111 protein-coding genes, 1 tRNA gene and 1 pseudogene (1 of these 113 running past the window's edge) are annotated in these 115343 nt (G+C 55.9%); 29 read left to right on the top strand and 84 right to left on the bottom strand.

The window, feature by feature from the left end:
• Positions 1-721, top strand: a pseudogene (locus tag FJV47_RS00200) (HNH endonuclease); the annotation flags it as partial.
• Between the two features lie 79 nt (positions 722-800).
• Here FJV47_RS00200 and glpK read toward each other — a convergent pair.
• Genes glpK through FJV47_RS00215 form a run of 3 tightly spaced genes read right to left on the bottom strand, consistent with a single transcriptional unit; the run spans position 801 to position 4806 of the window.
• Positions 801-2321, bottom strand: a complete 1521-nt coding sequence (glpK, locus tag FJV47_RS00205) for a glycerol kinase GlpK (protein ID WP_159609134.1) — start codon at positions 2319-2321, stop codon at positions 801-803.
• 17 nt (positions 2322-2338) lie between these two features.
• Positions 2339-3067: an MIP/aquaporin family protein gene (locus FJV47_RS00210; RefSeq protein WP_159609135.1), complete on the bottom strand. Its 729-nt coding sequence runs from the start codon at positions 3065-3067 to the stop codon at positions 2339-2341.
• 59 nt (positions 3068-3126) lie between these two features.
• Positions 3127-4806: a glycerol-3-phosphate dehydrogenase/oxidase gene (locus FJV47_RS00215; protein WP_159609136.1), complete on the bottom strand. Its 1680-nt coding sequence runs from the start codon at positions 4804-4806 to the stop codon at positions 3127-3129.
• A 145-nt stretch (positions 4807-4951) separates the two neighbouring features.
• On the opposite strand from FJV47_RS00215, the gene FJV47_RS00220 reads away from it, so the two are divergent.
• Both FJV47_RS00220 and FJV47_RS00225 read left to right on the top strand, forming a co-directional pair.
• Positions 4952-5920 carry a sugar-binding transcriptional regulator gene (locus FJV47_RS00220; protein ID WP_370514854.1) on the top strand — a complete coding sequence of 323 codons (969 nt, stop codon included), beginning with the start codon at positions 4952-4954 and terminating at the stop codon, positions 5918-5920.
• A 10-nt stretch (positions 5921-5930) separates the two neighbouring features.
• Positions 5931-6830, top strand: coding sequence for an alpha/beta fold hydrolase (locus tag FJV47_RS00225; protein WP_159609138.1), 900 nt, complete (start codon positions 5931-5933; stop codon positions 6828-6830).
• Here the strand turns inward: FJV47_RS00225 and FJV47_RS00230 are convergent.
• The 28 genes from FJV47_RS00230 to FJV47_RS00365 all read right to left on the bottom strand — a co-directional run bounded on the left by FJV47_RS00230 (position 6827) and on the right by FJV47_RS00365 (position 35410).
• Complete coding sequence (locus FJV47_RS00230) at positions 6827-8788, bottom strand: primosomal protein PriA (RefSeq protein ID WP_159609139.1); 1962 nt, start codon at positions 8786-8788, stop codon at positions 6827-6829. The genes FJV47_RS00225 and FJV47_RS00230 overlap by 4 nt on opposite strands.
• Before the next feature lie 10 nt (positions 8789-8798).
• Positions 8799-10004 carry a methionine adenosyltransferase gene (gene metK / locus FJV47_RS00235; protein ID WP_159609140.1) on the bottom strand — a complete coding sequence of 402 codons (1206 nt, stop codon included), beginning with the start codon at positions 10002-10004 and terminating at the stop codon, positions 8799-8801.
• A gap of 79 nt (positions 10005-10083) precedes the next feature.
• Positions 10084-11307 carry a bifunctional phosphopantothenoylcysteine decarboxylase/phosphopantothenate--cysteine ligase CoaBC gene (gene coaBC / locus FJV47_RS00240; protein WP_159609141.1) on the bottom strand — a complete coding sequence of 408 codons (1224 nt, stop codon included), beginning with the start codon at positions 11305-11307 and terminating at the stop codon, positions 10084-10086.
• Between the two features lie 84 nt (positions 11308-11391).
• A complete protein-coding gene (gene rpoZ / locus FJV47_RS00245) occupies positions 11392-11652 on the bottom strand; it encodes a DNA-directed RNA polymerase subunit omega (RefSeq protein WP_159609142.1) in 261 nt (86 codons plus the stop codon).
• Between the two features lie 11 nt (positions 11653-11663).
• Positions 11664-12227 carry a guanylate kinase gene (gmk, locus tag FJV47_RS00250; protein ID WP_159609143.1) on the bottom strand — a complete coding sequence of 188 codons (564 nt, stop codon included), beginning with the start codon at positions 12225-12227 and terminating at the stop codon, positions 11664-11666.
• A 3-nt stretch (positions 12228-12230) separates the two neighbouring features.
• Positions 12231-12566, bottom strand: coding sequence for an integration host factor, actinobacterial type (mihF, locus tag FJV47_RS00255; protein WP_159609144.1), 336 nt, complete (start codon positions 12564-12566; stop codon positions 12231-12233).
• 145 nt (positions 12567-12711) lie between these two features.
• The gene (gene pyrF / locus FJV47_RS00260) at positions 12712-13554 is read right to left on the bottom strand and encodes an orotidine-5'-phosphate decarboxylase (protein WP_159609145.1); all 843 of its coding nucleotides are present in this window, start codon (positions 13552-13554) and stop codon (positions 12712-12714) included.
• Positions 13547-16825, bottom strand: coding sequence for a carbamoyl-phosphate synthase large subunit (carB, locus tag FJV47_RS00265; protein WP_159609146.1), 3279 nt, complete (start codon positions 16823-16825; stop codon positions 13547-13549). The genes pyrF and carB overlap by 8 nt, the downstream gene beginning before the upstream one ends.
• The gene (gene carA / locus FJV47_RS00270) at positions 16825-17994 is read right to left on the bottom strand and encodes a glutamine-hydrolyzing carbamoyl-phosphate synthase small subunit (protein WP_159609147.1); all 1170 of its coding nucleotides are present in this window, start codon (positions 17992-17994) and stop codon (positions 16825-16827) included. Before carA ends, carB begins: the two co-directional genes overlap by 1 nt.
• On the bottom strand, positions 17995-18501 hold the full coding sequence (locus FJV47_RS00275; protein WP_159609148.1) for a hypothetical protein: 507 nt from the start codon (positions 18499-18501) through the stop codon (positions 17995-17997).
• Positions 18494-19798 (bottom strand): dihydroorotase, encoded by a 1305-nt coding sequence (locus FJV47_RS00280; RefSeq protein WP_159609149.1) that lies wholly within the window; start codon positions 19796-19798, stop codon positions 18494-18496. The genes FJV47_RS00275 and FJV47_RS00280 overlap by 8 nt, the downstream gene beginning before the upstream one ends.
• A gap of 11 nt (positions 19799-19809) precedes the next feature.
• A complete protein-coding gene (locus FJV47_RS00285; RefSeq protein WP_159609150.1) occupies positions 19810-20772 on the bottom strand; it encodes an aspartate carbamoyltransferase catalytic subunit in 963 nt (320 codons plus the stop codon).
• Positions 20769-21338 carry a bifunctional pyr operon transcriptional regulator/uracil phosphoribosyltransferase PyrR gene (gene pyrR, locus FJV47_RS00290; RefSeq protein WP_159609151.1) on the bottom strand — a complete coding sequence of 190 codons (570 nt, stop codon included), beginning with the start codon at positions 21336-21338 and terminating at the stop codon, positions 20769-20771. Before pyrR ends, FJV47_RS00285 begins: the two co-directional genes overlap by 4 nt.
• A 265-nt stretch (positions 21339-21603) precedes the next feature.
• The gene (locus FJV47_RS00295; protein ID WP_159609152.1) at positions 21604-22164 is read right to left on the bottom strand and encodes a DUF664 domain-containing protein; all 561 of its coding nucleotides are present in this window, start codon (positions 22162-22164) and stop codon (positions 21604-21606) included.
• A gap of 209 nt (positions 22165-22373) precedes the next feature.
• Positions 22374-22784: a transcription antitermination factor NusB gene (gene nusB / locus FJV47_RS00300; RefSeq protein WP_159609153.1), complete on the bottom strand. Its 411-nt coding sequence runs from the start codon at positions 22782-22784 to the stop codon at positions 22374-22376.
• Positions 22784-23344, bottom strand: coding sequence for an elongation factor P (gene efp, locus FJV47_RS00305; RefSeq protein WP_159609154.1), 561 nt, complete (start codon positions 23342-23344; stop codon positions 22784-22786). The genes nusB and efp overlap by 1 nt, the downstream gene beginning before the upstream one ends.
• Before the next feature lie 117 nt (positions 23345-23461).
• Positions 23462-23992, bottom strand: a complete 531-nt coding sequence (locus FJV47_RS00310) for a tetratricopeptide repeat protein (RefSeq protein WP_159609155.1) — start codon at positions 23990-23992, stop codon at positions 23462-23464.
• 2 nt (positions 23993-23994) lie between these two features.
• Positions 23995-25086, bottom strand: a complete 1092-nt coding sequence (aroB, locus tag FJV47_RS00315) for a 3-dehydroquinate synthase (RefSeq protein WP_159609156.1) — start codon at positions 25084-25086, stop codon at positions 23995-23997.
• 78 nt (positions 25087-25164) lie between these two features.
• Positions 25165-25653 (bottom strand): shikimate kinase, encoded by a 489-nt coding sequence (locus FJV47_RS00320; RefSeq protein ID WP_159609157.1) that lies wholly within the window; start codon positions 25651-25653, stop codon positions 25165-25167.
• A 13-nt stretch (positions 25654-25666) separates the two neighbouring features.
• Positions 25667-26866: a chorismate synthase gene (gene aroC / locus FJV47_RS00325; protein WP_159609158.1), complete on the bottom strand. Its 1200-nt coding sequence runs from the start codon at positions 26864-26866 to the stop codon at positions 25667-25669.
• 29 nt (positions 26867-26895) lie between these two features.
• Complete coding sequence (locus tag FJV47_RS00330; protein ID WP_159609159.1) at positions 26896-27735, bottom strand: shikimate dehydrogenase; 840 nt, start codon at positions 27733-27735, stop codon at positions 26896-26898.
• A gap of 30 nt (positions 27736-27765) precedes the next feature.
• Positions 27766-29181: an endolytic transglycosylase MltG gene (gene mltG, locus FJV47_RS00335; RefSeq protein ID WP_159609160.1), complete on the bottom strand. Its 1416-nt coding sequence runs from the start codon at positions 29179-29181 to the stop codon at positions 27766-27768.
• A gap of 49 nt (positions 29182-29230) precedes the next feature.
• A complete protein-coding gene (ruvX, locus tag FJV47_RS00340) occupies positions 29231-29704 on the bottom strand; it encodes a Holliday junction resolvase RuvX (protein ID WP_235026289.1) in 474 nt (157 codons plus the stop codon).
• Positions 29697-32387 carry an alanine--tRNA ligase gene (alaS, locus tag FJV47_RS00345; RefSeq protein ID WP_159609162.1) on the bottom strand — a complete coding sequence of 897 codons (2691 nt, stop codon included), beginning with the start codon at positions 32385-32387 and terminating at the stop codon, positions 29697-29699. Before alaS ends, ruvX begins: the two co-directional genes overlap by 8 nt.
• Before the next feature lie 19 nt (positions 32388-32406).
• A complete protein-coding gene (locus FJV47_RS00350) occupies positions 32407-32616 on the bottom strand; it encodes a hypothetical protein (RefSeq protein ID WP_159609163.1) in 210 nt (69 codons plus the stop codon).
• 78 nt (positions 32617-32694) lie between these two features.
• The gene (locus FJV47_RS00355; protein WP_159609164.1) at positions 32695-33066 is read right to left on the bottom strand and encodes a DUF948 domain-containing protein; all 372 of its coding nucleotides are present in this window, start codon (positions 33064-33066) and stop codon (positions 32695-32697) included.
• 124 nt (positions 33067-33190) lie between these two features.
• Positions 33191-33817, bottom strand: a complete 627-nt coding sequence (gene rpsD / locus FJV47_RS00360) for a 30S ribosomal protein S4 (RefSeq protein WP_159610013.1) — start codon at positions 33815-33817, stop codon at positions 33191-33193.
• A gap of 186 nt (positions 33818-34003) precedes the next feature.
• Positions 34004-35410 (bottom strand): replication-associated recombination protein A, encoded by a 1407-nt coding sequence (locus tag FJV47_RS00365; protein ID WP_159609165.1) that lies wholly within the window; start codon positions 35408-35410, stop codon positions 34004-34006.
• 81 nt (positions 35411-35491) lie between these two features.
• Here FJV47_RS00365 and dtd point away from each other — a divergent pair, with 81 nt between their 5' ends.
• Entirely contained in the window at positions 35492-35929 is a 438-nt protein-coding gene (gene dtd / locus FJV47_RS00370) for a D-aminoacyl-tRNA deacylase (protein ID WP_159609166.1), read from the top strand.
• Here the strand turns inward: dtd and FJV47_RS00375 are convergent.
• The 4 genes from FJV47_RS00375 to hisS all read right to left on the bottom strand — a co-directional run bounded on the left by FJV47_RS00375 (position 35926) and on the right by hisS (position 40731).
• Complete coding sequence (locus FJV47_RS00375; protein ID WP_159609167.1) at positions 35926-36255, bottom strand: PadR family transcriptional regulator; 330 nt, start codon at positions 36253-36255, stop codon at positions 35926-35928. The two genes, dtd and FJV47_RS00375, sit on opposite strands and share 4 nt — an antisense overlap.
• Entirely contained in the window at positions 36248-37366 is a 1119-nt protein-coding gene (locus FJV47_RS00380) for a hypothetical protein (RefSeq protein WP_159609168.1), read from the bottom strand. Before FJV47_RS00380 ends, FJV47_RS00375 begins: the two co-directional genes overlap by 8 nt.
• A gap of 148 nt (positions 37367-37514) precedes the next feature.
• Complete coding sequence (aspS, locus tag FJV47_RS00385) at positions 37515-39317, bottom strand: aspartate--tRNA ligase (protein WP_159609169.1); 1803 nt, start codon at positions 39315-39317, stop codon at positions 37515-37517.
• A gap of 91 nt (positions 39318-39408) precedes the next feature.
• Positions 39409-40731 carry a histidine--tRNA ligase gene (gene hisS / locus FJV47_RS00390; RefSeq protein ID WP_159609170.1) on the bottom strand — a complete coding sequence of 441 codons (1323 nt, stop codon included), beginning with the start codon at positions 40729-40731 and terminating at the stop codon, positions 39409-39411.
• A 142-nt stretch (positions 40732-40873) separates the two neighbouring features.
• Between hisS and FJV47_RS00395 the strand changes: the two genes are divergently transcribed.
• Both FJV47_RS00395 and FJV47_RS00400 read left to right on the top strand, forming a co-directional pair.
• Entirely contained in the window at positions 40874-42232 is a 1359-nt protein-coding gene (locus FJV47_RS00395; RefSeq protein WP_159609171.1) for a DUF349 domain-containing protein, read from the top strand.
• Positions 42233-42292: 60 nt separating this feature from the next.
• Positions 42293-42916: a hypothetical protein gene (locus FJV47_RS00400; RefSeq protein WP_159609172.1), complete on the top strand. Its 624-nt coding sequence runs from the start codon at positions 42293-42295 to the stop codon at positions 42914-42916.
• On the opposite strand, the gene FJV47_RS00405 is transcribed toward FJV47_RS00400, so the two are convergent.
• From FJV47_RS00405 to FJV47_RS00450, 10 genes are all read right to left on the bottom strand, one after another.
• Complete coding sequence (locus tag FJV47_RS00405) at positions 42913-45180, bottom strand: bifunctional (p)ppGpp synthetase/guanosine-3',5'-bis(diphosphate) 3'-pyrophosphohydrolase (protein ID WP_159609173.1); 2268 nt, start codon at positions 45178-45180, stop codon at positions 42913-42915. The two genes, FJV47_RS00400 and FJV47_RS00405, sit on opposite strands and share 4 nt — an antisense overlap.
• A gap of 233 nt (positions 45181-45413) precedes the next feature.
• Positions 45414-46382: a protein translocase subunit SecF gene (gene secF / locus FJV47_RS00410; protein WP_159609174.1), complete on the bottom strand. Its 969-nt coding sequence runs from the start codon at positions 46380-46382 to the stop codon at positions 45414-45416.
• Positions 46375-48108, bottom strand: a complete 1734-nt coding sequence (gene secD, locus FJV47_RS00415; RefSeq protein ID WP_159609175.1) for a protein translocase subunit SecD — start codon at positions 48106-48108, stop codon at positions 46375-46377. The genes secF and secD overlap by 8 nt, the downstream gene beginning before the upstream one ends.
• A gap of 59 nt (positions 48109-48167) precedes the next feature.
• Entirely contained in the window at positions 48168-48584 is a 417-nt protein-coding gene (gene yajC / locus FJV47_RS00420; protein ID WP_159609176.1) for a preprotein translocase subunit YajC, read from the bottom strand.
• Between the two features lie 187 nt (positions 48585-48771).
• A complete protein-coding gene (gene ruvB / locus FJV47_RS00425) occupies positions 48772-49821 on the bottom strand; it encodes a Holliday junction branch migration DNA helicase RuvB (protein WP_159609177.1) in 1050 nt (349 codons plus the stop codon).
• Positions 49822-49845: 24 nt separating this feature from the next.
• Positions 49846-50463 (bottom strand): Holliday junction branch migration protein RuvA, encoded by a 618-nt coding sequence (gene ruvA / locus FJV47_RS00430; protein ID WP_159609178.1) that lies wholly within the window; start codon positions 50461-50463, stop codon positions 49846-49848.
• A 92-nt stretch (positions 50464-50555) separates the two neighbouring features.
• Entirely contained in the window at positions 50556-51155 is a 600-nt protein-coding gene (gene ruvC, locus FJV47_RS00435) for a crossover junction endodeoxyribonuclease RuvC (RefSeq protein ID WP_159609179.1), read from the bottom strand.
• A 3-nt stretch (positions 51156-51158) separates the two neighbouring features.
• The gene (locus FJV47_RS00440; protein ID WP_159609180.1) at positions 51159-51917 is read right to left on the bottom strand and encodes a YebC/PmpR family DNA-binding transcriptional regulator; all 759 of its coding nucleotides are present in this window, start codon (positions 51915-51917) and stop codon (positions 51159-51161) included.
• Positions 51918-51920: 3 nt separating this feature from the next.
• Positions 51921-52532: a pyridoxal 5'-phosphate synthase glutaminase subunit PdxT gene (pdxT, locus tag FJV47_RS00445; protein WP_159609181.1), complete on the bottom strand. Its 612-nt coding sequence runs from the start codon at positions 52530-52532 to the stop codon at positions 51921-51923.
• A 124-nt stretch (positions 52533-52656) separates the two neighbouring features.
• Entirely contained in the window at positions 52657-53868 is a 1212-nt protein-coding gene (locus FJV47_RS00450) for a CapA family protein (protein WP_159609182.1), read from the bottom strand.
• 91 nt (positions 53869-53959) lie between these two features.
• Between FJV47_RS00450 and FJV47_RS00455 the strand changes: the two genes are divergently transcribed.
• Both FJV47_RS00455 and FJV47_RS00460 read left to right on the top strand, forming a co-directional pair.
• On the top strand, positions 53960-55957 hold the full coding sequence (locus FJV47_RS00455) for a M3 family metallopeptidase (protein WP_370514856.1): 1998 nt from the start codon (positions 53960-53962) through the stop codon (positions 55955-55957).
• Complete coding sequence (locus tag FJV47_RS00460; RefSeq protein ID WP_159609184.1) at positions 55957-56721, top strand: GNAT family N-acetyltransferase; 765 nt, start codon at positions 55957-55959, stop codon at positions 56719-56721. Before FJV47_RS00455 ends, FJV47_RS00460 begins: the two co-directional genes overlap by 1 nt.
• A gap of 73 nt (positions 56722-56794) precedes the next feature.
• Here the strand turns inward: FJV47_RS00460 and FJV47_RS00465 are convergent, their stop codons facing one another.
• From FJV47_RS00465 to FJV47_RS00490, 6 genes are all read right to left on the bottom strand, one after another.
• Complete coding sequence (locus FJV47_RS00465; RefSeq protein WP_159609185.1) at positions 56795-57355, bottom strand: dihydrofolate reductase family protein; 561 nt, start codon at positions 57353-57355, stop codon at positions 56795-56797.
• A gap of 125 nt (positions 57356-57480) precedes the next feature.
• Positions 57481-58410: a TauD/TfdA family dioxygenase gene (locus tag FJV47_RS00470; protein WP_159609186.1), complete on the bottom strand. Its 930-nt coding sequence runs from the start codon at positions 58408-58410 to the stop codon at positions 57481-57483.
• Positions 58411-58783: 373 nt separating this feature from the next.
• Positions 58784-59686 (bottom strand): pyridoxal 5'-phosphate synthase lyase subunit PdxS, encoded by a 903-nt coding sequence (gene pdxS, locus FJV47_RS00475; protein WP_159609187.1) that lies wholly within the window; start codon positions 59684-59686, stop codon positions 58784-58786.
• A 377-nt stretch (positions 59687-60063) separates the two neighbouring features.
• The gene (locus tag FJV47_RS00480; RefSeq protein WP_159609188.1) at positions 60064-60633 is read right to left on the bottom strand and encodes an HIT domain-containing protein; all 570 of its coding nucleotides are present in this window, start codon (positions 60631-60633) and stop codon (positions 60064-60066) included.
• Between the two features lie 26 nt (positions 60634-60659).
• Entirely contained in the window at positions 60660-62675 is a 2016-nt protein-coding gene (thrS, locus tag FJV47_RS00485; protein WP_159609189.1) for a threonine--tRNA ligase, read from the bottom strand.
• 108 nt (positions 62676-62783) lie between these two features.
• A complete protein-coding gene (locus FJV47_RS00490) occupies positions 62784-63431 on the bottom strand; it encodes a helix-turn-helix domain-containing protein (protein ID WP_159609190.1) in 648 nt (215 codons plus the stop codon).
• 80 nt (positions 63432-63511) lie between these two features.
• Between FJV47_RS00490 and FJV47_RS00495 the strand changes: the two genes are divergently transcribed.
• Together FJV47_RS00495 and FJV47_RS00500 are read left to right on the top strand one after the other, a co-directional pair.
• Positions 63512-64849, top strand: a complete 1338-nt coding sequence (locus tag FJV47_RS00495; RefSeq protein ID WP_159609191.1) for an MFS transporter — start codon at positions 63512-63514, stop codon at positions 64847-64849.
• A gap of 401 nt (positions 64850-65250) precedes the next feature.
• Positions 65251-65691: a VOC family protein gene (locus FJV47_RS00500; protein WP_159609192.1), complete on the top strand. Its 441-nt coding sequence runs from the start codon at positions 65251-65253 to the stop codon at positions 65689-65691.
• A gap of 10 nt (positions 65692-65701) precedes the next feature.
• Here the strand turns inward: FJV47_RS00500 and FJV47_RS00505 are convergent, their stop codons facing one another.
• The 3 genes from FJV47_RS00505 to FJV47_RS00515 form a co-directional block, all read right to left on the bottom strand.
• The gene (locus FJV47_RS00505; RefSeq protein WP_159609193.1) at positions 65702-66292 is read right to left on the bottom strand and encodes a nucleotidyltransferase family protein; all 591 of its coding nucleotides are present in this window, start codon (positions 66290-66292) and stop codon (positions 65702-65704) included.
• A gap of 83 nt (positions 66293-66375) precedes the next feature.
• Positions 66376-69831, bottom strand: a complete 3456-nt coding sequence (locus tag FJV47_RS00510; protein ID WP_159609194.1) for a DNA polymerase III subunit alpha — start codon at positions 69829-69831, stop codon at positions 66376-66378.
• 37 nt (positions 69832-69868) lie between these two features.
• Positions 69869-70177 carry a DUF6504 family protein gene (locus FJV47_RS00515; RefSeq protein WP_235026318.1) on the bottom strand — a complete coding sequence of 103 codons (309 nt, stop codon included), beginning with the start codon at positions 70175-70177 and terminating at the stop codon, positions 69869-69871.
• A 686-nt stretch (positions 70178-70863) separates the two neighbouring features.
• On the opposite strand from FJV47_RS00515, the gene FJV47_RS00520 reads away from it, so the two are divergent.
• Positions 70864-71949, top strand: a complete 1086-nt coding sequence (locus tag FJV47_RS00520; RefSeq protein WP_159609196.1) for an S-(hydroxymethyl)mycothiol dehydrogenase — start codon at positions 70864-70866, stop codon at positions 71947-71949.
• A complete protein-coding gene (locus tag FJV47_RS00525) occupies positions 71949-72578 on the top strand; it encodes an MBL fold metallo-hydrolase (RefSeq protein ID WP_159609197.1) in 630 nt (209 codons plus the stop codon). The genes FJV47_RS00520 and FJV47_RS00525 overlap by 1 nt, the downstream gene beginning before the upstream one ends.
• A gap of 88 nt (positions 72579-72666) precedes the next feature.
• Here FJV47_RS00525 and FJV47_RS00530 read toward each other — a convergent pair whose 3' ends face one another.
• Positions 72667-73395, bottom strand: a complete 729-nt coding sequence (locus tag FJV47_RS00530; protein ID WP_159610015.1) for an SOS response-associated peptidase — start codon at positions 73393-73395, stop codon at positions 72667-72669.
• Positions 73396-73517: 122 nt separating this feature from the next.
• Here FJV47_RS00530 and FJV47_RS00535 point away from each other — a divergent pair, with 122 nt between their 5' ends.
• Positions 73518-73796: a mycoredoxin gene (locus FJV47_RS00535; protein WP_159609198.1), complete on the top strand. Its 279-nt coding sequence runs from the start codon at positions 73518-73520 to the stop codon at positions 73794-73796.
• 94 nt (positions 73797-73890) lie between these two features.
• Here FJV47_RS00535 and FJV47_RS00540 read toward each other — a convergent pair whose 3' ends face one another.
• Positions 73891-74622 (bottom strand): lipoate--protein ligase family protein, encoded by a 732-nt coding sequence (locus FJV47_RS00540; protein ID WP_159609199.1) that lies wholly within the window; start codon positions 74620-74622, stop codon positions 73891-73893.
• Between the two features lie 95 nt (positions 74623-74717).
• Between FJV47_RS00540 and FJV47_RS00545 the strand changes: the two genes are divergently transcribed.
• Positions 74718-75314, top strand: a complete 597-nt coding sequence (locus FJV47_RS00545) for a uridine kinase (RefSeq protein ID WP_159609200.1) — start codon at positions 74718-74720, stop codon at positions 75312-75314.
• Between the two features lie 16 nt (positions 75315-75330).
• On the opposite strand, the gene FJV47_RS00550 is transcribed toward FJV47_RS00545, so the two are convergent.
• Both FJV47_RS00550 and FJV47_RS00555 read right to left on the bottom strand, forming a co-directional pair.
• Positions 75331-76149, bottom strand: a complete 819-nt coding sequence (locus FJV47_RS00550) for a thioesterase family protein (protein ID WP_159609201.1) — start codon at positions 76147-76149, stop codon at positions 75331-75333.
• Positions 76150-76221: 72 nt separating this feature from the next.
• The gene (locus tag FJV47_RS00555) at positions 76222-76797 is read right to left on the bottom strand and encodes a helix-turn-helix transcriptional regulator (RefSeq protein ID WP_159609202.1); all 576 of its coding nucleotides are present in this window, start codon (positions 76795-76797) and stop codon (positions 76222-76224) included.
• A gap of 76 nt (positions 76798-76873) precedes the next feature.
• Here FJV47_RS00555 and FJV47_RS00560 point away from each other — a divergent pair, with 76 nt between their 5' ends.
• Both FJV47_RS00560 and FJV47_RS00565 read left to right on the top strand, forming a co-directional pair.
• Positions 76874-77797 carry an NAD(P)/FAD-dependent oxidoreductase gene (locus FJV47_RS00560; protein ID WP_159609203.1) on the top strand — a complete coding sequence of 308 codons (924 nt, stop codon included), beginning with the start codon at positions 76874-76876 and terminating at the stop codon, positions 77795-77797.
• Positions 77798-78405: 608 nt separating this feature from the next.
• Complete coding sequence (locus FJV47_RS00565) at positions 78406-78609, top strand: cold-shock protein (protein ID WP_013349123.1); 204 nt, start codon at positions 78406-78408, stop codon at positions 78607-78609.
• A gap of 59 nt (positions 78610-78668) precedes the next feature.
• Here FJV47_RS00565 and FJV47_RS00570 read toward each other — a convergent pair whose 3' ends face one another.
• The 7 genes from FJV47_RS00570 to poxB form a co-directional block, all read right to left on the bottom strand.
• Entirely contained in the window at positions 78669-79907 is a 1239-nt protein-coding gene (locus tag FJV47_RS00570) for an FAD-dependent oxidoreductase (RefSeq protein WP_159609204.1), read from the bottom strand.
• Positions 79908-80129: 222 nt separating this feature from the next.
• Positions 80130-81104, bottom strand: a complete 975-nt coding sequence (nrdF, locus tag FJV47_RS00575; RefSeq protein WP_159609205.1) for a class 1b ribonucleoside-diphosphate reductase subunit beta — start codon at positions 81102-81104, stop codon at positions 80130-80132.
• A gap of 213 nt (positions 81105-81317) precedes the next feature.
• Positions 81318-83456, bottom strand: coding sequence for a class 1b ribonucleoside-diphosphate reductase subunit alpha (gene nrdE / locus FJV47_RS00580; protein ID WP_159609206.1), 2139 nt, complete (start codon positions 83454-83456; stop codon positions 81318-81320).
• On the bottom strand, positions 83453-83938 hold the full coding sequence (gene nrdI / locus FJV47_RS00585; protein ID WP_159609207.1) for a class Ib ribonucleoside-diphosphate reductase assembly flavoprotein NrdI: 486 nt from the start codon (positions 83936-83938) through the stop codon (positions 83453-83455). Before nrdI ends, nrdE begins: the two co-directional genes overlap by 4 nt.
• Positions 83939-83982: 44 nt before the next feature.
• Positions 83983-84213 carry a glutaredoxin-like protein NrdH gene (gene nrdH / locus FJV47_RS00590; RefSeq protein WP_159609208.1) on the bottom strand — a complete coding sequence of 77 codons (231 nt, stop codon included), beginning with the start codon at positions 84211-84213 and terminating at the stop codon, positions 83983-83985.
• Positions 84214-84767: 554 nt separating this feature from the next.
• Entirely contained in the window at positions 84768-85502 is a 735-nt protein-coding gene (locus tag FJV47_RS00595) for a YggS family pyridoxal phosphate-dependent enzyme (RefSeq protein ID WP_159609209.1), read from the bottom strand.
• 76 nt (positions 85503-85578) lie between these two features.
• Positions 85579-87303: a ubiquinone-dependent pyruvate dehydrogenase gene (poxB, locus tag FJV47_RS00600; RefSeq protein WP_159609210.1), complete on the bottom strand. Its 1725-nt coding sequence runs from the start codon at positions 87301-87303 to the stop codon at positions 85579-85581.
• Positions 87304-87462: 159 nt separating this feature from the next.
• Between poxB and FJV47_RS00605 the strand changes: the two genes are divergently transcribed.
• Positions 87463-87822, top strand: a complete 360-nt coding sequence (locus FJV47_RS00605; RefSeq protein ID WP_159609211.1) for a cupin domain-containing protein — start codon at positions 87463-87465, stop codon at positions 87820-87822.
• A 15-nt stretch (positions 87823-87837) separates the two neighbouring features.
• Here FJV47_RS00605 and FJV47_RS00610 read toward each other — a convergent pair whose 3' ends face one another.
• A complete protein-coding gene (locus FJV47_RS00610) occupies positions 87838-88899 on the bottom strand; it encodes a PLP-dependent cysteine synthase family protein (RefSeq protein WP_159609212.1) in 1062 nt (353 codons plus the stop codon).
• Positions 88900-88958: 59 nt separating this feature from the next.
• On the opposite strand from FJV47_RS00610, the gene FJV47_RS00615 reads away from it, so the two are divergent.
• The 4 genes from FJV47_RS00615 to FJV47_RS00630 all read left to right on the top strand — a co-directional run bounded on the left by FJV47_RS00615 (position 88959) and on the right by FJV47_RS00630 (position 92936).
• Positions 88959-89738, top strand: coding sequence for a hypothetical protein (locus FJV47_RS00615; RefSeq protein WP_159609213.1), 780 nt, complete (start codon positions 88959-88961; stop codon positions 89736-89738).
• Between the two features lie 82 nt (positions 89739-89820).
• Positions 89821-90171 carry a hypothetical protein gene (locus FJV47_RS00620; protein ID WP_159609214.1) on the top strand — a complete coding sequence of 117 codons (351 nt, stop codon included), beginning with the start codon at positions 89821-89823 and terminating at the stop codon, positions 90169-90171.
• Positions 90172-90354: 183 nt separating this feature from the next.
• Positions 90355-91203, top strand: coding sequence for a 3-hydroxyacyl-CoA dehydrogenase (locus FJV47_RS00625; protein ID WP_159609215.1), 849 nt, complete (start codon positions 90355-90357; stop codon positions 91201-91203).
• Between the two features lie 50 nt (positions 91204-91253).
• The gene (locus FJV47_RS00630; protein ID WP_159609216.1) at positions 91254-92936 is read left to right on the top strand and encodes an ABC-F family ATP-binding cassette domain-containing protein; all 1683 of its coding nucleotides are present in this window, start codon (positions 91254-91256) and stop codon (positions 92934-92936) included.
• Between the two features lie 80 nt (positions 92937-93016).
• Here FJV47_RS00630 and FJV47_RS00635 read toward each other — a convergent pair whose 3' ends face one another.
• Positions 93017-93367 carry a helix-turn-helix transcriptional regulator gene (locus FJV47_RS00635; protein ID WP_159609217.1) on the bottom strand — a complete coding sequence of 117 codons (351 nt, stop codon included), beginning with the start codon at positions 93365-93367 and terminating at the stop codon, positions 93017-93019.
• A 117-nt stretch (positions 93368-93484) separates the two neighbouring features.
• Between FJV47_RS00635 and FJV47_RS00640 the strand changes: the two genes are divergently transcribed.
• From FJV47_RS00640 to FJV47_RS00655, 4 genes are read left to right on the top strand one after another with little or no spacing between them, the layout of a single operon-like run.
• Complete coding sequence (locus tag FJV47_RS00640; protein ID WP_159609218.1) at positions 93485-95095, top strand: ABC transporter substrate-binding protein; 1611 nt, start codon at positions 93485-93487, stop codon at positions 95093-95095.
• Positions 95092-96078 (top strand): ABC transporter permease, encoded by a 987-nt coding sequence (locus tag FJV47_RS00645; protein WP_235026291.1) that lies wholly within the window; start codon positions 95092-95094, stop codon positions 96076-96078. The genes FJV47_RS00640 and FJV47_RS00645 overlap by 4 nt, the downstream gene beginning before the upstream one ends.
• Complete coding sequence (locus tag FJV47_RS00650; protein ID WP_159609220.1) at positions 96071-97630, top strand: ABC transporter permease subunit; 1560 nt, start codon at positions 96071-96073, stop codon at positions 97628-97630. Before FJV47_RS00645 ends, FJV47_RS00650 begins: the two co-directional genes overlap by 8 nt.
• The gene (locus FJV47_RS00655) at positions 97627-98313 is read left to right on the top strand and encodes an ATP-binding cassette domain-containing protein (protein WP_159609221.1); all 687 of its coding nucleotides are present in this window, start codon (positions 97627-97629) and stop codon (positions 98311-98313) included. The genes FJV47_RS00650 and FJV47_RS00655 overlap by 4 nt, the downstream gene beginning before the upstream one ends.
• A 14-nt stretch (positions 98314-98327) precedes the next feature.
• On the opposite strand, the gene FJV47_RS00660 is transcribed toward FJV47_RS00655, so the two are convergent.
• The 8 genes from FJV47_RS00660 to FJV47_RS00695 all read right to left on the bottom strand — a co-directional run bounded on the left by FJV47_RS00660 (position 98328) and on the right by FJV47_RS00695 (position 105483).
• Complete coding sequence (locus FJV47_RS00660) at positions 98328-99170, bottom strand: urease accessory protein UreD (protein WP_159609222.1); 843 nt, start codon at positions 99168-99170, stop codon at positions 98328-98330.
• The gene (ureG, locus tag FJV47_RS00665; protein WP_159609223.1) at positions 99170-99781 is read right to left on the bottom strand and encodes an urease accessory protein UreG; all 612 of its coding nucleotides are present in this window, start codon (positions 99779-99781) and stop codon (positions 99170-99172) included. The genes FJV47_RS00660 and ureG overlap by 1 nt, the downstream gene beginning before the upstream one ends.
• Positions 99782-99834: 53 nt before the next feature.
• Positions 99835-100530 (bottom strand): urease accessory protein UreF, encoded by a 696-nt coding sequence (locus FJV47_RS00670; RefSeq protein WP_159609224.1) that lies wholly within the window; start codon positions 100528-100530, stop codon positions 99835-99837.
• Positions 100511-100984, bottom strand: a complete 474-nt coding sequence (gene ureE, locus FJV47_RS00675; protein WP_159609225.1) for an urease accessory protein UreE — start codon at positions 100982-100984, stop codon at positions 100511-100513. Before ureE ends, FJV47_RS00670 begins: the two co-directional genes overlap by 20 nt.
• A 36-nt stretch (positions 100985-101020) precedes the next feature.
• A complete protein-coding gene (ureC, locus tag FJV47_RS00680) occupies positions 101021-102733 on the bottom strand; it encodes an urease subunit alpha (protein WP_159609226.1) in 1713 nt (570 codons plus the stop codon).
• 2 nt (positions 102734-102735) lie between these two features.
• Entirely contained in the window at positions 102736-103071 is a 336-nt protein-coding gene (locus FJV47_RS00685; RefSeq protein ID WP_159609227.1) for an urease subunit beta, read from the bottom strand.
• A gap of 27 nt (positions 103072-103098) precedes the next feature.
• The gene (locus FJV47_RS00690) at positions 103099-103401 is read right to left on the bottom strand and encodes an urease subunit gamma (protein ID WP_159609228.1); all 303 of its coding nucleotides are present in this window, start codon (positions 103399-103401) and stop codon (positions 103099-103101) included.
• Positions 103402-103758: 357 nt separating this feature from the next.
• A complete protein-coding gene (locus FJV47_RS00695) occupies positions 103759-105483 on the bottom strand; it encodes an FAD-binding protein (RefSeq protein ID WP_159609229.1) in 1725 nt (574 codons plus the stop codon).
• Between the two features lie 77 nt (positions 105484-105560).
• On the opposite strand from FJV47_RS00695, the gene FJV47_RS00700 reads away from it, so the two are divergent.
• The gene (locus FJV47_RS00700; protein ID WP_159609230.1) at positions 105561-106487 is read left to right on the top strand and encodes a LysR family transcriptional regulator; all 927 of its coding nucleotides are present in this window, start codon (positions 105561-105563) and stop codon (positions 106485-106487) included.
• On the opposite strand, the gene FJV47_RS00705 is transcribed toward FJV47_RS00700, so the two are convergent.
• The 4 genes from FJV47_RS00705 to FJV47_RS00720 form a co-directional block, all read right to left on the bottom strand.
• On the bottom strand, positions 106471-107109 hold the full coding sequence (locus FJV47_RS00705) for a pentapeptide repeat-containing protein (protein WP_159609231.1): 639 nt from the start codon (positions 107107-107109) through the stop codon (positions 106471-106473). The genes FJV47_RS00700 and FJV47_RS00705 overlap by 17 nt on opposite strands.
• A gap of 198 nt (positions 107110-107307) precedes the next feature.
• Positions 107308-108183 (bottom strand): VOC family protein, encoded by an 876-nt coding sequence (locus FJV47_RS00710; RefSeq protein WP_159609232.1) that lies wholly within the window; start codon positions 108181-108183, stop codon positions 107308-107310.
• Positions 108184-108337: 154 nt separating this feature from the next.
• Positions 108338-108691 carry an SDR family NAD(P)-dependent oxidoreductase gene (locus FJV47_RS00715; protein WP_159610017.1) on the bottom strand — a complete coding sequence of 118 codons (354 nt, stop codon included), beginning with the start codon at positions 108689-108691 and terminating at the stop codon, positions 108338-108340.
• A gap of 90 nt (positions 108692-108781) precedes the next feature.
• On the bottom strand, positions 108782-108961 hold the full coding sequence (locus tag FJV47_RS00720; protein WP_159609233.1) for a hypothetical protein: 180 nt from the start codon (positions 108959-108961) through the stop codon (positions 108782-108784).
• Between the two features lie 132 nt (positions 108962-109093).
• On the opposite strand from FJV47_RS00720, the gene FJV47_RS00725 reads away from it, so the two are divergent.
• From FJV47_RS00725 to FJV47_RS00735, 3 genes are all read left to right on the top strand, one after another.
• Positions 109094-109600, top strand: coding sequence for an Lrp/AsnC family transcriptional regulator (locus FJV47_RS00725; protein ID WP_159609234.1), 507 nt, complete (start codon positions 109094-109096; stop codon positions 109598-109600).
• 210 nt (positions 109601-109810) lie between these two features.
• Positions 109811-110884, top strand: coding sequence for a histidinol-phosphate transaminase (hisC, locus tag FJV47_RS00730; RefSeq protein ID WP_159609235.1), 1074 nt, complete (start codon positions 109811-109813; stop codon positions 110882-110884).
• Complete coding sequence (locus FJV47_RS00735) at positions 110881-112266, top strand: amino acid permease (RefSeq protein ID WP_159609236.1); 1386 nt, start codon at positions 110881-110883, stop codon at positions 112264-112266. The genes hisC and FJV47_RS00735 overlap by 4 nt, the downstream gene beginning before the upstream one ends.
• A gap of 51 nt (positions 112267-112317) precedes the next feature.
• Here FJV47_RS00735 and FJV47_RS00740 read toward each other — a convergent pair whose 3' ends face one another.
• The 5 genes from FJV47_RS00740 to rsfS form a co-directional block, all read right to left on the bottom strand.
• On the bottom strand, positions 112318-112998 hold the full coding sequence (locus FJV47_RS00740) for a DNA alkylation repair protein (RefSeq protein WP_235026292.1): 681 nt from the start codon (positions 112996-112998) through the stop codon (positions 112318-112320).
• Positions 112999-113022: 24 nt separating this feature from the next.
• Positions 113023-113640, bottom strand: a complete 618-nt coding sequence (locus FJV47_RS00745) for a GyrI-like domain-containing protein (RefSeq protein WP_159609238.1) — start codon at positions 113638-113640, stop codon at positions 113023-113025.
• Positions 113641-113667: 27 nt separating this feature from the next.
• Complete coding sequence (locus FJV47_RS00750) at positions 113668-114759, bottom strand: magnesium and cobalt transport protein CorA (protein WP_159609239.1); 1092 nt, start codon at positions 114757-114759, stop codon at positions 113668-113670.
• A 242-nt stretch (positions 114760-115001) separates the two neighbouring features.
• Positions 115002-115077: transfer RNA gene (locus tag FJV47_RS00755), tRNA-Ala, on the bottom strand.
• A 71-nt stretch (positions 115078-115148) separates the two neighbouring features.
• Positions 115149-115343 carry the 3' portion of a ribosome silencing factor gene (rsfS, locus tag FJV47_RS00760; RefSeq protein ID WP_159609240.1) on the bottom strand. 186 nt of this gene lie beyond the right edge of the window, so only the last 195 of its 381 coding nucleotides appear in the window; its start codon lies beyond the right edge, outside the window; it ends in the stop codon at positions 115149-115151.

Raw genomic sequence — 115343 nt, forward strand, 5'->3', positions numbered from 1 at the left:
TGCCGATGCCGATGCCGATGCCGATGCCGATGCCGATGCCGATGCCCCCGCACCTGAAACGCCGAGCGTCGCACCCGAAGAGCCCGATGCTGCTCTGCGCCGGCTCAACGCACTGATGGCCCTTGTTGCCGCTCCCTACGTTGGAGGTAAACGCAAGGTCGTTATCCCGAAGTTCATCGTCTACATGTGGCTTTCCGATCTCCAAAATTTGGCGGAAGTCAACGGAATGACCGCAAATGGCGTAAAAATCCCGCCGGGCGAACTTAGAGTGCTACTGGCCAAAGCAGACATCATTCCTTTGGTCCTTGGAGGCAATAGCCAACCACTGGATATGGGACGCAAGATGCGCTATCACAAAGGCCGCATTCGGGAAGCAATTTTGGCGCGCGATCGTGGCTGCATTGTGCCCGATTGCACGGTGCCTCCGGACCAAGTTGAAACCGACCACTACGACGTTCCTTGGTCCGAGGGTGGTGAAACGAGCGTCTGGTCCGGGGCAGGAATGTGCACCGGCGATCATCACAAGCGCCACGCTGGACAAATCAAGGTCGTCGACGTTGATGGGCTACCTCATGTGATTCTGCCTGAACATCTTGATCCCGAACAGAAACCACGTCGTAATACCTTCTGGGGCGCCCTGCAATCAGGCGATTCTCCCCCGCAACAAGAACCCGAACAAGATCCACCGCAAGTACAGAACCCTGAGCCCGACGAGTGCTGAGGTTAAACGACGACGCCCGAACCATCGATATGGTTCGGGCGTCGTCGCGCCTATGCGCTCAAGGATAAGCGCAGGCGATTTAGGCCTTGGTGTCCTCGTCGACCCAGTCGAAGGTGCGAGTCACAGCTTTTTTCCACAGTCGCAGATTGCGTTCGCGGGTTTCCTCATCCATCTGTGGTTCCCAGCGCTTGTCCTCGGACCAGTTCGCTTCAAGCTCACCTAGATCCTTCCAGAACCCAACGGCGAGCCCTGCAGCATAAGCAGCACCCAGCGCAGTGGTCTCGGTAACCTTTGGGCGTACCACCGGCACACCCAAAATGTCTGCCTGGAACTGCATCAACGCTTCGTTGGCAACCATGCCACCGTCGACCTTCAGTTCGGTCAACGGAACCTCAGCGTCGGCGTTTACCGCGTCGAGCACCTCGCGAGTCTGGAACGCGGTGGACTCTAATGCAGCACGAGCAATGTGGTTCCTGTTCGCAAAACGAGTCAGACCCACAATGGCACCACGAGCATCTGAGCGCCAATACGGGGCGAACAGTCCGGAGAATGCTGGGACAACATAAACTCCGCCGTTGTTATCCACCTTGGCGGCGAGCTCTTCGATTTCCGGCGCCGAGGAGATCATGCCAATGTTGTCGCGCAGCCACTGCACCAGTGAGCCAGCCACAGCTATGGAGCCTTCTAGCGCGTATACCGGTGCTTCGTCACCGAGCTTGTAGGCCATCGTGGTGAGCAGACCATTGGTCGAATTTACGATCTCGGTACCGGTGTTGAAGATGAGGAAGCAACCAGTGCCATAAGTGTTCTTAGCGCTACCGGCGGTGAAAGCTGCCTGACCAAAAGTTGCCGCCTGCTGATCGCCCAAAATGCCAGCCACCGGCACCTCGCGCAGCAACTGCTTGGTGTGCACCTTGCCGTACACTTCAGAGGACGAACGGATCTCAGGCATCATGGACAGAGGAACGCCGAAGTCAGCGAGGATCTTTTCATCCCACGACAGCGTCTTGAGGTCCATGAACAAGGTTCGCGAAGCGTTGGTCACGTCGGTGACGTGGACACCGCCGTCGGTTCCGCCAGTCAAGTTCCATAGCACCCAGCTATCGGTGGTTCCAAAGAGTAGATCGCCGGCTTCTGCACGTTCACGCGCACCGTCAACGTTATCCAGAATCCACTTGATCTTGGTGCCTGCGAAGTAGGTTGCTAGCGGCAAACCAACGGTTTCTTTGTAACGGTCTACACCCTTGTCGGCAGCCAGTTCATCGACGATGTCTTGGGTGCGCGTATCCTGCCAAACAATCGCGTTGTAAACAGCTTCACCGGTGGTCTTGTCCCAGACCACGGTAGTTTCACGCTGGTTGGTAATGCCGACAACCTCGATGTCGTGGCGGGTTAGGTTGGCCTTGGACAGCGCCTGGCCAATCACTTCACGCACGTTGTTCCAGATTTCAGCGGGATCGTGCTCGACCCACCCGGCGGCCGGGAAGATCTGTTCGTGCTCGAGCTGTCCTACCGAGTGCACATCGCCTGCGTGGTTGAAGACGATGGCGCGGGAGCTAGTCGTGCCCTGGTCAATGGCGATCACAAATTTTTCACTCATGATTTACTGCTCTCTTTCTAGAAGACTAGGGCGGCCATTAGTCCGCCAAGGATACCGCCGACGGCCGGCCCTGCCAATGGAACCCACGCGTAGGCCCAATCTGAGGAGCCCTTGCCCTTAATAGGTAGAACCGCGTGAGCCAAACGTGGGCCGAGGTCGCGGAACGGGTTGATGGCGTAACCGGTGGCGCCGCCTAGGGACAGGCCGATAGCAACAACCAAGAGAGCTACGGCTAGTGGGCCAAGTTCGTTCGGGGTGTGACCCAAACCGGCGATCACCAAGACCAGCACGAAGGTACCGAAAATCTCGGTAACCAAGTTCCAACCATAGGAGCGAATAGCCGGTCCGGTTGCGAAGACGCCGAGCTGGGTGCCGGCGTTCTGCTTGTCATCAAGGTGCTTCTTGTAGGCCAGCCAAGTGCCAGTGGCACCAAGGAAGGCGCCGATGAATTGCGCCAAGAAGTACAGCAAAGTATTGCCCAAGGTGATGGCAACGCCAGGAGCGTATTCGGTGACGTCAGGATTGACCAACAGGCCTAGGGTCACCGCAGGGTTTAGGTGTGCACCTGAAATACCGGCGATCCAGACACCACTGTAGACGCCAAGTCCCCAGCCGAAGCTGATGGCAAGCCATCCGGCGCCGCTTCCCAGCGTGCCCTTCAGTGCGACGTTGGCGCAGACGCCAGTACCCATCAGCAATAGTACAAATGTGCCGAGTAACTCGGCGAAAAACACGTGAGTGGACATCGTTGACCTCTTAGTGATTTCGACTGCCGGCGGCTACTTACCGCCGGCCACGTGGCAGATTAGCTCAGGATGACTCCGTGGCTTTCTGCAAGAACCGAGAGCGAATGGTCGATTTCGGCTTGTAGTTGAGACTGATCCCAACTCATTGGGTCAGCAAGGCAGTTGGCTACCTCGATGACCAAATCTTTTGTCACCAAGCCACGGAAGGCAAGGTTGGTGCGGCGAATGAATACGTCAATGAGGCGGCCGACCTGCTCATTGTGAGCCATGTAGGCGATCTCCTGGCAGGACAGCTCGTCGGTATGCTCCAGCATCGTCTCGTTCTCACCGAGTTGTGCGAGCACGTAGTCGGCACGGGTGCCATAGCGCTCGAGCAAGACTCGCAGGCGGTCCCGGGATGCCTTCGACTCGCGAGCTGCATACCATGCGGCCAGTGCGCCGTCATTGGTCGGGAAGTTCTTGCCACCACCGATGGCCACACCGGCGGTCGACTTCACTTGGCGCTCACCCAAAAATTCTAGAGCCTTAGCACCCAAGTTCTCGCTCAGCGCGCGGAAGGTTGTCCACTTACCACCGATCAGCGAGAGCATCGTGGTCGAGTCAGTCAGGCGGGTTTCCTTCACCTGGTAGTCGCGGGAGACGAAGCCAGGAGCAGTGTCATCGTGGTTCGGCAGCGGACGAACGCCAGAGAACTTGTAGACAATCTGTTCCTCGGTGGCCTTGATGCCCGGGAAAACATGGTGGATCAAATCGAAGAAGTACGCAACTTCTTCATCGGTGCACACCGCTGGCTCGTTCATGTCGTGCTCAAGATCGGTGGTACCGACCAAAACGCGTCCGAGCATCGGGTAGATCAGCACAATGCGGCCATCTTCGTGTTCGAAGAAGATTTCGCGGCCTCCAGTGGCCTCAAGTAGTTCGGGATGATCCAGCACGATGTGCGATCCCTTGGTGCCACCGGTCCACTTGGTTTCGCGGCCCAGCTCCTTGTTGGTCAAATCCACCCAGGCACCGGTGGCGTTGATGATGACCTCTGCGTCGAAGTCGAATTCTGCGCCGGTGAGCACGTCGCGCAGCTTTGCGGTTCCGCTCTCAACACCGGTGAGCTCGATGTAGTTGCTGGCGCGCGCCTGGTCGTTAGCATCCAGACCTTCACGCAATACATCAAGGGTCAATCGTTCCGGGTTGTGCACCGAAGCGTCGAAGTAGGTGGCGGTGTATTTCACGTCATTGCGCAACTGCGGCAGATCCCTGCGGGCCGCTTTACCGGACTTAAAGGTGTGCCACGGAGTATTACGTCCGCCGATGCCAGCGAACACGTCGTACATGATCAGACCGGCCTTGATGAGCGCGGCACCGCGTTCGGTTGGCTTGCCCGACTTGTGGGTCAAGAAGCGCGTTGGTGCACTGAGGATGCCCGAGAAGGTGGAGAAAATCGGGATCGTGGTCTGCAGTGGCTTCACGTAATGCGGGGCGATTTCCAGCAGTGAGTTTCGCTCCTGCACTGATTCATGGACCAGACGGAATTCACCGTTTTCGAGGTAGCGGATGCCACCGTGAATCATGTGCGAGCTGGCCCCGGAGGCACCTTGGCTGTAGTCACCGCGTTCGATCAGTGCCACATCGATGCCCTGCATCGCGAGGTAGCGGAACGTCGCTACGCCGTTGATGCCACCGCCAACAACCAATACCCGCGCCTGCGGGCGTTCGCGCAGTTTGGATAGCTGTTCACGAATCACGTTTTTGTGCCCCTTAGTAACAATTGAATAAGTCTGAGGCTAGTCTTGTAACAGAACGGCCATTCGGTCAAACAAATTGCACAAACGTGCAGAAACGGTCAGATTGATGATGAAAACACCGTCGGGTGGAACCTATAAACGGGGCGTGCCTGGCACATCTGTGCACACCACTCCCAAGGCCAAGGACGCTCTGCGGGCAGCGCAGCTCTACTACTTGCAAGACATGAAGATGGAAGTGATCGCCAAAGAGCTGGGAACGTCCCGATCGACGGTTTCTCGATTGCTGACCCACGCCAAGCGAACGGGCATGGTTTCGATCAGCATCAGCCCCAGCGCCAACATGTCCGCATTACTGGGAAACCAGTTGCGTGAACACTACGGTGTGAACTTTTACGTGGTGCCCACCGACGGGTCAATGGACGACTCCGAACTGCTCTCGCGGGTCTCAGCCCACGCGGCTTACCTGCTGGCCGACATCATCTCCTCCTCGATGACCGTGGGAGTGGCATGGGGTGCGACCATGCAGGCGGTATCCACCGCGCTAGCCCCGCATCCAACGCACGATACGAAGATCGTCCAGCTCAACGGAGCAGCTAATCCGGTGACCAGTGGGGTGAGCTATGCCAGTGAAATCTTGACCCGCTTTGGTCAGGCCTTCACCGCGCGAACCGAACAGTTTCCGGTCCCAGCGTTTTTTGATCGAGCGGCAACTCGCGAGGCGATGTGGCAGGAAACCTCAATCAAGCGCGTGCTGAAGGTACAGCAAGAGATGAACGTGGCAGTGTTCTCACTGGGATCGGCCGGATCGGCCGTAATTTCTCAGGTGTATCGCGGCGGCTATCTGACTAAGGCCGAAACCCAAGAACTGCGCGATATGGGCGTTGTCGGGGACGTGGCGACAGTATTTTTCGACAAGGACGGCAACAGCTCCAATATCTCGCTTAATGCCCGATCCACCGGCCCCAATCTGGACGCGTTACGAAAAGTTCCAACACGGTTTTGCGTGGTTGCCGGGCGCGGCAAGCTTCAGGCGGTACTCGGTGCGCTCAAGGGCGGGCTAATTACCGACTTGGTGATCGATGAGGGCACCGCATTGGCTCTGTTGGACGGGTAGGATTTTAGCTATGCAGCAACGAGTTCAGGCAGTGTCCACGCACCAAATCAATGGATCGACGGTGCGTGTTTTCACCACCCTCGCGCACAAGCCGGCTCGCGGCGTCATCTTTGCGATTCACGGCTTCCGCGGTGATCACAACGGGCTTGATCGGATCATCGCGCACCTGCCGCAGTACACGGTGATCGTGCCGGATCTGCCCGGTTTTGGTGCGTCGAGTTCCATGCAGAACGTTGAACATGATGTTCATGGTTACGCGAAAACCCTAAACCAGCTCGCCACGCAGTTGCGGCTAGACTCCCGCGTGCATTTACTGGGCCACTCATTTGGTTCCATCGTGGCCGCCAAATTGGCTGGAGAACGCGAATTTGCGTCGCTAATTCTGCTCAACCCGATCTCTGAGCTGGCCCTCGACTCTTCCCAAGCGCTACTGGCAAAAATTACCAGTGGCTACTACGATCTCTGCGCCAAATTGCCCGCCGCGGTGGCCGAACCACTGTTGCGATCTCGGCTCTTCACCGACGCTATGAGTGTGGTGATGACCAAGAGCAAGGAGCCAAACATTCGAGCCTATGTTCGCGAGCAGCATCGGGCGTATTTTGGGGGCTTCCATTCACGAGCAACTCTGGCGCAGGCCTATCGCGCTTCAATCTCAAGCACGGTCGGGGACTACTCCCCCGCCGTTGGGGTCCAAACCTTGATGATCGGCGGCATGCAAGATGAACTGGGCAGCGTTGCTACCCAGGAAGCGCTGCGAGAAAGTTTCCCCGACGCACGGTTAAGCATGTTGGCGAACGTGGGGCACCTGATTCACTACGAGAAGGCAAGCGAAACTGCCGACGAAATCCAGGGGTTCCTCTGCTCTCAGGGCGCCGGAAGCGCACGCAGCGGTGGGCTTAAAGAAAGCTAGAGCACGTCGTAGGGGTCAACAGCGATATTCACGACCGGGTCCTTAGCCGCGGACATGCTCGAACGCAGATGCCGCAGTGCACTGGTGACTTCATGCCCATCGGCGTAGGAGAAGAAAAGAACGTAGCGATGGGTCAGTGGCGGTCCGTCAAATACGGTTGGTCCGTGGATTTGCACACGAGCGCGCGTGGCTTGGTCCAGGGCAGCGATAAAGCGCTGCGCACCGAGTCCGGAGACCACAGCGCTTCTGAGTGCAGGAGGCAACGCGACATCGTGACGTTCAGCCAGCTCGCGTTCGGCAAACCCTGCAGGGTCATAACGAACCAGCGATGCCCCAGCCGGTGACGGGTTGCCGGTAAGCACGACCACACCCTGGCTTCTAGCCAGCGAAGCCGCGGTGAACCAGCGCGAGAGAACTTCTTCAGCGTTGCGCAGGGAGTCATGGGCAAGCATCTTGTCAGCGTCGAGCAACAACACCGCTGCATATCCGGCTTCAACCAACGGTTCTACTCCCGGGGTAGAGACAACCAACGCCGGTTTGTCGGGAATTTTCTCGATGGGCTTAGCTCCGGTGGAGGAAATAACGCTGACCTTTGGAAAGGCCAGTCCTAGTTCTTCGGCCGTGCGCTCAGCGCCGACGCTGGCCGCCCGAATCCGTGGAGAGGAACAATTTTGGCATCGGTAGTCGTGAAATTGTTCTCCACACCAGCGGCAGGCTACGTGCGAATTTTTGCCGGCGATGTGTAGCGGACCCTGACAACGAGTGCAGCGCGCTAACGTTCGACAATCTTGACAAGCTACTGCCGGGACAAAACCAGTGCGTGCTACCTGCACCAATACCGGACCGGTTTCTAGTGCCTTACTGGCTTCTCGCCAGGCCAATGAAGGAATTCGTGCGCGAGCCAGAGTCGGATCACGTTCTAACTCGAAGTCATTAGTGGTAGCGACTACGCGCGCGGTGTGCGTGCGTAACAGATCGCGGGGTAGCTTCAGCTCAGTTGCCCAACCGGTCCCCACTAGGCGTTGGGCCTCAACCGACCGTGACGAGGAAGCGATGAGAAGCGAAATCCCTGCCTGGGTGCTGCGCAGTAGCGCAACTTCGCGACTGTGCTGATACGGGGCGCGCTGTTCGCGATGCGACTGGTCCGCGTCCTGCCAGACGATCATCAGCCCCAAGTCTGGTAGGTGGCACAGCGCCGCGGAGCGTGTACCGATGACGATCTGCACGTGTCCGGCGATGGCGCGCAGAAAATTGCGGTACCGCGGAGTCGGTCCATCGTCGGCCTGCAGTCGCGCATAGGAATCGACGCCATAGTACTGATCCAGGTAGGAGCTGAGGATTTTCAGATCTCGCGCATCGGGCACAATGATTAACACACGCTGCGACCGCTCGAGCACAGGTCGGGCGGCATCCATCAAAAATTCGGGCCAGAAGCCCTGCAGGTTCGGTATCCAGGTGGCCACCGCGCGTAGCACTTCCCCACTGGCCCAGGCGTCCAGGGCTTGTGCACCATTTTCGTAATGGTTCAGTTGGTTTGGCCCGGCAGGCAGACTCGGCGCGGTTGTGGTCAGTTCTTCTTTTTCGACCTTGGCGGCACGAGCAGGGATGGCCGAACGCACCACATCCCATAGTGTCCCGGCGTAGCGTGTGGCCACTTCACTGGCCGTGGCAAGAACTTCGGGAAAGAGCAGGACCTGTTCGCTGACGATTTTGCTCAGCGGGCGCAACTTCATGGTCGTGGCGTGGTCTTCGAGAATTTCTACGATGAACCCGGCGAGCTGCTGATGCCCAAAGGGCACCTTGACCCGAATCCCGGCTACCGCTTGTTCAGCCATGGAGGGTGGAACCTCGTAGTCAAAAAAGCGGTCCAAATGTGGAACCGAAGAATCAATCAGCACCCGAGCAACCCGCGCGCGGCGGGTCAGCTCGGGTGCTGAGATCAGTGCGTCTTGCTGCACGTGAATGGTCCTAGGCGTTGAACCAGTTGCGCAAAGCGTCGACGCGGTCCAGCTTCTCCCAGGTAAAGTCGTTGTCCTCGCGGCCAAAATGGCCGTGGGCGGCGGTCTTGCGGTAAATCGGGCGTTTAAGATCCAGGTCCTCGATGATGCCCAGCGGGCGCAGGTCAAAGACCTCGTTGATGGCCGTGGTGATCTTCGCCGGGTCAACGGTCTCGGTGCCGAAAGTTTCAACGTAGAGTCCGACCGGGCGGGCCACGCCAATAGCGTAGGCCACCTGGACCTCAGCACGACGTGCCAGACCAGCAGCCACAACATTCTTCGCGACCCAACGCATGGCGTAGGCGGCCGAACGATCCACCTTTGATGGGTCCTTGCCGGAGAAAGCGCCACCACCGTGGCGAGCGAAACCACCGTAGGTATCCACGATGATCTTGCGCCCGGTTAATCCAGCGTCGCCTACCGGGCCACCAATGATGAACGGACCCGAGGGGTTCAGGATGATTTTTGCGTTCGAAATATCCAGCCCGGAACGTTCCAGAATTGGGGTAACTACCTCTTCGTTCAGATCCGCCTTGAGGGTCTCCAGCTCATACTCGGAAGCATGCTGACTGGAAACCACCACGGTATCTACCGAAACTGGTTTCTCTCCGTCGTAGCCGATGGTGACCTGAGTCTTGCCGTCCGGCCGCAGCAGGGGCATGCGACCGTTCTTGCGCACCTGGGTCAGACGTTCGGAGAGGCGGTGAGCCAAGAAAATCGGGGTTGGCATCAGCGAGTCGGTCTCATCCGAGGCGTAGCCGAACATCAGGCCCTGATCCCCGGCACCCTGCAAATCGCGAGGATCCTTAGCGGTACCTTCACGCGATTCCAGCGAATTAAAAACACCGTCGTGGATCTCTTGGGACTGCTGGCCGATCGACACGGAAACACCGCAACGAGCGCCATCAAAGCCGTTGGCCGAGGAGTCGTAGCCGATGTCCAAAATGGTCTTGCGGACGATCTCGGGGATCTCCACGTAGCCGTTGGTGGTTACCTCGCCGGCCACGTGCACCAGGCCGGTGGTGGTGAGGGTCTCGACAGCGACCTTGGAGTCGGGGTCCTGGGCCAGCATGGCGTCGAGGATCGCGTCTGAGATCTGGTCGCAAATCTTGTCCGGGTGTCCCTCGGTCACGGATTCCGAGGTGAAAAGACGTAGTTCAGGGGTTGTTGAAGTCACGTTGTTACTCTATCTGGTCTGATGGACCGTTAAGCAGTTGTTGCGCCAATAGTGACCAAGCCGCGTATGGCTCAGCTCACTATTTTTGCGCAGCATGTCCTTTTGTTGCGTGCGAAATCTGTTCGATGACGACCCGCGCCACTTCCAATTTGCTTCCGGCGGCGCTGACCGCATCGGTGCCGTCGGCAAAGAGCACCTGAATGTTGTTGGTCTCTTGCCCGAAAGTCAGTGTGGCACCCACTTCGTTCACAACCAGCATCTCGCACCCTTTGCGTTCTAGCTTGGCGCGACCATAGCCCAGCACCGTACCCATCTCATCGCCGGTCTCCGCGGCAAATCCCACGATGAAGCCTGGCAAATTTTCGGTGGTTGACCGTGCTTGCACCAGTTCAGCCAAAATATCCGGGTTGCGAACTAATTCGATCACCGGTGCAGAAGTTTCGTCGCGCTTTTTGATCTTTGAGTTTTCGATCGTGGCCGGTCGGAAGTCCGCGACCGCCGCGTTCATGATCACCACGTTCTTGCCCGGTGCGTGGGTGAAGACAGCTTCGCGTAGATCAAGAGCGCTCGAGGCTTCAACGAGGCTCACCCCATGCGGTGCTGGCACCTCCAAGTGAGTCGCGATCAACGTGACCTCAGCGCCGGCGGCACGAGCGGCTTCCGCTAGGGCCACACCTTGGCGCCCCGAAGACCGGTTACCCAGGAACCTGACCGGATCCAGCGGCTCGCGGGTACCGCCTGCGGTGATCAGGACCTTTTGCCCGGCGAGAATCGGCTCGGAGAGCAGGTCTTGTACCGAAGCGAAGATCTCTTCTGGGTCCGGAAGGCGTCCGGGGCCCGAATCTTTTCCAGTCAGCCTCCCCGAAGCAGGTTCGATAATCCGCACTGACCTATCACGCAGAGTTTTGACGTTGGCAACGGTGGCCGGGTGCTGCCACATTTCGGTATGCATAGCCGGTGCCATCACGATAGGAGCGCGGGTAGCCAAGAGCGTGCCGGTGAGCAGATCGTCGGCCAAACCGCTGGCTGCTTTGGCCAAAAGGTCTGCGGTAGCTGGGACAACCATGACCAGATCGGCCATCTGCCCCAGACGTACATGGTTCACATTCTCGACCGCATCAAACACGCTGGAGGTCACCGGGTTACCCGAAAGCGCTTCCCACGTCGCATTTCCCACAAAGTTTTCGACGTTGCCAGTGGGGATCACATCAACGTGGTGGCCGGCTTCGCGCAATAAACGCAAGAGTAGGACCGACTTGTAGGCAGCGATTCCTGCCGAGACGCCTAAAACGATTCGCTTCACGAGGTGCTTCCTTGAAGTGTTGGTGCGGTGAAAAGGTGCTTAACCAAAAAGAAGGCGCCCTATGACAGGGCGCCAACTTTAAGATTAGTCCTCGACGACCTCTGCCGGAGTAACCTTCAACAAGGTTTCATCCAGTTCGCGCAGGGCGATGGTCAGCGGCTTCTCATTCAGCTTGGTATCGACCAGTGGGCCAACGTACTCGAACAGGCCTTCGTTCAGCTGTGCGTAGTATGCGTTGATCTGGCGGGCACGCTTGGCCGAGTTGAGCACAATGGCGTACTTCGAGTCGTTGGTCTCAAGCAACGAGTCGATCGATGGGTTAATGATTCCCTCTAGGTTGGACACAGGACTCCCTATTAGTCGTTCTTTAGCCCCATGAGGGCTACAAGCTCTTCGGCGGCACGTGCAACATCGTCGTTAACGATGGTCACGTCGAATTCAGATTCCGCCGCAAGTTCTAGTTTAGCGGTTTCTAGACGGCGGTGCTGTTCTTCGGGCGATTCAGTGCCACGTCCCACAAGGCGACGTACCAATTCATCCCACGATGGCGGTGCCAGGAACACAAACTTTGCTTCCGGCATCGACTCTTTGACCTGGCGGGCACCTTGCAGATCGATCTCGAGCAGGACCTTTTTACCGTCAGCCACTGCATCCTCAACCGTTGAACGGATGGTGCCGTAGCTATTCTGGCCATGGACTACAGCCCACTCCAGCATTTGGCCTTCTTCCACGAGCTCATGGAAACGTTCTGGGCCCACAAAAAAATAGTGGATCCCGTCTTGTTCCCCGGGTCGTGCATTGCGCGTCGTTGCGGACACGGAAAGCCAGACATCTGGGTAGTTATCACGGATGTAGGTGGAGACGGTGCCCTTACCTACGGCCGTGGGGCCGGCTAGAACAGTTACCGACGCAGCGGTCATTGACTACACTTTCGTTTTTGGCGGGGTTTGCTTGAAGTGCTCGGTGATTGCGGTGCGCTGCTTGCGACCCAGTCCGCGCAGTCGGCGGGATGGGGAAATGCCAAGGCGTTCCAGCAAATTTGCCGCGCGTACTTCGCCGACGCCCGGCACCGATTCGAGAAGGTCCATGACACGCATGCGTCCCACGGCTTCATCTTCGTATACCAAGTCTAGTACCTCGGTGATGGAAATTTTGCCGGCGCTGAACTCCGCCTTGATTTCAGCACGACGAGTGCGTGCGGCAAGGGCTTTGGCGCGGGCCCGGATACGATCTTCGTCAGAGAGTTCTCGCAGTACCATCGTTCAGCCATCCTTAATGTGTAGTTGACTAAGGCTATGTTGAGAAACATAGCTTTCTAGCGCTGCTTTTGCAAGACTAAACGCGTCGTGGCTACTAGAAACTCTAATAGCCACGACGCGTTAATGTCACGAACCTGAATTTTGGCTAGCCTGCGGCCAGTAATTCATCGCGTACGCTCAGCGCTTTCTTACGCAGCGCGCCTACACTCGGGCCGGCCTTGAGCACATCGCGGCTGCTGGTCCCCAATACCTGTGAATAGCTCGAGGCGAACGACTTAGCGATATCTTGGGCCGTTGCGCCCTGAGCTCCGAGCCCGGGAGTTAGTAGCGGTGCCTTGCTTGCAGTAAGGTCGATTCCCAGTTTTTCAGGCGCGTTACCAATGGTCGCCCCAACGACCAAACCAACGTGACCTAAATCTACTGCAGCAGCATTTTCCGCGGTGACTTGGTCGATAATTGATTTAGCAACCGAGTTTTCACCACCCACGTGCTGAACCGAAGGGCCCTCAGGATTGGAGGTCAGCCCCAGGACGAACACTCCCCGACCGGTAGCGGCAGCCAGATCGAGCGCCGGACGTAGTGACTCATAGCCCAAGTAAGGGCTCAGGGTCACCGCGTCGGCGGCCAGTGGCGATGCATCATCAAGCCACGCGGTCGCGTAGGCGGCCATGGTTGAACCGATGTCTCCACGCTTAGCGTCAGCCAAAGTCAGCAGCCCGGCAGATTTGGCAGCCGCCAAAGTCTCCTCCAGCACCGCAAATCCGGCTGAACCAAAACGCTCATACAGGGCAACCTGAGGTTTAAGAATGGCGGCTGCACCGACCATGGCCTCAACGACGGTGAGTGAGAAAGATCGCACACTCTCGGCCGTGTCAGACAAGCCCCAGGCCTCCAGTAACGCTGGGTGTGGGTCAATGCCCACACACAGCGGGCCAGCGGCATTCATGGCAGTGCGCAGACGCTGCCCAAATGGGATTGGGCTAGGCATTGCGCGCTGCCTTCAGGCGAGCCTCATGCTCCTGCAGGCTGGTGACGTCCCATGCGTATTCGCGCAGGGCGTCGATGGCCTGGACCGAAGCGCCAAATTCGGCAACGGTGGTGATCACTGGAGTGCCCACCGAGGTAGCTGCCGCACGGATCTCGTAGCCATCGCCACGAGCATCCGAACCCGAAGGGGTGTTGAGGATCAGGCCGATTTCGCCAGCGTTGATCGCCTCAACGATCGAGTCCCCACCTTCGTGCAGTTTGCCTACCACCTTGGTCGGGATGCCGTTGCGACGCAGCACCTCGGCGGTACCACCGGTGGAGATGATCTCGAACCCGTTATCCGAAAGGTGCTTGACCGGAAGTACGATCGAGCGCTTGTCGCGGTTGGTAACCGAAACAAAGACCTTGCCGGAGGTTGGTAGCGGGTTATTCGCAGCAGCCTGCGACTTGGCAAAGGCGGTGTCGAAGTACTTGTCGATGCCCATAACTTCGCCGGTGGAGCGCATTTCTGGGCCGAGTAGCGAGTCGACAACCTTGCCCTCTGGGGTGCGGAATCGCGCGAAAGGCATGACCGCTTCCTTGACTGCGATCGGCGCCGAGTCAGGTAGGTGCGCACCGTCGCCTACCGCTGGCAGGTAGGTGCCACGCAGTTCAGCCAGGGTTTTGCCCACGCCGATCAACGCAGCGATCTTGGACAGCTGCACGCCGGTCGCCTTCGAGGTGAACGGTACCGTGCGTGAGGCACGTGGGTTAGCTTCAATCACGTAGAGAATGTCCGATGCCAAGGCAAACTGGATGTTGATCAGACCGCGCACACCAACACCTTCGGCGATGGCCAAGGTAGCGGCCTTGACCCGATCGCGCACATCTGGGCCCAGGGTGATCGGAGGCAGGGTGCAGGCCGAGTCACCGGAGTGAATGCCGGCTTCTTCAATGTGCTCCATGATGCCGCCGACGTACAGGTCGGTGCCGTCGAACAAAGCATCGACGTCGATCTCGATGGCATCTTCGAGGAAGCGGTCGACCAGGACCGGGTGGTCCACGGTGATTTCGGTGGCGTTGGTGATGTAGCGCTCGAGGTTAGCCTCGTCGTAGACGATCTCCATGCCACGCCCGCCAAGGACGTAGGAAGGTCGAACCAACACCGGGTAGCCGATGGAGTCGGCGATGACCTTTGCATCAGCGAAGGACACGGCGGTGCCGTTCTTTGGTGCGATCAGCCCGGCGTTATCCAGCACGCGCTGGAAGGCGCCACGGTGTTCGGCCAAGTCGATGGCTTCTGGTGAGGTGCCAAGGATCGGCACCCCGGCAGCCTTTAGTTCGGCGGCAAGCTTCAGCGGGGTCTGGCCGCCAAGCTGAACGAACACACCCAGTACGCCCCCGGTCTGCTCCTCCGCGTGGATAACTTCCAGCACGTCTTCAAGGGTCAGTGGCTCGAAGTAGAGGCGATCGGAAATGTCGTAGTCGGTGGACACGGTTTCCGGGTTGCAGTTGACCATGACGGTCTCGTAGCCCTCGGCACGCAGTGCCATCACTGCGTGCACACAGGAGTAATCAAACTCGATGCCCTGCCCGATACGGTTTGGACCGGACCCGAGGATGATGACCGACTTCTTCTCGTGCGCGACAACTTCGGTCTCCTCATCGTAGGAGGAGTACATGTACGGGGTGAAGGCCTCAAATTCGGCTGCGCAGGTATCAACGGTCTTGTATACCGGGCGCACACCCAAGGCGTGGCGAATTCCGCGAATCACTGCCTCGGACTTGCCGGTCAGCTGCGCCAGCTGTGCGTCGGAGAATCCGTGACGCTTGGCTTCGCGCAGCACCTCTTCTGGCAGATCCTTATTGGCTGCCACTAGCTGTGCGGTCTCATTGATCAGGGCCAGCTGATCCAGGTACCAAGGATCGATGGCGGTCACTTCGTAGAGCCGCTCGATGCTCACACCGGAGAAGAGCAGGCGCTGAACCAGCGACAGGCGCTCGGTGGAGCCCTTGACGATGGAGGCCAAAACCTCTTCGTGTTGCTCGGCCGGGATCGGCTCAAAGGACAGCTCCGAGCCCTTCTGCTCTAGCGAGCGCAGGGCCTTTTGCAGGGCCTCGGTGAAGTTACGGCCCAATGCCATCGCTTCTCCGACCGACTTCATGGTGGTGGTCAGGGTCTTATCCGCTGCCGGGAACTTCTCAAAAGCGAAGCGTGGAACCTTCACTACGACGTAGTCCAGGGCCGGCTCGAAGGAGGCCGGGGTCTTCTGGGTGATGTCGTTCGGGATCTCATCCAGGGTGTAGCCAACAGCCAGCTTGGTGGCGATCTTCGCGATCGCGAAGCCGGTGGCCTTAGAAGCCAGCGCCGAGGAACGCGAAACACGTGGGTTCATCTCAATCACGACTACGCGCCCGGTGTCAGGCTCGATGGCGAACTGGATGTTGCAGCCACCGGTGTCCACGCCGACTTCGCGGATGACGGCGATCGAAATGTCGCGCAGCTTCTGGTATTCGCGGTCGGTCAGGGTCATGGCTGGGGCCACGGTGATCGAGTCACCGGTGTGCACGCCTACCGGATCGAAGTTTTCGATGGAGCACACGACCACAACGTTGTCGTTCTTATCGCGCATCATCTCCAACTCGTACTCCTTCCAACCTAAGATGGACTCCTCTAGGAGCACCTCGGTGGTTGGTGAGTACTGCAGGCCGGCGCCACAGATGCGGGTCAGGTCCTCGGCGTTGTAGGCCATGCCCGAGCCCAGACCACCCATGGTGAACGATGGGCGAACCACGACTGGGTAGTTCAGGTCTTCTACCGCGGCGAAGGCCTCATCTAAGGTGTGCACGATGACGGACTTAGCCGACTCGGCGCCACAACGCTCCACCACGCCCTTGAACTTCTCGCGGTCCTCGCCCAGCTCGATGGCTTCGATGTTCGCGCCGATCAGCTCCACGTTGTACTTATCCAACGCGCCGGACTTATCCAGGGCAATGGCGGTGTTCAGCGCGGTCTGACCACCAAGGGTAGGCAGGATGGCGTCCGGGCGTTCCTTAGCGATGATCTTCTCAACCACCTCTGGGGTGATTGGCTCAACGTAGGTAGCGTCGGCGAATTCCGGGTCGGTCATGATGGTGGCCGGGTTGGAGTTCACTAGGACCACGCGCAGGCCCTCTTCCTTGAGCACACGCAGTGCCTGGGTGCCTGAATAGTCAAATTCAGCGGCCTGTCCGATAACGATCGGACCCGAACCGATGACGAGTACTGATTTCAAATCGGTGCGCTTAGGCATTACTTGCTGTCCTTTTCTGCGGCGGAATCCAACGCGGTGATGAAGCGGTCAAAGAGGTAGGCGGCATCGTGGGGGCCCGATGCGGCTTCTGGGTGGTACTGCACGGAGAAGGCTGGAATGTCCAGGCAGTTCAGGCCTTCAACCACTTGATCGTTGAGCGAGTAGTGCGAAACTTCAACCTTGCCGAAGCGCTCTACTGGGGCCTGAACGGATCCTTCGATGGGGGCCTGAACAGCAAAGCCGTGGTTCTGGCTGGTGATTTCAACCCGGCCGGTGGCCTTATCCATTACCGGCTGGTTGATACCGCGGTGGCCGAAGCGCAGCTTGTAGGTGTCGAAGCCTAGTGCGCGACCGAGCATCTGGTTGCCGAAGCAAATTCCGAAGTATGGAAGGCCTTCATCAAGTACCGAGCGGACCAGTTCCACCTGCTTGGTAGCGGTGGCCGGGTCACCGGGACCGTTGGAGAAGAACACACCGTTGGCGCCGGTGGCCAAGATGTCCTCCAAGGTGGCGTCGTGTGGCAAAACGTGTACACGAAGTCCACGTTCGGCCAAACGGTGCGGGGTCATCGACTTCATGCCCAGGTCGATCGCGGCCACAGTGTGCTTGATGGCGCCGGTGTAGCCGTGATCGGCCGGCTCAACAATGTAAGCTTCATCCACCGATACCTCGGCGGAGATGTTCCGGCCTGCCATCGAAGGCTGCGCCTTGACGATCTCAACCAGTTGCGCATCGGACTTGGCAGCGTCATCGCCCGAGAAGACACCAGACTTCAGCGCACCTACTTCGCGCAGGTGTCGGGTCAGCGCACGGGTATCAACCCCGCGGATGCCTACGATGCCGTATTCCTTCAGGTCATCGTCCAAGGTGCGTTCGCTACGCCAGTTGCTTGGTCGGCGGGCGGCGTCGCGCACTACATAACCGGCAGCCCACATGCGGGTGGATTCTGGATCCTGTGAGTTCACACCGGTGTTACCTACGTGCGGGAAGGTCTGCACGATGATTTGGTGTGCGTAGGACGGGTCAGTCAGCGTTTCCTGGTAGCCGGTCATACCGGTGGTGAATACTGCTTCACCCAGGGTGGTGCCTACGGCGCCATAGCTGCGTCCGCGGAAGATGCGGCCATCTTCGAGTACCAACACGGCGGGTAGGTTGCTCAGAGAATTCACTTATTTGTCTCCTGCTCGGCTTACGTCGGTGTGCGACGCCAGCAACTGATAAATCTTTGGGGTGTCTTCGGAGTAGCGAGGGCGGAATCCGGTGTCGAAGGTGAACCCTTCGCGATTCCAGGTGATCACGATCAGCCCGTTCTTCTCGACAAATTTGCCGATCATCCCGTTGGAACGCTTCACCTGCTCGTAGTGCTCCCAGGGAATGTGCACATCTGTGCTGCCCGAACGGATCAGGTGGATCCCGTCGGTGCCCAGTTCCAAGGTGGCGTTGGTTCGTACGCCCAGATCGTGCACTGCAATACGGTCTAGCCAGTCATCAAATTTGGTGGTGGCCACGTACATTCCGGCAAAGCTGTGTTCGATCGAGTCATCAAATTCCGCAAAGGGTTCCGGGATCTGAGACTGGCGGGCCTTGAGGTTTCGCCAGCCGAAAAGAATCATCGTGATAGCGGCGATGATGATCAGCGCCGTGATGACGATCGGGCCTAGCGCTCCCTCAGGCATTGGCCGACCTTGGGGTGGCGAGCTTGCCCTCGAGCACGGTGGGGTGACCGTGGAAGAAGGTGGCGCGCACTTGACCGGGCAGTTCCATGCCGGCGAACGGTGAATTCCGTCCCTTGGTGGCCATGGCGGATGGATCAACTTTCCACCGCGCGGCGGGGTCAACTAGGGTGAGGTTGGCGGGCTGGCCCACGGCGATCTCACGGCCCTGATCGGCAACGCGACCAATTTGTGCGGGCACCGTGGAGGTAATCCGGGCAACGTCGGCCCAAGACAGCAGCCCGGTTTCAACCAGGGTGTGCTGGACGATGGACAGCGCGGTCTCCAGACCAGTCATGCCCATGGCCGCCGCTCCCCACTCGCAGTCCTTGGACTCCGAAGGGTGCGGAGCATGGTCGGTGCCGATCACGTCGATGGTGCCATCGGCTACGCCAGCACGCAGGGCCTGCACATCGGCTTCGCGGCGCAATGGCGGGTTGACCTTGTACACCGGATCATAGGTGCGCACCAGTTCATCGGTGAGCAGCAGGTGATGCGGGGTGACCTCGGCGGTGACGTTGATTCCACGCGCCTTGGCCCAGCGGATGATTTCGACCGAGCCTGACGTGGAGACGTGGCAGACGTGCAGGCGGGCGCCCACATGTTCGGCCAACAGCACGTCGCGGGCGATGATCGATTCTTCGGCCACCGCTGGCCATCCCGGCATGCCCAGGATCGAGGAAACTTCGCCCTCGTTCATCTGTGCGCCCTCGGTCAGTCGTGGCTCCTGAGCGTGCTGGGCGATGACCCCGTCGAACGCTTTGACGTATTCCAAGGCACGACGCATCAGCAGCGGATCCCAGACGCAGATGCCGTCATCGGAGAACATCTTTACCGCGGCGCGGGAGTCGGCCATGGCGCCGATTTCGCTTAGCTGCTTGCCGGCCAGACCTACGGTCACCGCGCCCACCGGGCGAACATCTACCCAGCCAGCTTGACGGCCCAGCTCGTACACCTGCTCAACCACGCCGGCGGTGTCGGCCACCGGGGTGGAGTTAGCCATCGCATGAACGGCAGTGTAACCACCCAAAGCTGCTGCTTGGGAACCGGTTTCCACGGTTTCCGCATCTTCGCGGCCAGGTTCACGCAGGTGGGTGTGGGTGTCGACCAAGCCTGGCAGCAGCACAAGATTTTTCGCGTCGATGACCTGCACGTCGTCGGTGGCCTCAATGGTGCCGATCTGAGCGATCTTGCCGTCGACGATGAGTACGTCCTGGACCTCATCGCCGAGGATCGCGGCCTGTTGGATCAAGTAATTCATAGGGTCTTCTTTCAGATCAGGTCGCCGGAGAGGAGCATGTAGAGGCTAGCCATGCGTACGGCCACACCGTTGGTGACTTGGTCGAGCACCGTGGAGCGTGGCGAATCGGCGGCCGCCGAGGAAATTTCCAGGCCACGGTTCATCGGGCCTGGGTGCATGATCAAGGTTTGTGCGCCCGAGGCGTCGAGGGTAGCCAAGCGCGCATCGTCCAGGCCCCAATAGCGGGAATATTCGCGCGGGTTCGGGAAGTAGGCGGCGTTCATCCGCTCCCCCTGCACTCGTAGCATCATCAGTGCATCGATCCCGGACGCGATGACTGCGTCGAGATCGTAGCTGATGGTGCATGGCCAGGAATGTGCGCCGACCGGAAGCAGGGTGGGTGGGGCCACCATGGTGACTTCGGCGCCGAGGGTTTTGAGCAGCCAGAGGTTGGAGCGGGCCACGCGGGAATGCAAAATGTCCCCGACGATCGCGACCTTCAGTCCATCAAGGCCCTGACCCAGTGGGTTGGTGCCGTTGCGCAAAGCCACCTGGCGGCGCAGGGTGAATGCGTCCAGCAGCGCCTGGGTGGGGTGTTCGTGGGTGCCATCGCCGGCATTGACGATCGGCAGGCCGATCCAATCGGTGGCAGCAAGTCTGGCCGGTGCACCCGAGTCTGGGTGGCGGATAACTACTGCGTCGGCACCGATGGCCAGCAGGGTTTGAGCAGTGTCTTTTAGCGATTCGCCCTTGGAGACGCTCGAACCCTTGGCGGAGAAGTTGATGACGTCAGCGCTCAGTCGCTTGGCCGCCGCTTCAAAGGAGATACGGGTTCGGGTGGAGTCTTCGAAGAAGAGGTTTACCACGGTGCGTCCGCGCAAGGCTGGAAGCTTTTTGATGGCACGAGTTCCGGATTCGCGCATTTCTTCGGCGATATCCAAGATGGCGATGGCTTCTTCGCGGGTCAAATCCGCGGTGGATAGCAGGTGCTTCATGCTGCGCCCTCGATAATCACTTCGTTCTTGCCATCAAGTTCTTCAAGGTGCACGCGCACCTTTTCGCTCTTGGCGGTGGGCAGGTTTTTTCCTACATGGTCAGCGCGGATGGGTAGTTCGCGGTGGCCACGATCGACCAACACGGCCAGGCGCACGATACGCGGGCGTCCCCAGTCGGCCAAGGCGTCCAGCGCGGCACGGATGGTGCGGCCTGAATAGAGCACGTCGTCGACTAAAACTACGACCTTGCCATCGATGCCGCCAGCGGGCAGACGCGTGGGCGAAGGAGTGCGAGTGGTGGAGTGGCGCAGATCATCACGGTACATAGTGATGTCGAGCTGACCTATTAGAGTTGCTGGGTCCACATCCCCGGGTGCTGAAGCTGCAATACGCTGCGCCAAGCGTTGCGCCAATGGAAAACCACGGCTGGGAATGCCCAGGAGCACAAGGTCATTTGTGCCCTTGTTGGCTTCGATAATCTCGAAAGCCACACGAGTGAGTACACGATCAATATCGTCGCCGGTGAGAACCGTGCGCGACACATCTGGCACTGAACTTTCATTCATGCTGTGCACCTTCTCCCTTCCCCGCCTCACAGGACGGCATTTAAAGGAATATTGCTATTTCAAATTATCACGAGCCGGCAGTGATTCCCTAGCGGAAAGCTATGCATGACACTGAATGAGGCGTGAAATCGATCACCATAAGCGCTAGCTCGCATCGGCACACCGGCGCAATGGTGCAGATCGCTAGCCTCGGCGCGGTGCATCGGTTAGGTTTGTTGGCTTCGGCACACCAAATTATTCGTGTCTACTTCGTGCTTTTGGTGGGTTATTGACCCACGCGCCCGTCGATTCTTTCGCGCAACAGGTCCGCATGGCCACAATGCCGTGCATATTCCTCAATGCGATGCACCTGCAGTTCACGGATGACCACGTGCTCGCGGCCAATAGCTAGTCCCAGATCGTCGTACTGCTCAAGCGCTAAGTCCGTAGCTTGTTGTTCGTCATGCAGAACCTGCAAGGCGCGGACTACCTCATCAGGGTTCGGCGCTACAAGATCAAAATCTGTCCCGGATGGCCCGTAGATTCGTTCGGCCGGCTGACTCACGGTAATCCAATTGCGCCAGTCGCGTTCTACTTCACCCAGATGGCGAAGCAGTCCCAGTAAGGACATCGTCGAAGGTGGCACCGAGCGTAAAGCAAGCTGGTTGGCGTTCAGACCCTGACATTTCAGCTCCAGTGTCCATCGGTAATCACGCAGATATCTAGCGTAGGTCGCCTGCTCCCCCACGGGATCGGGCTCATCGGTATCCCTTGGGTCCTCACCCGGATCCAGCCACATATCCGGAAGCTGCACTGATTTGGTCCAACGTTCAGGTAGCTCGTTCATCCACCCATTCTTGCTGTGCCGTACCTGCAGTACAAGGCTTGACTTATTTTGGCAGGGGCCTCCTGTGTACCAACATAAGCAAAGCGCACACTGACTGGCGCTTTGCGCGCTACTTATCGGAAGGCGCAAAAAAGCCTGGGTCGAATCTCCATTACTGGTAATTCGACCCAGGCTTCATGACTGAGTAACACGGTGACTATCCCGAGGGATTAGTCGACCAAGGTGTCCTTGACGCTTTGGATGCGGCCCAAAACGCCGTTGACGAATTCAGGTGATTCGTCGGTAGAGAGTTCTCGAACGTTGACCACGGCCTCGGCCACGGCTACAGCGTCGGGCACATCATCGTTATAGAGCAGCTCCCACACCCCGATGCGCAGCGCGCTTCGGTCAACGGCGGGCATGCGCTCAATGGTCCAGTCCTTGACGTAGCTCTCGAGAACTTCATCAATGCGGTCCAGATGGGCCATGACGCCTTCGAGGATCGTCAGCGAGTACTCATTGAGTACGATGTCCGAGTTTTCCCGGCGTGAGATAGCCACACCCAACGGATCAACGTCACGGGCTTCGGCTTCAAACAGGAACTCTAGGGCTCGGCGACGGGCTTTGGCGCGGGCTCTCACTAGTTGACACGACCCAGGTAGTCGCCGGTGCGGGTGTCAACCTTAACCTTGGTGTTCTGCTCTACGAACAGTGGAACCTGAATTTCCTTACCGGTTTCCAAGGTAGCTGGCTTGGTGCCGGCCGAGGAGCGGTCACCTTGCAGGCCTGGCTCGGTGTAGGTGATTTCCAGAACTACCGAGGCTGGCAATTCGAGGTACAGTGGGCTGCCATCATGCATTGCGATGGTCAGTTCCTGGTTTTCGAGCATGAAACCAGCGGCCTCGCCGACGGTCTCACCTGTTACGGTGATCTGGTCGTAATCTTCAAGGTTCATGAAGACGTAGTCTTCACCATCCTGGTAGAGGTACTGGTAATCGCGGCGGTCAACAGTTGCGGTTTCGATCTTGGTGCCAGCGTTGTAGGTCTTGTCCACTACCTTGCCGGTCATCACGTTACGCATCTTGGTGCGGACGAAAGCGCCACCCTTACCTGGCTTGACGTGCTGGAAGTCGATGATGGTCCAGAGCTGACCCTCAATCTTCAGCACCACACCATTTTTGATGTCAGTTGTATCCGCCACGTTTCCTCAATCCTCTATTTACACCAGCATGCACTGGCATTATCAAAAAACCATCTACAACTTTACCCTACCGACACTCGAAACGTTAGGGCGTGGCGCGGTGGCGCTCGTTACTGCCTACTGCCCCGCGCGTTGTTCGGCAATGTTTAAGCAGATGCTCGATGCGTTAACCAGGTAGGTGTCATCGTCCAGCGCCAAGCGAAGATCCATCGCCTTGCGGAAGCGGGTGGCTGCAGCCTTGTAGTCGCCCTTGGCAAAGAAGGAGAGCCCCAGGTGGTGATGCATCAGTGGCTCATAATCGGTGCCAGCGAATTCCTCGGCAAGTTTGCGCAGGCGATTGATCGCACGATCAAAGTCGCCCTGCATTCGAGTCAGCTCGGTGTCCAAGACACGCAGGTGTGCGTTGGTTGGATCGATCAAACGGGATTCGGCAATCAGTTCCCCGGCTTCGGCCAGATGGCCTCGAGCCAATAGGATCATGACCTGATCGGTGGGTGAGCCAACCTGCATCTGGCGTTCGGCGGCCTGCTCGTCGGCCACATAAGGCTTGAGGGTTTCAGGATCAATCAAGACGCCTTCGACCGAAGTGCCCACGCCTTGGCGGTTTACCGATGCGACGTCAATGGCGTATGCGGTGTAGTCACCCATTTTCATTCCCCGATTTCTTGGTATGCCGCGAAGAGCAGCGAGTTATCCGGTACTTCGTAGATCCGAGGCTTGCCGATGGCTTCGAGAACCACAAAGCGTAGCTGGTCTCCACGAGCCTTCTTATCGCGCTTCATTCCATCCAGCAGTGAAGCCCAACGATCATTGCGGTAGGTAGTTGGCAACCCCAAGGACTTAAGGATGTTGACGTGGCGGTCGGCGATTTCATCGGAGATGTAACCCACCGAACGACCCAGTTCCGCCGCGAAGCACAGACCAATGGATACTGCCGCACCGTGGCGCATTTGGTAGCGCTCGGCCAGCTCAATTGCGTGGGCTAGGGTGTGGCCGTAGTTTAGGAACTCGCGGTCCCCCGATTCCTTCAGGTCGCGCGATACGACGTCGACCTTGACCGAGATCGTGCGTTCGATCAGTTCACGAAGCCGGGCGCTGGACGGCTCGATGGCGTCGGCCGGATCTTCTTCGATGAGTTCAAGAATGCGTTCGTCGGCGATAAAACCGGTTTTAACGATTTCTGCCATGCCGGTGACCAGTTCGTTCTTCGGCAGCGTTGCCAAAGCGTCAAGGTCGGCCAATACGGCTGCCGGAGGGTGGAAAGCGCCAACGAGGTTTTTACCTTCGGCGGTGTTGATTCCGGTTTTGCCGCCTACGGCAGCATCAACCATCCCTAGTAAAGAGGTCGGGATGTGAATAACCTTGACACCACGTAGCCACGTGGCGGCCACAAAGCCAGCAAGGTCGGTCACGGCCCCGCCGCCCACGGAGATCACGGCATCGGTGCGGGTGAAGTCATTCTTTCCCAGAACTTCCCAACAGAAGGAGGCCACCTGGATGTGCTTGCCTTCTTCGGCATCCGGGATTTCAGCGGTCAGTGCTTCGAGGCCGACGTTGGCCAATTCGTCACGGACCACGTCTCCGGTGGTGCGCAGGGCCCGAGGGTGGATAACCAAAACCTTCTTCACCGAAGATCCGAGTAGTTCGGGAAGGTGACCCAAAAGTCCGTTGCCGATCAATACCGGGTACGATTCGGCGGGAGTGTTTCCCGAGACATTAAGAGTGGTCGGTGCCAATGGCATCAGTTTGTTCCTCCTGATGGTGATGATTTTTCTAGCCTACGCGTGCCATTGAGCAGATATGACATCTCGTGGTCCTAATCACAGTTGGTCAAGTTGAGGCAGAATCTCTTCGACAATTTGTAGAACAGACTTGCCATCCACCACAACATGCACGTCAGCTAGCATTTCGTATATTGGACGGCGCTTTTCGTAGACCTGCTCCCACACGGTGAGTGCTTCGTCACCTGCCAATAGCGGTCGGTTCGACTCTTGTCGAATGCGTTCTGCTGCTGCCGCTAACCCGAGCTCGAGATACACCACGGTGCCTCGTGAGAGTAGCTGCTGGTTTTCTTCGCGAAGCACCGCGCCGCCGCCGGTAGCGACCACTCCGGTGAGCAATCTGGCCAGTGCTGCAACTTCGAGGTCGCGGAAGCGTGCCTCGCCGTGTTCGGCAAAAATTTGCGGAATGGTGCCATGATGAGCCACGACCGCAGCGTCGGAATCGGCAAAACTGGTTGATAAGGCCGTGGCCAGCGACCTGCCCACGGTGGACTTGCCACTGGCCATCGGACCAATGAGGTAAATCATTACCGAACGCTTCCTAGACGCCGGTAGATCCCAGATTATCCGGGATGTTAGCTAGGTAGGATTCGATATTTCGCTTGGTTTCAGCCACTGAATCGCCACCGAATTTCTCCAGAAGGGACTGAGCCAGCACCAGTGCAACCATCGCTTCAGCGACTACGCCGGCGGCTGGAACCGCACAGACGTCCGAGCGCTGGTGGTGCGCGGTGGTTTCTTCGCCGGTTGCGGTATCAATAGTACGCAGCGCTCGAGGCACCGTGGCGATCGGCTTCATACCCGCGCGAACACGGAGTACTTCACCGATGCTCATACCGCCTTCAATGCCGCCTGCTCGGTTGGAATTGCGCTTGATGCTTCCATCTTCGGCGTACACAATTTCGTCGTGTGCAGCGCTACCGCGTCGCGCGGCGGTGGCAAAACCGTCGCCCACTTCAACACCCTTGATGGCCTGAATACCCATCAATGCTGCAGCTAAACGGGAGTCAAGACGGCGATCCCAGTGAACGTAGGAGCCGATGCCTGGAGGCAAGTTGTACGCCAAAACCTCTACGACGCCGCCCAGGGTCTCCCCTGCTTTATGTGCGTCATCGACCTCGGCGACCATCGCCTTGCTGGTAGCTTCATCGAAGCAACGCAGTGGATCGGCGTCCAGGGCCGCAACATCACTGGCGGTAGGAAGCGGTGCCTCGGCCGGTGCACTCACGGCGCCTACGGCGGTGGTGTGCGAAACCAACTCGATGCCCAGATCCTGCAGGAAACGGGAGGCGACGGCACCCAGTGCCACACGCGCAGCGGTTTCGCGGGCGCTGGCGCGCTCAAGAATTGGTCGTGCGTCTTCAAAGCCGTACTTCTGCATGCCGGTGAAGTCGGCGTGGCCCGGACGGGGACGGGTCAGCGGCGCGTTACGTGCCATGGAGGCTAGTTCGTCAAGATCGACCGGGTCGGCGTTCATGACGCGTTCCCACTTAGGCCATTCGGTGTTGCCGATCTGAATGGCCACCGGACCACCCTGGCTCTTACCGTGGCGGACGCCGCCAAGGAAGGTCACCTGGTCTTGTTCAAACTTCATGCGCGCACCGCGGCCATAGCCTAAACGGCGGCGCGCCAACGCTTCGCGTACTACTTCACTGTCTACCGATACTCCGGCAGGTAGTCCTTCAAGAATTCCAACGAGTGCAGGGCCATGCGATTCGCCCGCGGTCAACCAACGCAACATGTCCTCTATTTTGCCACGTCCTGACGTATTTACTGGTGTCGAGTTAGCCCCAGAGAGTCAAACATCGCATTTGTGACGTCCGGCCGACGGTGCTCGTCCCAATGATCGGGGGCAAAAAGGCGTACCTGTTCCACCGCTTGATGCACCAACATATGCAACCCGGAAATAACCTGTCCGCCCCAGTGCTGTGCGATCTGCGAAGGCCACGGATCGTAGGCCACATCGAGCAGGATCCCGGTTCCGGGGCCCAAAGTTGGCACCCACGTATCAGCGGCTCGAGGTGGCAGGGTGCTAAATACCAATGGGGTGTCCCGAAGTTCCTGGGCCAGGGTGCTGTCCACGAAAGAAATTTCGTGGACGACAGAATCCAGGCCCAGCTCTGTGGCCAGGGCGACTGCGCGCGTGGCGCTGTGAGCGGAACGAACGATCAGGGTCACATGTTGTACCCCGAGTTCGGCACAGGCCTGAAGTGCGGCCAAGGAAGTATTGCCCGAACCTAAAATCATGGCCTTCCTCAGCTCACCGGGTGAGAAGTCTTGCACCGCGTGAACTAGTCCATCCACGTCGGTATTCTCACCGAACAGCGAACCGTCCTCGCGCACCACAATGGTGTTCAGCGCGCCAAGTTGTTTCACCCGGGTGGACAGCTGATCCATGAGAGGCAAAAAAGTGTCTTTCAGTGGCATCGTGACCGAGCACCCTGCCCACTTCTCAGCACGAAGTCGCTGTGCGTGCTCGGCGCAGTGCGAGGGTTCAAGATCGATTGCATCGTAGCTGATCCGTGCGCCGAGCAATTGGTACGCGGTGCGATGCAACAGCGGCGACTTCGAATGGCTCACCGGGTGGCCTAGAACGGCAGCCTGCTTCATCAATTATTGTGCTTTCTTCTGGGACTAAAATTAGCAGTAACCGGGATTATCGGAGCACCACTGACGGAATTGTGCGTGGTTCTTCTGATGTTCTGCGTAGGTGGAGGCGAACTTAGTTTCCCCGGTCTTGATGTTCACCGTCACCCAGTAGTAGAAACCATTCTCCTCTGGGTGCGCCGCTGCCTTGATGGCTGCGGTGGCAGGAGAGCCGATCGGTGTCGGCGGAAGGCCAGCATGAACATAGGTGTTGTACTTGTTGGCTTTATCCTGCTTCTCGTCCTTGCTGAACTGCAAGCTGTAGCGCCCTAGGCCATAAACCACCGCTGAATCAACCTGCAGCAGACCGTGGGTTTCCTTGTTGGAGGACTTCAGGCGGTTTTCGATCGCCCCGGCGACGGTGGCATAGTCCTTCTCGCGCGATTCGGCTTGCAGGATCGAGGCGACCTTCAGGGTTCGGTAACCCTGGTTGAGGTCGGTAATTCCAGCGTCTTTTAAGGTGGATTTGGTGTCTTTAACCAGTTTGCTAAGAACTTCTTTGGCGCTGGAGTCTAAAGCGAAGCGGTACTCCCCTGGATGCAGCCATCCTTCGAGGTTTTTAACCGAAGCAGGTAGCCCAAATTTCTCCGGTTGGTTGGCCAGTTTTTCTAGATCCGCGATTTTCAGACCAGAACTTTTCGCAATTTCTTCTAGTGCCGCACCCAGACGCATATTGGCCTTGAGCCCGATGTAGAAGACCTTGCCCGGCTTGTTATTAACGAGCTCTTTTGCCGCGTCCGCGGCTGACATCTGCGATTTGAGTAGATAGGTGCCCGGGTGGATGTACTTGTTGGACCCATCTGAGTCTTCAACTGCCTTAGTGAAAAGCTTGTCATTGGAGATGACGTCCTTCTCCTGCAGCTTCTTGGAGATGAGGTTTAGGCCCCAGCCGTCTTCGACGGTGAATTCCACGGCACCTGTGCCTGGCCCTGGATAATCGTCGGGGTTGAACTGCTTGTACAGGGCCTTAACGACAAAAATGGAGCCGGCCAGAATCAACGCAAAAATGACGATGGTGGCAACCATGATGCTATTACGCTTGCGCCGGGTCTTTTGTCGGTCCTCGCGTTTGGCCGAAGAGCGTGTGGCACCAGACAGTGCGCTGGCAGTGAACTCTTGGTTTGCTGCAAAGTTTGAGATTTGCTCGGTGCCGATTGGTGCCACGGCGGGAAGGAACCGGGTGTTGGTATTCTCCCCGCCGTTTTGCTCAGCCACTTCTGTGACCGGCGATGCTTGATCGTCCGGCTCGAGTTGATCTGTTGGTTCAGTGGCTGTTGTGGCGTAGTGCCCAAGGCCGGTCAGCTCTGGATCCGAGGGTTCTGCGATCGGCAGACCTTGGCCTGCCGCGAAGCTTTCGTATAGCGCGCGATGTGTGTCGCGTTGCCGCTCATGACGGGCTTCTTCTCGCATGAATTCTCGTTTCTCGGGGCAGATCGCACATCACCTAGGGTTACTAGGTTTACTTCAGTACGATCCGGCTGGCCTGCACGCGGACGTTGTTCCGGCGCATTTCCAGCACCTGCTGCAGGATTTCGGTGGCTGCGACCTGATCGACAACCTTTCGATGGTCCTCCATCTTACGACCCGAAGCATGTAGTGCGCGGTGCGCATTAACCGTGCTTAAGCGCTCGTCAACAAGAAAAACCGCCAGCTCGATATTAGCCTCTGACGCTTCTTCTGCCAAAGCAATCGCGTAGTCACGTGCCATTTTGGTGGAGTCCGTGCTGTTTCCAGCCAAGGATTTTGGTTCACCAATGAACACTTCGGTGACCTCTCGATCGGCGATGATGCGCAAGAGCATCCGGCGATCTGAGTTTTTCTTCACATCTCGACGAAGGGTCATCACTGGGGTTGCCAAGATGCCCGAAGGGTCAGATGCGGCGACGCCGACGCGGGCTAGGCCCACGTCGACGCCGAGTGCGACATTAGCCATTGGCCAAAGCCGCCCGGATAGCCTCAAGCGCTTCATCGATCTTTGAAGCGTCCTGGCCGCCACCCTGAGCCATGTCGTCCTTGCCACCGCCACCGCCGCCGAGTACGCCGGTTGCTGTACGGACCAAGGCGCCAGCCTTAAAGCCGTTGGCGCGGGCCTCGTCATTGGTCACTGCAAGAACCAGTGGTCGAGAGTTGGACTCGCCGATCAGTACGATCACCGCAGCTTCAGCACCCAACTTGCCGCGCAGATCCAAAGCCATGGTACGCAGGGCATCGGCCGAATCGATCGCACCGGCGTTGTGGGCTAGCAGGCGGGTCGAACCAATGGTGACAACCTTTTCCAGCAAAGCTGCCGACTGGGCCAACATTGCCTGGCTCTTAAGCTCAGCGATCTGCTTCTCAGCGGCCTTCAGCTTGGCTACGGTATCGTTCACACGCTCCGAAACCTGGTTTGAAGGCACACGGAAGAGGCCAGAAAGCTCGGAGACCAAGGCGCGCTCAGCGGCACCGTGGCGGAAGGCTTCCATGCCGACCAGGGCCTCCACACGGCGGTTACCTGAACCCACAGATGCCTCGGAGAGCAGGGTGAGCTGACCGATGCGAGCGGTGTTATCCACGTGGGTACCACCGCACAATTCGCGGGACCAGGCACCATTCATCTCAACCACGCGAACGTCGTTGGAGTACTTCTCACCGAACAGGCTCATCGCACCGAGCTTCTTGGCTTCAGCCAAAGACATCTCGTTGGTCAGAACCTGGTAGTTGGAAGTGATCGCCAGGTTGACCGCTTCTTCAACTTCGCTACGGGCGGCCGCCGAAAGTGCCTCAGCCCAGGAGAAGTCGAAGCGCAGGTAGCCGGCCTTATTGAAGGAACCAGCCTGGGTGGCCGTTGGGCCAAGTAGCTCGCGCAGCGCGGCGTGCACCAGGTGGGTAGCGGAGTGCGCCTGTTCGCCTGAGCGACGACGCACCGCATCAACCTGGGTACGAACCAGTGCCTCGGCGGGAAGTTCACCTTCGCGTACGATCACCTTGTGAACGTTCAGGCCCTTGACCGGAGCCTGCACATCGGTGACCTCCAGAACAAAACCGTCGCCAGTGATCAGGCCACTGTCGCCAGCCTGACCACCGGACTCAGCGTAGAACGGGGTTTCGTTCAACACCAGGTCGATTTCTTGACCCTGCTCTGCGTAGGGAACCACCTGTCCGTCGCGGATAATGCCACGGATTGAGGATTCTCCCTCAAGGGTGTCGTAACCGGTGAAGTGAACATTGCCTGCCTCGGCGAGCTGGCTGTACACCGACAGGTCGGCGTGGCCAGCCTTCTTAGCCTTGGCATCCTTCTGCGCGCGAGTGCGCTGTTCGTTCATCAGTTCGCGGAAGCGCGACTCGTCAACGCTCAGGCCTGCTTCGGCTGCGATCTCCAAGGTGAGGTCGATCGGGAAACCGTAAGTGTCGTGCAGGGTGAATGCATCGTCACCGGAGAGGTTCTTGCCCTCTTCCTTGGCGTGACCCAGGGCTTCGTCAAGGCGGGTAGTGCCCGAAGCGATGGTGCGGCGGAAGGCACGTTCCTCGGCGTAAGCGATGCGAGCGATTCGCTCGAAGTCGTTCTCAACCTCTGGGTACACGCCTTTCATTGCGTCGCGGGAGACCGGAAGTAATTCTGGGAGTACTTCGGTGTCCACGCCCATCAGGCGCATGGCGCGTACCGCACGACGGATGAGGCGACGCAGCACGTAGCCACGGCCTTCGTTGCCCGGGGTGACCTGATCGGAGATTAGCATCAGCGAGGAGCGGATGTGATCGGCGATCATGCGCAGGCGCACATCGGTGGCGTGGTTGGGATCGGTTGGATCTTCGGTGGAGGTGTAGGTAACGCCGGCAAGTTCTGCGGCCTTGTCGAGCACCGGACGGACCTGGTCGGTCTCGTACATGTTCTCCACGCCCTGCAGGATCATTGCTAGACGCTCTAGACCCAAGCCGGTGTCGATATTGCGCTTTGGCAGTTCGCCGGCCACGTCGAAGTCGGTCTTGGAGCGTACTGCCGAGAGGCGGTACTGCATGAACACGAGGTTCCAGATTTCGATGTAGCGGGTCTCGTCGACAGCTGGGCCGCCTTCTTGACCGTACTGGGGGCCGCGATCGTAATAGATTTCGGAGCAAGGACCGCCGGGGCCGGGCTGGCCGGTGTTCCAGTAGTTATCTTCCTTGCCGGTGCCCACTACACGCTCGGCTGGAATGCCGATCTCTTCTTCCCAGATGCGACGTGCTTCAACGTCCTTCTCGTCGCCGTCTTCATAAACGGTGACCCAGAGGCGTTCCTTATCCAGGCCGTAGCCGCCGTCTTCGATGGAGCTGGTGAGCAGTTCCCAAGCGAAGTGAATGGCGTCCTTTTTGAAGTAGTCACCGAAGGAGAAGTTACCGCACATCTGGAAGAAGGTGCCGTGACGTACGGTCTTACCTACTTCTTCGATGTCACCGGTACGGATGCACTTCTGCACCGAAGTCGCACGGTTGTACGGGGCTTCTTCGCGGGCGGTGAGGTACGGAATGAAAGGAACCATGCCGGCCACAGTGAACAAAAGTGAAGGGTCAGCTGATACCAGCGAGGCGCTGGGCACCGCGGTGTGGCCCTTCGAGACGAAAAAGTCGACCCACCGACGGGCAATTTCCTGCGTTTTCATCGTGTTACGGATGATCCCTTCACTTAGCGGCGTCCACGCCCAAGGCGGAACGTAATTCTTCTTCGCGGGAGCTCATTCCTTGATGGAAGGCTTCCAGATAATCCGCGACGCGGTCAGTATATTTGCTGACCTGGCGATTGAGCGCTGCCCCGGATTTTACTTCAGCGTATTTCTTGGTGGCGAGCATACCTACGCCCACACCAATAGAAACCCACAAGAGCTTTTTCATTCTAGTCTCCTTGGCGGCCGAGAGGTGGCCGACTGTCTGTACGCGCGCCGATACGTGTTCGATCGAACAGCATCGTAATTAGCGGCTGCGACGCGCCTTGCCACTTGGCTTAGTGTTCATCGCGGCCTTTACACCTTCGGTGAATGCGGCGACCTTGATCAGTGGCTTACCTACGGTGGCAGCTACGAGCGAGGACAGCGCGGAAACATTGGCACTGGTGTCAGAAACGTTGTTGGTGATGGTGTCGACCTTTTTGAGCTGGTCGTTGGTGGTCGCCACCGTATTGGCGACTTCGCCGAGCAACGGGGTGGTTCCATCGGCCACGTCCTTGATGGTCGTGCGTAGCTCATCAAACACCTTGCCCAACTTGATGATCGGCACTGCCAGCAGCACAACTAGTACTACAAATGCGCCGGCGGCGATAAGCCCTGCAATATCCGAACCCGACATGTGCTTCCTTTTCTGCTTGGGTTTTTGGTGCCAGTCCACCTTATCGAAGTCTGAGCTCCAAAAGGTAGTTAAGCGACAAGCCCGCAACCGAAAACGGTTGCGGGCTTGGAACTAGCGCACGGATTTAGCGTGCGTAGTACTCGACCACGAGGTTCTCTTCGCAGGTCACTGGGATCTCTGCACGCTCAGGAGCGCGCAGGTAGGTAGCCTGAAGGGCTTCCAGCTTTACGTCCAGGTAGCCAGGAACAGCTGGGAGCACCTTTGCGTGCTCGCCTGCTGCGGCCATCTGGAATGGAACCATCTTCTCGCTCTTCTCGTGTACGTGGATCAGCTGACCCGGCTGTACCTTGAAGGACGGACGGTCTACACGCTGGCCGTTGACCAGGATGTGGCGGTGCACAACCAGCTGGCGAGCCTGCTGGATGGTGCGGGCGAAGCCTGCACGCAGAACCAAGGCATCCAAGCGGGACTCGAGCAGTGCCAACAGGTTGTCACCGGTCTGGCCGCCGAGGCGCTTTGCTTCCTTGAATGCGTTCAGCATCTGAACTTCGCGGATGCCGTACTGGGCACGCAGACGCTGCTTTTCGCGCAGACGTACTGCGTAGTCGCTGTCCTGCTTCTTACGGGCGCGGCCATGCTGGCCTGGACCGTATGGACGGCGCTCCATGTACTTTTCAGCTTTAGGGGTCAATGCAAGGCCGAGCGCACGCGAAAGGCGTACGGTGCGGCGGGCACGGGCGTTAGCCATAATGTGTCCCTCTTTCGTTCAGCGACGGTATCTACTGGCCTCCAGGATGGAGAGTGTGTGGGCGTCGCGTCCCTGCTACACTGCAACCTTGTCCCAGTCGCTGATTTCTCAGATTCCGGGTAGGGCTTGCCAGCCAAAGATCAAGTCTACACGAACCTGCAGCACGAAATGCTGAGGTGTAGCGCACATTTAACGCTTTCGTTGAGCTCGAATCGGATCTTTGCCTCGGATGATTTCGCGCAGCCTTGCCAGCCGTGCACCAATGGTTTTTTCCGCACCGTTTTCGGTGGGCGTGTAGTAGTTGGTGCCGACCAAATCATCGGGCAAATACTGCTGAGTGGCAATTGAGTGCGGCGCGTCGTGGGAGTAAATATAGCCGACCCCGTGGCCAAGCTGTTTGGCTCCGGGATAGTGGGAGTCGCGCAAATGATCCGGCACCAGTGAACCCTTGCCCTCGGACACATCGGCCAAGGCAGCGTTGGTGGCGTTGTACGCAGCATTTGATTTGGGCGCGGTCGCCAAATGCACGGTGGCGTGGCCTAGCATGATGCGAGCTTCTGGCATTCCGGTCAGCTGCACCGACTGGGCCGCGGCGACCGCTAAAGGCAGAGCGGTGGGGTCGGCCATACCAATATCTTCAGAGGCCGAGATCATCAGGCGTCGGGCGATAAATCGCGGGTCCTCCCCTGCCGATAGCATGCGTGCGAGGTAGTGCAGCGCAGCGTCTACGTCCGAACCGCGGATGGACTTGATGAACGCGGAGATGATGTCGTAGTGCTGATCGCCATCTTTGTCGTAACGCTGGACGGCTTGATCCATAGCCAATTGGACGTGCTCTTGGGTGATCGCTACCGGCGGTTGCACATCCTTGCCGGCGGCATTCCACGCGACGGCTCCTGCAGCTTCAAGCACAGTCAAGGAACGACGGGCATCGCCCTGGGCCAGGCGAATGATGGCGTCGCGCTGCTCGTCATCAAGTTGGACCTGCCCGTCAAAACCGCGTTCGTCTTGAATCGCACGCTGCAACAGATCCGCGAGGTCAGCATCGGTGAGTGGGCGCAGGGTGAGCAGCAGTGAGCGCGAAAGTAGCGGAGAGATTACCGAAAAGGAAGGGTTTTCCGTGGTAGCTGCAACCAGGACTACTACACGGTTTTCCACGCCGGGCAGCAAGGCATCCTGCTGGGCCTTGTTGAAGCGGTGGATCTCGTCGAGGAACAAGACGGTGGTAACCCCGCGCAGATCGCGGTCGTCCTTAGCCTGTTCAATGACGCGGCGGACATCCTTGACACCTGCGGTAATCGCGGAAAGTTCAACGAACTTGCGATTGGTCGCCCGGGCAATCACGTGAGCGATGGTAGTCTTGCCGATCCCCGGAGGGCCGTACAAGATCACACTGGCCGGGCCGGCAAGGCCAGTTTCGGGATTCTCTGCCAGCTGGCGCAACGGAGAGCCGGGGCCCAATAGGTGCTGCTGGCCAACGAGTTCCTCGAGCGAGCGTGGGCGCATGCGCACCGCAAGAGGCGGGCGCGGCCGTTTGACTTGGGAGGCACGCTCATCTTGCGGATCTTCAGACAGGGAATCGAACAAATCGCTCACCGCTCCAGCCTACCGATATTCTGGAAGGTATGCGGAACCGAGTCTCGGTGACTGCACCAATCTACCGAGAGGATTTTGCGCATGCGCGCCGTTGTTCAGGTTGCTAGCACCGCCCATGTTGAAGTTGAAGGGGAGGTTGTCGGGCAGTTGGACTCCCCAGGCTTGGTGATCTTGCTCGGCGTGACTCACGATGACGATCAAAGAACCGCTCGCAAAGTTGCTGAGAAGATCTGGCACCTGCGCATTATGGACGAAGAGACCTCCGCGGCGGGTAATAACGCACCGCTGCTGGTGATCAGCCAGTTCACTTTGTACGGTTCGGTGCGCAAAGGGCGCCGGCCTTCGTGGTCTGATGCTGCGCCCGGTCCGGTGAGCGAGCCATTGTATGAATACTTCGTGGCGTACTTGCGCGAGCTCGGTGCCCATGTCGAGACCGGACGCTTTGGCGCGATGATGGACGTGTCGCTGGTGAATAACGGCCCGTTCACGGTGATCGTTGATTCTGCGGATCTGGCCTAGTTCCCGGTGGATTGTACGAGTGCGGCTAGCTTGGCGAAGCTATCACGCTGGCCGGCCAATTCGGCTCGACCAGCGGCGGCTAGTTCATAGACCTTCCGACCAGGCCCGCCCTGGCCGTCTTGCCACCGGGTTTTCACGAGGCCGGCGGCTTCGAGCTTAGCCAACGCGGGGTAAAGCGTGGCTCCCTTGATCGGCCCGAACCCGCGTTCTTGTAGTGATTTGGACAGCGCGTAGCCGTGGGCCTGGCCGTCGGAGAGTTCTGCGAGCAGGAGCAAAGGTAGCATCGCGCGCTGCCAGCTTCCCGGGATTGGCGCTTGCTTACTCATCCCTGCCATCTTCTAGCCCGCGAGCCTGGGCGCGCCTTTCGGCAAGCTTGGATTCCACATATTCTGCGCGGTTTACGGGGCGCAACTCGTAGAGGGTCACCGCTGCAAAAATCAGAAGACATACTGCGAAGAAGATATCCCATCCGCTCCGGTCCGGGGCGATTACCTCCGGCACGGTGCTGAAGCTGAAGAGACATACGGAGACTAGCGGCAGCATGCGACGCAGCAACCAGCGCCGTTTCAGCGCTGTGCCGGTGTTCACTGACAGGCCGATGGCGAATTCACCTGGCGTGCCGAACTCTTGCGTAATGCTGGCCCCTCCGTCGTCCTTGCTCATATTTGACCAGTGCTCGCGGGCGGGTTCCAGAGCGGACGCCGCTTCCCTGCTGCGCATTCCGTAGCGCCCGCGCAGCAATCGGGTGGTTTCGGCAAACCATGCTTCCGGATCCGTGAAAGCATAGGCATCACCGCGTACTGTCGCAGGCTCTTCATTCCATGGCAGCCAAAATACGCCGATACCAAGCGCCACGCCCAGGACTGGTGCCAGCCAGTTAGGCAGCGGCATGGCCTCCTCGCCGCCGAGTACCGCGATCAGTACGGCCGCGGCGATGGAAACAGCGATTCCGGAGAATCCCAGCACCCATGATCGCGCAAATTTACCTTTCAACCGGTAGAACCACCACAGGTGCCCGGATAAGGCGATTCCCGTGCCTGCACTCAGGGCTGCCAGCTGCCAGAAATGCCACGAGTTCGAGGTCCATCCGTCGCGAAATCCGATCAACGTGCCAAAACCAGCGCAGAGCAGGCCAACAACGAGCCCGAAGCCGCTCAGGAGCAGTACGCTGCTGTTGATCGGCATCTCCGAATCGGCGAGCTGCTGCGGGGTCAGACGCGCATAAGCCCGACCTTCGCCGAATTCAGTGGCATCGCCAAAGAGTTCTTCTGCGCTTTGACCGCTGTCGTGGATGGTCTCCAGTGCTGTGCTCAGTTCTGCAGCGCACTGGGAATCGTTCAGGTCCTTCCACCACATGGCGATATTGAAGTCCTGCGCCCATTTGCGGTCGCCATCAGGGTAGAGCTCGATGATGTCATTGGGTTCTGCCGAGGCCACAGGGCTCTCCTAGGATCAAGATAACTAGGTTGAAAACTAACCTAGTATTAAAACCAGCTTTAATCTACTTTTTGGCTCATCTGATGCAAAAAGAAGCCGGAGGCAACGCATAACTGCGTTGCCTCCGGCTTCTTAGACTTTCCGAAGCTTACTTGGCTTCTGCTTCAGCCTTCTCGGTCTCTTCGACCTTCTTCTTTTCAGGCTTGAAGTCGATGCCAGCTTCCTTACGCTGCTGCGGGGTAATTGGTGCAGGAGCCGCGGTCAGTGGATCGAATCCGCCACCGGTCTTCGGGAAGGCGATAACGTCGCGGATGGACTCTGAGTTGGTCAGCAACTGCAGAACGCGGTCCCAGCCCAGTGCGATGCCGCCATGTGGTGGGGCACCGTACTTGAAGCCTTCAAGCAGGAAGCCGAACTGAGTATCTGCCTGCTCTTGGGTGACACCCATGAGCTTGAAGACACGTTCCTGAACTTCGCGCTGGTGGATACGGATCGAACCGCCACCAATTTCATTACCGTTGCAGACGATGTCGTAGGCGTAGGACAGGGCCGATGCTGGATCGGTGTCAAAGGTGTCCATGAACTCTGGCTTAGGGCTGGTGAACGCGTGGTGCACAGCGGTCCAAGCTCCAGCGCCCACGGCCACGTCGCCCGAGGCGACAGCGTCCGAAGCGGCTTCGAACATCGGTGCATCGACGATCCAGACGAAAGCCCAGTCGCCTTCCTTGATCAAACCGGTGCGGTGACCGATTTCAACACGGACCGAACCGAGCAGTGCGCGGGACTCGTTCTTCTTGCCAGCGGAGAAGAAGATGCAGTCGCCGGCAGCTGCGCCGGTAGCAGCAGCCAGACCGGCCTTTTCTTCGTCTGAAAGGTTCTTAGCCACTGGACCAGCCAGCTCGCCATCTTCCTTAATCAGTACGTAAGCCAAGCCCTTGGCACCGCGCTGCTTAGCAAATTCCTGCCAAGCATCCAGGGTACGACGTGGCTGGGACGCACCGCCAGGCATGACCACAGCGCCAACGTACTCGGACTGGAAGACCTTGAAGGAGGTGTTCGCGAAGTACTCGGTCATTTCGGTCAGTTCCAGGCCGAAGCGCAGATCTGGCTTGTCCGAACCGTACTTGGCCATGGCCTCCGAGTACGCCATGCGGCGGATTGGGGTCGGGACCTGTACGTCGATCAGGCTCCACAGCTCAGAAACCAGCTTCTCGCCAAGCTCGATGATGTCATCTTCTTCAACGAATGAAGCTTCGATATCCAGCTGGGTGAACTCTGGCTGGCGGTCCGCGCGGAAGTCCTCATCGCGGTAGCAGCGAGCGATCTGGTAGTACTTCTCAAAGCCGCCAACCTGCAGCAGCTGCTTGAACAGCTGTGGGGACTGTGGAAGTGCGTACCACGAACCTGGGGTCAGGCGCGCCGGCACGACGAAGTCGCGGGCACCTTCGGGGGTGGAACGGGTCAGCGTTGGGGTCTCGATCTCGATGTAGCCCTGATCGTGCAAAAGGTTGCGGGCGATGCGGTTGGCCTCGGAGCGCAGACGGATATTGCGGGCCGGTGTGGGACGACGCAGGTCCAGGTAGCGGTGGCGCAGACGCGCCTCTTCGCCAACCTCAACGTGCTCGTCAACTTGGAAAGGCAAAGGGGCCGCGGTGTTCAGCACGGTGACGGTGTCAGCGATAACTTCGATCTGCCCGGTAGGCAGGTTCGGGTTCTCGTTGCCTTCTGGACGACGCTCGACGGTGCCGACGATCTGCAGCACGAACTCATTGCGCAGCGGGTGGAAGTCCTCTTCATCACGTACCACAACCTGGGCTACGCCCGAGGCATCACGCAGATCCAAGAAGGCGACACCACCGTGGTCACGGCGACGTGCGACCCAGCCGGTGAGGGTAACCTGCTGTCCAATGTGCTCAGCGTTCAAGACGCCCAGCTGATGAGTGCGTAGCACTACGATCCTTTCGGTCGGGTGGGAAAGTTTCTCCCCATGAACTTTAGTGCACCTTGAGAAGGTGCCGGTGCGGGCGAAAAAGCCCTAGGTATTAACTGATGGCGATTTTCAGGTCTTCGGCTGCGGGGGCCCAAGTACTTGGGTCAGCGGTGACCTGCTCGCCGGAACGAATGTCCTTGACCTCGTTGGTGCCATCATTCTGGGTGAACCAGACGAAAGGAATCCCGCGACGATCGGCAAATTTGATCTGCTTGCCAAACTTCTCTGCACTGGCTGCCACCTCGCAGGCAATGCCGCGCTCGCGCAGCTGGGAGGCGACATCCTGAGCTTCGTGCCATGAATCCTCGTTGGCCAAGGTGACATATACCACCGAGGGAACCGAGCGGCTGGCGGTGACAACCTCTTCAGCCAAGATGCGCGAGATCAGACGGGTAACACCGATGGAAAGGCCAACGCCTGGGTAATTCTTTTTACCCTTTGAGGCCAGTGATTCGTAGCGACCACCGGAACAGATCGAACCCAATGATTCGTGACCAACCAACACGGTTTCATAGACCGTGCCGGTGTAGTAATCCAGTCCACGGGCGATGGACAGATCGGCCATGACCTTGCCCGGGGCACGCTTGGAAGCAGCGTCGATCACCTGAGATAGCTCGTCGAGACCAGTATCGAGCAGTTCGTGGGAGACACCCAGTGCGCGGACCTCGTCAACAAATGAGGTATCTAGGGTGCGGATCTTTGCCAGTGCCAGAGCGGCGTCGGCTTGTTCGCGCGTTGCGCCAACTTCCTCCACCAGGATCTTGGCGACTGCTTCATCGCCGATCTTTTCCAGCTTGTCGATGGCGCGCAAAACAGCATCTGGATCTTCCAGACCGAGCCCGCGGTAGAAGCCTTCTGCTAGTTTGCGGTTGTTCACGCGCAAGCGGAAGTCGCCGATAGGCAAGGCAGAGAGTGCATCGGCAATGGTTAGCGCGAGTTCCACATCGTAGCTAAATGGCAAGCTACCATCGCCAACAACGTCAATATCGGCCTGGGTGAATTCGCGGAAGCGACCATCCTGCGGGCGTTCGCCACGCCAAACCTTCTGCATCTGGTATCGACGGAATGGGAAGGCCAGGTGTCCAGCGTTTTCCACTACGTAGCGCGCAAAAGGCACGGTGAGGTCAAAGTGCAGGGCTAGGGCATTGGGATCGTTCTTGTCATCTTCGGCAGCCAGACGGGACAGACCGTAGACTTCCTTATCAATTTCGCCCTTGCGAAGAAGCTGTGCACGTGTTTCCACGGCGCGGGTTTCGATATTGGCGAAACCATGCAATTCAAAGACATGACGCAAGGTGTCCAGCACGTGCTGTTCAACAGCCCGTTCAGCTGGAAGCCATTCCGGGAAACCTGATAGTGAGGCCTTGCGTGCCATGAAACTCCTTAGTGCAAATTGGGCTACCAATACATCTTAAGCCTGTTTTGCAAGAAACCTGTGCACGTCGGCTTACTAAGAAACGGAGGTCACAGGTAGAGTTGGCTAAAGCAAGTGCTCGTACAGTGAAAGAGTTTCAGCGGTGACCACCAGTCAGCAATCCGACGACAGCCAGAAGACCCCATTGCCACAGGCTCAGAAGCCTGCCGCAAAGCCGGTCGTAGCGCCTAGCGTCGCACACACCACTCCCCTTGATGAAGCGGCTAAATTTGCCCGCGTCACCGAGGACGGCCACGTCTTTGTCATCATCGACGGTGAAGAATTCCCAGTGGGTCAGTATCCCGACGCTACGCAGGAAGAAGCCTTGGGCTACTTTGTGCGCAAATATGACGATGCGATCTCTCAGCTCATGCTCTTGGAGCAGCGTGTCGTGGCCAAGGCCCCGGCCGGAGAGTTGAGCAAGGCTGTCTCCACCCTCTCGGCGACCGTCGCAGAGCGCCACATGGTTGGCGACATTCCTGCACTGGAAACCCGTCTTGAAAACGTTCGTGTTGCCGTTGAGAGCTTGAACAATGAACAGCGCAAGGCGCATGATGCAGCGCGCGCAGAACAGCAGGCGATTCGCGAAGCGATCGTGGAGCAGGCCGAGGCCATGGCCGAAAAGCGTCCGGAGCAGATTCAGTGGAAGACCGCTTCGGCGTCCATGAACGAATTGTTCGAGCAGTGGAAAGCTTCCCAGCGTTCCTCGGTTCGTTTGCCACGGGCTACCGAAGATGCGTTGTGGAAGCGATTCCGCGCTGCACGCACCGTCTTTGATCGTCACCGTCGCGCGTACTTCTCGCAGCTTGACTCCACCAACGCGTCCGCAAAGGCCGTCAAGGAAGAGCTGATCGCTCGCGCAGAGGCTCTGCAGAGCTCCACGGACTGGGCCGCCACCGCTGCCGAGTACCGCAAGCTCATGGATGAGTGGAAGAAGTCACGTCGTGCTTCGCGTAAGGACGATGACCAGCTTTGGGGTCGCTTCCGCGCGGCTCAGGATGTTTTCTTCCAGGCTCGTTCAGAGGCCAACGCTAAGATTGACGCTGAATACTCTGCGAACCTGGTGGTCAAGGAAGCCCTGCTTGAAGAAGCACGCGCCTTGTTGCCTATCAAGGATCTGGCCACCGCCAAGACCAAGCTAGAGAAGATCCGCGATCGTTGGGAAGCTGCCGGCAAAGTTCCGCGCAACGACCTGCAGCGTGTTGAATCGGCTCTGCGTCAGGTTGAAGATGCGGTCAAGGGTGCTGAAGATGAGCAGTGGCGCCGTTCCAACCCGGAGACCAAGGCGCGCTCCAATTCGATGCTCTCCCAGCTCCAGGACACCATCTCTGCATTGGAAGATGACCTGGCTGCAGCTCAGGCTAAGGGAAATGCGAAGCAGATCGAGAAGGCTCAAGAGGCTCTTGATGCTCGCCGCATGTGGTTGAACACTCTAGAGAAGTCGGCTGCCGATTTTCAGTAAGTAATCCACAGATCGTCAGTACACCGTCAACGCGACGGCGCTTACTGGTTCAGTAGCTACATGGAATCTAGAAATTACCAGGCTACCGAGTCAGGCGCCGTCGCGTTGCGCATTCCCGAAGATCTTTGGATCGCCGGCCAAATGTTTAGCCGTAACGAGCTTTACGCTATGGCCTCCAACGGCTTACTACGTGAAGTTCTGGGCGATTGCTTTTTGCCCCACAAATTTCAGATCACGCCTTCGCTCAGGGCACGTATCGCAGCTTTTGCTTGTGGCCGGGAACTGAATTCCGGTGCAGTACTAGCGCGACAAACCGCGGCCTGGATCCACGGTTTGCTGCCAGAGGTCTACACGCTATGCATCTACACCCGCAGCTACCATCGACCATTCCAGCCAGCTTTCGGGTTGACTGCCGAATTCATGCAAACCAGAGTGCCCGACACGCAGATGGTTTTTCGCAGCAGGGTGAAGGTGACATCTGCGCTACGCAGCGTCTGCGATTGTGCGCAATATGACCCGCTTCCGGTCGCTACCCGGGTTTTGACTAACGCTATCAGCCTGCACGACCCGTATCTGAACTATGAGTCGATTACGCAGGCCCTTGTAAGGTGCGAACCATCCGCAGAACGCTCGCGCGCCCTACGTCTGGTCGAATCCTTTACCGATATCGCCCAAGCAGCCTAACGTCGTGAGCCCGCCGTCGTACGGTAGACGTCGTACACTCCGTCAATGCGACGGACTTGGTTCAATACGTGGTTCAGGAACTTAGGGTCACCCATTTCAAAGGAGAAACGGGACAGCGCCACACGATCCTTACTAGTCTGTACCGACGCCGACAAGATGTTCAGATGGCTCTCGGAAAGAATGCGCGTGACATCAGAGAGCAACGACTTTCGGTCCAAGGCCTCTACCTGGATCTCCACGAGGAAAACTCCGTGATGTTTCGCGGCCCATGAAACGTTAACTAGACGGTCTGGCTGGGTCGAAAGCTGTACGAGATTAAGACAGTCAGTGCGGTGAACAGAGACACCCGTACCACGGGTGACGAAACCTTGAATTTCATCCGGTGGGACAGGAGTACAGCAACGAGCCAGCTTAACAAGTACGTCGCCAACGCCTTCGACAATCACGCCGGCGTCATTGCCCGTTGTCGCACTTGGAGCGTTCGGTCGAACAACTACTTCCTCATCGACTTGTTCGGCCTCTGGAGGGCCAATGAGGGCCGTCAGATGTTCAATGACGTTCTGAGCGCTCGTATGCCCATCACCTACGGACTGATACAGAGCAGAAATGTCCGTGTGGTGAAGTTCGTTGGCAACGGTCGTGAGCAAATCATGGGTCATCAACTTCTGCAGCGGCAGATGGTTTCGACGAAGCTCCTTGGTCAGCAGCTCCTTGCCCTTTTCGATGGCTTCTTCTCTGCGTTCCTTGGAGAAGTAACCACGAATTTTCGCTTTGGCGCGAGGAGACTTAACAAAGTTCTGCCAGTCCTGGGACGGCCCAGCGCTCTCGGCCTTCGAAGTGAAGACCTCGACTACGTCGCCTTGTTTCAACTCGGTGTGTAACGGCACGAGCTTGCCGTTGACGCGGCTACCTATGGTTCGGTGGCCAACGTCGGTGTGTATGGAGTACGCGAAGTCTACCGGGGTCGCTCCCACAGGAAGAGACATGATGTCTCCCTTAGGGGTGTAGACGTAAACTTCGGCGGAGCTAATGGTGTAGCGCAGGCCATCGAGGAACTCTTCGGAGTCAGTCGTGTCCGCCTGCCACTCCATCAAGGAGCGCAACCAGTCCATGTTTTGCTCTGGAGAAAGCATCGAGTTGGCAGTTTGACCATGCTTGTACTGGAAATGCGCAGCCACACCATATTCTGCACGCACGTGCATATCGTGGGTACGGATCTGTATTTCAACCGGCTTACCTTCGGGACCCATCACTGTAGTGTGTAGCGACTGGTAGAGGTTCAGCTTCGGAATCGCGATGTAGTCTTTGAAGCGGTTTGGCAGAGGATTCCATTGTGCGTGGACCACACCCAGCGCGCCATAACAATCTTTAACGGTGTCAACAAGAATGCGGACACCCATCAAGTCATGGATGTCGTCAAAGTCTTTACCGCGAACGATCATCTTCTGATAGATCGAGTAGTAGTGCTTAGGACGGCCGGAAACAGACGCGTGAATTGCTACATTGCCCAAGTCGCCGTTGAGTGTCTGGCGGATGGAAGCCAAATATTTTTCGCGTTCCGGGGTGCGATCCCCCACCATACGCACGATCTCTTGATACACCTTGGGATGTAGCGCAGCGAAAGAGAGATCTTCCAATTCCCACTTCACGGTGTTCATACCAAGGCGGTGCGCCAGCGGAGCGAAGATCTCTAAGGTCTCTTTGGCTTTTCGCGACGAGGATTCTTGGGAGACGTAACGCCAGGTTCGAGCGTTGTGCAGACGGTCGGCGAGTTTGATCAGCAGCACTCGGATGTCGCGTGACATCGCAACGACCATTTTGCGAACGGTTTCGGCCGGAGCTGCATCACCGTAGGTGACTTTGTCCAGCTTGGTCACGCCATCAACGAGCATGGCGATTTCTTCGGAGAATTCTTTTTTGACTGATTCGAGTGAATACTCGGTGTCTTCTACGGTGTCGTGCAATAGGGCCGCAGCAAGTATTGCGCCGGTCATTCCCATCTCCGCGAGAATGGTCGCTACGGCCACCGGGTGGGTGATATAAGGGTCGCCGCTCTTACGCTTTTGACCTTCGTGGTATTTTTCGGCCACTTCATAGGCGTGTACCAAGAGATCCAGGTCTGCCCGGGGATGCTTGGATTTCACCGTGCGCAATAACGGTTCAAGCGTTGGCGAGGTACCCGGTGTATTTCCGCGCCCGGCGAAGCGCACTAGACGGGAAATTGAGCGTCGTTTCGAATTGTTCAGGTTAGGCGTATTAGCCATGCCCCGCTCCTTCCCCATTGCCACCATGTCCGCTGACTACTGTGAGACAGCCAGAAGTTACGTGGTGGTAGTTTCCGGTCATAGACACCTCTACAACCTTGCACTTAAAAACACCTTGTTTGGTTCATTTGTTATAGCACGTTCGGCCGGTGACAACTAATTACACCGCTTCACGTAATGGCAAAGAGGCACTCCCAGCATGCGCTGGAAGTGCCTCTTTGCATAGTTCTAGACTAGTCCTGAGCGAACTTCTTTGTATGTTCAACAACATCGTCATCGTTGCGACGCAGCCATTGATACAGCGGTGCCTGCACGAACAATGTGGAGAGCGCCGAAATGATAATACCGACGAACAAGGCCAGTGAAAGGTCCTTGAGCGTACCGGCACCCAACAGGTAGGAGCCGATGAACAAAATTGCAGCGACTGGCAGAACAGCAACAACCGAGGTGTTGATCGAGCGAACCAGGGTCTGGTTCACAGCCAGGTTCACCAGCTGCTCGAAGCTTCTACGCGTTTGCTTGGTGAAATTCTTCGTATTCTCTCGAACCTTGTCGAAGACCACCACCGTGTCATAGAGCGAGTAGCTCAGAATCGTCAAGAATCCAATGATCGCACTTGGCGTGATCTCAAAACCGGTGAGCGAGTAGATTCCAGCGGTTACGATGATCACCACGAACAGTCCGACGATTGCGGCCAATGACATCTTCCAGGTGCGGAAGTAGACAGCCATCAGCAACCCGACCAGCACCACGAAGGCTACAAGACCGACCAGGGCTTGGCGGGATACGTCCTGACCCCAGGTAGGACCGATGAAGTTACTGGTCACTTCCTTTGGCTGAACGTCGTAGCCTTCAGCGAGCTTGGTGGCGATTTCTAGAGTCTGATCATCGCTCAAGCGTTCGGTCTGAACGCGCATGGTGTTCTGCGCAATGTTGGTGACCGTAGCTTCAGAACCTGAGGCCACCGAGGTAACTGCGTTTTCACCGATCTTGATGTCAGTACTCTGCACATTCGAGACAGTGAACTCGGAACCACCACGGAAATCGATACCTAGATTGAATCCACCCTTAACCACGGGTACCAGGATCGAAAGAATCACCAATGCGCCGGCGATGGCGAACCACAGACGGTGCTTGGAGGTGAACGGGTAGGAACGTTTGCCGGTGTAGAGCTCGTTACCCCACGTCACTAGCTTATTCATTGTTCTCCTCCTGCGCCTTGGACTGCGCCTTGCCAGGCTCCGAAGACTTCAGTGCTTCTGCGCGACGACGCTCAGCAATGGTCATGCGCTTGGCTGCTTCACCAGAGGCCTTGGCGTTCTTCTTGCCACGGTTGGCTTCAGCGTTGGCGCCGAACTGACGGATCTGACCGGCACCCTTGTACAACGGTTCAACACCGAGCAACGAAGGATCCAAGCCTGAGAGTCGGTGACCGTCGGCAAAGAAGCGGGTGCGTGCAAGCAGTACCAACGTTGGGTGGGTCAGACCGTAGACCACGACAAGGTCAATGATCGCGGTTAGGCCCAGCGTAAAGGCGAAGCCTCGCACGTTACCCACGGCCACGATATACAGCACAACTGCAGCAAGAAGGTTCACGGCCTTCGAAGCCAAAATGGTGCGCTTTGCGCGGCCCCAGCCGATCTCCACGGCGCTAGCCAGCGGACGGCCCTCACGCAGCTCATCTCGAACGCGTTCGAAGTAGACGATGAACGAGTCAGCGATCAAACCGATAGCCACAATCAGACCAGCAACACCGGCCAAGGACAGTCGGTAGTTCATTCCCCAACCAAGTAGCACCAGGGCCAAGTAGGTCAGGACGCCCGAGACCAACAGGGATGCGATGGTTACCAGACCCAGCGCACGGTACTGGAACAGCGAGTAGATGAACACCAGAACCAGACCGATAACGCCAGCGATCAAACCTGCTTGAAGCTGGTCTGCACCGAGGGTAGCCGAGACCTGACGTTCGGACTGGATGTCGAAGCTGATCGGCAGCGCGCCGTACTTCAGCTGTTCGGCTAGCGCTTGTGAAGACTCCTGGGTGAAGCCACCGGAGATCTGAGGTCGCCCATCGGAAATTACCGCATTGGTGGTTGGAGCCGAAATAGTTTCGCCGTCAAGCACGATCGCAAACTGGTTCTGAGCGCCCTGAAGCGCGACCAGTCGCTGAGTGGTGTCGGCGAAAGTCTTGGTGCCCTGCTGGTTGAACTCAATGACAACAACCCATTCGCCGGTCACCGAACCATTGGTACCGCGAGCCATTTGAGCATAAGCGTCAGAAATCTGGTCGCCGGGGATTTCCTGCGGGCCCAAGATGTACTTCGACTGCGTACCGGCATCGCAAGAAATCATCGGCTTCTTAGGGTCAGCTTCTTCTCCGCTGTCCTTCGCCAACTCAGTTTTGCAGTCGTACGCTTCGAACTGCTTATACAGATCCGCGGTCACCCAACTGGTGTCCGAACCATTCTTTGGCTCGTCCTTTGGATTAGGCAGATCAGCTTTGGCAGTGCGCTGGTCCTTCGGAGTCGCTTCGTAACTGCCAGATACGAGTACCGGACGGAACTCCATTGCTGCTGAAGCCTGAATCAGGTCACGTGTGGCCTGATCAGGGATGCCTGGCATGGAAACAACCACGTTGCGACCGGACTGGGTGGTGACTTCAGCTTCGGTAACACCGTTGCCGTTGACACGTTGTCGAATAATCGACACCGCCTGATCCAGCTGTTCCTGGTTGATCGTCTGATTGCCCTGAACCCTAGGGGCCAGGATCATCTCGGTGCCGCCTTCAAGGTCAAGGGCTAACTTTGGCCCCCACGCGGTTTTACCTGTCGTCGCACCAGCCACCAGCACGCCGGTTGCGATGATGAAGACGATCAGTAACCACAGCAACGCCTTGCGCGCCTGCTTCACTGGTCTGATTGATGACATCTACTGTGCTTTCTAGTTTTGGTGGCCGTACGTTCGCGCCACCGCTGACAACCCTGGACTTAGGAGTTGCGTTCGTCCTTGCCCTCGTCGTTAAGGCGACGCAGGGACTCTTCAGGGGTTTCAGCGACATCGTTGGTTGCTTCAGTGCGCTCTGCAACAGGCGCAGCAGCCGCAGCTGGTTCGTTATCCAAGAAAGTGGAAATTGCCTGGCGGTGCAAGGTCAGCACTACGCCGTTGGCGACCTCGACCTGAACGCGATCCTCTGCGTCAACGCCCACGATGGTGCCGAAGATGCCCGAATTGGTCATGACCTTAGCGCCAGGAACGGTGTTGGTCTTCAGCTTCTCCTGCTGCGCAGCCTGCTTCTTGCGGCCACGGAACATCATGAAGATCAGCACTGCGAACAGTGCGACCATCAGGATGAGTGATGGGCTGAAGCCGCCACCAGCGGCCTGGGCGATCACGGGGGAATTCACGTATTTACCTGCTAACGATTCGTTGCGTTTTAATCAAAAGATCTGGGATGCTGCGGCGCTCGGGTGCGAGCGATAACAGCAAAGACGCCCCACCGTACCCGCAAACGGGTATAGGTCAGGCGTCTTTAGTCTAATCGGTCACGGTCTAGGGTCGAACCATTTACGCGAGCAGTGAAGCGTTACTTGCCTAATCCTCATCGGATTCATAGCTTTGTGCGCTGGCAAAGATCGCGTCCTTAGGCATTTTCAGTCCCAGATGCTCCCATGCTCCGGGCATCGCGATCCTTCCACGCGGGGTACGACCCATTAATCCTTCGCGCACCAAATATGGTTCGGCGACGGTCTCGACTGTTTCGGTTTCTTCGCCTACGGCAATGGCTAGGGTGGAAAGCCCCACCGGTCCCCCACCAAATTTAGTGCACAGTGCTTCAAGCACGCCTCGGTCCAGACGATCCAACCCGCGCGCATCTACCTCGTACATGTCCAGCGCAGCGGCCGCAGCTTTGTGGTCGATCTCTTCGAGCTTGTGAACCAGCGCCCAGTCACGGACTCGACGCAACAGACGGTTGGCAATACGAGGGGTGCCTCGTGAACGGCCTGCGATTTCGGTGAATGCTAGTGAGGTGACGCTGAGATCCAGCATCATTGCAGAACGGCGCAGCACTAGTTCAAGTTCTTTGACTGCGTAAAACTCTAGATGACCGGTAAATCCGAAACGATCGCGAAGCGGCCCTGGAAGCAACCCTGCGCGAGTAGTTGCCCCCACCAAAGTGAATGGTGGTAGTTCCAGTGGGATCGCGGTGGCTCCAGCACCCTTGCCAACGACGATGTCCACCCGGAAATCCTCCATGGCCATGTAGAGCATTTCCTCTGCAGGACGAGACATGCGGTGGATTTCGTCCAAGAACAGAACTTCACCTTCAGTCAATGAGGAAAGAATCGCAGCGAGGTCTCCAGCATGCTGAATAGCTGGGCCCGATGAGATGCGCAGTGGAGCATTCATCTCGGCGGCAATGATCATCGACAGTGTGGTCTTTCCCAGTCCTGGAGGTCCCGAGAGCAAAACGTGATCTGCGGTGCGTTCGCGAATCTTTGCCGCTTCGAGTACTAGTGAAAGTTGTTGGCGCACTCGGGCCTGGCCCACAAAATCGTCAAGATTGCGTGGACGTAACGCGGCCTCTAGGACGCGCTCTTCGGGCTCACTGCCCGCATTGGTCAGTCCAGTGGAGTCACTCATGATGCTGGTCCTCTCGAACGCGGGTTAGGGTCGGGTTCCGCTGGACATACTACGCAAGGCAGCCCGCAGAATATCGGCAACGTTACCGCCCGAAACGATCTCTGGCTCCGCCTTAGACAGCGACTTAAGGGTGCTCGTGGCATCCTTCTCACTCCAACCCAAACCGGTGAGCGCTTCAATGACCTGGGGCTCCCAAACACTTGCAGTTCCCGCGCCAGCAGGGGTGGATACGGGAGCGCCAGTTGGGACTAGCTTGCCGTTTAGCTCCAGCACGATGCGGCTGGCGCCCTTGGGGCCAATGCCTGAAACCTTGGTAAACGCGGCGGTGTCCTTGGTGTTGGCGGCAATACGCACTTCTTCAGCGCTATGCACCGCAAGAATGGCTAAACCGGTTCGCGGGCCGATGCCGGAGACAGAGATCAGAACCTCAAAAACATCGCGTTCCTCGGCGCCGGCAAACCCAAAGAGGGTCATAGAATCTTCGCGAACCACCATCGAAGTGAACACGGTCGCATCACGGCCGACATGCAAGGTTGCCAATGTTCCCGGGGTGGCGTTGATCAGCATGCCGAAGCCGTTAACATCAATTACCGCGGTATTCAGTGCCACCGCTTGAACGGTGCCGGTCAATGAGCTGATCATGCCACTCCTTGGGATATATATTCGATCGAACTAAGCTTATCGAAGATACCTACGAATAGCGATGTGCGCAGCACACCGGTGGGTCGCCGTTGCTACCGGCGAACGGTTCTTCGCTTGGCTGAGGCCTCAGCAGCAATCCAAGCTTGTTGAGCTCCGGTGAGTTGAGAGGAACCGGTGGCTCCGGCGGCGGAGGCCGATGCATTAGATCCGGAAGCAGCACCTCGCCAACCATGCGCGATAGCCAAGGCCACAGCGTCAGCCGCGTCGGCAGGTTTTGGAGCTTCCTCCAGTCGACAAATTTTAGCTACCATCTTGCCGATGGCGGCCTTGGTGGCCTGACCGGAACCAGTCACCGCGGCTTTGACTTCCGTCGGTGTATGCAGAGCGACCGGTATTCCCCTGCGGGCAGCGGCGGTAATGACTACGCCGGTCACCTGGGCGGTGCCGATCACCGTAGACACGTTGGCCGAGGCAAAAACGCGTTCCAATGCCAGAACATCGGGCTTGTGAAGATCAAGCCAGGCATCAATAGCGTTGGCGATCTTCAGCAAACGCGCGTCCAACGGAGTTCCCGGCGGCGTGCCGGCGACTGTCACATCGATCAGTGACACTTGCCTATTTGCAGCAACGTCGACCACGGCCAGACCACAGCGGGTCAGTCCGGGGTCGACGCCGACAACGCGAAGGGACAAGTCTTACTGCTCTTCGTCCAGCGCGGCGCGAACCTCGTCGGACAGATCAGCGTTGGTGTATACATTCTGCACATCGTCAAGTTCTTCGAGAGCATCGTAGAGCTTGAGGAACTTACGCGCACCATCAACGTCCAGGTCCACCTTCATTGAAGGAAGGAATTCCATTTCGTCGGACTCGTAGGCAATTTCTGCCTCGTCGAGCGCTGCGGCAACTGCACGCAGGTCCGAAGGGTCACAAACGATGGCGAAGTTCTCGTCTTCGTCCAAGATCTCGTCAGCACCAGCGTCCAGGACGGTCATGAGCAGATCGTCCTCGGTCAGCTCACCCTTTGGAAGGCGAACGACACCTTGGCGGTTGAACAGGTAAGCCACCGAGCCTGGGTCAGCAACGGTGCCACCGTTGCGGGTGATGCCAACGCGAACCTCGGAAGCTGCACGGTTCTTATTGTCGGTCAGACATTCGACCAACAACGCCGAACCCTGTGGGCCACGTGCTTCGTAAATGATTTCGGTGTAGTCAACGACTTCACCAGTCAGGCCCGCACCGCGCTTGATAGCGCGGTCGATGTTGTTGACTGGCACGGAGTTCTTTTTGGCCTTGCTAACAGCAAGTTCCAGCGCTGGGTTACCGGAGAGGTCTGCACCGCCGGCACGGGCTGCGACTTCAATGCCCTTAATGAATTTTGCGAAGGCTTTGGCGCGTTTGGCGTCGATCGCAGCCTTCTTGTGCTTAGTGGTTGCCCATTTGGAGTGGCCTGACATGCTTTAAGCGTCTCCTCGCGTGAGTTGGATGAAAAATTCGTGGATCGCCGTGCTGCCGGTGACTTCCGGGTGAAAGCTGGTTGCCAACAAATTTCCCTGACGTACTGCAACAATTCTACCCTGTTCGCGCTCATCTTCCGCCGGAACGGTGCTGATCACCTGTACTTCGGGCCCAACCTGTACCGCAACCGGTGCTCGAATAAAGACTGCTTCGAGATTTTTGCCGTTGAAGTCGAGCCGGTGCTCGAACGAATCAACCTGACGACCGAAAGCGTTACGTCGCACGGTCATGTCAATTCCGCCGAAACTTTGCTGAACCGCTCCCGTGCTAGAAACAGCCGGGTTTTCGATGCGGTCCGCCAGCATGATCATTCCTGCGCAGGAGCCGTAAGTGGGCATGCCTGCTGCAATGCGAGCCTTAATGGGTTCTGCCAGCGAATAATTGCGCGATAGACGATCAATGACGGACGACTCACCGCCGGGTATGACTAATGCGTCAACCCGTTCAAGGTCTTGTGGGGTGCGAACAATCTGGGTTGCTTCACCGAGCCGATCCAACGAAGCAAGATGTTCACGGAAGTCCCCTTGGAGGGCGAGGACGCCGAATTTCAGCATGGGTATGACCTTCAAAGTATGAATTGTTTGGCGCACTTTGCGCCGAAACTACGTTAGCCCTCTGTCGGGTAGCAGTTGATTTTGTTGCACGGTGTGTCGCAGTATCTGACGATCCACTAGTTCGTCAGTCCACCTTCCACGGCTTTAAACCGTCATCGATCGCACCGTAGGCATCGACGGTTTCTGTGGTGCGCGCTAGCGAGGCCTTCGCTTCCTTGGCCGGTAGACATTGGGACGGCTCGAATACTTGGCACCATTTCACCGGCGCTGTTGAAAGCTGATGCGGGACCCACTGAAGATTGCTAACTTCCCATGCTCCAGTTTTCGCATCTGCACCGAACGTAGCTTTCACGCTGATTCCTTCGCGGTTCAAGATCGTGGGGGTAGCGTGCTTGGCGACCGAATTACCCAGGCCGTAGACGATCCAGGTACCGTCATGCTTTTCTATGGGAAGCACCGAATGTGTGTGATGCATGTAGATCAAGTTAAAGGCTCCGGACTCAGCCAGGGTTTGACCTAGTTCTCGCTGCTTAATGCTGGGACGGTCCGTATATTCGGTTCCGTCATGTATCGCTGCCACAACAATCTGTGCGCCAGCCTTTTTGGCCGCTTTGGCGCGGCTAATCAATCTTGTGGTGTCAACTCCGGTATCTACCTGCCAGTCTGAGGCTGCCGCCAGTCCGTTGAGTGAATAAGTGCTGGCAACTACGCCCAGCTTCACTCCTTCAACATCCATAATTGACGGTTTCTGAGAATCCTTTTGCGTTCGATAAGAGCCGGTAGCAAACAGGCCTTGGTCCTGCAGTGCGTCTAAAGTGCGATTAACTCCACCAGTTCCGGCGTCCACCGTGTGGTTGGTAGCTGTGGTGCAACCGTCGTATCCAACATCTTTCAAATCTGAAAGGATCTGCGCCGGGACGGTAAAACGCGGGTAGCCCGAGTAGGGCTCAGTGCCAATGGGAGTTTCCAGATTGCATAGGGCCACATCTGCATCTTGCGCATATGGTGTGAGCCCCTCCAGAAGTGGCGCGAAATCAAAGTCTTTGCCATTGCCGCCAGCCGATTGAGCTGCGGTCTTTGCCTCGTCGAGTAGCTGGGGATGTAACAACACATCACCGGTCACCATAAGCGATATTTCCGCTCGCTCTGCCGAAGCAGAAGCCGGTGGTTTAGTCCCGCGGGTAGCTGAGCTTGTAGTCGTATCGGAGGGAGAATGCGTCGTTGGCAACGAGTCATTCTTCGATGTGTTCTCACTCGCAGAACACCCCGAAAGAAGGGCAAGGCCGAGCGCGCTGACTGTTACGTATCGAATAACGGGGGACCCACGAAGTCGCATGTTTTGAGCGTAGTCGAGTTTTTCACTAAGAGTGTTAATGCAAGCTAAATCACGTCGGTTGTGAAAGCCTATGCTTATGCAAAATCCGCTCTTGACTCCCAGCACGCGCCCCTACCAATGGCCGGCTTTTGATGTATTGACCGCCGAGCACTACTTGGAAGCCGCCGAGCTCGGTGCTGCGGAACAACGTGAAGAACTGCAGCTCATCGTTTCTGATTCTGCCACGCCGTCATTCGCCAATACCTTCCAGGCTCTTGAACGCAGCGGTCAGACGCTACGCCGGGCGATGATGACCTACTTCAGCGTCCTTTCTGCCCACGGAACAGAGCCCATCAGGGCTATTCAGTCGCAAATGTCTGCGATCAATAGCGCGCAAGATGATGAGATTTACCTAAATGAAACCTTGTATTCTCGTTTACAAGGTGTGGATTGCTCGGAGTTGGACAGTGAAGATGCTCGCCTGGCAGAGCAGACGTTGAAAAATTTTGAGCTCTCCGGCGCCGGCCTGGATGAGGCAGATAAACAGAAGCTCAAAGAACTCAACGCGCAACTATCTGAGCTATCGAGCCAATTCGGCAACCGCGTTCTAGAGAATCAGAACGCACACGCGGTGCACTTTGACGCCGTTGAAGAGCTTGCGGGACTGAACGATCAAGCTATCGATTCAGCTGCCCAGGCTGCCAAACAAGCAGGTCATGCCAGCGGATATTTACTGCCCCTAGTCTCGCCAAGCCAGCAGCCACTGCTTGAATCGCTGAGCTCCAGCGAATCTCGCCGAAAGGTTTTTACCGCTTCGATCACCCGCGGTTCAGAAGAGAATCCCACGATTAATCTTGCGGCCCAGATGGCATCTGCGCGCGCTGAACGGGCGCGCCTGCTCGGGTTTACCAATCACGCTGAAACTGTTTTGGCTCAAGCCACGGCGCCGTCCACCGCCGCAGTTGAACAGCGACTTGCTGAGCTGACTGCGGCGGCCACCCTTAACGCGCGCAAGGAAGCGGCGGTACTGGCTAAGGTTGCCGGGCATGAACTGAAATCCTGGGATTGGAAGTACTACTCTAATCAGGTTTTGCGCGACCAGTACGCAGTGGACTCCGAGCAATTGCGAGATTACTTCGAGCTTGATCGCGTTTTGATTGATGGTGTTTTTGCCACCGCTACCAAGCTCTTTGGCATCACTTTCACCGAGCGCTTCGACCTTCCGACGTATCACGAGCAGGTCCGTGTTTTTGAAGTATTCGACGCCGACGGTACTCCATTGGCCCTGTACACCGGTGACTACTTGGCTCGCGATACCAAGAAGGGCGGCGCATGGATGACCAGCTTGCGAGATGCTGCCTCATTCTTAGACGAGTTACCCATCGTGACCAATACGTTGAACATCTCGGCTCCTGCCGAGGGGGAACCAGTCTTGCTGTCGTTGGACGAAACCAACACGTTGTTCCACGAATTCGGTCACGCCTTGCACGGCATGTTCTCCAACGGTAAGTATGCTTCACTGGCCGGAACCGCTGTCCCCCGCGACTTCGTCGAGTTCCCCTCTCAAGTCAACGAAATGTGGGTGCTCGATGAGCAGGTCATCGCTGGTTACGCGCTGCACCACACAACCGGCGAAAAATTAGATTCAGCTACCATTACCAAGATTCGCGACGCCGCGTTGTGGGGTCAGGGTTTTGCCACCACCGAGTACCTTGCTGCCAGTGTCTTGGACTGGGCATGGCACACCATTAGCGCAGGCACCGTCATTGATGATCCGCTGAAGTTTGAACAGCAGGTTCTGGTTGATGCAGGTTTTGATACAGAACTTATTCCCCCGCGTTATCGAACCGGTTACTTCCAGCACATTTTCGCCAATGGATATTCAGCTGGCTACTACTCCTACATCTGGAGTGAAGTACTCGATGCCGACACTGTGCAGTGGTTCGAGGAAAATGGGGGCCTGATGCGCGAAAATGGTAATCGGTTCCGTGAGGAACTACTTTCACGCGGTAATACGCGTGATCCCCTAGAGTCCTATGAATTGTTCCGTGGCCGCACCGCTCGGGTAGAACCGTTGCTGCGCCGTCGAGGATTGGTGAACGCAGAATAATGACGACGATTGCCTCCGCACAGGAAGCACTGAGCCACTGGCATCAGGCACTAGCAGTTGCCACAGGCGGCAAGATTTTTACCACCCACGGGTGCTCGTGGGCATGGCAGCCGGTGCGCAAGCGCTTGATTCTGCTGTTCCCGGAAAGCCCCGAACAATCAGGATTACGCCCTGCCTTGGCTGAGGGTCAGCGTTTGGGTGCCCGCCGGGTCGAAGCATGGGTTAATGCCGGTTCTGACTCGGCTGAACTGAAGGCTGCCGGTTTCTCGGATAACGCTCAAGTATCCTGGCATGCTGGCCCCCTAGCCATTCCGATGGATCGTTGGGCCGGGAAGATCCGCCTAGGCAATAACGTCCCAGAAGCTACCGGCGCTGATGCATCGGAACTGAATGTGACCAACCTGTGGCGTGACTTGAGTAGCCAACTTTCCAGCGGTCATCCCGCGTTGCGCCGTGTTGAGCACGCTTTGGCACGAACCGACGAGGGTGAAATTGTTGGCCGTGGCTTTGCACAGCAGGGCTTGGGCGGACAGTTGATGGTTCATTCCCTTGCGGTTGGCAAGGAACACCGTCGCCAAGGCATCGGCACTGCCTTGCTCCATGGCCTGTCACGTTCCATGATCAACCCGTTGTCGCCACCGGATGAGGAAGTGGCCGTGGAGCTGTTGGCTGCTGCAACTCCGTCCAGTGCGGACTTCTTCAGTGCTAACGGACTGAAGTTGCTTGGCCGCGGCCGGCACATGGTGCTCCGGTCCTGGTCATAACGCTCAAAATTTTTTGCCAAGAAGCCGCCGGGTCACAGGTTTCCCCTGTGACCCGGCGGCCTCTTTGTAGTATTTAGTTAGTGTGTCTCACTCGATAGGTCAGTCGCGCAAAAGGACCGGCCACTCGGGCTTCGGTCAGCGCCAAACGGTCACTACCAATATTTCTTGGCAAGAGCGTAGCCCCGGCCGACACTGCTGCAGGGGCAACGGTCAACGCCAAAATATCGATAGCGTCAATGTCGAAAAATTGGCCGAGGAGCTCGCCACCACCAAGCACCCAAATGTTTTGCTCGCCGGCCAGCCCTCGAATTTCTGGCAGTAGCTCAGCGACAGACCCTTGGACCAGGCGTACATCGGCGCCGTCCGGGATCGGAAGATCCCTAGAAGTAAATACGTAGGTGGTGATTCCCGGATAGTATTCTTGCCACTTGTGCGGATTTTCCAAGAGCTGTTCGTTTTCAAGCATCCACAAGTATGTATTGGCACCCTCTATGTGGACGCGTACGTTCTGTGGCAACAGGTCCGGGTCCGGCTCCTGGGCCCCGGGGACATCAAAGAGCCACTGTAGGCTGTGGTTCTCATCTGCTAGGTAGCCATTAAGCGTCACGGCAGCATCAAAAATGATCTCGCTCATGGACTTCAACTTACTACAGCTTGCGCCCTGTCATCCCAATTCCTCCTACGTCGAGACCGGGTCTGGTGCAGTCGGTCGCGACGTAGGAATACGGGGAACAAACTGAATTCGGGGAACGTAGCTAATTAGTCAAGATCGACGATTGGCGAGTAGTGCGAGGCATCACCTTCGACCGAGTAACTTAGCTTTCCCTCCACGCTGCGCGGAATATCCCCGGCAACCGTGATGCGATTGAGCTTGCGCGGTGCGCGGCCATAATTGTCGATGGCATAGTGCTGGGTGATGCGGTTATCGAAGAGCACCACCTGTCCTGGTTCCCATGCGACGCGTACGACGTGTTCGGGGCGAGTGACATGACTCTGGAGCAGTCGTAGCAGGTCGTGTGACTCGTAGGGCGAAACACCAACGATCTTTAGGTGGCGTGCGAAGGTTCCGATGAATAATCCTTTTTCACCGGTCAGTGGATGCACGCGAACTACAGGATGAATTGTTCGGTACTTTTCGGAGACGAAAGCCTCTTGGTAGGCCTTCTCTTTATCTGTATTTACGGTTCGGGGCCGAACGTAGTCGGAATCATTAGAGTGCTCGGCCCACAATCCGTCGGCGAGTTTCTGAATTTCAGTAGGCAAGCTTCGGTACGCGGCGGCGGCATTGGCAATTAGCGTTTCGCCTCCATATTCAGGCAGTGTGACAGCGCGAAGGGTGGACGCCTGCGGTGGATTCACAATGAACGTGACGTCGGTGTGCCACTGGTTGGCGATCGACTGTTCGCTGTCTACCGGCAGTACCGTCTTCTTTACTTGTTCACTGAACGTCACCGTGGGATGGGCTGTGGTCAGTGGGCCGAAATGAGATGCAAAGAGTTCCTGCTGCTCGTCGGTTTCAATTCCCGACCGGCTGAAAATCAGCGCCTTGTGCTCGTTGAGAGCAGCGCGGATCGCATCGACAGTTTCTGTATCAAGTGCCCCGCTGAGGTCCAAGCCCTCAACACGCGCCCCGATGTGTTCGCCGAGCTTGGTGAGCTTCAGTTCGGTGGCGGTGGTCGTAATAGTCATGATGGCCTCCTTAGCAGCAGTGTTTACGCGGCTGCGTTGATCTGTTTGCTGATCTCCGGGATGGAGAACTTGGATCAAGACTAAGCACGACAAATCGAATCCTCACCTGCTCCGTCACACGGCGAGAAGTGTTGCTCAGGGTTTCATTCGACCATCGGTGAAGGCACTAGAAGTGTTGCTCTGCTGGAACCAGGATGACCTTGTGTGACGCAGATGAAGACTCGTGAACCTGCCTTTCGCCGGCCGTCGGGTGGTTGCTTGCTCGGTAGAATCTGTCATGGCTAGCGGATTCTGTGTCCGCCCCGGATTAATGACCAAAAGCCCACGCCACCGAATACTCGGTGGCGTGGGCTTTTAATTGTGGCGCTGGGGTTTACCAGCCGCGCTCCGCTAGGCGGTGAGGCTCTGGCAGTTCGTCAACGTTGATGCCAACCATAGCTTCACCCAGACCACGGGAGATCTTGGCCAGCTCGTCTGGATTGTCGAAGAAGGTAGTGGCCTTCACGATGGCTTCGGCGCGCTGTACTGGGTTGCCCGACTTGAAGATACCTGAGCCAACGAAGACGCCATCGGCGCCTAGCTGCATCATCATTGCTGCGTCGGCCGGAGTTGCGATGCCACCAGCGGTGAAGAGCACTACTGGCAGCTTGCCGGTGTGGGCGATTTCCTTGACCAGTTCGTAAGGAGCTTGAAGTTCTTTTGCAGCAACATACAGCTCGTCTTCTGGAAGGGCTGCGAGCTTGGCAATCTCGGAACGGATCTTGCGCATGTGTCCGGTGGCGTTAGAAACATCGCCGGTTCCGGCTTCGCCCTTGGAACGAATCATGGCTGCGCCCTCGTTGATGCGACGCAGGGCTTCACCCAGGTTGGTGGCACCACAAACGAACGGAACGGTGAATGGCCACTTGTCGATGTGGTTTTCGTAGTCTGCTGGCGAAAGAACTTCCGACTCGTCGATGTAGTCCACGCCCAGGGACTGCAAGATCTGTGCTTCTACGAAGTGACCGATACGTGCCTTAGCCATCACTGGGATGGAGACCTCGGCGATGATGCCGTCGATCATGTCTGGGTCGCTCATACGCGAAACGCCGCCCTGTGCGCGGATGTCGGCTGGAACTCGTTCCAGAGCCATAACAGCCACGGCGCCAGCATCTTCAGCGATGCGCGCCTGCTCTGGGGTTACTACGTCCATGATGACGCCGCCCTTGAGCATTTCGGCCATGCCGCGCTTGACGCGGTCCGAACCGACGACGGAGTTCTGGTTGTTCGTAGACATAGTGAGGAGGGGTTCCTTTCGACACTGCATGGATTCGCTATGGGCCGGAAATTTCGGCGCTTGTGCGAGGTGGTACGTCAGTAATCGTAGGAGCCGATCGCTTTATGACCTTGGGTGTTTCGTCATATTGTTACGATAGGAGATTTATCGCCTAGTTTCGAGTTGGTGCGTAACATAGCATTTCAGCCTTAAACGCCTAGTCAATTACCTTTATTCAGTGATTTCTCATCAAACACCGCGTTCTGGTTAGATTGAGGGATATCCGTAGTTCTCCCGCAGATTGACAAGTGCAGAAGTGGGCTATGCGGAACAGGTTAAAAGAAACATGGCGATCGGAATAGATAATATTCCGACCGCCATGAAACTTTGATGATTACTTAGCTGGGGTTTTCGCTGTCCCAGGCTTCGGCGATTGCCTGACGAACCTCAGAGAGTGTCTGCGGGATTGCCTTGGTCTTAGCGATAATCGGGAAGAAGTTTCCGTCGCCGTTCCAACGAGGCACGATGTGCTGATGTAGGTGAGCAGCAATGCCAGCTCCCCCAGCCTCACCCTGATTCATGCCCAGATTAAACCCTGAGGGGTTGGAAACCTTACGCAGCACACGCATGGCTTGCTGCGTCAGCGCCGCCATTTCTGCCGTTTCTTGAACCGTAATATCGGTGTAGTTAGGCACATGACGATAAGGGCAGACCAACAGGTGCCCAGGGTTGTACGGGAAGAGATTCAGGATTACGTAGCAGGTTTCCCCGCGGTGCACGATCAAGGCTTCTTCGTCGGTTCGATCAGGACCTGCGCAGAATGGGCAGCTAGCCTCATCCTTAACTTGATCCTGCCCACCCTTGATGTAGGCCATGCGATAGGGAGTCCACAAGCGCTGGAACGAATCCGGTACTCCGGCGAGTTCAAAATCGTCGGTGACGGACTGATCTGATTCCTGCATACTCATGGACTCCCTATCGGTACTAGTGGTGACTAGTTGTTGTTGTCGCGGCTCTTGATGGCTTCGACAATGCGGGCTACAGCATCATCGATTGGCACCTGATTTTCCTGGCTGCCATCACGGAAGCGGAAGGACACAGCATTGGCATCTGCATCTTCGCCACCGGCGATGAGTACAAATGGAATCTTGTCCTTGGACGCATTACGGATCTTCTTCGGGAAGCGATCGGTGGAGTCATCCAGCTCAACACGAACACCCTGAGCTTTGAGCTTCGCGACTACCTCTGAAAGGTAATCGTTGAAAGCTTCTGCCACTGGGATAGCGCGAACCTGTACTGGCGAAAGCCATGCCGGGAAAGCACCCGCATAGTGCTCGGTCAGTACGCCGAGGAAGCGTTCGATGGAACCAAACTTTGCAGCGTGGATCATGACCGGTTCCTGACGGCTTCCGTCGGCTGCTTGGTATTCCAAACCGAAGCGTGCAGGCTGGTTGAAGTCATACTGCACAGTACCCATCTGCCAGGTACGACCGATAGCGTCCTTGGCCTGAACCGAGATCTTCGGGCCGTAGAACGCAGCTCCACCTGGATCGGCAACCAGCTCAACACCTGACTCGGTAGCGACGCGTTCCAGTACGGCAGTTGCTTCTTCCCACTGCTCGTCGGAGCCGATGAACTTATCCGACTCCGGGTCGCGGGTGGACAGCTCTAGGTAGAAGTCATCCAGTCCGAAGTCCTTGAGCAAGGAAAGCATGAAGTTCAGCAGGTGATCAACTTCGGCAGGTGCCTGTTCCTTGGTGACGTAGGAGTGCGAGTCGTCTTGAGCGAAACCACGTACGCGGGTCAGTCCGTGAACCACACCGGACTTCTCATAGCGGTACACGTGACCGAATTCGAATAGTCGCAGTGGCAATTCGCGGTAGCTACGTCCACGGCCACGGAAGATCAGGTTGTGCATTGGGCAGTTCATTGCCTTCAGCCGGTATTCCTGACCCTGCTTGGTGATGTTGCCATCTTCATCGCGCTCTTCATCGATGTGCAGCGCTGGGAACATGGTGTCCGCGTAGTACGGCAGGTGGCCAGAGGTGTGGAACAGCCCATCCTTGGAGATGTGTGGGGTTCCCACATACTGGAAGCCTTCTTCTACGTGGCGATCACGTACGTAGTCTTCCATCTCGCGCTTGATGATGCCGCCCTTAGGGTGGAACACCGGCAGGCCCGAGCCCAGCTCATCCGGGAAGGAGAACAGGTCTAGTTCGGCGCCGAGCTTGCGGTGATCGCGACGCTCAGCTTCAGCCAGACGCTCCTGGTAGGCCTTGAGGTCTTCCTTGGTTGGCCATGCGGTGCCATAGATACGCTGCAGCTGCTTATTCTTTTCACTACCCAACCAGTAGGCGGCGGCCGAACGAGTCAGCGCAAAAGCGTTCTTGATCAGCTTGGTGTTGGGCAGGTGCGGGCCGCGGCAAAGATCCTTCCACACGATGTCGCCGGACTTGCGGTCAACATTGTCGTAGATGGTGGTTTCGCCGGCAGCAACCTCAACGGTGACGCCTTCTCCGGAAGTGTCAGCGGAGTCAGCCTTGGCCAGAAGTTCGCACTTGTATGGCTCGTTGGCCATTTCTGCCTTGGCTTCTTCTGGCGAAACTTCGCGGCGCGCAAAGAGCTGGTTCTGGTTGACGATCTTGAGCATCATCTTTTCCAGCTGCTTGAGATCTTCTGGGGTAAATGGTTCAGCCACATCGAAGTCGAAGTAGAAACCGTCGGTGATGTATGGACCGATTCCCAGCTTGGCATCCGGGCGAAGCTGCTGCACAGCCTGGGCCATCACGTGGGCGGTCGAGTGACGCAGCACCTCCAATCCTTCTGGATCGGTGATGGTTACGCGGGTGACAGAGGTGCCGGCTTCTAGTTCGCGGGAGAGGTCACGCAATACGCCGTCGACGTGCATAACAACCACGTCTTTGTCCTTGGCAAAATACTGCAGACCGGTTGTTCCCGCGTCCACCTGTACCTGCTCGCCGTCAATGGTGAGGGTCAGCTGCTCGCTCATGAGATCGGGTTCTACCTTTCAATCTGGGATGGCTTCATAGCTTGTGGCATACCTTGGCCACAGCCAGCCAGAATCCAGTTTAGTTCAGGACCTCACCGACGTGCGCGCTCACTTCGAGTTTTGCGATGATTGTTCACCCATATGTGATTCGTTCAACAGAGAATCAGCGTTATACAGGGTCATGACGTGCCAGATCTCGCGTTCCTGCGCGGACTGAGAGCTTTTAACCTTGCCGTTTTTTAGATCCTCGCGGAATGCTGGAATCACTTTTTCCATACGCCTGATGAGCTCTTGGCATTCGTCATGAGTGAGCATCAGATTGCTCGTTTGCATCTGTGCTTTCACAACCCCCGATTCTTCTCCGCGATAGTGCTTTTCGGCATGCTGCAACGCGGCCTGCAGGCGACGTTGCTCATCGTGAACAACCTGGCCTAGGTAGGCGTTCATGGCCGTTCCAGTCAGATCTTCCGGGCGCTCCCCTACCTCTCCGGTGGTGTAGCCTCGGGCCGCAGGCTTCCAGACCCGATCGCGTTTGTCACGAGCCAACTCCGGAACTTCAACAATCATGTTGGCCTTAGCCAGCTCGCGCAAATGGAAGCTGACTTTATTTGCGGGCACTCCAAGAGTCTGCGCAAGATCGGCGGCACGGGCATTTTCCATCGCTGAGAGCGTGTCAAGAATTTGCCTTCGAAGCGGGTTCGCAATGGCCTTGAGCATGGGAGTGGTGAATGTGACCGGTGGCTCAGGAGTGCTCATGTCCACAGCATAGCAATCCACCAAATAAAGTTGCGCAAATTTGATTGCGCAACTTTATTTGCGCATCTATAGTTGTTGACATGGACTCGCCCCAAAGCACCAAGAACGTCGCCGCAGATGTTACTTCGCAGGCTTTGCTGCCTCCGTTGCATAAGCAGCGGAACTACCGCATGTGGCTTGCCGCAGATACCTCAGCCTTACTATCGGGGAGTATCTACGGATTCGTTTTCCCGTTGATTCTGCTGGCTACGACCAGCTCCCCTGCTTTAGCGGGGATACTCGCTGCAATAGGGATGATTGCTCGGGCCAGTTTGATTCTTGCTGGCGGGTCCAAAGCAGACCGCTCCAACAAGGCGAGGATGATGCTCATGGGCGGTATCTGCGGGGCAATCATCACCGCGGCCATGGCGCTAGGTAGCCTTACGGGCTCCATACCAATCGCACTTCTGTGCATTGCGCACGTCTTGATGGAATTACGTGGTGGATACTTCGGCTCGATCACCAATGCTGCTTTGAAGGATCTTGTTCATCCCAAACAATTGGGTCGAGCCATGGCCGCTAACCAAGGGAGAGACTCAGTGCTCATGTTGGGCTCCGCTCCCCTAGGCGGTTTACTTCTGGGTTTAGGCGGTGGCCTCGCACTAGCCACTGTAAGTGTCTTCAATGCGATCGCAGCATTCACTGGGTACGCCTTACGTCGGCCACTAAAAGTAGCAGCCGACCTCTCGCAAGATGATCACAACGATACTGAAGCTTCCAGGGAGAAAGTGGGCCATGGAGTTCTCGCCGGGATGAGATGGTGCTTTTCGAGACCACAATTACGTGCCTTACTGATTCTCATCACCATCGTCAACATCGGCGTCAACGGTCTCATGACCACGATGATCTACGGACTTCAACAGCGTTCTGAAACACCATGGGTCATCGGGCTAACTTCTACCTTTATGGGCGTTGGAATGCTGATCGGTTCGTTGATCGCTACGAAGCTTATCGATAAATTCCGCAGTGGATTGCTCACCTGTATCTGTCTGAGTATTTTGGGGATGGCGATGTTGCTCATCGGGTTTAACACGAACTTGCTTTGGATGGGCGCCATGCTGATGGTCAGCTTCCTCAGTGTCCCAGCCCTCAACGCCGCCGTGGGCGGATACTTCATGGCTTGTGTGCCGAAGGAAATGTCCGGGCGCGCTAATTCTCTAATCACGTTCATGGCGCTGGCCGCCTTGCCCCTAGCTCCGTTGGTGACCGGCTTTGGTCTGGAATGGGTTGGCATGGGACCAACCCTGATTTTCTTTGGAGCATTCGTGATGATCAGTGCGTTGTTAGCTTGGTCCACGCCACTGGTTAGAAACATCCCGCACCCAGATATGTGGGACAAGGCAGAAGCGACCCAGAGCCAGGCCGCACTCGATAAGTAAGACTAGAAATGACGCAGGGAGCCATTCGCTGGATCTTTCGAAGTTGCGAAAGTAATCAAGAGCTCGTCAAATTTCTAGCGCCGAGGCATGCTTTACTCACCAAAGCTCTGCAGCAAAGAGCGAAACGCAGTAAGCCCTCGTTGCACCCCTCAGGTAAACCTGAGTCAGGCCAACGAGAGCCCTGCACCCAACTCGTTCTTCTTCACGATAGAGATACTTCGCATAGCGGGCTACGCCGCGTGCTGTGCGTGAATTTTGTTGGCGACTGTCGGAGGCCTTGATGGCCTTCGCCTAGTAGCCTGATGGACTCATGCTTCAGTGCAGGGTGTTGATCCTTTGCCAGTACCTTAAAGGTTGCCCTGGCCATGGCCTTCGGTTCCCATCACTTCTACTCTGGAACTATGAATAAGTCCACGCCGCCAGTCATCAGCGCAATCACCCTTGGTGTGCGTAACGTCAGCGCCTCAACCAAGTTCTACACCGAAGGGTTGGGGTTCGAACTGGTTCAGCCAGCTCATCCAGAAATTGCTTTTGTCCGGGCAGGGTACGGATTAATGCTCGCCTTATGGGACGTGGAACAGATGCCGAGCGAGTACGGAAATGTTGGACACGGCCAACTAGCTCCCCCAGTGTCGCTGGGACATAATGTGCACTCCGACGCAGAAGTCGATCACCACTACCGGCGAGCGCTGGATGCGGGAGCAACTTCGATTACTGAGCCAACGGTTCAGCCGTGGGGTGGCAAAAGTGCATGCGTAGCTGACCCTGATGGTTTCCGTTGGGACTTTGTCCATAACCCTTCCTTTGTCATTGACGCAGATGGGCACGTTTCTTCGGTCTAGCCACCTGCTATTACTGAGTTTCGACTGCTGGCCAGGGTTCGGCGCTAAGCGTTGTCCATTCAGATAACCAGCGAGCGGTCTTGGCTTCGTAGACTTCGAGGGTGGCCAATATCGGATTCGGAATAATTTTTCGGGCGAAAAGATCCTCATATCCGTACGGAGCGTAGGTGGTGAGTTGTCCTTTGGCCCCAGCTGTAACGGCAAAGCAGCATGTTTTCGCGGCGAAGTGGTCTATCGCGTCTTTACTGCTCGTGAATGGCTTGGTTGGAACACCAAAATGTTCTTCATACCAAAGATGGACGCGGGCCTCGTTACGGACTTCGATTTCTGCTTCTACGTTCTTAAAAAGGATTTTTGCACGTTGGATAATCTCATCTTCGGCCTCATACGACGTATCTTCGTCGAAATAGAAGAAGTCGTAATCACGAATCGCGTTTTGTGGTTCTTTGCCCTCTAGCACGTTCCATACGCTTTGGAATAGTGCTCCTGCGGTTAGCCACCAGTCCGAAACACCTAGCTGCGGTGCCAGTTGAAGTATCTGCGCGTTGATTGGGTTTGCTTGAATGTACTTCAGAAAAAGTTGTTCATTCTGCGCGCTCACGTTCCGTTGCCTCTCAAATCAGATATTTACGATATTGGACTCAATCTATCTGTTGAATCCGGCCCTGTCTGCGACTTAAATAGTCATGCGCCGCGTTGGTCTAAACCTTCAGCTTCCATGCGCTTTGCGAGCTCTGAGACGCTCTCTTTCTTGCGAGCTTCATCGCCAAGCTTGGGCCGGTAGCTAATTTGCGGTCGGCTTTGCTCTTCAAGGTATCCGGCAACAGGTAGCGTCTCGGGCTGATGCAGGTCCCATGCGTTCAGTGCCTGTAGCGAGATGCCGCGCGGTCCGGTACGGCGAGTGACCCCATGGATCAGTAGCATGCGGGTGGAGAAGAGTAAGGGTCCGGTGCGTTGTTGGGTGTCATCAAAGAAGGTGGCGTCGATACAGCCCGTGCCGTCATCCACGGAGATGAAGACTACGCGTTTGCCTCCTCGCATAGGTGGGGTCTGGGTGGCGATGCGTACCCCGGCAACCAGCACCTCGGTGCCGTTGCGTAGGTGTAAAAGTTCCGCGGCTTGGGTCATCGGTAGGTGAGACAGTCTCTGCCGATATGAACTCATCAGGTGTTCGCTGGCATCTAGGTGCATGAGGTCTAGTTCGGTACGGACCACTTCGGCAGGTTCCAGCTGCGTTCCCGTAGCTTTGATGTGCTCGATCTGCCCAAGGTCGAGGGCCAGCTGCCCAGGGCCGGGGCGGTATTTGGCTGGCAGGGAGCTATGCGCCATGGATTGAGTGTGGGCGATGGTGTCCGCGCGGGAAGTTCCGCTTAGCAGAGAATCGAAGACACCGAGGGCTGCGAGGTTCTGATAGGTGCGTCGGGAGAGCCCTGCGCGGGCGCGAACATCCGCAAGGTGTTCATAGGGTTGTCCAGCAACGAGGCGTTGCACTTCACGCTCGCTCATCTGGTGGATGTCGCGGAAGGCGAGGCGGATTCCGTAGCGTCCGGGACGTAGTGAGCTGGGCGCGCGGGGCACCATAGGGAGTTTTGCTGGAGCGGATTCGAATACTCGTTCGACTCGGTAGTGTCCGGTGGAGCGGTTGATATCTAGCGGGAGGATGGGTACGCCCATTCTTCGTGCTTCGGAGACCAGCAACCGTTTGGGATACATGCCGGGGTCGTGTTCCCAGATGCCGGCAAGGAATGCTTCGGGGTGATGCGCTTTGAGCCAGGCCGAGTGGTAGGTGGGTACGGCAAAGGCAGCGCCATGGGCTTTACAGAATCCAAAGGAGCCGAAGCCCGATAATACTTCCCAGACTTTATCGATCACCTCGGGGGTGAAGCCGTTCTTCACCGCCTCGGTACGTACGTAGCGTTCTACGGCTGGTTCCTTCTCTGGGTTACCCAGTAGGCGCCGGTAGACATCGGCCATGCCTAGCCCGCAGCCGGTGAGCACGTCGAGGATGCGTAGTACCTGTTCGTGGAAGACGGTGACCCCGTGGGTTTCGGCGAGCGCGGGAATCAGATCTGGGTGTAGGTATTGGGCGGGTGCGAATCCGTGGCGGTGCTCCAGGTAGGGTTTGACCATATTTGATTGCATGGGGCCTGGGCGGAAGAGCGAGATGTCGATGATCAGGTCGTTGAATTCTCTGGGTGCTAGCTTGCCCACCAGTTCACGTTGCCCTGGGGATTCAATCTGGAAGCAGCCCAGGGTGTGGGTAGAGCGGATCAATTCGAAGGTAGGTTCATCATCCAGTGGCACCTTGGCTAGGTCGATCTTTCCTGAAGCATCGATGTAGCTGTCATTGGTGTGCCCGCCAGCGCGAGATGCTTGTTCTTTGCTCGGGTGCATGCGGGCGATCTCTTCGAGCGTGTAGGCGATGGCTGATTGCATACGCACGCCGAGCACATCAAGCTTGATCAGCCCCATTAGGTCCATATCGTGCTTGTCGAACTGGCTCATTTGTAGCCCGATGCCTGAGGGCTGCACCGGGGTGCGGTCTAATAGGCTCGCGTCAGAGAGGATCACCCCGCAGGGGTGCATGGAGATATGCCTAGGTAGTCGGTCCAATCGTTCTGTAGCGTCGATGAGGATATCGAGCTGAGTGTCGTCGGTAATACGTTCGGCCAATTCGGCCAATTCAGGTTTCTCGGTGAGTGCTTCACGGAAGGATGAGGCAGAGAACCGCCAGAGTTGTTTAGCGATCTCGTCAATCTGTTCTTGTTCTACGCCGAGTGCTACGCCGGCATCGCGGACTGCACCACGGGCGCGGTAGGCGTTCTGCATGCTCATCAGGCTCACGCGCTCTTCACCGAAGCTGGAGAAAATCTTGTGGTAGATCTCGTGGCGGCGTGCAGACTCTACGTCGATGTCGATGTCGGGCAAGGTGGTGCGGGTATCCGAGAGGAAGCGTTCGAACACGAGGTCATGGGCCAGCGGGTTCACCTGACTAATACCCAGTAAATAGTTCACCAATGACGATGCTCCCGAGCCACGAGCCGCAACACGAATACCCATATCGGTAATCAGGTTGACGGTTTCTGCCACGGTGAGAAAGTAGCCGGCGAAGTCCAGCCGTTCGATCACACCAAGTTCTAGTGCCAGTTGCTTTTCGACCAGGCTCGGTTTTTCGTTCCTTAGCAGTGTTGGCACGGCCGCATAAACACGATCGGTGAGTTCTTGCATGGCCGGACGGTGCAAACCAATGATCTTCGCTTCAGGGATCACCGGGGTCTTCCAACCGAGGTCTGTTACTGGGTTCATTACACCCCATTGGGCCACCGCTTCGGTTTCACGCAGCATTTGGTTCGCCCAGCTTCTTTCGGTAGCTTGCCCGATAACGCTGGCTAATTGGCGCATCTGATGTGGAGTCTTCAACCACCCCTGCCCATTGGGTTGGCAAGAGTCTAGGTTCAGCAGGCTATGCAGGGCGCGGGCTGAATCGAGAATGTCTGCGGTCATCGCGCCGTCGGGATCCACGTAGCGCACGGCGTTGGATAGCACCGCTTTGATATTCAGTTCGTAGGCGTAGCGCAGCATACGTGAAGCTTCGCCAAGACTGTAGCGTGAACCAGGGCTGGAGAGATGCGTAGTGATTTCTACCCGCAGCATTTTTCCGGCTAGCTTTTTCCACCCCGCCAGCAGTCGGCGAGCTTGTGCATAGTTTCCCTTGAGGATTGCTCGAGCTACATCCGATTCTCCGCCAAGCAGGAGCATCAGGTTTCCGCTTTGACCCAGCTGACCCAGTTGTTCAGCGCTCAGCCCGGGTACGCCGTGGGCAGTGCTGTGCGCGAGACTGATAGCTCGACAGAGCGCCGCATAGCCGAGCCCGCCACAGTTACCCCGCGCCAAGAGAACAATTCGGCCTAGAATCACGCCGTTACTGTTGAGCACAGCTAGGTTCACACCAAGAATCGGAGCAAGCCCTTCTGCCATGCAAGCAGCTACATGTTTGACAGTTCCGTAGAGTCCGTCCCTATCGGTCAGCGCCAGCATTTCTGCCCCCTGCGCCTTAGCAGCTTGGGCTAAAGCACGCGGAGGCGTTACCCCGTAATGGGCGCTGTATGAAGAACTGACGTTCAGATGGGTAAAACTCATAACGGTCCTTCGAAAATATGTTCCCCTGCCTAGCGCCTTAGGCGCTTTGGGCTAGCGCTTGATGCACACGCACCAGTCGCCACCGCCCAGTTTGGACATCAAAGCTCACGTCAACCGTGCGCTCTTGCCTGGATCCGCTCACCGCGACCAATTGCAGGCGCCACATTTCATAGTCGGCAATTCCGGCACCAATTCCCTGAGGAATTCGCAGATTTTCCTCCCACCACTTGCGGCGCTCGAACCAGCATTGAGGCTCAGCAACCAACCGATAATCCTGCCCCTGCCAGTTCACGCGCAGTGGCATTCCGTTCGCCGCGCGGGCAACCTCAATTGACTCAGTGAACATCCCCACGTGTGCACTCCTTACCTAGTAGAACTATTCTATTCGAATACGTGTTCGAACGATAGTTACACTAGTCAGAGTCACCGACAGTTTAGATTGACCTCTCTGGTCGTGGGTGTGGGGTGATTTTTGGTCACGGAACACTTTCCCCGATGGCGTTTAGACCTATATGCACATGGTGTTTGCGGAGGATGCAGCTAACCCACGCATCAAACAAAGAACCACAGACCCCTCCGGAAGTATCCCAAGGAATATCACCGCCATTGCGACCCAATCCGAAAGACAGTGGGCTATCGATGCTCCAGAGCTTGGGTTCACGACAAGCCAAACGTCTCACCGAGATTGATTCGGTGATTCGCTCGCTAGCTCGAGCTTGCCGTTGCTTCACAAGCTTGCCGAATAGCAGTCGCCAAACTCATGAAGCTGAGCCCCGAGGCCGTCACCCAGCTGTAATAGCACCGCCTCAGACGATGAAGTACTTCTCACCTCCTTCGTCGTTCCAAGCCCTGGCGAAGAGAAAGCGTCTGCCTAGAGGCCAGGTTCAAAAGTCAATAAAAGATGTGAAGGTCACTGCCGAATTGGCTCTGCGCGAAACCACCCACGTCATTGTGCCCCGAAAGCTCGCGAAGCACCGGCCACACCGATAGCATCGACGTAGCAACACTCAATCGTTTCAGGAGCTAAATCCCATGCCCCATAAGGTCAAAGCCGTCATTTCCCGCGTCAAGGATGCCCCTGTTGAGGTCGTCGACATCATCGTTCCGGATCCAGGTCCCGGGGAAGTTGTCGTTGACGTACTAACCACCGGCGTCTGCCACACCGACCTGCATTACAAGCTCGGCGGCATCGGCGACGAATACCCGTACCTGCTGGGCCACGAGTCCACCGCAGTAGTCAGCCAGATTGGTGAGAACGTCACCAACGTTAAGGTCGGCGACCGAGTCATCCTGAACTGGCGTGCAGTGTGTGGTCAGTGCCGCGCCTGCGCCAAGGGCGAACCAAAGTACTGCTTCAATACCTTCAACGCCACCCAAAAGATGACCCTCGAAGATGGCACCGAACTATCCCCTGCGCTGGGCATCGGATCCTTCGCAGAGAAGACCTTGGTTCACTCCGGACAGTGCACCATCGTTGACGAAGATGCAGATCCAGCAGCCGTAGGCCTACTCGGCTGTGGCGTCATGGCAGGTATCGGTGCAGCAATCAACACCGGCGAAGTCAAGCGTGGCGAATCCGTCGCCGTCATCGGTTGCGGTGGCGTGGGTGCTGCCGCCATCGCTGGCGCACAGCTAGCAGGCGCAACCACCATCATCGCCGTAGACGTCAACGCCGACAAGCTGGAAGGCGCCAAGAAGTTCGGCGCCACCCACACAGTTGACTCATCCAAGGTTGACGCAGTTGAAGCCATCCAGGAACTCACCGGTGGATTCGGTGCCGACGTAGTGATCGATGCAGTGGGTCGCCCAGAAACCTACAAGCAGGCCTTCTACGCTCGCGACCTTGCCGGCCGTGTGGTGCTGGTTGGTGTTCCGACCCCAGAGATGAAGCTCGAGCTGCCACTGCTCGACGTCTTCGGTCGCGGTGGTTCGCTGAAGAGCTCGTGGTACGGCGACTGCCTGCCAAGCCACGACTTCCCAATGCTCGTTGAGCAGTACAAGCTTGGACGCCTAGACCTTGGCGCGTTTGTCACCGAACGCATCAAGATCGACGAAATCGAAGAAGCCTTCAACAAGATGCACGATGGCACGGTGCTGCGTTCGGTGGTGGAAATCTAATGACCGCTCGTATCGAAAATGTCGTTACCTCCGGGACTTTCTCCCTGGATGGTGGCACTTGGGATGTAGATAACAACGTCTGGATTGTTGGTGACGATTCAGAAGTTATCGTCATTGACCCAGCACACGATATCGAGAAGATTCGTGAAGTCGTTGGCGAACGTGAAGTGATGGCTGTAGTGCTCACCCACGGACACGACGACCACATCCGCGCTGCCGGAGAATTTTCTGATGTTGTGGATGCACCACTCTTCTTGAACATGGAAGACCGAATGCTCTGGGATGCTGTCTACCCAGATCGTGATGTGGATGCAGAAATCAACGAGGGCGACACGTTCACCATCGCTGGCACAACACTGATCGCCCTACATACGCCAGGCCACTCACCAGGATCCACCTGCTTCTATGCAGAAGATTTGGGCGTGTTGTTCAGCGGTGACACCCTGTTCCACGGCGGTCCAGGCGCTACCGGTCGCAGCTACTCGAGCTTTGAGACGATTATCGAATCAATCAAGACTAAGTTGTTGACTCTGCCGGAAGAGACAGTGGTGAACACCGGTCACGGTGATGCCACCACCATCGGCGCAGAAGCTCCGAACTTAGACGAGTGGATCAAGCGCGGACACTAGTCACGCGCACACATCAGGGGCAGCCAGAAGTTTTTCTGGCTGCCCCTGATGCTTTCCGGGTTCTGGGCGTTGGGTGCCCGGTAGTACCTTAGAACAGTGCGTTGGTGTGTTCTTCGATAAGCTCTGGTGAATTATTCCGGACATTACCCACCGCAGAATCAACTTCGTGCATAGTCCATTGAGAAGCGACATCGAAGGCTTGCGCGGTGATCTGCTCGATTAGACCTTCACCATCTTCCTCGGCAGGGTTCATCCACTGCGCCATCATTTCTCGGTCTAACGGGATGGGCAGACGATCATGCAGGTCAGCTAGCTCGCCTAACACTCCAGGTTCTTCTGCCGAAGGAGAATCCATGGTCATAATCGAGGTGGAGAGGATCCAGGTTCCGTCCTCGTCTTTCCACCATTCATAGAGCCCGGCGAAGAAGATCAGCTTCCCATCCTCACGATGAACGTAGAAGGGACGCTTCTTGCTCCCTTCTTTCTTCCACTCGTAGTACCCTTCCACGGGTACTACCGCGCGGCGTTTTTTCACTGCGGAACGGAAGGTCGGCTTGCTACTGGCGGTCTCACTGCGCGCGTTAAAAGCACGCACTCCCACGGAGACTTCCTTAGCCCAACCGGGCACTAGACCCCAGCGAGCCACATGCACCTGGCGGTGCAGTTGATCATCGATCAACCGCTCGAGCACAATTGGCACATCAGTGGTGGGCGCGACGTTCCAGGACTGACGCAGTTCAAGATTGGCGTCCGCCTCAGCCTCTGCTTCTGCCACAAGATCTCCGATGGCCTTGGCCATCACATATCTTCCACACATCATCTGCTCCTTGAAACCACTGGGGAAATCTGATCCCAGTCTAACCACCGTGCACAAGGAAAACTGGTAAAAATTTGGCGTAATCCGGGAACAAACCGGGCCAGCGCATAGTTGTACGCAGTATGAGCAACGAATCTAACCTTGACCAGTACGTTCCTGCCGCAGGTGGCGTCACGATGTTCACTACCAGCTGGTGCGGATACTGCCGTAATCTCAAGCGTCTAATGGACCAGAAGGGTGTGGCCTACACCGAGGTAAATATCGAAGAAGTTGAAGGTACGGCAGAAATCGTAGAGTCCTTCAACAACGGCAACCAAACCGTTCCAACCTTGATCTTCCCGGACGGCACCGCAGCCACCAATCCACGGATCGAAGAAGTAGTAGAGCGCGTCGGCGCCTAATAGCTCGAGATTTATTCAAAGTTTCAACGCATAAAAATCGGTGTCTGAACTTCAGGCACCGATTTTTTGATATATAGAACTACTGCGCTGAGGACTACTTCAACGTCACGTGTTCCCGATATTCCTCGAGTAGCGCGGTGATGAATCCTTCGGTGGTTACGCCGGCAACGAGGTCGTTGGCAGCACCTACAGTGCTCGGCTCCATCGGAATTTCCATTGCCTGATAAACGTCGTCAAGAACTTGGCGTAGGGGCAAGGAATCCTCGATGACAAACACCGAAGAAAAAAGCCAAGCCCCAGCCACTACTCGTTGGGCGGTCCCAACAAGTTTGACCGGGAAATTTCGAGGCGAATCACTTGTTGGCAGGCCATGTACCGAATAGTCGCCAGGGCAGTACTCCCCCGGAATCGGGCCAATTTGAGCGTTAACGCCGATGCGTGCCAGTGCATTGGCATAAATGTCGGCAAACACTTCAAAGCGTTTTTGCTGACTCAATACGGCATCTTGTTGGGGTTCTAGATGATCAACAATTAATGAGCCTCGATGATATGCGGCGGCCCGGCCTCCAGCTTTGCGCACCAAAGGCATGAATCCACGTTGCTCTGCCGCATCCCTGGCCGCTTCAAATCCGGGTAAACGAACATCTCGCTGTCCAAAAGCCAAGGTGCGAGCTGGTCGGTAGAGGCGCAAGGTTGGGCCACGATCTCCTGCTTGGATTTCTCGAAGTAGCTGAACCCCGCGTTCCAAATCGGCTGCAGCGTCACCGCTAGGATCTTCAATTTCTAGTGACAACGAAGCATCCGAGACAGGATTGAACAAACTCATACTTACGAGTCTAATTCAGGCATTGGCCACTACTGGAGTTGATGTCACAAGGACGGAGAATCATCTGCTGACAAATCTGCGTCATAATTAAAGGCGTGCCAAATTCTTCGACTCCTGTCATCCTCATCGGCGGACCTTCCGGATCCGGAAAATCTTACCTCGCGTCCAAGTACGGAAACCCGCATCTGCCGCTTGATGAGTACTACCGACAGCTCAGCGAAGACGGTGATCCCGTGCCGTTCCCCCGAACGGCTTATGGAGAAGTTGATTGGGATCATTCGGGCACCTGGAACAAGGAAGCAGCGTTACGAGCCATCGATGAGTTGCTAGAAAAGGGCAGCACGATGGTTCCGAATTATTCAATCTCCACCTCGAGCTACAACGGGCACAGGGAAATCACCTCAGCCAACGGCCCGATAGTCGCAGAAGGAATTTTCCTTTACGAACTGCTCGAGCCACTGCGCGCAAAAGGAATCAACGTGCAGGCATACTACGTTGATGAGCCAGCATTAGTAACTGGCATTCGTCGCTTTGTTCGCGATGTCGCCCAGCGACGTAAGCCAATCTTGTTCTTGCTCAAACGTGGATACGCGCTATTCAAGGTTCACGGTGCGGATCGAGAAAAGTATCGTGAACGCCAGTTTGTTCTCAAGTCCAAGCCAGAACTCAAGAAGCTACTTTCTCAGCTTTGAGCAGCTTAGCTAGTCGTTATCGAGAGCGTACCGTCAGGATCTGTTCGGCGCGACCAAAGGGTCCTGTTTCGTCATGCAGGACTGTGGAGGTCAACCCGATTCCGTCGGTTCCGAAGCTCTGCTGAACTTGTAACCCAAGCCAGGCACCTTCGGGTTCTCGGTACATATGGATCTGCAGATCCAAGTTGGGATAGATCCACGTTCCTTCGCTGGGTTCAACGCGTGGAGCAACACCATTGGCGGTGTCGATCAGACCGACAAGCTTTGCCATATCCGATGCATCCGCGGCGTCAACAAGCGCGTACTTGGCGCGTAGCCACGCGATGCCTTTACCTAGACGCCAATCTTTATCGGCGCGCATATCGATGGATCTAATATATCCACCCGGCCAGCGTTGGCTAACTTGTTGAACTTCGCACTGATCTGGGCCGGGAATCTTTGCATCCTCGATGCCAGCTACCTGACTAGAATCGCCTTTGATGACGCGCCAAGCGCGGGCGACAATGCTGGTTCGACCCTTGGCCGTCATTTCAGCTTCGATCAATTCGATCGTTCGCCCTGGTCGCACCATCCGGGTGGTGATTTCGAATTCTCCGGCGTGAATTAGCCCGTGGATTTCGAAGCTCAGCCGGGCGATGCGCATATCGTCACGAGGCTGAAAGTTTTCCAGTTCATAAGCCAAGATGCCTGAAGCCGGTGCCATATGCTGCTCGTGTTCATTCCAGGCCCCTTGGGCGTGCACGGACGAGCGGTAGCGCCCCTGTCCCAAAGACTCGAAATAGTAGTCACCTTTGGCGAGAATCTTCTCGAGTTCTTCAGTGAGCTGATGCGTCATCGCTATCCTCCTGGAATGTAAAAAATCGTTGCACTGCACTCAGGTTATCCAAGCTCAGCTCAAACCGACAGATTAGGCCGTAGTGTCGTGTTGGTGAGCTTTTTGTCCTGCACTGTCCAAGATCCCTAGAATCTCGGCTACACCATCTTTGGCCCACATAGCATGTGGCGTCATGGTGTCGAACTGCGCGGACTGCCCGGCCTTGACATGATAGGTCCGGTCCCCCAGCCTCAGCTGAACTTCGCCGAGCAGAACAGTGAACCATTCTTTACCTGGATGAATACGCAAATCACTGGGCGCCGGAGCTTGTGTTGGGTCTATGCGCATCTTGGACACGTTCACCCCATTGACTGCGTCGTCGGTGGAGAGCTTCCATAACGTAACCCCGGGCATAGAGATTGGCTCGGGCCGAATAATGATTTCAGCTTCTGAGGTCGCAACAAGTTCGTCGAGGCTTGTCCCCAAAGCTTTGGCTAGAGGAACCAGCTGGTCCAGAGCTATTCGTCGGCTTCCGGTTTCTATACGGCTCAGCGTTGAAACACTCAGTGATGCTTTGTTGGCCAAGGATTCCAAGGACCACCCATGGTTTTGGCGTAACGTGCGAATGCGTTGGCGAATGATTCGGTCTACTTCCAATTCTTGCGTCATGCGCAAAACGATACTCCTTCTGACGCAAACAGTCGATATGGTAAAAATCCCAGCACACGCAAGAAGGAAAAGCCTCATGGAACACTTTGAAGCAATCATTATTGGCGCCGGCAGCGCCGGCCTCGCCGCCTCCGTCGCTTTGGCTCGTTCACTGCGCTCAGTTCTGATCATCGACGAAGGCCAGCCTCGAAACTCGCCAGCACTTCACGCCCATAATCTGTTGGGCCAAGAGGGTAGCAACCCGCTTGAAGTCCTAAAACGAGGTCGAGAAGAAGCCCAAGGCTACGGCGTAAAAATCATCAACGGTGCTGCGACTGCACTCACCGGATCGCTTAGTGATGGCTTCCGCGTCACGGTTGATGAACGTAGCTATACCTGCGAACGGGTCGTCTTAGCCACGGGGTTAACCGATCGCTTACCTCAAATCTCAGGCTTGCAACACGCATGGGGATCCAGTGCCATCCATTGTGCCTACTGCCACGGATGGGAAGTGCGCGATAAGGAACTGCTCATCATAGGATGTGGTCCCATGAGCGCTCACCAAGCAATGATGTTCCAGCAGCTCAGCTCAAAGGTCACATTCATTAATCACGACCCGTCCGAACTGAGCCACGAAGGCGCAGCAATCTTGGAAGCTCTCGATATACCTCGGGTGGACCAAAAGGTAAGCGCGTTGGAGTTCAACGATTCTGGCGAACTGACCGCCGCCAAACTCGAAAACGGCGAGGCAATTCCTGCCCATACAGTAGTTGTCGCTAGCCGTATGGAAGCAAATGCCGATCTCTTCCAGTCGATGGGCGGCGTGGTCACCGACCATCCGCTCGGGACTTTCATTGGCGTCAACGACACAGGGGCCACCTCAATCCCTGGGGTCTACGCCGTGGGGAACGCGAGCAACCTGGGGGCGATGGTCATGTCCGCTGCAGCCTCAGGAACCCTGGCCGGAGCAGCAATAAACGCCGACCTACTCAATTCGAAGCTTGAACGCAGCAAGATGTAACAACAAAATCCTCATGCACCTCCCATCATCAGCGAAGCCGGTGATGGGAGGCAGGAGCGCAAAACCCCGGAAATCCATGGGAAAACCCATCGACGCGCCAACGTAGCGTCTATCACCTCGCGGGCAGGGATAATCAATGGTAGGCTTTAAACGTTACCTCGACGTCCGCAGGTGTGACTCACCCGCCGGCAGACGTTAGCAGTAGGATTTGTAGCACAGCCAACAAATCGTCTGTGCATTACAAATCGGTTCACCGATCTTCGGATCGATTGAGCTCCTACCGAAACGAATTCTTCATCTTCTCTTCTTCACTGCAGATAAAACATCTCGACGACTTTCAACGTCACATCTCTGTGGATTCCTTGTTCTACTCCGCTAGCGTGGGGTCATTACCCGTTAGCAGCCTGGAAACCGATGATGTTTAAGCAAGTGCAGCGACTCCCGTTTTGGCCGATACCGGCAAAATCAGTATTCGATGGTCCGTATCGACGGCAGGTGAAACGTTCTCGGCAGCTCTGCTCGAGGTAACCCCCAAATTTTCCGGTTCGGAACTTCGAATCGGCAACCAGGCCACAACGTGGCCAATCAATAAATAAGGAAATAACATTATGGCCACTGGCACCGTAAAATGGTTCAACGCTGAAAAGGGCTTCGGCTTCATCGCTCCTTCTGATGGATCTGCTGACGTTTTCGCACACTACAGCGCTATCCAGAGCTTCGGTTTCCGTAGCTTGGAAGAGGGCCAGACCGTTGAGTACACCCTGGAAGCTGGTCCAAAGGGCCCACAGGCAACCAACATCCAGGCTCGCTAAGAGACTTCCTTCGAAGGTGTAGTTCCCCCGCAAGGGTTGGAACTGCACCTTCGATGTGTTTAACCGGGCAAATCGTTTCCAGCAGTTCTGCGTGCCTCTAATGGAGAATGCTCCTGGATAACACCGACTGCAAGCAATCGAGCCGGTATCACCCCAATCTTAGGAAAACGGCGCAGCAGAGATGCCACCGAAGCAGGCAAAGCGACTTCTTCGCTACCTCGCATAACCCGACGTAATCCTAGATGCATCAGCCGCTGAATCGACTGTACAACGATGGTAGGAGCTAAACGTCGATTCTGAACATTGGCAACGTCCCTATCGGAGATCTTCAATGTCCTAAGTGGCTCTGCCAAAATTCTGGCGGCCGCCACAGCATCCTGGACTGCAAGGTTGATACCGACCCCACCAACCGGGCTCATAGCATGCGCCGCGTCACCGATACATAGAAGCCCGGATCTCCACCAACGCCGTGCACGATTAAGTTTGACGTCCAGTAATTTCGCATCGTCCAAGCTCAGCTTACTAACTCCTTCAGTCAGTTCCGGAGCAGCTTCCACGATTGACCTTCGCCAAGCATCAACACCTTGAGCCCTGATCTCTGCATCCATTCCCTTGGGCAAAAGCATCGCCGTCTGCACATAATCGCTTCGCGGAATCAAGACGAATGTCTTGTCTTGGGCAAAAGCTGGTGATAGCGCATTAGGACGCTTCAGTACACCTGGTACTTTGAACCACCAGACATCCAACGGTACTGAGTAATCTTTCATGGCGATTCCGGCAACGTCGCGAACCCTTGACCATCGTCCGTCAGCGGCGATCGTTAGCAGGGCTTTTAGATCTTGTATACCGTCTGGGCTGGAATACCGGACACCAACGATTCGGTCTCCTTCACTGAGCACATCGAGGACTTGGCAATTCATGCGTAACTCAAAGTTGTCTTCGGCCTCTCCCGCACGAGCCAACAGATTTAAGAAATCCCATTGAGGCGCCATGGCAATGAACGGATAGGGATGCTTTAGTTTGGCTAGGTTCACGACGGTAGTAGCGCTTCCGTCACCAGAAGGAAACTGTGCTTGACTCACCGTACTGAAATTGATCTTCTCAAATTCGGACATCAAGCCAAGCTCGTCAAGCAACTGCAGGGTCGAAGGGTGGATCGTATCACCACGGAAATCTCGGAGGAAGTCTGCATGCTTCTCAAGTACCACTACCGGAACCCCACAACGGGCCAGCAATAGTCCTGCCACCATTCCGGCAGGTCCTCCCCCAGCAATGACGCACTTCGTATCGAACTCCATTGTTGATTCCTTTCGGAGACTCCTTGCTGGTTCCACCTTGTCACTAATGCTTACGCGTGGGTAGTACTCACAGTCGACTTTGACGCCACGAATACGGTTTCTGCATTGTTCGCGCACTGAGTCAGTTGACGATAAAAAGGAATTTTGACCGGTAACGCAAAGCGGCCAGGCTCTGCGAATTACTGCAGAGCCTGGCCGCTTTCGAGCCGTTGGAAGAGTCGGTTAGAAGTCCCAGTCCTCGTCTTCGGTGTTAACGGCCTTACCGATAACGTAGGAGGATCCTGAACCGGAGAAGAAGTCGTGATTCTCATCAGCATTCGGGCTTAACGCGGCCAGAATGGCTGGGGAAACATCGGTAACGGTCGATGGGAACATCGCCTCGTAGCCCAAGTTCATCAGCGCCTTGTTGGCGTTGTAGTGCAAGAACTTCTTCACGTCCTCTGAAAGACCCACTGGATCATAAAGATCGTGGGTGTACTGAACTTCGTTTTCGTACAGTTCGTACATGAGCTCGAAGGTGTAGTCTTTCAACTCCTGCTTGCGTTCTTCGCTCGCGCCTTCCAAACCCTTTTGGAACTTGTAGCCGATGTAGTAACCGTGAACGGCTTCATCGCGAATGATCAGACGGATCAAGTCAGCGGTGTTAGTCAGCTTGGCGTGGGAAGACCAGTGCATTGGAAGGTAGAAGCCTGAGTAGAACAGGAATGACTCAAGCAAGGTCGAAGCGATCTTGCGCTTGAGCGGATCCTCACCATGGTAGTAACCCTCAATGATCTGGGCCTTACGCTGAAGGTTCACGTTCTCAGTGGACCAGCGGAAAGCTTCGTCAATTTCCTTGGTGGAGGCTAGGGTCGAGAAGATCGATGAGTAGCTCTTTGCGTGCACCGACTCCATGAACGCAATGTTGGTGTACACAGCCTCTTCGTGAGGCGTGATGGCGTCGGGAATCAACGACACTGCGCCCACGGTGCCCTGAATGGTGTCAAGCAGGGTCAGACCGGTGAACACACGCATGGTCAGCAACTTTTCGTCTTCAGTTAAGGTACCCCACGACTGAATGTCGTTGGACAGCGGCACCTTTTCTGGAAGCCAGAAGTTATTGACTAGGCGGTTCCACACCTCAACGTCTTTGTCATCCTGGATACGGTTCCAGTTGATCGCTTCAACCTTATTGGTGAGCTGAATCTTCTCGGTCATTGCCCCTCATCGAAAAGCTAAATGGTGTAACGAACTTTGCTACCAACTCTACCGTTTCTCCTAACAGCGCAGAGTCAGCAAAACACAAATCTAGGCTCAGATCTCGTGTGATCTGACATGTGTTTTTATACAAAGTGGCTGCCGCTGGACGGGACCAAACGGCAGCCACTTCGTGATATTAGCGCCCTATGATACGGGTACTAATTACAGGCTTTACAGTGCGCAGGAAACGCAACCCTCAACCTCGGTGCCTTCCAATGCCATCTGGCGCAGACGGATGTAGTAAAGGCTCTTAATGCCCTTACGCCATGCGTAGATCTGTGCCTTGTTGATGTCACGAGTAGTTACGGTGTCCTTGAAGAACAGCGTCAACGACAGGCCCTGGTCCACGTGCTGAGTAGCCGCGGCGTAGGTGTCAATGATCTTCTCGTAACCGATTTCGTAAGCATCCTCGTAGAAATCGATGTTCTCGTTGTTCATGTAAGGGGCCGGGTAGTAAACGCGGCCGATCTTACCTTCCTTGCGGATCTCGATCTTTGCTGCGACCGGGTGGATCGAAGAAGTCGAGTTGTTGATGTACGAGATCGAACCGGTTGGTGGCACGGCCTGCAGGTTCTGGTTGTAGATACCGTGCTCCATGACCGAAGCCTTCAGCGCGTTCCAGTCTTCCTGGGTAGGAATGTGCATGTCTGCAAAGAGCTCGCGCACGCGCTCAGTTGCTGGTACCCACTGCTGCTCGGTGTACTTGTCGAAGAATTCGCCCGATGCGTACTTCGAGTTCTCGAAGTTATCGAAGGTTTCACCACGTTCAATCGCGATCTTGTTCGAAGCGGTCAGCGCATGGAACAGAATCGTGTAGAAATAGATGTTGGTAAAGTCGATGCCTTCTTCAGAACCGTAGTAGATGTGCTCACGAGCAAGGAAGCCGTGCAGGTTCATCTGGCCAAGGCCGATGGCGTGCGACTTACGGTTGCCGTCTGCAATCGAAGGTACCGAGCCGATGTAGGACATATCCGAAACTGCGCTCAGTGCACGGATCGCAATATCTACCGAGGTAGCAAGATCCTTGCCGTCCATTGCCTTGGCAATGTTCATCGAGCCAAGGTTGCAAGAGATATCCTTGCCCACCTTGGAGTAGCTCAAGTCATCACCGAACTCGGAAGCCGAGGAAACCTGCAGAATTTCCGAGCACAGGTTCGACATGGTGATGCGACCCTCGATTGGGTTCGCCTTATTCACGGTGTCTTCGAACATGATGTACGGGTAACCGGACTCGAACTGAATCTCAGCCAGCGTCTGGAAGAATTCGCGCGCGCTGATCTTAGACTTCTTGATGCGCGAGTCATCAACCATCTCGTAGTACTTTTCAGTCACCGAGACTTCGCTGAATGGAACGCCGTATACGCGTTCTACATCGTACGGGCTGAAGAGGTACATGTCTTCGTTCTTGCGAGCAAGTTCGAAGGTGACATCTGGGATAACAACGCCCAAGGAGAGGGTCTTGATACGGATCTTCTCGTCGGCGTTCTCACGCTTAGTGTCCAAGAAACGGTAGATGTCTGGGTGGTGTGCGTTCAGGTAGACCGCACCGGCACCCTGACGTGCACCGAGCTGGTTAGCGTAGGAGAAGGAATCCTCAAGAAGCTTCATCACTGGGATGACACCTGAGGACTGGTTCTCGATCTGCTTGATCGGCGCGCCGTGTTCGCGCAGGTTGGTCAGCGACAGAGCGACACCGCCACCACGCTTCGAGAGCTGCAAGGACGAGTTGACCGCGCGGGCGATGGACTCCATGTTGTCTTCAATACGAAGCAAGAAGCAGGAAACCAGTTCGCCACGCTGAGCCTTACCAGCGTTGAGGAAAGTTGGGGTAGCAGGCTGGAAGCGACCATCGATGATTTCATCGACAAGGCGAGTTGCCAGCTGCTCATCACCGCGAGCCAGGTGCAGGGCAACCATGCACACGCGGTCTTCGTAACGCTCCAAGTAACGCTTGCCGTCAAAAGTTTTCAGCGTGTACGAGGTGTAGAACTTGAAAGCGCCCAAGAAAGTTTCAAAACGGAACTTCTTATTAAACGCGTGCTTGAACAGGTCACGAATGAAGTTCATCGAGTACTGGTCAAGGGTTTCGCGCTCGTAGTACTCATGCTTGACGAGGTATTCGAGCTTCTCGTCAAGATCGTGGAAGAACACGGTGTTGTTGTTCACGTGATCCAAGAAGTACTGACGGGCCGCGTAACGGTCTACTTCAAACTGAATCTTTCCATCTGGACCGTAGAGGTTCAGCATGGCGTTCAGGTCGTTGTAGCTCAAGCCCTGGAACTGGGCTGGGAGCTCCTTTGAGCTCGTCATCGTTCCTGCCAATTCTGCGACACTGGTGTCCAAAAGGTTTCAAGCCCTTCTTTGACTTTGAGTACGTCTTCCGACGTTCCCATAAGTTCGAATGTGTAAAGTACGGGTACGTTGCATTTCTGAGCGATTCGTTTAGCCGCGATGCAGTAGTACTCGCCGAAGTTTGTGTTCCCCGCACCGATCACTCCACGAAGGTTTGCTCGGTTTTCGTCGTAGCGCAGGAACTTCATGATCTGCGGAACGATGGAGTGCTTGCCGCGCTCTCCCCCATAGGTGGGGATAAGCAAAACATATGGTGCGGTGGAAATGAGCGGCGGCTCGGTTGCGTAGACCGGGATCCGAGCCGCGTCGATCTCAAGTTTGTCCACGAATCGTTTGGTGTTCTCAGAAACTGAAGAGAAATAAATCAACTTCGATTTGGTGAGTTCCACTGATTCGTGGGCCTCAGCGTTTTGCTTATCAGCAAGTGCTGTGGGTGACATCTTTATTGCCTCCACTACAAAAAGTGAGCGGAAAGTGCTAGAGCTTAGTTAGCTGGAGCCAGCTCAGCGATCTTGTCTGGGCGGAAACCCGACCAGTGATCATCGTCGGTAATAACGACAGGTGCCTGCATGTACCCCAGGCCGCGAACGTGCTCCAAAGCAGCGGCATCCTGTGAGATGTCGACCTTGTTGTACTCGACGCCCTTCTTATCCAACGCACGGTAAGTAGCGTTGCACTGAACGCAGGAAGGCTTCGTGTAAACGGTGATGGCCATGTCCCTGATCCCCTTTAGAAAATTCTTGATGTTGGCCGGTTTCCATCTGTTGATGGAATTTCCCAGCTGTCCTCTCGGATGCCTCAAAAACAGGGTTTTCGAGGTGCTACTGGTGCGAGCCGCACCAACGGGTTCAATACTACATGTTGTGTTTAGCCGGTCAAGCAGCCACAAGATGATGTATTACAAGTATGTCATTCTTCCCCCGCTACGTCCACAGGAACTGTGGATATTTGACCCCGTTTAAACCGCGATTTTTCGGGGTCCGCGCAACTTTTTCCACAGCTTCAACGCTGGAGCATGTGGGTTAAAAATTATTCTGTGACAAGATTCTCGGCGTGTTCTCATTACTACATCTAGTCCACCCCTTCCCGAACGAACCACTACATCTAGTGTGGTTCTAGGGGCCGACAATTTGGCGTCCATGGCGCGCGCTGTGCACAACACATTCCCATTCGCATTTCTACGGCCTGCACACAACTATGGGCAGCCAGCGAAGAAAAGCTAACTGCCCATCTGCAAACTTGATACAGTCCAAAAATTGCTAACCGAGGCTAGGCGTAGTTGCGAGCCCCGAAAATCCCCTGGCCTACACGCACCACAGTGGCGCCCTCGGCGATGGCCAGCTCATAGTCGCCGCTCATTCCCATCGACAGGTGCTTGAAGCCCTGCGGGGCGTTTGGCTGTAATGACTCTAGAGTTTCGCGTAAGGACGAGAAGCTTGCACGGATCTGATGCTCATCTGTTGTGTTGGCGGCCATGGTCATCAGTCCCACCGGCGTAAGACGATCCAGCGAGGAAAGGCCGTCAAGGAGTGCCGGCGCAGCCGATGCAGCAATCCCGGACTTGCTCTCTTCCCCGGAGGTATTGACCTGAATGAAGACCTCTAGTGAACGGTCCTCCAACTCCAGACGACGCTGCAGGGTCTGAGCAAGCTTCAACGAATCCAACGCATGAAACTCGTGAGCGAACTGCGCGACGAACTTTGCCTTATTGGTTTGTAGCGGCCCAATGACGGCATAGCGCAGGTGCTCAAAGCGTTCTCGGAACGCTTCATGCTTACTCTGGGCTTCCTGAACCTTGTTTTCGCCCAAGGTATCTACCCCTGCAGCGATAGCTAGGGACAGGCGTTCGATGTCGATGGTCTTGGTTACTGGCAAGAGTCGAACTGAGCGCGCTTCACGGCCTGCAGTGCTCGCGGCTGCAGCGATACGTTGGTTCACCGCCGCTAGGTTATTAACGAAGTCCTCGGTGGTGGCCGCATGTGCGGCAGCAGGTTGCGAAGTCAAGACGCCTACTTTCTAGCTCTCACAAAAATGTTGCTGGCGCCAAAAAGGCGCCAGCAACAAGCATAAACAAAAATGATTAGAACACTTGACGCCAGTTGGTCTTGGCCAGGTCCAATAGCTCGTCGCCGCGGCCAGAAAGGACCGTGCGGATGGCATACAGGGCAAAGCCCTTGGCCTGTTCCAGCTTTATATTAGGTGGCATCGACATCTCTTGACGATCGGTGATCACATCAAGAACGGCCGGTCCATCATGAGCCAAGAATTCCTTGACGGTCGCCTCGAGCTGCGTCGAGTCCTCCACCCGGTAGCCCTTCAGGCCCGCTGCGGTAGCCACTGCACCAAAATCGGGATTCTGCAGGTCGGTTGCATAGGTAACAAAGCCGGCGGCCTTCATCTCCAACTCAACAAAATTCAACGACGAGTTGTTAAAGACCACTACCTTGACCGGCAGCTTATTCTGTGTGGCCGTCAATAACTCGCCGAGCATCATTGCCAACCCTCCGTCTCCGGCGAAAGCAATGACCTGACGGCCACGATCCACCGCCTGGGCGCCCAGAGCCTGCATCAAGGCGTTAGCCATCGATCCATGGTTGAAGGAACCCAGGACACGTCGCTTGCCGGTCATGCTCAAATAGCGTGCTGCCCAAATCACTGGCGAACCCACGTCGGCGGTGAAGACCGCGTCATCATCGGCCGCCTGATCAATCAGGCGCGCCAAATACTGTGGGTGAATTGCCGTCCCTGGTTTTGAAGGTTCAGCCAGTTCATCTAGTTTGGTGCGCGTCTTGCGATAGTGCTCAAGTGCATGCTCCAGGTGCTTACGGTGTGTTTGAACCGGAAGCAGCGCATTGAGCGCAGCAGCGGTATCTTTGACGGTTCCGACCAAAGGTACGTCTACCTTGGTACGCCGTCCGATCTGCTCACCGCGAATATCTACCTGGATGATCGTGGCATTCTGTGGATAGAACTGCTGATACGGGAAGTCGGTACCGAGCATCAGCAGTACGTCGCACTCGGCGATCGCCTTGGCGCCGGAGGCAAAGCCCAGCAGGCCGGTCATCCCCACGTCAAATGGGTTGTCATACTCGATATGTTCTTTACCGCGCATCGCGTGCACGATCGGGGCCGCCAATTTATCGGCTAGTGCCACAACCTCATCATGGGCTCCTGCTACGCCGGCACCGGCGAGGATGGTGACCTTGCGAGAGCCTTCAAGGATCTCGGCTGCCTGCTCGAGCTCCTGTTCGTTGGGCAAGACCCGCGGATTGGTCTTGGCGATTAGCTGAGTTCCGGTGCGTTCCATCTCCGAGAGCGCAACATCACCGGAAATGACCAGCACGGCCACCCCACGTTTCTCGATGGCTTCACGCATCGCAATGCGCAACATGCGGGGCATTTGCTTTGGGTCAGAAACTTGCTCGGCATACACCGAGCAACCACGGAAAACTTCCACCGGGTTGGTTTCCTGGAAATAGTTGGAACCAATCTCATCGGTGGGGATCTGAGCAGCAATGGCCAAGACTGGGACGCGGGAACGATTGGCGTCATACAGACCATTAATGAGATGGAGGTTTCCCGGTCCACAAGAGCCTACACACACCGCTAGTTCCCCGGTGATTTCAGCTTCGGCTGCGGCGGCAAAAGCGGCAGCTTCCTCATGACGATGATGAATCCACTCCATGCGACCGTTTTCACGCAAGGCATCGGTCAGACCGTTAAGGGAGTCCCCCGGGATGCCATATATTCGGCGCACCCCTTGGGTATCAAGCTGTTCGATCAGGTGGTCGGCTACATTTGGCAAAACATTCCTCCTGCACACAATCTTTAGTTGGTCTACTGCTCACAGTACTGCGCTGATCACTCCAGTGCCATGGGTAACCGCTAGTTGGCGTCGTTCCGCTGAGCACAGCGGGCAGTGTCTGCGCCCACACCTGCACCACGTCTTAGTTAGGCTGAGACCATGACCCAACCGAGCCGCATGGCCAACACCAACCAGCTTCCACTCGGAACTAGCAACGGCGCCATCTGGAAACTTCAGCCTGAGCAAAGAGACCTGGATGCCAACGTAATCTCGCTGGCTCCGGGAGCTAAGATCCAGAGACATCAGGGGCCAGAGATCGACGTCGTCCTTCACATCCTGACAGGCTCAGGCGAGCTAATCAGCGACACCGAGCGGATCACATTGGAACCGGGAGATATCATCTACCTTCCGGCACGCTCGCAACGCGAATTCATCGCACACGAAACAGGACTCGCCTATTTTTCGGTGCACCAAAGAAAACGCACCACCGGCCTGATGCCCAAGCTCCGATCACACTAGGTTGCCTCGCGGCTACTACTTGAACACTCCGGTGGACAGGAACTGCTCCATCGCCTGAATGTAGGGTTGCAACTCCAATCCCTGCTCATCAAGCCAGTCTTGGTTGTAACAGGTATTCTCGTAGCGCTCGCCGGAATCACAGATCAGCGTAACCACGCTTCCCTGCTCGCCATTTTCCAGCATCCGCGCGATGACTTGCAGGGCTGCGTAGAGATTCGTGCCGGTGGAGCCGCCGGCAAAATAGCGGGTCTTAGATCGTAGTAAGTGCATAGCTGCCAGGGAGGCGGCATCGGGAACCTGAATCATGTGGTCGATGACCCCGGGCATGAAGGATGGCTCGACCTTGGGCCGGCCAATTCCTTCGATTCGAGAGCCGGTGCCTGAGGCATATTCACGATTCCCGGTACGCCAGCTTTCATAGAAGGATGAGCCTTCTGGGTCACCAACGCAGATGCGGGTTTCATGTTGCTTGTAGCGTGCATAGCGGCCAAAGGTGGCGCTGGTTCCTCCGGTTCCGGCACCCACCACTATCCAGCTGGGGATGGGGTGTGGTTCGGCAGACATCTGCGCGTAGACCGATTCGGCAATGTTGTTGTTCCCTCGCCAATCGGTGGCCCGTTCCGCATAGGTGAATTGGTCCAGATAATAACCACCCGTCTCTGCCGCGAGTTGGCGAGCAGCGACATCCATCTGCCCAGCAGAATCTACGAGATGGCAACGGCCACCATAAAATTCAATGAGCTTAATCTTCTCAGTACTCGTAGAAGCCGGTACTACTGCAATAAATTCGAGTCCTAGCATGCGTGAAAAGTAAGCCTCAGATACAGCGGTAGAACCACTGGAGGCTTCTACCAGCGTGGTTCCCTCGGTGATTTTTCCGTTCACCAAACCGTACAAAATGAGTGAGCGGGCAAGCCTGTGTTTCAGCGATCCCGTCGGGTGCACCGACTCATCCTTCAGATACAGCTCGATCCCCCAGTGCGCAGGAAGCTCGAACCTCAAAAGGTGTGTGTCTGCGCTACGATTTGCATCGGCGTTGAGTTGAGAAATTGCTTGTCGCACCCAAAGATCAGTCATGACTCAACTCTAACCGTGGCTCACAGTATGTACACGTCCAGCGTGCTAAATTCAAAGCTGTGGAATTAAGGATTGTATCTGCGGGATATTCCGCGCTGATGCTTTTAGCGACGAGCTGGGCATTGTGGGCAGTACTTGCGGCCTCGACCCTAGTCGATGTCGCCGGCAGTTGGTTAGAACGTGATGCCTTCGTCAGCTCGGTGCCACTGTTTGGTTTACTGCCATGGATTGGGCTCACCGCTGGTGTTGGCCTTTACGCCATCTGGCAAGGCGTGGCTCGCTGGCGGCTTGAACTCCACCAAAAATTGCGTCCCTGGGTTCTTGCTCTGGCGCTCTCTAACGCACTTTGGGTTTTGTGCCTCAAGCGGGAAATGATCGGCTTAAGCCTCATCTGCGGATATCTATTATTAGTGATACTGGTGCGTATTGCCGTCATCCTTGGCCGCAACTTCTTGATACAGCACATCGACCGATGGCTCACCCGAGCCTGTTTTGGTTTATTCGCAGGCTGGTTAAGCGTCATCATCATGTCGCAAACACTTGCATTCTTCGCCATCAGCCACGCCAACCAAAATTCACTCATGTTTAAGGGAGCCAGCGCCTTAGTACTGACCCTTTTGGCTTTGTTCCTCTGCGCCGTAACCTTCAAAAACCCCATGGGGATTTACCTCAATTCAGGAGCCCTATGGGTTCTTACTTGGATTATTATTGATCGCTATAACGGGCAGGGATCTTCTCCGCTCTTTGCAACGGTGAGCTTGATCGCTGCGGTTCTGATGCTGATCTGTTTGCTGAGCGCACTGCGCACACGCATTCAACGAATCATCAGTTCGCAGTGAGCGCAACGCCGGTCGCTTGAGAGCGAACCGCTAGCTGGCTAGGCTAGTGAGTGAGGCCTAAAGGTTCACCAGAGAGGAAAACATGTCGAAGACTGCTAAGAGCTTTAAAGAAGTTGAGAAGTCATTGGCGAAGCTCGCCAAGGCTGCCAAAGAAGAACTGCCAAAAGAAATCCGTGGCGGCTGGAATGAGGCTGTTTCCGGTGTCAACGTTGAAGCAATCAGCAAGGCTGGCTCCAACCTGATCGAAAACGTCGGTGGCAACTCTAAGGCCGCCCAGCGTGCCCGCGCTTCGGTGCAGAACGCTGTTGACTCCGCACAGAAGAGCCTTGCGCCAAAGCAGAAGTCCTGCAAGGGCGGCAAGGTCCTGATCATCTCACTGGTACTCGCGGCCGTCGCAGCTGTTGTAGCATCCCAGGTGCAGAAGAAGAACTAGTTTTCATGACTCAGGGCGTGACCTCCACTGGAGGTCACGCCCTGAGTCATATCTACTGCACTTCGGATACCGCTCAGATGAGGCATAGTAAATACCCCATCGTTCCACTGCTCACATTTAGTTGCATGACTTCAACCAAAGGAGCAGACTTTCCTTGAAAGTTCAATTTTCAAGGAGACGATCATGCAACTAGTCAACACCACCGTGCTAGGAACCGGAGTCTTGGGTTCCCAGATTCTCTTCCAAACTGCCTACTACGGATTACCCGCCACTGGATACGACATCACCGAGGAAGCAATCAGCGCAACCGAATCTCGCTTAGATACCCTCGTTGAGAACTATGCCGAATTCTTCGGCGATCGGGCCAAGGCCCAGGCGGCTCGTGAGTCAATCACCTTGACCACTGATTTGGCCGAAGCTGTGAAAGAAGCTGACCTGGTCATCGAATCAGTGCCCGAGAGCCTGGCAATCAAGGAACAGACCTACCAGAAGCTTGCCGCCGTCGCTCGCCCAGAAACTATTTTTGCCACGAACTCTTCCACGCTTCTGCCGTCCGACATCGCACCATTCACCGGACGCCCTGAGCAGTTCTTGGCCCTGCACTATGCCAACAACATCTGGAAAAACAATACCGGCGAGGTGATGGGCACCGAGCAAACCAGCAAGGAAGCCTTCGAAGCAGTTGTTGACTTTGCCGAACGCACCGGTCTGGTGGCCATTCGAGTACTCAAAGAACAACCAGGCTACGTCTTGAACTCAATGCTTGTCCCGTTCTTGGAGTCCGCAAGCCATCTATTGGTCAACGGCATCGCCGACGCGGCCACGATCGATACCACCTGGAAAATCGGCACCGGAGCACCCTTTGGACCGTTTGAAATCTATGACGTAGTGGGACTGAATACCGCTTATCACATCGCAAGCAACGGTGATGAGACCAGCAAGAAATTTGCCGCGCTACTCAAGAGTGAGTACATCGAGAACGGCAAGCTAGGCCGAGCAACCGGCGAGGGCTTCTACAAATACAACGACTAGCTAGTTCCGCCCAGCAGATCGGGGCACTTGCGCTCGGATAGGATGGTTACGTGGCTCATATCGACGTGACTGACATCCAATATTTCCTTTCCGACGGCACCCAACTGCTGGGCGGTGTCACATTTAAGGTCTCTGCTGGCACCAAAACTGCGCTGATTGGCCCCAACGGCACCGGCAAGACAACACTGTTCAAAATCATCTCCGGTGACCTGAAGGCCGACGACGGTTCTATCAACCGCACCGGCAGCCTCGGAATCATGCGCCAGTTTGTCGGCCAGGTTCGTGATGAGACAACGGTGAAAGAACTTCTGCTCTCCACCGCTGCCCCAGCACTGGCTGAAGCTGCTGAAAAAGTCGCCAAGTACGAAGCTCTCATGCTCACCAGCGAGGACGAAAAAGTCCACATGCGCTACGCCGAAGCCATCATTGAATGGGGCGATGCTGGTGGATACGAATTGGAAACCACTTGGGATAAGGTCTGCATGGCAGCCCTCGGCGTAGAATTTGACGCAGCTTCAGACCGCTTGGCGCGAACCCTCTCGGGTGGCGAGCAGAAACGCTTGGTTCTCGAAGCGCTCTTTGAAGGCAACGACGAACTGTTGTTATTGGACGAACCGGATAACTATCTTGATGTTCCAGGCAAGCGTTGGCTGGAAGAAAAGATGCGCAACTCCCCTAAAACCGTACTGTTTATTAGCCACGACCGTGAATTGCTCAATAATGCAGCAACCCGAATCGTCACCTTGGAGCCAGGGCATGGCGGAGCCACGGCTTGGATTCATGGTGGCGCCTTTGGAAGTTACGTTCAGGCTCGCCAAGAACGCAATGAACGTTTTGAAGAACTGCGCAAGCGCTGGGATGAAGAGCACGCCAAGCTCAAAGAGTTGGTCAACATGTATAAGACCAAGGCGGCCTTCCGCTCGGATATGGCCAATCGCTATCACGCAGCGACCACGCGACTCGAAAAGTTCTTGGAAGCAGGACCTCCCCAAGCAATTCCTCTGGAACAAAATGTTCAGATGCGCCTGAAAGGTGGACGTACTGCCAAGCGAGCGGTCGTTGCCGAAAATCTCGAACTGACCGGTCTAATGAAACCCTTCTCTACCGAAATCTGGTTTGGGGATCGTGTGGGGGTTCTGGGTTCGAATGGTTCAGGAAAATCGCACTTCCTCCGATTATTGGCCTCCGGGGGCACCGACCCAGAACGTGAGCACTTGCCTGTCTCAGATGTGGTGATCTCCGAGGTGCCACACGAAGGCTCGGTCAAGCTTGGGGCAAGAATCCGTCCTGGTTATTTCGCCCAGACTCATACCCGCCCGGATCTTTTTGGCAAGACCTTGCTAGAAATCCTGCACCGAGGAGACGAACACCGTTCAGGCTTACCCCGCGAAGCTGCCTCGGGTGCGTTGGATGGCTACGGATTGGCCGGTCAAGCAGAACAGAAGTTCGAGTCACTTTCTGGTGGACAGCAAGCGCGCTTCCAGATTTTGTTGTTGCAGCTTTCGGGCGCCACTTTGCTTCTGCTCGATGAGCCGACAGATAACTTGGACCTGCATTCAGGTGAAGCCCTGGAACGTGCCATCGATGCTTTTGAAGGTACTGTTTTGGCAGTCACCCACGACCGTTGGTTCGCTCGCGGTTTTGATCGTTTCCTCGTATTTGGGTCCGACGGAAAGGTCTATGAATCCCCGGAACCCGTGTGGGACGAGCAGCGCGTAGTGCGTCAACGATAGAGAATTCAAATACACAACAGCCGGTGGCCGGTGCGTTCCAAATCTGAAACGCACCGGCCACCGGCTGAATTTATGTCATCTTAAACGTGGTGCTCTGGATGTAACTCAGAGTGCGGCGCCTGAAGTTGGTGAAGTAATTGATGAATCCCCAGATGGACCAGCTGCCAACGCCGATATTTGCCATCACGTTCGACATTCACAACCTGGGCACGATGCAAGGTGGATAACGCTTGGGTCACCGTATTCGGTGTCAGCCCGGTCGCTTGGGCTAATTGGCTCACCGAAGATCCCGGGGCAGCATGCATGGCTACAAGTATCTTGATTCGTGTTTCGTCGGCGCACAGAGAAAAAACTTCGATCCACTCGGGAATGGTCTCTTGAACCTTAGCCAGTGCGTCGAACCCGATCTTTTCCAATTCAATCTCAGCCACGGTTTACCGGTCCCTCGTTAATCGTACAAAGCCCAAGTAACACAGACATATGTCCGGTTGAACACATGTATTCTGAGATCATCTAGCTCCCCTTTTGCTGTGAAAGGTACTATTCCATTGCGCAAGACAACCGCCAGCGCCATAGCTGTTCTGCTACCAATCCTAATTGCCTGCACCGGTTGTCAAGCAACTACGACGGCTGCCTCGGCAAAGTCCGAAGTCAACCTCCTGACTAACGCTTTACCTGAATCGCTGAATCCATTGGCCGGATTCGACAATAACGGCATTGGAAAAATCAACGAATCCCTCTTCACCCTCGATGGGGACTCCCAAGCGCTTCCTGATATCGTTCCCATGCTTGCTGACAAAGACCCCAAGATTTCTCAGCACGGACTAGTCTGGGACGTGACATTGCGCCAAGGGATCAAGTTTAGCGACGGTACTGCGCTGGATCCGGCAGATGTTGTCGCCAGCTACAAGGCCATAAAGGACCCACGCACCGCTTCCCCACTGGCCAGCACCTTAGAAAATCTCAAGTCCGTCCAGACCCATGGTGAAAATGGCGTTCGATTTACCCTGTACGAACCCCAGATTTCTTTCAAAACCTCCCTGCTGATTGGCATTGCACCCTCCGAATTAATTGATCAGGGCGAGCCGATGAGCGAATCATCTCTGAATCGCTCTCCGGTAGGCACTGGTCCCTACGTGCTGGATCGATTCGACAGTTCATCTCTGGTCCTGAGCGCCAATAAGAACTACCGCGACGGGATTCCCGCGGTACAGAAGGTTTCCTATACCCAGTCAGAAGACGACAATGCTCGCACCCAGAGCATGGCAGGTTCGGATTACACAGGCACTGTGTTGCCGCCGCGCCTGGCCGCCGGACTTGCCCAACGCGAAGGGTTCGAAGTTGTCACCGCGACCAGCGCGGACTGGCGGGGCATTTCTCTTCCTGCAGATCACCCGTTTACCAAAGACCCCAAGGTGCGGCTAGCCCTGAACCTTGCGGTTGATCGACAACAGATTATTGACGGTGTATTGGCTGGTGCTGGACGCCCCGCCTACAGCTTCGTCCCGCCAGCATACGGTGAGTATTACAATTCTGAAGCCGTCTTTGAACACAACCCGCAACGCGCGAAAGAAATGCTCGACGACGATGGTTGGGTGATTGGTAACGACGGTATTCGCGTCAAGAACGGGCAACGCGCAGAGTTCACTGTGCTCTACAACCCCGGAGACACGCTACGTCGAGATCTATCTTTGGCATTGGCCGACCAGTTGGAAAACTACGGCATCAAGGTTAGCGTCGACTCGGCAACATTCGACCAAGCCGAGCCACGCGTTGGCAAGGACTCCATCATGCTCGGCGGCGGAGACACACCGTACGACGTTGATACGCAGCTGTACAAGATGCTGCATTCCAGCTATCCGAAAGCTGGAGCGTACTACGATAATCCGAGCCACTTCGCCAGTAAAGACATGGACCAGGCCCTACATCAGGGACGGACCAGCACTAAGACTGCCGACAGGGTCGCGGCCTATCAGCACGTACAAGACCTCTACGTCAGTGACCCCTCGATGCTGTTACTAGCCTTTATCGACCACACCTACGTACAGCGTAGCGACGTACACAAAACCTGGAACACGACCGGAACACTTCTGGAACCGCACGAACACGGCACAGCGTGGGGACCATGGGCCAAAATAGGTCAGTGGAGCAACAGGTGAGTGATACAGCCTTCCCTGGTCGCTGGGTCCAGGTGGCCAGGCTATTATCTCGACGGCTCGCGGTAGCCGTGCCCGTCACCCTGGTACTCACTGCTCTCGTCTTCGCACTGGCCAGCGTTGCACCGTTTAACCCGCTCGCCACGTATCTCGGATCAAGTTACACTCACACCAATCCAGAATTGCGTGAACAACTGAGCAGCCAGCTTGGCTTTGATAAACCATGGGCGCAGGTTTGGACACAATGGATTAGCCACGCGTTGCGCGGGGACCTTGGAGTTTCCATCTCCACCTCACAACCGGTGACGAGCGTACTACTCGAAAGAATCCCTTATACGCTGCTCATGACCAGCGTAGGTCTACTACTGGCGATTGTCATCGCGCTCATTTTGGCCTTGCTCGCCGCAACCTATCGGTACGGATTCATCGACCGTGTGGTCCAAGCTATCAGCCATCTAGCCCAGTCAATTCCGGTGTTTGTCATCGCTTTGGTGGCCATTACCCTTATTGCGTTGCCACTTGGTTGGCCCACCTCAGGCGTGGCAGCTACAGGTATGGATCCCACAATGACCTCCGTGGCCACCCATTTGTTGTTGCCCGCCACCGTGTTGGCCATTAGCCTGCTCCCCTGGTTACTTTTGAACCTCCGTACCTCGCTATTCGAAGCGTTAGACACGGACGCAGTCTTGGCGGCACGAGGGCGAGGTTCTCGCGATATTTTGCTCACCGAAGCCCTGCCCCAAGCCCTGTTGCCTTTTATTACCGTTGTGGGTTCTCGACTCGGTGAACTGATCTCCGGTGCGTTACTGATTGAAACTATTTTTTCTTGGCCAGGAATTGCTTCCGCCGTCGTTGGTTCTGCAGTGGCTGGTGACTTCGCGTTACTCGCCGCGGTGACCGTGTGCTCAGCCCTGGCTGTTTTTGCAGGAAATGCCCTAGCTGACGCAGCCTATCTCCTTATAGATCCTCGGGTCACTCATGTATAAGCCCCAGAGAAATTGGACTGCGCTCACCATCGCTGTGCTATTGCTGAGCTACGCGATTATCGTTCCTGTCATCAATCATGAAGCAATCTCTGCAGTGGACCTCTCGGGCGTCTATCACGCTCCAAGTGTCAGCCACCTTTTTGGCACAGATCAGCTGGGTAGAGATATCTGGACTCGCACTGCGGCAGGACTGCGGATTTCTATGGTGATGGCTGTGGTGGCGGCGATCTTTTCAACGATTCTTGGTGCACTCGCAGCAGTGGCAGCAGTGACTTTCGGCCGGTGGGTTGATCAGGTCATCACTCGGCTTATTGATTCCCTCAACGCAGTTCCACATTTGTTACTCTCAGTGGTTATCCTGGCGCTGTGGCCGGGAGAAATCTGGGCGATCATCCTCTCCATAGCATTGACCCATTGGACGCAGACAGCGAGGATTCTTCGCTCTAAACTGCTAGCCGAACGTGAAAGTGGATACGTCAAACTCAGTGTTGCAGCGGGAGCCAAGCCCGTGGCCCTGTGGCGCACGCACCTTCTCCCAGCGGTACTTGGGCAAGCATCGATTGCTTTTGCTCTGCAGATCCCTCACGCCATGTGGCACGAATCAGCGTTGTCTTTCCTTGGCGTCGGGTTACCAGCACAATCAGCATCACTCGGATTGATATTGGAAGATGCCCGCGGCGGAATCTTAACTGGGGCTTGGTGGCTACTGGTTTTCCCGGCGACCGTCTTGGTTTTGGCCTGCTGGGCAGTGGCCTCACTGCCGGTCACCCAGCCTCGTGCCCGAAAAGAATCTCGCGTTACGGCACCAAAAGTCCGGCGGGAACCGTCATTCCAGACTTCTGATGACAAGCATGTACTGAACGACCTTCAGCTCAAGGTCACAGTAGCTGCCGGTGACACAATACTGGTGCAGTCGGCGAAACTCAGGCTCACCAAAGGAACAATTAACGCCGTAACAGGTGTTTCAGGCGCGGGAAAGACGTTGTTCCTTCGAGCGATCGCTGGCCTATTGCCAAAGACTTTGTCCGTAGATTCTTCAGTCATACTTCATGGCAAGCAATACCCCAATGCGGCTGCTGGCAAGCTACTTGGGAAGCAAATGGTCTTCATTCCTGGATCCGCGGCCACCGCGCTAAACCCAGTACAAACACTTCGCACCGCTTTGAAGCGAACGTTCCGCGAACATTCACTGCCCTCAAACGATGAGCAACTGGCAACATACTGGAGCGAATTCGGGCTCGTCCCGGAATTATTAAGCCACTATCCGCATCAGCTCTCCGGCGGGCAAGCCCAGCGAGCGGTACTTGCCCTCGGGCTCGCTGCTGATCCCGAACATATCTTGCTCGATGAACCAACCAGTGCCTTAGACGAGGAAACCAGAACAATTGTCGCCAACGTGCTGCGATCTGCAGCCGAACGTGGAGCCACAGTCCTCATGGTGACCCACGATCTAGAACTTGCTGAGAACCTTGCGGAGCACATATATGTCATGGACAACGGCCACCTAATGCTCAAGGAGTACTCGGCACGTGACGACAAGGTGGCGCCATGAGCCTCGTTCTAGACCGAGTCACTGTCCAGCTCAGCGCACGCACTATCTTGGCTCCTACATCATTGGAAGTCGTCAGTGGCGAAATGGTGGGAATTACTGCTCCTTCAGGAGCTGGCAAGTCGACCCTTTTATCTGTTGCTTCGCTACTTCAGCCTCCCAGCTCTGGTCGCGTAGTCATCAACAAGAGCATGATTCCACATAAAATTACTGGTGCTTCAATTCCCGCTGATATCCGTCAAAGCATTGGTCTGCTCCCCCAGAATCCACGAAGCTACGCAGACCCGCGGCTAACTTTAGAGGAAACAATTTGCACCCCGATCTCGTTCCGCGACGGCAAGACTCGGCCGAAGCCAAAAAACTATCGTGAGCTGATCTCTGAATGGTGCGATGCGGCGCAACTACCCCAAGATTTACTTCGCCGATTACCTTCTGAAGTATCCGATGGTCAGTTACAACGGGCCCTATTGGCGCGTTCGATCAGTCTCGATCCGGCGATCCTGTTGTGTGACGAACCAACCTCGGCGCTAGACCCCAAGACCACATCAGTAGTTTTCGCGCTCTTGAGTGCCCGTGCGGCGGCCGGGGCTTGTGTCGTCATCGCTTCGCATGATCAGGCTTCGCTGATCTCCTCCTGCGATCGCGTCGTGATGCTCGGAGAACTACAGCAGGAAACTAGAAACTAGTAACTAGTACAGATCTAATACTTGCGCAGTTGGACAGGTTCCTGTCCGTGCAGGCGTTCGCGTAGTTCGTTAACCACGCTCATCAAGACTGCAGTGGCACTTTCTGTCGAGGTCCCTAAAGTTCGCACGGAAAGTCCGGCTGCGGCGGTCGCTGAAATTCCCACGTGGACAGCTTCAGCCTGTTGCGCAGCAACGTCATAGGCTATGTCTCTCAAAGACTCGACCATTGAAGTGTCGATGCGCGAATCGACAGCTAGTAGCATTCCGACATGTGTGAACTCTTGAAAGTACAGTTGTGAACTAATGTCTTGGCGTCCCGGCTCTACCGACAAGTTATCGAGTACCGCGAGCTTCCCGTCGACATGGACTTCGGTTCTGAGCCGGATGTTTTCATATCGAAATAGATCTCCTTCAGGGCTCCATCCCGGGGTGATCACTTCGAACATCACCAACGAACTGGATCGGTGCATGTGCACGATCGTTTCTTGACGATAACTCGCATTCTGATAGGCGATGAGCTGATCGGGTATATATTCCAAGACGGCACCTTCAGCGAGGCTGACGTGCATCTGCGACTGTGCTCGCCCCTGTGGGGTTCGATAGATCTTGGTTGCCGATTGTGTCGTGAGCAGCAGACTGGCGGACGCCCCGACGCTGATGTCAACCCTGTATCTATCAGCGCCGAGGTAGCCACCACCCGGGTTCACGATGGTGTAGCAAACCTGCGCAGTGTTATCGAGATAGTGCGGACGCAGTACACGCAAGGCGCCCTGATGGAACTGCTTCGTGGCCAAGTCTTTGCCTGCTCTGCGCTCGACATGCAGCAATAGTTCGCCAGTGGGTTGGCCTTGATTCACTACGCGAGATCCGTCATTAACACGTCATGCTTCAACCAGTTAATGACGTCTTCCAGGCCGTCGTCGGTTTTCAAATTGGTGAAGCAGAACGGCTTCTGTCCACGGAATTGCTTGGAATCAGATTCCATAATCGACAAATCCGCGCCCACGTGAGGAGCCAAGTCAGTCTTGTTGATGATGAACAAATCGGACTTGATCATGCCCTGTCCTGCCTTGCGCGGAATCTTCTCGCCTTGGGCAACATCGATGATGTAAATAGAAAAATCAACTAATTCAGGCGAGAAGGTTGCTGAGAGATTATCGCCACCGGATTCGACAAAGATCACCTGCAGGTCATCATGCTTAGCTTTCAGATCCTCAATCGCCGCTTCATTCATCGAGGTATCTTCACGAATGGCGGTGTGCGGACACCCACCGGTTTCGATCCCGACAATTCGGTCAAGCGGAAGCACTCCATTAGCAGCCAAGATCTTGGCATCTTCAATGGTGTAGATATCGTTGGTGATCGCGGCCATGGAGATCTCGCCGTCGAGGGCGCGAGTAATGCGTTCGATGAGCTGAGTTTTTCCAGCACCGACGGGGCCACCGATACCAATACGAATAGGTTCCATAAATATCTTCCTCAAATTAGTTAGGACCACGAACGCGGTCACTAATGGTCAAATTAAGACATGAACATGCGCGCTCGTTGGTGCTCATGCCGCATCTGTGCAATTTCCAAACCAGGCACTGCTAAGCCCAGATCTTGATCATCCAACGTGAAAATCTTGCTGACAGTCTCGGCCACGGTCTCATGCATTGCACGAATAACCCGCTGTCCTGCATCTTGGCCTAGCGGGATGGCGCGAATAGCATTCTGTGTCAGGCTTGTAGCAGTTGAGAACAGGTAGCTCGTCAGTGCATCAGCTATTGGTGCTTGAGCACCGCGCGCGGCCAGAGCAAAAGCAATCGCAGGATGCCCTATGCACTGTCCGGCCCGTATGGCCTCGTTGTATTTCTGCAGGTCCGGGGTCGTGAACCCGGCTAAGGACACTGCCAGCATTCGTGCGCCCATTTTCTGTGCAGCTAAGCGAAGTTGTCTTGGCAAGGCGGAGGCATGGATGAGTGTATCGAGCTCGATAACGCGCTGTTCGTCCAGCGCCTCAAACGTTAGGCGCAACAACAACCCGTCGGTGTATGCCAACGACTGCACCAAGAATTGGTGAAGCCATAGGGCAAAACTGTGTTCGTCATGCACGAGACCTGACTCAAGGTACGACTCCATCCCAAAGGAATGGCTAAATGCTCCGGTCGGCAAGGCTGAGTCGGAGAGCTGCAATAGGGTCAGCAGGTGTATTGAACTAGTGGGTGTGTTCTGCATGTCTAAACGGCACAGGCATAACACGTTCTTGACGTTCATACGGAGCGTGGTGGTGCTTCAAGAAGTCTTCGACGGTGTGGTCATACTGGACCACCATAACTTCTGCCTTGTACTCAGACTCAATATCGAAGAACTGCGCCTGTAGGTGACGGTTACCCAGCGAGTGCGCGATGAATGCCATTTCATAGATTGATTGCGGAGCGATCACCAGAACGTCGGTTGGCAACACCGAAATGCTGATGAGTTCAGATTCCGAGATCATCAAGATGTCTCCATCCCTAAGATCGGGTCCGGGTGCAAGGCGAAGGCCGATTTCTCGACCATGATCTGTGCTGACCCGTTGGATTCGCTTGACCAGATCCATGCTGGGAAGAACCACCTTCTCGTGGTGCCGCCCACTAGTCAGGTCTTGTGTACCCTCGTGAAGATTGCCCACGAGCTTGTCAATAATCATTGTTCTCCTTCTCAAATCTTTCCTGTACTACACCAGCTAGAACAGGAAGTACCGCTGAGTCATCGGCAATTCTCTAGATGGCTCACAAGTTGCTAATTCTCCATCAACAAAAACTTCATAGGTTTGAGCGTCGACCCTGATATCTGGGGTTTGACCGTTGTGCTTTAGGTCGGCTTTGGTCAAGTTCCGGATATCGTGACAAGGGCGGATGTTTTTACGTAGTCCCAGTTTCTGCGCAACACCGTCCTCAATTGCCACCTGAGACATGAAGGTAATAGAACTTTCATGTACGGCGCTACCCATGGACCCGAAGCTAGGTCGCAAAGTTCGAGGTTGCGGCGTCGGAATGGAAGCATTCGAATCCCCCATAATCGACTGCACGATCAATCCGCCCTTGATAATCAGTTCCGGCTTAACGCCGAAGAAGGCGGGATCCCAGAGCACCAGATCAGCGAATTTTCCTTCCTCAACGCTACCGATAGAATCCGCAATGCCATGAGCGATGGCTGGATTGATGGTGTATTTGGCCACGTACCGCTTCAGGCGCTCGTTATCACCGATCTCTGGATCACCAGGCAGCTTACCGCGTTGGCGTTTCATTGAATCAGCAACCTGCCAGGTGCGCAGCACTACCTCTCCTACGCGGCCCATCGCTTGGGAATCTGAGGAGGTAATCGAAAATACTCCGAGATCGTGCAGTACATCTTCAGCGGCAATCGTTTCGGGACGAATACGTGAGTCTGCAAAAGCAACGTCTTCGGGAATGTCTGGGTTCAGATGATGACAGACCATGAGCATATCGAGGTGTTCATCCACCGTATTGCTGGTGTAGGGCAATGTTGGATTGGTGGACGCGGGAATCACGTTGGAAAGGGCTGCCATGCGAATGATATCCGGTGCGTGACCACCGCCGGCACCTTCGGTATGGAAAGTGTGAATAACGCGTCCAGCGATGGCTTCAATGGTGTCCTCAACGAAACCACATTCGTTCAAAGTATCGGTATGAATCGCCACCTGGACGTCGTACTTATCGGCAACCTTCAGCGAAGTGTCGATGGAGGAAGTGGTCGCACCCCAGTCTTCGTGAATTTTCAGTCCGATAGCCCCGGCCCGGATCTGTTCAACTAGTGGCGCCTCATCACTTGCATGGCCTTTGCCCAAGAATCCGATGTTCATTGGCAAGTTTTCGACTGCCTGCAACATGCGAGAGATGTTCCACGCACCCGGGGTCAAGCTGGTTGCTTTGGTGCCTTCGGCAGGCCCAGTACCGCCACCAATCATGGTGGTGGTGCCGTTAGCCAACGCTGCTTCGACTTGGCCCGGAGAGACAAAGTGAATATGGGTATCGATAGCCCCGGCAGTCAGAATTTTGTGCTCACCGGCAATGACTTCCGTGGCCGAACCGATGGTGATATCAACGCCATCTGAGATATCAGGGTTACCGGCCTTACCAATTCTAAAAATATGACCATCACGCAAGGCCACGTCTGCTTTATAGATGCCGGTGTAGTCGAGCACCACAACGTTGGTAATGACGGTATCGGGAATCTGCTGGTCTCGAGTGAGACGACCATTTTGTCCCATTCCATCTCGAATGACTTTACCGCCGCCAAAGACAACTTCTTCACCGTACTTGGTGTAGTCGCGTTCAATTTCCAGAAGTAATTCGGTGTCAGCCAGTCGGATGGCATCACCCGTGGTTGGTCCGTACATTTCCGAATACTGTTTGCGGGACATCTCGAAGCTCATTTTTAGTGCCCCTGAATTTTTCTAGGTTCGGAATCCAACGGTCCAGCGACCTGGTTTCTGAAGCCATGAACCTCACGGGCTCCAGAGAATTCTACTAAGTTCACGGTTCGAGCATCACCGGGTTCAAACCGAACCGCGGTACCAGCGGGGATGTCCAAGCGGAATCCTCTGGCCGCATCACGATCCAACTCCAACTGCGGATTAACCTCCGCAAAATGGAAATGTGAACCAACCTGTACTGGACGGTCACCGCGATTCACTAACTTTAGGACGCGAGTGGCCTGCTTTTCGTTGCAGACGATGGGGGTCTCTCGAAGGATGTACTCTCCCGGAATCATCAATAATGCCTTTCGTTTCCGTGTGAGTTAGCGAATGGGATTGTGGACCGTGACCAGTTTGGTCCCGTCGGGGAATGTCGCTTCGACTTGGACGTCGTGAATCATTTCAGCGATTCCCTCCATGACATCTTCGCGTCTCAAGATGGTGGTTCCATAGCTCATCAAATCGGCCACTGTGCGTCCGTCACGGGCGCCTTCGATCAGCTCATAGCTAATGATGGCGATGGATTCGGGATAGTTCAGTTTCAAGCCGCGGCCCTGGCGTCGTCGCGCCAGATCCGCTGCAACGACGATCATGAGCTTCTCTTGCTCCCTCGGCGTCAAATGCATTGACACATTCCCCATTCACACAGTTGATTAGTACTCTCGCACCGGAATTCACCGGTCATCAGATTCGAAACGTCCTTGAACACTGCCCAGATGAACACGTGCAGACTTGCTGGAGTGCACTTTTCAGCTAGCTCTTCGGAGTCTGCTGTTGAGAATACTATTCCCAAGACAGAGTGAGTTTATCGTTGGCGTATTTCGCAGTTTCTGCGCGTTCATTTCCACCAGGTTAAGAATGCATTACAGGCACTGGAAATACACCGAACCAGATTAAACAACTGCGGTTCGAGGACAGCAACCAGCTGTGACCTCGAACCGCAAATATTTACTTACAGACTGGTTAGTGAACTTCGCCAGCTATCACTCGACGAGTTTTCCTTCCTGCGAAACCTCGGTAATGAGGGCCGCGATCTCAGAAGGTATTTTTGGAATAGGTTCGCGGACGATTCCAGTTGGTGACCATACGAGGTTCACCTGTAACTCAGGATCCGTCAGTGGATAATCACTGCGGTTATGGCATCCGCGAGTTTCTTTTCGTTCCAGTGCCGATTCCAACGTGGCTCTAGCTGCCAGCACCGAAGACTTCAAGTCAAAGGCATGGCACAAGTCCTGGTAACCGGCAATATCTGGATGAATTCCGACATTCTGCATGCGTTGTTCAATCTCTGCAAGTTTCTCAAGACCGCGTTGTAACCCTGCTTCGTTTCTCACCACGCCTGCGTAGGCGGTCATCACGTCTCGGATTGCTCGCTGCAAACTTCGTACGTTCTCGTCACCGTCCGCCGAGATCAGGCCATGTACCGTCTGGCGTGCGTGCTCAATGGCCTCTTGCGAACGTACGTGTCGCTTCATGGAACGCGAATAATTAGCTGCCCCTTGTCCCACAATCCGTCCAAAGACCAACAGCTCAATTAGTGAGTTGCCACCCAGACGATTTGCTCCGTGAAGTCCAGAGGACGCCTCGCCAATCGCGTACAGCCCTGGCACCTCTGTTGCATGCGTCGTTGGATCCACCCAGACCCCGCCCATGGAGTAATGGGCTGTGGGTGCAATTTCGATCTTTTCTTGAGTGATATCAAGCATCTGCTCCTCGAGCATGGTCTGATATACCCTCGGTAGCCTGGACATGATGGTTTCTCGTGGAAGGTGTGAGACATCCAGCCATACGCCACCTTTCTCGGTACCTCGGCCTTCACTGATTTCGGTGTAAGCGGCCAAAGCAACACGGTCACGGGTGGATAGTTCCATACGCTGAGGATCGTACCGTTGCATGAAACGCTCCCCCAGTGCATTGGTCAGGATTCCGCCTTCACCGCGCGCTGCCTCCGAAATCAAGGTTCCGGCAACAGACTCAGGCTCAATGATGCCCGAGGGGTGGAATTGCACGAGCTCAGCATCACGCAGGCGAGCACCGGCTTCGACGGCGAGGCGGAACGAATCTCCAGTGTTTTCATCCCGACGGGAGCTACTGCGCCTCCAGATGCGGTTATGTCCGCCGGCCGCCAAAATGACAGCATCAGCATGGATCAGGTACCCCGTACCGTCGTTGACGTCGAAGCCGTAAGCGCCAAAGATCTGTCCCTCCGCGACAAGCAACTCGGTGATGTAAACAGAATCGAGCACTGGAATCTGTAATTGCTCTGCACGCCGGATCAAGGTGCGTTGGATTTCTAAACCGGTGTAGTCGCCTGCGAAAGCGGTTCGACGGAACTTGTGAGCTCCGAAGAATCGTTGCGAAATGCGACCGTCCTCTTCGCGTGCGAAATTCATGCCGTAGCGTTCCAGATCTTCGATGCCTCGCTGTGCCCCTTGGGCGACGACCTCGACGGTTCGTGGATCCGCCAGATAGTAGCTTTCCTTAATCGTGTCGGCGGCATGCTGTTGCCAGCTATCTTCTTCGTCCATCGTGCCTAAGGCAGCGTTGATACCTCCGGCGGCTAACGAAGTGTGAGCGTCATGTTTTGGACGTTTGCCAACCGCCAAGACAGCTGTTCCCAATTCGGCGAGTTCGATGGCTGCTCTCAGACCTGAACCGCCGGTTCCGATGACGAGCACTGAGGTGGAAATCTGCTGTTCTGTTCTCATGTCTTCCAGCATCATCCGACATCCAGAATGCGTCCAATGAATTATTGACATGCTCTCGATAGCGATAGGCTATGCACATGAATTTAGAGCAGTTGCGTGGCTTCATGACCATCGCCGAAGTGGGCCACTTCACTCACGCGGCCGAGCTACTGCACCTCACCCAACCATCGTTAAGCCGGCAAATTTCCACCCTCGAACAGGAATTGGGCTCCGAGCTCTTCCACCGAGCCCGAGGAAATATATCCTTGACCGCCGCCGGACTGGCGCTACTACCAAGGGCCCGACGAATGCTGTCCGATGAGGAAAACATACGAAGTGAAATGGCGGATCTTGCAGGACTGCGCCGTGGACGCGTTCGACTCGGTGCCCCACCAACATTGTGTGTATCTTTAGTCGCTGAAGCCTTAGAGCAATTCCGCCAAAGCTACCCGGGAGTGCAATTACATATCGTTGAAGCTGGCTCACACAGATTGCTGGAAGAATTGAACGACGGTGCGTTAGATCTTGCGCTCATCGTGACTTCCGAGCATGCAGTGAACGAAAAACATCTTCACAACTTGCCGCTACTCGAAGAGGAACTGGTGGTGATAGATTCGCTCGACCGGCCCCATCTGCCCAAAATCACTGAATTAGATTTGTCTTCACTTGCACCCATCGCCCAGCTGGCTTTTGCACATAGTTATGATCTGCGCGCGAGCACACAACAAGCATATAAATCCGCAGGACTAGTTCCCAACGTTGTGGTGGAAGGCGGTGAGATGGATGCCGTTTTACGATTTGTCCATCGTGGCCTAGGCGTAGCTGTTGTACCGGCTACGGTCGCACTCGAAACCCCAGGAGTACGCGCGGTGGCTTTGGGAGACCCGCAGCTGTCACGCACTATCGGATTGGCGCATCGCAAAGACGTGAGTTTGACCCGTGCAGCCAGCGCCATGCATCAGCTGATCGAGTCCACTGCTAAGACCTTAGCCTCGCGGCACGAGCAGATTACCTCGCTAGTTTGATCCCCAAATGACCGGCGAGGTCTTCGGCCAGCATGCTTAGTTGCAGCGAACTGATTTTTGCTCCACGTAATGAATCGAGTCCTTCAACTTGAGCGAAGTCTAGGCCTTGAAGGTCAACATCTCGTAGCTGCGCACCAGTGCAGTTAACCACACCGGTACGTGAATCCACGAAGCTTAGACGCTGAACTTGGCCACCCAAATCAATCTCTTCAAATTGGCAATTGCGGAATACAACGTCACGGACACGTGCTTGGCGGAGATTCAACCAACCAAATTTGCAGTTTTCAAAAACAACGCCGTCTAGTTCCGCTGCGGCGAAGTCAGCGGATCCGAAGCGGCTGTGGGTGAAGCGGACGTCGTTGAAGAACGCTCCTGCAGCGTTGAACGATGGAACACCGATCTGTTCCATTTCGCATTGCAAAAGCCGTGCATTACGCAATGATTCCAAAGAAGAACCGGTAAATTTGCACTCCTCGAGGCGTGCTTCATCGGCCTGAATCGGCTCATCAATATTCGCAAAATGAAGCAGCTCGATGTATTCACCGCTACCTAGATCCCCTGCATATCCGTCCGCCAATGGAGGTAATTTGAAGGAACGGATTTTCGGGTTCACAGTACTCATCCTTGCATTTCCCAGAAGTTATTTGCCAAGGTTTTGACTATATCAGTCAGCTCCGGTTCTAGCGGAGGCTGCGCAAGAGGGTCGCCTCCACCTTTATATCCTCCGAGAGCAACCCTCTGGGACTTCGATAACGTACATGCATGCAACATGCATCCGGATGAAGCGTTTTACCCCTGACGGTATCCTGCCGTCAGTTCGCTAAAAGTCGCTGATGATTAACTTCTTCATGTTCAGCATGTGCTCATAGGCTCCGGGGCGCTGCATGAGCTCAGCCATGTTTGATGGAACGATTTGCCAGCTGACCCCAAACTTGTCCGTCAGCCATCCACAAGCTTCAGCCTCAGGCACCGCCGACAGTGCATCCCAGACTCGATCGATTTCACCCTGGTCTTCACAAGGCCACTCCAACGAAACGCCTGGCGTGAATGAAAAGTCCTGAGCAACTCCCGAATCCATAGCGGCTACCCGATCTTCCGCCAGAGCGAATTGGGCGAACATCAACGATTCAGCTGTCGCAACTTCAGTGGCCTCACCATATGGGAATGCGCTCTCGAGTTCAGCACCGAGCACTTCCCCGTAGAACTTGATTGCCTGAGCAGCTTGATTCTGGGCGGTTCCACCAAACATAAGGCATGGCATCACACGGGTCGTTTCAGACACCGCTTCGCTGGATTCCATCAATTGCCATGAAACTCCGTACTTGTCACTCACCCAGCCGTACCGCGAGCTAAACGGATACTCGTTCAATGGCATAAGAACCGATCCACCATCGCTCAGCGCTTCCCACGTGGCATTCAGGGAATCACGTTCATCCGCGTTGAAGCTCAAGATCATCGAGATTGACGCGTTTGGAGAGAACTCGTTACCCGCATTGATCAACGTTATCTTGGTCCCGTGCACCCATACGGAAACTGTGAGCGCCTGACCCGCGAAGGGTTGCTGAAAGTCCAACAGTCCTTCCGTCGGATAGCGTGATTCAACTTCGGTTCGTGCTTGAGGCTGGGCTTGGGCGTAAAACGCTCCTGCCTCCTCAGCGGTGCCTTGCATCCACAGGTTAACGGTGAGCTTTTGCATGAGAATCCTCCCACGAAGTTGAGTGACGGTTTCACGCTACGCCTCAACGCGCCCGTTGGGTAGATCAATTAGCGACTTTTTACTTCAGCGTCACCGTTGCGTTGTTCGCCATTCGCCCTCCCGGTAGTGTCATCCATCGACTTGTAGACACCGATCACCTTGTCAGCGATAAAGTCCCAGGCTGGGCGAGGTAGTACTCCTCGTAATAGCTGACCGTGGTGACTGCCACCGTCGCATTGCCTTCTCGCTCCAGCCGTAGAGAACCACTCCACGACATTGCAGCAGCCTTGAAGACTGCATAGACGCGCATATTTGGATTGGAGACAAGTGCCGCAGCCGAGGCCATTGTTAACACTCGTCCTTTACCCGCGCGTCCCAATTGGGGCAACAACGCGTGTGTCAGATACATCGGAGCTAAAGCATTAATCTGCATCGTTGAGGTGATTTGCGAAACCTCGTGCTCGCTAAACTGCTTGCCGGTGACGACCCCAGCATTATTAATCTCGATATCTACCCCGCCGCCAGCAAACGCTTCTTAGGCCGACCGACGAATTTGTTCTTGATCTGCCAGAACAACTACGTGGGCTTGGATTTTGCCTTAGATCAGTTTGAGTTGTTCTACGGCTTCTAAAAGCTTCTCTTCATCAATGACCCACAGGATGATCCGGGTAGCCCCTTCGAGGCAGGGAGGTCGCGCGAACAAGAAACCCAAACCCTGCGCAACACCGGTGACTAAAACGTGCAAACCAACCATTGAATCTAGTGGGGCATGGGCCATGACGTTTCCTTTCTGCTCGGTGGCGAATCTGCCCTACTTTATGATCTGACTAACAGCATCTGAACCCGAGTCGGCGAGTCCGCTACCGCCCGATACTCTTGAATGACGAACCCCTAAACCGAAAGGAAGCTCGTGCGCATTGACCGCCTCGACGCAGACCTCATTGAACTGCTCACCGATTCACCAATGCTTCCGGTTATGGAATGCGCACGTAGGCTGGGCGTTGCGCGTGGCACCGTCAGCAGCCGTTTAACTAGGCTCCACGAGGCCGGGGTCATCCGGGGCATCATTCCGCGCATTGAACCTGCTGGATTCGGCTATTCACTGGTCGCTTTCTGCCAAGTCGAAATTATTCAACGCTACGGCCATGGCCCGGTCGCTTCCGCGCTGGCCGAGACCATACCTGAGATCGTAGACATGTATACGGTGACCGGGAATTCCGATCTCCAACTACGCGTGGTGGCGCGTACGGCAGATGACCTGCAGGAAATTTTCGACCGGATCAACCGTGTGCCCGGTGTCGCACGCACTTCGTCCTCTTTTGCGTTGCACGAGCACTTTCAGGGACGCACACTTCCACTAGTCTCCGCCTGCGCTAGTGATCAGAGCGAAACGGAAAAGACTAGGCAATTCGACTAGTAAAATGGCTTTGTGGGCAATGAACGCTATGCAGCCTGCATAGATCGCCAGATGTCGATTGCACGGTTGAACCCTTCAACCTACAGTCATTGCTTGTGAATCGCGACACGCGAGAATATGAGCGAGACCACTGCGCGGGAGTCATTGCAGGGGTCTTGCTGTTTGAACGATTGCCACCCCATGCAGTTGTGGCAGTCAGAGAGGAAACTCATGACCCTTCACCAGCGTCCCTCCTTGCGGGAAGTCCCGGCGTATAAACAAGGCAAGCCCGCTCCAGCTGGAGCCTCAAAACTCTCCTCTAATGAATCTCCACATGAGCCCCTGCCCTCGGTTCTGGCAAGTATTCAAGAGGGCCTGTCAACCATTCATCGTTACCCAAGCATTGCTGCACCTGCACTGACTTCGGCGCTCAGCGAGCAGTTTGATATCCCCTCTGAGCAGATCACTCTTGGCGCTGGTTCCGTTGAAGTAGCCTCACAGATCATCCATGCGGTTGCTGCTGAAGGCGACGAAGTCATGTACGCATGGCGCTCGTTTGAGGCTTACCCGTCACTGGTACGCATCGCCGGCGCTACCCCGGTGGAAGTCCCGCTCGATGCTCAGTCCAGGCATGACCTGCCAGCAATGCTCGACGCGATTACCGATAAGACTCGATTGATCTTCATCTGCAACCCGAACAACCCAACGGGTACCGTCGTTCAGGCCGAAGAGTTAGATTCCTTTATCAACTCGGTGCCACGCAACATATTGGTAGTTGTTGACGAGGCTTACGTACATTTTGACCGTTCGGCTGTTCGAGCTGACGGGTTGGCGCTGTTCCGCAAGTACCCTCATGTGGCCGTCCTGCACACCTTTTCCAAGGCTTATGGGCTAGCTGGCCTGCGCATCGGTTATGCGATCAGCCCAACTGAAGTGGCCGCGAATCTTCGCAAGGTAGCAGTGCCTTTCGGCGTTTCTGATCTCGCTCAGCGTGCCGCCGTAGCCTCGTTAGCTGCGATCGATGAGCTATCGGTGCGCATTGAGGAAGTTGTTACCCAACGCGAGCGCATGTATGAGGGTTTGGCGCAGGCTGGATATCCGGTGGTCAGGTCTCAAGCGAACTTTGTCTGGATTGACGCTGGCGAGAAAACGCTGGAGTTAGAAGCACAGCTCGCCGACGGCGGGGTGATAGTTCGCGCCTTCGCAGGAGAGGGACTTCGCATTTCTTCGGGTACCAAAGAAGAAGTCAACCGTGTACTGGCTGCTCTGCCAGCGCTGAACACCGCAGAGGTGGCGACCGCATGACAAGCACCAAAGAATCGTCTCCTGAGCTTCACACCTCACTGACTCAACGCCAGATTTCAATGATGGGTCTGGGCGGTGCTATCGGTGCTGGGCTTTTTGTCGGTTCCGGGCAGGCCATCTCCATTGCTGGCCCTGCCGTCCTTGTTTCTTATCTGATCGCCGGCGCGGTCATCATCGTCATCATGGCCATGCTGGCCGAAATGGTTGCGGCTAATCCGTCGTCTGGAGCTTTTAGTACCTTCGCACACAAGGCGATGGGACGAAGCGCGGGCAGCACCTTGGGCTGGTTGTACTGGATTCAGTTAGTGGTAGTTATCGCCGCAGAGGCCACTGGCGCAGCCGCCATTACTGCCGGCTGGTTCCCTGGGTTCCCACAATGGGCTTGGGTACTAAGTTTTGTCGTCATACTCACCGCCGGCAACCTCTTAGGTGTTCGTAATTATGGACGCTTCGAATACTGGTTTGCCGTGATTAAGGTAGCCGCGATTATTACGTTCTTGGTCTTCGGCGTCTTGGTCCTGGCACGGGTAATCCCGACTGATTCACCTGTTGGTTTTGGCAATCTAGCCGCTCACGGCGGATTTGCTCCCGGCGGCATGTCAGGTATCGCAGCAGCCCTTCTGATTGTGATTTTCTCCTTCGGCGGCACCGAAGTTGTCTCCATTGCCGCTGCCGAGTCGGCTGACCCTGCAGGTAATATCAAACGCACCGTGAAGTCCGTGATGCTACGAATCCTGTTCTTCTATCTGGGTTCCATTCTGGTCATCGTTGCGGTCCTGCCATGGAATGATCCGGCGATTGCCGAGGGCCCATTCGCCGCTGCACTTGGTGTCATGAACATACCTGGTGTTGGACTGCTAATGAATGCCGTGGTCGTTGTTGCTTTGCTTTCAGCCATGAACGCCAACATCTATGGGGCTTCTCGCATGCTTTACTCGTTGGGCAAACGCCATCTGGCCCCACGCCCGGTGACTCACGTGACCGGTAAGGGTGTTCCGTCACGGGCTGTCCTGAGTTCGGTGGCGTTCTCCTTCCTGGCCGTAGGTTTGAACTGGATCTGGCCAGAGACGGTCATGCCTGTTCTGCTCAACGTCGTAGGCTCAACGATCATCGTCATTTGGACGTTCATCGCTGTGACCCAATTGATTTTGCGTCGGCGTGCCGATAAGGAGGGACAGTACCTGCCACTACGTTTGTGGGGCTTCCCAATTTTGAGTATCGGCACTCTGGTTGTGCTCGCAGTCATTGTCATCATCGCGATGACCGATACCGCGGCCCGGACGCAACTGCTCTTGACCGCAGGCCTGACGGCAGCGATCTGGGTTGTGTCTAAGCTAGTTTTGAAAGACACTCCTGATCAGAGCATTGTCAGCAATAGATAACAGACTGCGCTGTTCTCCTCACCCTAGGCTCGATTCAGCAATGGATCGGGCCTAGGCTTTTCTTTTCACCATTTCGTTAATCCAGATCGGTGCAAACGGCGAGGTGCAGCCCGGCGAGGTTGGGTAGTCAGCCAGTACTTGAAGGCGTTCGCCAATGGATATGGCACGCTCACGCAAGCTGGCATGTTCGATGCCAATGGTGGCGAGCGTGTTGTTCATTGCCCATTGCAGTCGCTCAGGTGCCGTGGCCATGCGCAGCTCGATAGTATCTAGCAACTGTGTGAGGTTGAGCTTCTGGGGATCTTTAGTCACCTGATGTGCGGTCAACTCCCAGCCAGCTGCGGCAAGAATGGGGTCTGGATCCGTGATGAGCAATACGCGCAGTTCCTCTAGGAGTTTAGTCTTTTTGACAATGTAGCTCAGGAACCAAGCCTGCACCTTTGGAGTGCTCGCCTCGCGGCTCCATTCAACCAGCTGATCTAAAGTGAAACTACGTGGCTTGGCAATCAGAATGGCTACAAGTGCGCTAGCCGTGTCGCCACTCTTCCAGAGTTGCTCAGCCAGTTCCTGATTGGTCTTGAGCGTTTTCGCCAAACCCCTGAGCTTGCTGAGGTTCACCCCGAAGTCATCACCATGTCGTTCGTTGATGGCTCGCGCTTTAGGGTCCTCAAGCTCGGCCAGAGCTTGGCTGACCTCCTTTACAGAACTGTCTGGACCGATTTGAGTAGTCAAATTCTTCTCCATATCGATTGTTTACTACAGCGATTGAACTGGTTGTCGAAGGATTGTGCGTAGTTTCTCTGGGGCGACTCTACGTGGATCCCCCAAATAGATTTCATGATGCTTACCCGTCAGTCGCAGCCCATGTTTCGGAATGAACTGTTCATGCATGAGCTGAAGAACCGGTCCTTCATCATCGTAGGATCCAACGTGCAATGTTTGCACGCATTGGTGCTCCACTAGTGTTTCTATGCGCAGTTGCTCAAGACTCGGCAACGTCTTGCCCGCTTGTGTAGCTTCTACGGCGCGCTGGACGTCGCCGTCATCCAGCCATGGCGGAAGCATCAACATCATCGTCCAGCACCACAGGATCTTTTCGCGTTGGGTTGTGAAGCTGGCGAAGTCATCGGCCCACCATAGCCCCTCCAGCGGGGGCACAACGTAGTCTCGGCCATCTTTCTTGCTGGCAAACTTCAACTTGTAGGCGACTGGATAGAGCGTCTCTAACGCGTGTTGATAGGCAGGTGAAGTATTCGGATCACCGGTGCCGTCGATCATAAGGTATCGCATCGATTCAAGCGTCAGTAGCTCAAATTGCGACACTTTAGCCTGATAGCTTGCATAGGTTTTCTTAAAATCGATCTTTTCTGTCACTGGCACACTCCCCCAACCTAGATATTGCTAGAACCACTTTCGCCATTTAAAAACACCGTAGAGCGCGGCCGCAAAAAGGACCATGAACAGCACTGCCGCCGGATATCCAAACGCCCAATGAAGCTCGGGCATATTATCGAAGTTCATCCCATAAATCGCGGCGATCAATGTGGGAGCGAAGAGAATCGCAGCCCACCCCGAGATCTTCTTCATGTCCTCGTTCTGCCGCTGCGCCACCAAAGTGGCATTAACATTGAGAATCTGCGAAAGGGCATCACGGTACTCGAGCGCTTGCGTGTTAGCGCGCGTCAGGTGGTCGGTCACATCCTGTAAGTAGGTTTCCAACTCATCTGGCACCGGATATTTCTTAACGCCCGCGCCGAGTGAGCGAACAACTTCAAGAAGTGACGCTGTCGCGTGCTGAACATCGATCACTTCTTGACTGAGTCGGTAGATGCGCTCTGTTACTGCAGCGTCTCCGCTGAATACTTGACGTTCAATTTGTTCCTTGTCGATGCCTAATCCGTGAAGTACCGGGACATAACCGTCAACAATCTCATCGAGGATTCGGTAGAGCACCGCTTCGACGCCAAGCCGAAGAAGCTGTGGGTCTTTGAGCAACATTTGGTGTTGTTTCAGGCTACCGTCGCTAATCGATTCAGCAAATCGTTGACCGTCAGTCCCATCAATCCACCGATGATCCTGGCAAAGTACTGCGATGGAACCGGGCCGGACCAGGATATGGAATTCAGAGAGCTCAACTTCTTCAACAGCATCTAAGTACAGTGCTGATCGGACTACGACCAACAGCACATCACGATACCGTTCAAGCTTTGGGCGTTGCCGAGCGTGCAGGAGATCTTCGACTAGTACGGGGTGTAAATCCCAGGCTTCGGTCAGCTCGTTGATGTCGGCTTCATTTGGCGTTGGATAAAGCGAAAGCGCGATTCGGTTCTCTCCCGTATTGCCAAATTCGAGCGCTTGAATCGCGGTGGTGCTCGACGGCGCCCACTCAACTTCACCATCATCAATAAACCGTACACGCTTAGAACTATGTACCGGATGCTGGTTTTGGGTTGTGTAACGCAGTCTGCTACCCCGACGCTGAATTCGTGACATGCCGCTCCTGATTGAATAACTTTGTTCTAGTATCGCAAGGCGAGCCCGAAATTCCGCGTACCAATGAGCATTAGGCCGTGAAGATTCTCAACAGTACATCGCGTCCTTCGGTCCTGAGCATCAGCGAGGCCCCAAGTTCAAAAGGCGATTTAGACTCAAAGACGAAATCTATAACAAAAATGGGAACAAATGTGAACGAAAAAATCCTGGAATTCTTTCTACAAAGAATTCCAGGATTTAATTGGTGGAGGTAAGGGGATTCGAACCCCTGACCTTCTGCATGCCATGCAGACGCGCTACCAACTGCGCCATACCCCCAAAGGATTGCTACCCTGATTAGGCAACTCCATAATCATAGATGAATACCTAATCAGGATGCAAACTCCAGATTACTGATCGTTCTGAGAGGATTCCTCCGGCAGCTCAATCACAGGGCAGTCCGCCCAGAGGCGCTCCAGCGCGTAGAAAATGCGATCTTCTTGGTGCTGAACGTGAACTACGACATCTCCGTAATCCAAGAGCACCCAGCGTCCTGCTCCAAAGCCTTCACGGCGCACTGGGCGCATGCTGTACTCGGCGAGTAT

Origin of the sequence: Glutamicibacter sp. JC586 (genome assembly GCF_009805585.1) — a bacterium.
Lineage (GTDB): Bacteria > Actinomycetota > Actinomycetes > Actinomycetales > Micrococcaceae > Glutamicibacter.

What these genes read in the sequence shown, in the direction of transcription:
- glpK (WP_159609134.1), bottom strand. Translation starts at nt 2,321, where the DNA reads ATGAGTGAAAAATTTGTGATCGCCATTGACCAGGGCACGACTAGCTCC.
- FJV47_RS00210 (WP_159609135.1), bottom strand. Translation starts at nt 3,067, where the DNA reads ATGTCCACTCACGTGTTTTTCGCCGAGTTACTCGGCACATTTGTACTA.
- FJV47_RS00225 (WP_159609138.1), top strand. Translation starts at nt 5,931, where the DNA reads ATGCAGCAACGAGTTCAGGCAGTGTCCACGCACCAAATCAATGGATCG.
- gmk (WP_159609143.1), bottom strand. Translation starts at nt 12,227, where the DNA reads ATGACCGCTGCGTCGGTAACTGTTCTAGCCGGCCCCACGGCCGTAGGT.
- mihF (WP_159609144.1), bottom strand. Translation starts at nt 12,566, where the DNA reads ATGGTACTGCGAGAACTCTCTGACGAAGATCGTATCCGGGCCCGCGCC.
- pyrF (WP_159609145.1), bottom strand. Translation starts at nt 13,554, where the DNA reads ATGCCTAGCCCAATCCCATTTGGGCAGCGTCTGCGCACTGCCATGAAT.
- carB (WP_159609146.1), bottom strand. Translation starts at nt 16,825, where the DNA reads ATGCCTAAGCGCACCGATTTGAAATCAGTACTCGTCATCGGTTCGGGT.
- FJV47_RS00275 (WP_159609148.1), bottom strand. Translation starts at nt 18,501, where the DNA reads ATGCCTGAGGGAGCGCTAGGCCCGATCGTCATCACGGCGCTGATCATC.
- FJV47_RS00280 (WP_159609149.1), bottom strand. Translation starts at nt 19,798, where the DNA reads ATGAATTACTTGATCCAACAGGCCGCGATCCTCGGCGATGAGGTCCAG.
- FJV47_RS00285 (WP_159609150.1), bottom strand. Translation starts at nt 20,772, where the DNA reads ATGAAGCACCTGCTATCCACCGCGGATTTGACCCGCGAAGAAGCCATC.
- pyrR (WP_159609151.1), bottom strand. Translation starts at nt 21,338, where the DNA reads ATGAATGAAAGTTCAGTGCCAGATGTGTCGCGCACGGTTCTCACCGGC.
- FJV47_RS00295 (WP_159609152.1), bottom strand. Translation starts at nt 22,164, where the DNA reads ATGAACGAGCTACCTGAACGTTGGACCAAATCAGTGCAGCTTCCGGAT.
- FJV47_RS00310 (WP_159609155.1), bottom strand. Translation starts at nt 23,992, where the DNA reads ATGGGTGACTACACCGCATACGCCATTGACGTCGCATCGGTAAACCGC.
- aroB (WP_159609156.1), bottom strand. Translation starts at nt 25,086, where the DNA reads ATGCCATTGGCACCGACCACTCTTAATGTCTCGGGAAACACTCCCGCC.
- FJV47_RS00320 (WP_159609157.1), bottom strand. Translation starts at nt 25,653, where the DNA reads ATGATTTACCTCATTGGTCCGATGGCCAGTGGCAAGTCCACCGTGGGC.
- aroC (WP_159609158.1), bottom strand. Translation starts at nt 26,866, where the DNA reads ATGTTGCGTTGGTTGACCGCGGGCGAATCGCATGGCCCTGCACTCGTT.
- FJV47_RS00330 (WP_159609159.1), bottom strand. Translation starts at nt 27,735, where the DNA reads ATGAAGCAGGCTGCCGTTCTAGGCCACCCGGTGAGCCATTCGAAGTCG.
- mltG (WP_159609160.1), bottom strand. Translation starts at nt 29,181, where the DNA reads ATGCGAGAAGAAGCCCGTCATGAGCGGCAACGCGACACACATCGCGCG.
- ruvX (WP_235026289.1), bottom strand. Translation starts at nt 29,704, where the DNA reads ATGGCTAATGTCGCACTCGGCGTCGACGTGGGCCTAGCCCGCGTCGGC.
- alaS (WP_159609162.1), bottom strand. Translation starts at nt 32,387, where the DNA reads ATGAAAACGCAGGAAATTGCCCGTCGGTGGGTCGACTTTTTCGTCTCG.
- FJV47_RS00350 (WP_159609163.1), bottom strand. Translation starts at nt 32,616, where the DNA reads ATGAAAAAGCTCTTGTGGGTTTCTATTGGTGTGGGCGTAGGTATGCTC.
- FJV47_RS00355 (WP_159609164.1), bottom strand. Translation starts at nt 33,066, where the DNA reads ATGTCGGGTTCGGATATTGCAGGGCTTATCGCCGCCGGCGCATTTGTA.
- dtd (WP_159609166.1), top strand. Translation starts at nt 35,492, where the DNA reads ATGCGCGCCGTTGTTCAGGTTGCTAGCACCGCCCATGTTGAAGTTGAA.
- FJV47_RS00375 (WP_159609167.1), bottom strand. Translation starts at nt 36,255, where the DNA reads ATGAGTAAGCAAGCGCCAATCCCGGGAAGCTGGCAGCGCGCGATGCTA.
- hisS (WP_159609170.1), bottom strand. Translation starts at nt 40,731, where the DNA reads ATGGCACGCAAGGCCTCACTATCAGGTTTCCCGGAATGGCTTCCAGCT.
- FJV47_RS00400 (WP_159609172.1), top strand. Translation starts at nt 42,293, where the DNA reads ATGGAATCTAGAAATTACCAGGCTACCGAGTCAGGCGCCGTCGCGTTG.
- FJV47_RS00405 (WP_159609173.1), bottom strand. Translation starts at nt 45,180, where the DNA reads ATGGCTAATACGCCTAACCTGAACAATTCGAAACGACGCTCAATTTCC.
- secF (WP_159609174.1), bottom strand. Translation starts at nt 46,382, where the DNA reads ATGAATAAGCTAGTGACGTGGGGTAACGAGCTCTACACCGGCAAACGT.
- secD (WP_159609175.1), bottom strand. Translation starts at nt 48,108, where the DNA reads ATGTCATCAATCAGACCAGTGAAGCAGGCGCGCAAGGCGTTGCTGTGG.
- ruvB (WP_159609177.1), bottom strand. Translation starts at nt 49,821, where the DNA reads ATGAGTGACTCCACTGGACTGACCAATGCGGGCAGTGAGCCCGAAGAG.
- ruvA (WP_159609178.1), bottom strand. Translation starts at nt 50,463, where the DNA reads ATGATCAGCTCATTGACCGGCACCGTTCAAGCGGTGGCACTGAATACC.
- FJV47_RS00440 (WP_159609180.1), bottom strand. Translation starts at nt 51,917, where the DNA reads ATGTCAGGCCACTCCAAATGGGCAACCACTAAGCACAAGAAGGCTGCG.
- pdxT (WP_159609181.1), bottom strand. Translation starts at nt 52,532, where the DNA reads ATGCTGAAATTCGGCGTCCTCGCCCTCCAAGGGGACTTCCGTGAACAT.
- FJV47_RS00450 (WP_159609182.1), bottom strand. Translation starts at nt 53,868, where the DNA reads ATGCGACTTCGTGGGTCCCCCGTTATTCGATACGTAACAGTCAGCGCG.
- FJV47_RS00460 (WP_159609184.1), top strand. Translation starts at nt 55,957, where the DNA reads ATGACGACGATTGCCTCCGCACAGGAAGCACTGAGCCACTGGCATCAG.
- FJV47_RS00465 (WP_159609185.1), bottom strand. Translation starts at nt 57,355, where the DNA reads ATGAGCGAGATCATTTTTGATGCTGCCGTGACGCTTAATGGCTACCTA.
- FJV47_RS00470 (WP_159609186.1), bottom strand. Translation starts at nt 58,410, where the DNA reads ATGACTATTACGACCACCGCCACCGAACTGAAGCTCACCAAGCTCGGC.
- pdxS (WP_159609187.1), bottom strand. Translation starts at nt 59,686, where the DNA reads ATGTCTACGAACAACCAGAACTCCGTCGTCGGTTCGGACCGCGTCAAG.
- FJV47_RS00480 (WP_159609188.1), bottom strand. Translation starts at nt 60,633, where the DNA reads ATGAGTATGCAGGAATCAGATCAGTCCGTCACCGACGATTTTGAACTC.
- thrS (WP_159609189.1), bottom strand. Translation starts at nt 62,675, where the DNA reads ATGAGCGAGCAGCTGACCCTCACCATTGACGGCGAGCAGGTACAGGTG.
- FJV47_RS00490 (WP_159609190.1), bottom strand. Translation starts at nt 63,431, where the DNA reads ATGAGCACTCCTGAGCCACCGGTCACATTCACCACTCCCATGCTCAAG.
- FJV47_RS00495 (WP_159609191.1), top strand. Translation starts at nt 63,512, where the DNA reads ATGGACTCGCCCCAAAGCACCAAGAACGTCGCCGCAGATGTTACTTCG.
- FJV47_RS00500 (WP_159609192.1), top strand. Translation starts at nt 65,251, where the DNA reads ATGAATAAGTCCACGCCGCCAGTCATCAGCGCAATCACCCTTGGTGTG.
- FJV47_RS00510 (WP_159609194.1), bottom strand. Translation starts at nt 69,831, where the DNA reads ATGAGTTTTACCCATCTGAACGTCAGTTCTTCATACAGCGCCCATTAC.
- FJV47_RS00515 (WP_235026318.1), bottom strand. Translation starts at nt 70,177, where the DNA reads ATGTTCACTGAGTCAATTGAGGTTGCCCGCGCGGCGAACGGAATGCCA.
- FJV47_RS00520 (WP_159609196.1), top strand. Translation starts at nt 70,864, where the DNA reads ATGCCCCATAAGGTCAAAGCCGTCATTTCCCGCGTCAAGGATGCCCCT.
- FJV47_RS00525 (WP_159609197.1), top strand. Translation starts at nt 71,949, where the DNA reads ATGACCGCTCGTATCGAAAATGTCGTTACCTCCGGGACTTTCTCCCTG.
- FJV47_RS00530 (WP_159610015.1), bottom strand. Translation starts at nt 73,395, where the DNA reads ATGTGTGGAAGATATGTGATGGCCAAGGCCATCGGAGATCTTGTGGCA.
- FJV47_RS00535 (WP_159609198.1), top strand. Translation starts at nt 73,518, where the DNA reads ATGAGCAACGAATCTAACCTTGACCAGTACGTTCCTGCCGCAGGTGGC.
- FJV47_RS00540 (WP_159609199.1), bottom strand. Translation starts at nt 74,622, where the DNA reads ATGAGTTTGTTCAATCCTGTCTCGGATGCTTCGTTGTCACTAGAAATT.
- FJV47_RS00550 (WP_159609201.1), bottom strand. Translation starts at nt 76,149, where the DNA reads ATGACGCATCAGCTCACTGAAGAACTCGAGAAGATTCTCGCCAAAGGT.
- FJV47_RS00555 (WP_159609202.1), bottom strand. Translation starts at nt 76,797, where the DNA reads ATGACGCAAGAATTGGAAGTAGACCGAATCATTCGCCAACGCATTCGC.
- FJV47_RS00560 (WP_159609203.1), top strand. Translation starts at nt 76,874, where the DNA reads ATGGAACACTTTGAAGCAATCATTATTGGCGCCGGCAGCGCCGGCCTC.
- FJV47_RS00565 (WP_013349123.1), top strand. Translation starts at nt 78,406, where the DNA reads ATGGCCACTGGCACCGTAAAATGGTTCAACGCTGAAAAGGGCTTCGGC.
- FJV47_RS00570 (WP_159609204.1), bottom strand. Translation starts at nt 79,907, where the DNA reads ATGGAGTTCGATACGAAGTGCGTCATTGCTGGGGGAGGACCTGCCGGA.
- nrdF (WP_159609205.1), bottom strand. Translation starts at nt 81,104, where the DNA reads ATGACCGAGAAGATTCAGCTCACCAATAAGGTTGAAGCGATCAACTGG.
- nrdE (WP_159609206.1), bottom strand. Translation starts at nt 83,456, where the DNA reads ATGACGAGCTCAAAGGAGCTCCCAGCCCAGTTCCAGGGCTTGAGCTAC.
- nrdI (WP_159609207.1), bottom strand. Translation starts at nt 83,938, where the DNA reads ATGTCACCCACAGCACTTGCTGATAAGCAAAACGCTGAGGCCCACGAA.
- nrdH (WP_159609208.1), bottom strand. Translation starts at nt 84,213, where the DNA reads ATGGCCATCACCGTTTACACGAAGCCTTCCTGCGTTCAGTGCAACGCT.
- FJV47_RS00605 (WP_159609211.1), top strand. Translation starts at nt 87,463, where the DNA reads ATGACCCAACCGAGCCGCATGGCCAACACCAACCAGCTTCCACTCGGA.
- FJV47_RS00610 (WP_159609212.1), bottom strand. Translation starts at nt 88,899, where the DNA reads ATGACTGATCTTTGGGTGCGACAAGCAATTTCTCAACTCAACGCCGAT.
- FJV47_RS00620 (WP_159609214.1), top strand. Translation starts at nt 89,821, where the DNA reads ATGTCGAAGACTGCTAAGAGCTTTAAAGAAGTTGAGAAGTCATTGGCG.
- FJV47_RS00625 (WP_159609215.1), top strand. Translation starts at nt 90,355, where the DNA reads ATGCAACTAGTCAACACCACCGTGCTAGGAACCGGAGTCTTGGGTTCC.
- FJV47_RS00650 (WP_159609220.1), top strand. Translation starts at nt 96,071, where the DNA reads ATGTATAAGCCCCAGAGAAATTGGACTGCGCTCACCATCGCTGTGCTA.
- FJV47_RS00655 (WP_159609221.1), top strand. Translation starts at nt 97,627, where the DNA reads ATGAGCCTCGTTCTAGACCGAGTCACTGTCCAGCTCAGCGCACGCACT.
- ureG (WP_159609223.1), bottom strand. Translation starts at nt 99,781, where the DNA reads ATGGAACCTATTCGTATTGGTATCGGTGGCCCCGTCGGTGCTGGAAAA.
- FJV47_RS00670 (WP_159609224.1), bottom strand. Translation starts at nt 100,530, where the DNA reads ATGCAGAACACACCCACTAGTTCAATACACCTGCTGACCCTATTGCAG.
- ureE (WP_159609225.1), bottom strand. Translation starts at nt 100,984, where the DNA reads ATGATTATTGACAAGCTCGTGGGCAATCTTCACGAGGGTACACAAGAC.
- ureC (WP_159609226.1), bottom strand. Translation starts at nt 102,733, where the DNA reads ATGAGCTTCGAGATGTCCCGCAAACAGTATTCGGAAATGTACGGACCA.
- FJV47_RS00685 (WP_159609227.1), bottom strand. Translation starts at nt 103,071, where the DNA reads ATGATTCCGGGAGAGTACATCCTTCGAGAGACCCCCATCGTCTGCAAC.
- FJV47_RS00690 (WP_159609228.1), bottom strand. Translation starts at nt 103,401, where the DNA reads ATGCATTTGACGCCGAGGGAGCAAGAGAAGCTCATGATCGTCGTTGCA.
- FJV47_RS00695 (WP_159609229.1), bottom strand. Translation starts at nt 105,483, where the DNA reads ATGAGAACAGAACAGCAGATTTCCACCTCAGTGCTCGTCATCGGAACC.
- FJV47_RS00700 (WP_159609230.1), top strand. Translation starts at nt 105,561, where the DNA reads ATGAATTTAGAGCAGTTGCGTGGCTTCATGACCATCGCCGAAGTGGGC.
- FJV47_RS00705 (WP_159609231.1), bottom strand. Translation starts at nt 107,109, where the DNA reads ATGAGTACTGTGAACCCGAAAATCCGTTCCTTCAAATTACCTCCATTG.
- FJV47_RS00710 (WP_159609232.1), bottom strand. Translation starts at nt 108,183, where the DNA reads ATGCAAAAGCTCACCGTTAACCTGTGGATGCAAGGCACCGCTGAGGAG.
- FJV47_RS00720 (WP_159609233.1), bottom strand. Translation starts at nt 108,961, where the DNA reads ATGGCCCATGCCCCACTAGATTCAATGGTTGGTTTGCACGTTTTAGTC.
- hisC (WP_159609235.1), top strand. Translation starts at nt 109,811, where the DNA reads ATGACCCTTCACCAGCGTCCCTCCTTGCGGGAAGTCCCGGCGTATAAA.
- FJV47_RS00735 (WP_159609236.1), top strand. Translation starts at nt 110,881, where the DNA reads ATGACAAGCACCAAAGAATCGTCTCCTGAGCTTCACACCTCACTGACT.
- FJV47_RS00750 (WP_159609239.1), bottom strand. Translation starts at nt 114,759, where the DNA reads ATGTCACGAATTCAGCGTCGGGGTAGCAGACTGCGTTACACAACCCAA.